The following is a 114,437-nucleotide window of genomic DNA, read 5'->3' as shown; positions in this document are numbered from 1 at the left end:
CGCGCTGTGCAGTGAATGCATCGTTTAGCCCAATCGAATGTTCAGACTTTGTGCGTCCCCGGTCCGGGCGGCGCTGATCAACTGTTGCCGTGAAGTGGTGCTCAGTGGATTGAGCCAGCTGACAACAGTGTGGCTGCGGCCCAGGCGCAAGGCTTCGCAGGTCAGCTGTTGTGCGCTCTGGGTGCCGCGCGGTTGCAGCAGCAGAATGCGTTCACGATTCAGGCCGGCATCTCGCAACCAGGTTTGCGTCAGGCTGGCGGGCGGGGCGATCAATGTCAGCCAGCGCGCGTCCTGATCCTCACTCAATTCCCTGAGTATCGGTGCAAGAAGACTCAGGCAGTTCCCGGCCGCACCACGCAATGACAGTTCACTGAAAACTTCAGGTTCGGCGCTCCACGGCGACTCGACCACATCCTTCAGAATCGGCGCCATCGGCTGCACCATGAACGCCTCGAACAACGGCAGTTGGGCTTGCTGTGGTGTGTGTGGGAACTGCATAAAGCCTCCTTTAGCGGCGAATGACGCCGACACTCAAGCCTTCGATCACCAGTTCCTGATCTTTCAGGTTCACTTCGATAGGGGCGAATTCAGGGTTTTCGGCAATCAACCAGACTTTGCTACCGTCGCGCTTGAAGCGTTTGACCGTCACTTCGTCGCCAATCCGCGCAACCACGATCTGGCCGTTGCGGGCTTCGCGGGTGGTGTGGACGGCCAGCAGGTCGCCGTCGAAAATGCCCACGTCCTTCATGCTCATGCCGTGAACACGCAGTAAATAATCGGCACGAGGATGGAAGAAGGCAGGGTTGATGTTGCAGGATTCTTCGATGTGCTGCTGGGCAAGGATCGGCGCACCAGCAGCCACTCGGCCAATGATGGGCAGGGTGGATTCGTCGGCCTTGGCTTCGAAGCCAGGGATGCGAATGCCGCGGGATGCGCCCGGCGTCATCTCGATCGCACCCTTGCGAGCCAGCGCCTTGAGGTGTTCTTCCGCCGCATTTGGCGATTTGAAACCCAGTTCCTGAGCGATTTCCGCGCGGGTCGGCGGGTAGCCGTTGTCTTCCAGGCAGCGTTTGATAAAGGCCAGAATCTCGGCTTGGCGTGGCGTCAGCTTTAGCATATTGATCGCTCTGTCTTTTTATACAGTGACTGGGATTATATACAGTGAAAGCGACTTGGCAATGCCCCTTTTTTTGCCGGCCGCCGGACGGTCGATCAGCCTGCTGATTAAAGCGTCGACGTTGTATGGTTAAATAGCTGACCGACCATTCCCAAAACGAACCGCTAGGCTTGACAAGGCTTGGGCTGAAACGTATGTTTCAAACAAGTGTTTGTCAGGCGGAGTAGCCATGGCCCAGTCGGAAACCGTTGAACGCATTCTTGATGCTGCCGAGCAGTTGTTCGCGGAAAAAGGTTTCGCAGAAACCTCGTTGCGTCTGATCACCAGCAAGGCCGGTGTCAATCTGGCGGCGGTGAACTATCACTTCGGGTCGAAGAAGGCGCTGATTCAAGCCGTCTTCTCGCGCTTTCTCGGGCCGTTCTGTTTAAGCCTTGATAAAGAGCTGGAGCGGCGTCAGGCCAAGCCCGAAAACAAACCGACGCTTGAAGAGCTGTTGGAAATCCTCGTCGAGCAAGCCCTGGTGGTACAGCCACGCAGCGGCAACGACCTGTCGATTTTCATGCGTTTGCTGGGGTTGGCGTTCAGTCAGAGTCAGGGGCACCTGCGTCGTTATCTGGAAGACATGTACGGCAAGGTGTTCCGTCGCTACATGATGCTGGTCAACGAAGCCGCGCCGCGCATTCCGCCGATCGAGCTGTTCTGGCGTGTGCACTTCATGCTGGGTGCTGCGGCGTTCAGCATGTCCGGCATCAAGGCCTTGCGCGCGATTGCCGAAACCGATTTCGGCGTCAACACCTCCATTGAGCAAGTCATGCGCCTGATGGTGCCATTCCTGGCTGCTGGCATGCGTGCCGAAACCGGCGTGACCGACACGGCCATGGCCAGCGCGCAATTGCGTCCGCGCAGCAAATCGACACAGGTTGCCGCCAAGGTTTAACCGCGCACGGGTGGGCGCGGCAGCTGACATCCGCTAAGCTAGCCGCCCATGCCGAATCTCGTTCTGAACCTGCCCCCCATTGATATCGCCGACCTGCCGGGCCCAGCCCATGGCGGCGAACGCGTGCGAGCCGGGTTAATCGTTATCAAGGAATCTCTATGACTGCTGGCCTGCAAGGCTCGTTGATGGTGGACGTCGCCGGTACCTGGCTGACGGCTGAAGATCGCCAATTGTTACGCCAACCGGAAGTGGGCGGCCTGATCATTTTTGCCCGCAACATCGAACACCCGCGTCAGGTGCGCGAACTGAGCGCCGCAATCCGTGCCGTTCGACCTGATCTGCTGCTGGCAGTGGATCAGGAGGGCGGTCGCGTGCAGCGCCTGCGCCAGGGCTTCGTGCGCCTGCCGGCCATGCGCGCCATTGCCGACAACCCGAACGCCGAATACCTGGCCGAGCAGTGTGGCTGGATCATGGCTACCGAAGTGTTGGCCGTCGGCCTCGATCTGAGCTTTGCCCCGGTGCTGGATCTGGATTACCAGCGCAGCGCCGTGGTCGGCACCCGTTCGTTCGAAGGGGACCCGGAGCGTGCCGCGCTGCTGGCGGGCGCATTTATCCGCGGTATGAACAGCGCCGGCATGGCCGCCACCGGTAAACACTTCCCCGGTCATGGCTGGGCGGAGGCGGACTCTCACGTCGCGATCCCGAATGACGAGCGCAGCCTCGACGAGATCCGCGCCAACGATCTGGTGCCGTTCGCCAGGCTGAGCAAGCAACTGGCCGCTGTCATGCCGGCCCACGTTATTTACCCGCAAGTCGATTCCCAGCCGGCCGGCTTTTCTCGTCGCTGGTTGCAGGACATCCTTCGCGGCGAGTTGCAGTTCGACGGCGTAATCTTCAGCGACGACCTGTCGATGGCCGGGGCTCACGTGGTCGGCGATGCGGCCAGCCGTATCGAAGCCGCGTTGACCGCTGGCTGCGACATGGGTCTGGTGTGCAACGATCGCGCCGCTGCGGAACTGGCGCTGAGTGCCGCCCAGCGTCTGAAGGTCAAGCCGTCCGAGCGCATTGCGCGAATGCGCGGCCAGTCGTACGCCAGCACCGAATACCGCCAGGATCCGCGCTGGCTGACAGCCATTGGCGCGCTCAAAGACGCTCAACTGATTGAATAAGGAATTTACGTTATGACGGTTTACGCGATTATCGGTGGTACCGGCCTGACTCAACTGGAAGGTCTGAGCATTCGTCAGTCACTGGCTGTGGACACCCCTTACGGCGCACCTTCGGCCGAGGTGCAGATCGGTGAGTATGCCGGCAAGGAAGTGCTGTTTCTCGCGCGTCATGGTCATCCGCACCGTTTCCCGCCACATCAGGTGAACTACCGCGCCAATCTCTGGGCGTTGAAACAGGCCGGTGCCGAAGCGATCCTTGCGGTCAACGCCGTGGGCGGCATTCATGCCGCGATGGGCACCGGGCATTTCTGTGTGCCACATCAGCTGATCGACTACACCAGCGGTCGCGAACACACCTATTTTGCCGATGACCTGGAGCAGGTCACCCACATCGACTTCAGCTATCCCTACAGCGAACCGCTGCGCCAGCAATTGATTGCGGCATTGGCGGCTGAAGGCGTTGGCTACAGCAGTCATGGTGTGTATGCCTGCACGCAGGGACCGCGCCTGGAAACGGTTGCGGAGATTGCGCGACTGGAGCGCGACGGTTGCGACATCGTCGGCATGACCGGCATGCCGGAAGCGGCATTGGCGCGTGAGCTGGAACTGGATTACGCGTGCCTGGCGCTGGTGGTGAACCCGGCGGCGGGCAAGTCGACGGCAGTGATTACCATGGCCGAGATCGAGCAGGCGCTGCATGACGGGATGGGCAAGGTGAAATCGACGTTGGCGCGGGTGTTGAAGGGCTGAACGATCGTTACACCGAGTTGACCTTATCGCTGGCAAGCCAGCTCCTGCATGTCTCGCGTTAACCTCTGTAGGAGCTGGCTTGCCAGCGCGCAACTACTTGTCGATTTTCTCCGGCAGCGGCGCAAACAACGCTTCAATATCATCACTCTGCAGTTTCCAGTCCCCGGTCTTGCGCCCATCCAGAACGCCCGCTGCCAGGTCGGATTTTTCCTTCTGCAGGTGCTGGATTTTCTCCTCCACCGTGCCCCGGGCAATCATCTTGTAAACGAACACCGGTTTCTCCTGGCCAATGCGATACGCGCGGTCAGTCGCCTGGTTTTCTGTCGCCGGGTTCCACCACGGGTCGTAGTGAATCACCGTATCCGCTTCCGTCAGGTTCAAGCCAACACCGCCTGCCTTCAAGCTGATCAGAAAAATCTGACGCTTGCCGCTCTGGAAGTCCTTCACCGGCGAACGTCTGTCGCGGGTCTGTCCGGTCAGCAGCGCATACTCCACGCCGCGCTTCTTCAGTTCGACTTCGATCAGCGCAAGCATCGAAGTGAACTGCGAAAACAGCAGAATCCGTCGACCTTCCTCGAACAATTCCTCGAGCATTTCCATCAGGCTGTCGAGCTTGCCCGAGGTACTTCCGCGAGCCGGCAGCGCAGCGTCGTTTACCAGGCGCAAATCGCAACACACCTGACGCAGCTTCAGCAGCGCTTCCAGAATGATGATCTGGCTGCGTGCCACGCCTTTGCGGGTGATTTCGTCGCGGACTTTCTTGTCCATCGCCAAGCGCATGGTTTCGTACACATCGCGTTGGGCTTCGTTGAGCTCGACCCAATGGATGATTTCAGTTTTCGGTGGTAATTCCGTCGCTACCTGTTCTTTTGTCCGGCGCAACAGGAACGGTTTGATCCTGTCGTTGAGGTGTTGAAGTCGTACTTCGCTGGCACGCTTTTCAATCGGCACGCGGTAATCTCGGTTGAAGCTCTTCACGTCGCCGAGCCAGCCGGGCAGCAGGAAGTGAAACAACGACCACAGCTCACCCAGATGGTTTTCCAGTGGCGTACCACTCAGGCACAAACGCTGGCGTGCGTTCAGCTCCCGCGCAGCGTGGGCGGCCTTGCTGTTGGGGTTCTTGATGTATTGCGCCTCGTCCAGTACCAGCACGTGCAGCGGCTGTGCGGCCAGGCGCTCGACGTCTTTGGGCAGCAATGCATAGGTGGTCAGGATCAGGTCGTAATCGGACAGGCTGTCGAAATGCTTTTTACGACTGGCGCCGTACAGTGCCAGCACTTTCAGTTGTGGCGTGAAGTGCGCCGCTTCGTCGAGCCAGTTGGGGATCAGGCTGGTGGGCATCACCACCATGCACGGCCGATCGAGGCGTCCAGCGTTTTTCTCTATAAGAACATGCGCCAAGGTTTGTAAGGTTTTGCCCAGGCCCATGTCATCCGCGAGAATTCCGCCAACCTCCAGTTGCCGCAACGACTGCATCCAGCTCAAGCCTTCCAGTTGATAGGGGCGCAAGGTCGCGTTCAGGCCTTCCGGAGCCGTCGCGGTGTAGTCCTTGATGTCCCGCAGACGCTGGGCAAAGCTGCGCATTTGTTCGCCACCTTCCCAGAGCAGCGGCAGGTCTTCCAGCGGATTCAAACGCGTCGCGTCGGCCTTGCTCAGGCGCAGCGTGGTTTCGCCGGGCTCTTGCAGGTAGAACTCGCCGAGGGTCGCCAATACCGGTTTCAAGCGGCCGAAGGGCAGGGCGACTTGCAGGGGGCCGTGCTCGGAGTTCGGGCGATTGGGGATGTTCACCAAAATCAATTCATCGTCGCGACGTCGTGCGAGGCGTTCCGGGTTGAGGATCTCGGTGTGGGAACGCATCAGGTTCAACAGGATCGGCAGCAGGCTTAACCGCTCGCCGTTGACGATGATCCCCAGTTCCAGATCAAACCAGTCGCGCTCCGGTGCCTGTTCGACGGTGGCGTACCAGTCGTCCACGGCGGTCAGGTCGAACCCGAAATCCTCATCGATCTGCAGCTCCCAGCCTTGGGTGCGCAGCTTCGGCAACTCATTGAGCGTGAAGGTCAGCCAGGCGCTGTCATTGACCATCTCATAGAGTTCGCCGGCACTTTCCGGCAAGGCTTTGCTTTGCCGGGTAGCGATCTTGAAGCCGAGGATTCGTAACTGTTCCCTGTAGGCCTGTTCGACTTCCGGGTGGCGCTTTATCCGTAATGTCTGCGTTTCCTGACGAATCAGGATGTCGGCATTTTTCTGGCCGCAGACGTATTCATCCAGATAGCTGAAGGACAACGCGGCGCGATGCTGGATATAACGCTGCATCTTGCCGTTGCGCGGCTCGAAGGCACTGAACTCGATACTCGCCAGCCACAGGCGCGGTACCGGTTGCACATTGTCCACCAGCACTTGCGGCGGCGCCTTCGGGCTGCGGTTTTCCAGTACGGCCTGAAGTTTTTCCAGCAGCTCGGCATCTTGCGCGGCGGCGGGGTAGGCGAGGGTTTCCTGCACTTTCAGCAGCACCGCTGCGCAATGTTTGCAGTTGCTGCGAACCGGGCAGGTGCACGTGGCGTCGACCATCAGCAAGGTGGCTTTGGCCGACTCGCGCAGGCGAATGGTCTGACGGTAAACGTTACCGCCAGAGCCTTCGCAGGCGGCAATGATGGTGGCGTCGCCAGCCTCGACGATCCTGACACGATTCTCCAGCGCGTAGCGTCGGCCACGTTCCAGGCTCTGTTCCTTGAATCGGCTGACCCAGGAAGGCGCCAGGGGTTTGCTCAGGGTCGGGGGCATAAGGACTTCAATCAGTCCGGAATTTCATCGGGGACTGGCCGAGGTGCGGGTGCTGTCAGCGAGGTGATCTTGATCAGCATTCCGAGATGACCGGCGTCGAGGAAATTCAGCTGTCCGTTTTTGGTATGGCTTTCTGTTTTCAGGCGTTCACTGGCAGTGACCAGGCCATTGGCGTCGATCTGGTTGACCCAGAAGTCGGCGTCAACGTCGGTGAAGCGTCCCAGTTTCAGGTTCAGCGTGCCCTCGATGGGGTACTGGCCGAACTGTTCCTTGCCATCGCTGATTGCAATTTTACTGGCTTGTTCGCCGAGGTTCTGCTGCCAGGCCTTGTGCAGCAACACCGTGTATTCTTTGCTGGCGGTGAGTTTTTCCACTTCGCCATTCAGGCTTGGCGTGCGCAGGCTGTCCTTGCTGATGGGTTGGGCACCGGCAGCCCAGTCTTCGGGCGCGGCTTTGCTGACTATGGCTGGCACAGCGTTCTGCCGGACCAGAATCATTTCAATCTGATACAGGTCATCGGCATACGCCAGGGGGGCGGCCAGGGTCATCAGCAAAGTCAGTGAGCGAAACAGGCGCATGCGGCGTCCTTCAAGCAGTTTTCGGAATGAGGCATTCAAGCAGTGCCTCTACAGTATTAAAGCGCTCTTCCGGGCGCTCCATCGGCACCATGAATTTAAACATCGTGGCACCTTCGAATTTGTAGCGTTTAGGCTGGCCCTGAATCAGTTTGATCAGCGTCAGCGGATCGACGGGTGTCTGCGCCGCGAATTCGATTCGACCGCCTTGCGGGCCGCCGTCGACTTTCTTGATGCCCAGCATTTCGGCCTGCAACTTCAGCGCCGTGATGCGCATCAGGTTCTTGGTCGGCTCCGGCAGCAGGCCGAAGCGATCGATCATCTCCACTTGCAGGTCCTTCAGGCCATCCTCATCGGTGGCCGAGGCGATGCGTTTGTAGAGAATCAGTCGGGCATGCACGTCCGGCAAGTAGTCTTCTGGGATCAATGCCGGTACACGCAAATTGACTTCGGGACCACCGCCCAGCGGCTGATCGAGATTTGGCTGTTCACCCTTGCGGATCGACTTCACCGCACGTTCGAGCATCTCCATATACAAGGTGAAACCGACGGCCTGGATCTGCCCGCTCTGACCGTCGCCGAGCAGTTCGCCGGCGCCACGGATTTCCAGGTCGTTGGTGGCGAGCACGAAGCCTGCGCCAAGGTCCTGGGTGTTGGCGATCGCTTCCAGACGCTTTTCTGCGTCCGGGGTGATTTGCTGGCGCGGCGGTGTCAGCAAATAAGCATAGGCCTGGTGGTGGCTGCGACCGACGCGGCCGCGCAACTGGTGCAGCTGCGCCAGACCGAATTTGTCGGCACGCTCGATGATGATGGTGTTGGCGCTCGGCACGTCGATGCCGGTCTCGATGATGGTCGAGGCGATCAGTACGTTGAAGCGCTTGTGGTAGAAATCGCTCATCACCTGTTCGAGATCGCGTTCGCGCATCTGCCCGTGGCCGATGCCGATCCGTGCCTCCGGCACCAGCTCGGCGAGGTCGGCGGCGCATTTCTCGATGGTCTTCACGTCGTTGTGCAGGTAGTAGACCTGGCCGCCACGCAGCAGCTCCCGCAGCAGCGCCTCTTTGACCGTGCTCTTGTTCTGCTCCATGACGAAGGTCCGCACCGACAGGCGACGGGCCGGCGGCGTGGCGATGATCGACAGGTCACGCATGCCCGACACCGCCATGTTCAGCGTGCGCGGAATTGGCGTAGCGGTCAGGGTCAGGATGTCGACTTCGCTGCGCAGGGCCTTGAGCTGTTCTTTCTGGCGGACACCGAAACGGTGCTCTTCGTCGATGATCACCAGCCCGAGGTTTTTGATCTTCACGTCGTCTTGCAGCAGTTTGTGCGTACCGATGACGATGTCGATCTTGCCTTCGGCGAGGTCGGCCACCGCAGCGTTGACTTCCTTGGTCGATTTGAAGCGGCTCATCACTTCCACGGTTACCGGCCAATCGGCAAAGCGGTCGCGGAAGCTGTTGTAGTGCTGCTGGGCGAGCAGAGTGGTCGGCACCAGGATCGCCACCTGACGACCACCGTGCACCGCAATGAACGCTGCGCGCATCGCCACTTCTGTTTTGCCGAAACCGACGTCGCCACAGACCAGTCGGTCCATTGGCTTGGGTGCGAGCATGTCGGCGCGCACTGCTTCGATGGTGGTTTGCTGGTCCGGAGTTTCTTCGAACGGGAACCCGGCGCTGAACGTGGCGTAATCGGCTTTCGGATCTTCGAAGGCATACCCTTCGCGAGCAGCGCGGCGGGCATAGATGTCGAGCAATTCGGCCGCCACATCGCGCACCTGTTCAGCGGCTTTGCGTTTGGCTTTCTGCCAGGTTTCCGAGCCGAGGCGATGCAACGGAGCCAGGGCATCGTCGCTGCCGGTGTAGCGGGCGATCAGGTGCAGGTTGGCCACCGGTACGTACAGCTTGGCGCCTTCGGCGTATTGCAGGGTCAGGAACTCGGCGGCCTGATCGTCGATTTCCAGCGTCGCCAATCCGAGGTAGCGGCCAACGCCGTGATCGATGTGGACCACCGGCGCGCCTTCGCGCAGCTCGGTGAGGTTTTTGATCACGGCGTCGTTGTTGGCGTCGGCGCGTTTTTCACGGCGACGGCGCTGCATCACGCGCTGACCGAACAAGGGACTTTCGGCGATCAGCGCCAGGGCCGGGTCGTCGAGCACCAGACCTTCGTCGAGGGGGGCAATGGTGATCGCCAAACGTTCCTTGCTCGCGACGAAGTCGGGCCAGCTGTCGACGGTTTTCGGTCGCAGCTTCAGGCGTTCGAGCAGTTCCAACAGCACTTCCCGACGACCCGCGGATTCGGCGGTGAACAGCACGCGACCGGGGAACTCGTCGAGGAAACCGGCCAGCGCCGCCAGTGGTTGCGTTGCCTTGGCCTCGATGGCCAGGTTCGGCAGCTCCCGCGCCGGGAAGCGCTCGCGGCCGACGCCGGTTTCAACGTCCTGTTGGCTGGCAACGACGCGCGGCCAGTTCTTGAGGCGGGCAAAGCAATCTTCCACCGGCAGGAACAACTCGGCCGGCGGTAATAAAGGACGGGACGGATCGACGCGGCGCTCTTCATAACGATTGCGCACATCGTTCCAGAAATTTTCCGCCGCCTGTTCAATGCCCGGCAGCGAAAACACTTGCGTGTCCTGGGGCAGGTAATCGAACAGCGTGGACGTTTCGTCGAAGAACAACGGCAGGTAGTACTCGATACCCGCCGGTGTAATTCCGCTGCTCAGGTCCTGGAAGATCGGGCAGCGGCGGAAGTCGACGTCGAAGCGCTCACGGAAGCGCGCCTTGAAGCGGGTGACCGCATCTTTTTGCAGGGGGAATTCGCGAGCCGGCAACAAGCGGACGGTGTCGACTTTATCGATGGAGCGCTGGTTTTCCGGATCAAAGGTACGCAACGTTTCGATTTCGTCATCGAACAGGTCGATGCGGAAGGGCAGTTTGCTGCCCATCGGGAACAGATCGATCAGCGAGCCGCGGACGGTGAATTCGCCGTGCTCGTACACCGTGTCGACGTAGCGATAGCCGCTGGCTTCGAGTCGGGTGCGCATTTGCTCGACGTCGAGCTTTTGCCCGACATCCAGAACCAGGCTGCTGCCGAGCAGGAATTTGGTCGGCGCCAGGCGGTGCAACGCTGTTGTGATCGGCACTACCAGCACGCCATGGCTCAGTTCGGGCAACCGATAAAGGGCGGCGATGCGCTGGGAAATGATGTCCTGGTGTGGCGAAAACAGATCGTAGGGCAGGGTTTCCCAATCCGGGAAATGCAGCACCGGCAAATCCGGGGCGAAGAAGCTCAGCTCCTGTTCCAGCCGTTCGGCGCTTTGGCTGTCGGCGGTCAGCAGCAAGGTAAAGCGCTTGGCAGCGCTGGCGGCCTCGGCGATGGCCAGGCTCAGGGCGGCACCGGGCAGGTTGCCCCAGTGCTGTTTACCTGCCGCGGCAGGGAGAAGCGGTAGACGCAGAACGGGCACGGAAGGTTGAGCTCCAAGCGTTGCGACAAAGTCGGTAATTGTAGCGGCCCCGGGTGCCGCCTGTCAGTTGCTGACTGTGTCTATTACGCAGGTTTAGCGAAATGTAGTGGTAAAGACAAAAAACGCCGGTTTTTTGCTGAAAATTACCGATTATGTAGTGGCATAACGGTCGAGTGTTACGGAGGGTTACGGACAAGACAGCGGTGTCTCCAAAAAACTGACTGCGCTGAAAGCCGCGGTTTTACTGGGCTTTGGCGGTGCGTAATTTTTTTGAAGAGGAATTTGTTACGGATCGCACGACAGGCGCGCATTGCTACGAGAGGCACTCGGCGGCATAATGTAGCCCCTTTTTTCTGCCCCTACATGTGGAAGGTTCCCGTGACTCAGAAGCCCGACCAGTGTCTTGGTGAATGGATCGACCGTGAAGCACTCGCAGAAGCGATGATTCCGCTTATCGGTCAGCTCTACCGCAATAACAACGTGGTGAGCTCGATCTATGGCCGCAGCCTGATCAACCAGTCTGTCATCGCGATTCTCAAAGCTCACCGCTTTGCTCGCCATCGTTCTTCCGACGATAGCGAACTCTCCGTCCACGAAACATTCCCTCTGCTTAAAGCCATGAGCGAGCTCAAGCTCGGCGCGGCTTCGGTAGACTTGGGCAAGTTGGCGTTCAAATTCCGCGTCGAAGGCAATGGCCGCACTGCCGAGCAGTTCGTCCGTGAAGCATTGGCTGACGTGGTTGGCCAGCAAAACGCTTCCGCTCGCAAAGGCACTGACGTTGTTCTGTACGGCTTCGGTCGTATCGGCCGTCTGCTGGCGCGCATCCTGATCGAAAAAACCGGTGGCGGCGACGGCCTGCGCCTGCGTGCCATCGTGGTGCGCAAAGGCGCCGAGAACGACCTGGTCAAGCGCGCAAGCCTGTTGCGTCGCGATTCGGTACACGGTCCGTTCAACGGCACCATCGTCATCGACGAAGAAAACAACACCATCACCGCCAACGGTAACCTGATCCAGGTGATCTACGCGAAGAACCCGACCGAGGTGGATTACACCCAGTACGGCATCAAAGACGCGCTGCTGGTGGACAATACCGGTGTATGGCGTGACGCCGAGGGCCTGGGCCAGCACCTGGCCTGCCCGGGTATCGACCGCGTTGTTCTGACCGCGCCTGGCAAGGGCAAGCTGAAGAACATCGTTCACGGCATCAACCACAGTGAAATCACCGCTGAAGACAAGATCGTGTCCGCCGCTTCCTGCACCACCAACGCCATCGTGCCGGTGCTCAAGGCTGTGAATGACAAGTTCGGCATCATCAACGGTCACGTCGAAACCGTTCACTCGTACACCAACGACCAGAACCTGATCGACAACTTCCACAAGGGCGATCGCCGTGGCCGTAGCGCCGCGCTGAACATGGTCATCACCGAGACCGGTGCTGCCACCGCTGCTGCCAAGGCCCTGCCTGAGCTGGCTGGCAAGCTGACCGGTAACGCGATCCGTGTTCCGACGCCAAACGTGTCGATGGCTATTCTCAACCTGAACCTTGAGAAAGCCGCCACCCGTGAAGAGATGAACGAGTACCTGCGCTACATGGCGCTGCACTCCGATCTGCACAAGCAAATCGACTTCGTCAATTCGCAGGAAGTGGTTTCCACCGACTTCGTTGGCTCGCGCCACGCAGGTGTTGTGGACGCCGAAGCAACCATCACCCAAGACAACCGCGTTGTTCTGTACGTTTGGTACGACAACGAATTCGGTTACAGCTGCCAGGTGGTTCGCGTGATGGAAGACATGGCCGGTGTAAATCCGCCAGCGTTCCCGCGCTAAGCCTTAGCTGCACATGAAAACGCCCCGACTTTGGTCGGGGCGTTTTTGTTTGCGTGTCTGTTGGATCGTTGTTGCCAGCACCGGCCTCATCGCTAGCAGGCTAGCGCCCACAGGGGGCTTGTGAACGCCACAGATCCAGTGTGGGAGCTAGCCTGCTAGCGATGGCGATCTATCAGGCGCCACCGACCACCGCTGCTTGCGCAGTCCGCAGTTCATGCCGATTGCCCTTAAACAACACCAACGTCGCAATCAACCCCAGCACCGCCGCGCCACTCAGCCAGATCCCCGGCGCAGCCTTGTTATCCAGCACGTGAATCAGGTACGTACAGGCTGCGGGCGTAAACCCGCCAAAGGTCGCCGTCGCCAGGCTGTAGGCCAAAGAGAAGCCGGTCGTACGAACTTCCACCGGCATGATCTCGGTCAGCGCCACGACCATGGCACCGTTGTACGAGCCATACAGGAACGACAACCACAACTCGACGATCAGCAAATGGCTGAAACTCGGGTTCGCCACCAACCACGACAGGGCTGGGTAGGCGGTGAGAATTGCCAGAATGGTCGCCGCGAGAAGTAAAGGTTTTCGTCCGATTTTGTCGGACACAGCACCCATCACCGGCAGCCAGAAAAAGTTCGACAGGCCGATGCAGACCGTTACCAGCAACGCATCCATATCGGACAAATGCAGTTCGGCCTTGCCAAAGGTAGGGGTATAGGCGGTGATCAGGTAAAACGACACGGTCGTCATCACCACCAATGCCATGCCGGCGAGGACAATGCCAAAGTTCTGACCGATCGAGCGAACAATCTCCTGCAGGGTAGGGCGATGTTTTCGTGCCTGGAACTCAGGGGTTTCTTCCAGCGAACGGCGAATCACGAAGATCACCGGTACGATCATGCAGCCGATCAGGAACGGCACGCGCCAGCCCCAGTCGCCCATTTCTTCCGGGCTGAGCCAATGGTTCAAGACAACCCCCAACAGGCCGGCGAAAACCACCGCTGCTTGCTGACTGGCGGACTGCCAACTGACGAAGAAACCCTTGCGGCCCGGTGTGGAAATCTCGGCGAGATACACCGATACACCGCCCAACTCCACGCCTGCCGAGAAACCTTGCAACAGGCGGCCGAACAGTACGAGCAGCGGCGCGGCCACGCCCAGTGTGGCGTAACCCGGCACGCAGGCAATCAACACCGTGCCGGCGGCCATCATCGCGAGGGTGATGATCAACCCTTTGCGGCGACCATGACGGTCGATGTAGGCACCGAGGAAAATCGCACCCAGCGGACGCATTAGGAAACCGGCCCCGAAAGTGGCCAGAGACAGCATCAGTGAAGCAAACGCGCTATCGGCGGGAAAGAAGGTTTTGGCGATGGCCGTCGCGTAAAAGCCATAGACCATGAAGTCGAACATTTCGAGAAAGTTACCGCTGACAACGCGAAAAATCGCTTTGCCTTTGCTCGTGCTGGAAGACATTTGTAGATACTCACTCTGGTAAATCTTGTTTGAAAGCGCTGCAGCTGTGGGTATGAGCAGGCCTCGCTCCAATGCGCGCTGAAGCCCATAATGGCGGGAGCGGTTTTGAAGGGAGATGAAGATTTGTTAACTGGACGGTTGAGTGGATTTCTGGTGTTGGCCGGCGTTTTATCCGGTTGCGGTAACGGCGACAGCCTGGAACGCTTCGACGGCCCGACCATGGGCAGTCGTTATTCCATTCAATACGTAAGGCATGCCTCCACGCCTGGGCCGAAAGCGGTACAGGCCGAAGTGGAAAATATCCTCGCCGAAGTGGATCGACAATTCTCGACCTATCGCAGCGACTCGGACACCGAGCGCTTCAACGCACTGCCGGCCGGCCGCTGTCAGGTCATGCCTGGCCCGGTACTCGAATTGGTCCGCGTCGGCGAGCGATTGTCCTCGCAAAGCGAAGGCTCCTACGACCTGACGGTGGAGCCGCTGCTCAACCTCTGGGGATTTGGCCCGCAGGCGCGTGAGGAAAAAGTCCCGAGCGCCCAAGCGCTGGCCGAGGTGCAGCAGCGCGTCGGCCACAGCCACTTGCGCATCGACGGGGACCGGTTGTGCAAGGATGCCGCGGTCGAGGTCGACTTCAACAGCATCGCTGCCGGTTACGCGGTCGACACGATTGCCGCAAAACTTGAAGCGATGGGCATCCACGACTACCTTGCTGAAGCCACCGGCGAACTCAAGGCTGTCGGAAAAAAACTCGACGGCTCGCCGTGGCGCATCGCCCTGGAAGAGCCCCGTGATGACGAGCAAGTAGCCGAGCGCATCATCGCCGTCGACGGCTACGGCGTGTCCACCTCCGGTGACTACCGTAACTATTTCGAGCAGGGTGGTCGGCGCTATTCCCACACCTTCGATGCCCGCACTGGCACACCGGTCCTACACACCCTGGCATCAGTCACGGTCATTCATCCTTCAGCGTTGATGGCCGATGGCTTATCGACGCTGTTGCTGATTCTCGGTCCTGAACGGGGTTGGGACTATGCCGAAACTCACAACATCGGTGCATTCTTTGTGATTCGTGCCGATACAGGTTTCGTCATACGCACCAATCAGGCTTTTGAACGCCTCAGTGGCGGCAAAACCGAATGATTACGGTGATTCGCGCATTGAAAACTGGCGTTGTAGTGCAGGCAAAAGTAGCCTACGACGCGACCAAGGGTTAATGTGCGCGGCGTTGACGCTTCTATAGACTGTGTCCGGGTTCTGCACTGGCCCCAAATTGTTCCTTCACGCCGCAGATTCGGCGTGATTTAGCCGCAGGTGCCGAGGGCGCCGCGGCCTGTTCTGAGGAGTACGCATGGCTGTCTACAACTACGACGTGGTGGTGCTGGGTTCCGGCCCGGCGGGAGAAGGCGCGGCAATGAACGCCGCCAAAGCAGGGCGCAAGGTGGCGATGGTCGACAGCCGTCGCCAGGTCGGCGGCAACTGCACCCACCTGGGCACCATTCCGTCCAAGGCACTGCGTCACTCGGTCCGGCAGATCATGCAGTTCAACACCAACCCGATGTTCCGGGCCATTGGTGAGCCGCGCTGGTTCTCTTTTCCGGACGTGCTGAAAAGCGCCGAGAAAGTCATTTCCAAGCAAGTCGCTTCGCGCACTGGCTACTATGCCCGTAACCGCGTCGACGTGTTCTTCGGCACCGGTAGTTTCGCCGACGAGCAAACCATCGAAGTGGTCTGCGCCAACGGTGTGGTCGAGAAGCTTGTCGCCAAGCACATCATCATTGCCACCGGCTCGCGTCCTTATCGCCCGGCGGACATCGACTTCCATCACCCGCGTATCTACGATAGCGACACCATCCTCAGCCTCGGCCACACCCCGCGCAAACTCATCGTTTACGGCGCTGGCGTGATCGGTTGCGAATACGCATCGATCTTCAGCGGTCTGGGCGTATTGGTAGAGCTGGTAGACAACCGCGGTCAGCTGCTGAGCTTCCTCGACTCGGAAATTTCCCAGGCGCTGAGCTATCACTTCAGCAACAACAACATCACGGTTCGCCACAACGAAGACTATGACCGCGTCGAAGGCGTGGACAATGGCGTGATCCTGCACCTCAAGTCCGGCAAGAAGATCAAGGCCGACGCCTTGCTCTGGTGCAACGGCCGTACCGGTAACACCGACCAGCTGGGTCTGGAAAATATCGGCGTCAAGGTCAACAGCCGTGGCCAGATCGAAGTCGATGAGGCCTACCGCACCTGCGTACCGAACATCTACGGTGCCGGCGACGTGATTGGCTGGCCGAGCCTGGCCAGCGCTGCCCACGACCAGGGGCGTTCGGCCGCTGGCAGCATTGTCGATAACAACAGCTGGCGCTTCGTGAATGACGTGCCGACCGGCATCTACACCATTCCGGAGATCAGCTCGATCGGCAAGAACGAGCAGGAGTTGACGCAGGCCAAGGTGCCGTACGAAGTCGGCAAGGCGTTCTTCAAGAGCATGGCGCGTGCGCAGATTGCCGGCGAGCCTCAAGGCATGCTGAAAATCCTGTTCCACCGCGAGACGCTGGAAGTACTGGGCGTTCACTGCTTCGGTTATCAGGCGTCGGAGATCGTGCACATCGGTCAGGCGATCATGAGCCAGCCGGGTGAGTTGAACACGCTGAAGTACTTCGTCAACACGACGTTCAACTACCCGACCATGGCCGAAGCCTATCGGGTAGCGGCGTACGATGGCCTCAACCGGCTTTTTTGAGCGGCTCCGGCCGGTGGCCTGAGCCGGCCGGGGAGACCGATTTCAGCAATTCTCGAGCGTGGCAATGGCCAAACCGGGAAAGTCTGTAATCAGGCTGTCAACGCCGAAGTCGGCGAGTCTGCGCATCAGCGCGGGCTCGTTGACTGTCCATACCGACACATGCAGCCCCTGACGCTGCGCCTTCTGCAGGCGTTCCGGCGTACACAGGGTCCAGTTCAGCGCCAGAATCTCACAGCCGTAGCTTTGCGCGACCTTCAACGGGTCGAGCCAGGCGTATTCGGCCACCAGTCCACGGGACACGTCCGGCACCAGGTCCAGCGCGGCTTTCAGCACTTCACGCGAGCTTGATGTGATGGTTACCTTGTCGAGCAGGCCGTGACGCACGGCCATTTCACGAATCGCGAGCACGGTGGTTGCGGCGCGGGTGCGTGATGCGCTTTTGACTTCCAGCTGCCAGTGTTCGAAATCGCATTTCTCGAACAACTCTTCCAGGGTGGGGATCGGGCACGGTTTGATCCAGCCCGGGCCGCCCTTGCGCGCGTCGTAGGTCACCAGCTCGGCGGCCGTGTGCTCGACCACCTTGCCGCGTCGGTCGGTGGTGCGCTTGAGCGTCGGGTCGTGGATGACCATCAGCTCGCCGTCCATGGACAGGTGCAGGTCCAGTTCGCAACGGCGCACGCCGTGCTTGAGGCATTGCTGAAAGCTGTTCAGCGTGTTTTCCGGTGCTTCGCCCTTGGCGCCGCGATGGCCGTAGATGAGGGTCACGGTTCTTCCTTAAAAAAATTAAAGGCCTGATTCGTTTTCGCGGGCCAGGCGTCGTTCCTGGGCCTGCTTTTGCAGAATGTAGCGGGCCAGCAGTTGGCGCTGGGCGTCGGTCGGGCGTTCGAACTCGGTGCCGATGTCGAAGCCTTCACCTTTGCGATCGCAATGGGTGACCCGGGCCCGCAGCAACAGGCCGAGGGCTTGCGGCATCAGCACCAGTTTTACCGACAGGTGAGTGCCTGCTGCGATAGCGGTCGGATACAGGAAGTCGATGCCACCTTCCGAGATGATCACTGGCTGTGGCTCGCCTATCTGCCCGAGCACAGTGATGGCGATCACCTGGCTGAGCAGATCGATGCGTTTGTTCTGGGATTTCAGGAATGCCGCGAGGTTGCGGTCGCGTTCACTGATCTGGCGCAGCAGGTGTTGCGACTCGAATTCGCTCAGGTGCAGTTCGCTGAGCAAGTTGAAGAGTGGGGAAGCATCCTGCAACACTTCCTGGCCTGCGGCTTCGGGAGCGGACAGGGGCCGAATTTCCAGTGCGATCGTGTCCTCGATACGGTAGTATTCGCGGCGATCTTCTTCATCTAATGTCGACATGGCGAACCCATGGTAGCGGCGGTGGTCTGAGTGTAAAGCTGGTTATCGACCCCCGCCACAAGGACGTTCCTTTTCCCTCCGAACAAGCCCCGACATGTTCAGACCTCTCTTCGTATTTATTGGCACGCGTTATACCCGTGCAAAGCGTCGCAATCATTTTGTGTCGTTCATTTCCCTGACTTCGATGATCGGTCTTGCCCTCGGCGTGATCGTGATGATTGTCGTGCTGTCGGTCATGAACGGTTTCGATCATGAGATGCGCACGCGCGTGCTGGGCATGGTGCCCCACGCGACCATCGAGTCCGGTGAGCCGATCAGCGACTGGCAAGGCCTCGCCGCCAAGGTCAAGCAAAACCCGCAGGTGACGGCCGTGGCGCCGTTTACGCAGATGCAGGGTTTGCTGACCAACAATGGCAAGGTCTCCAAGGTGCTGCTCAATGCCATCGACCCGGCGCTGGAGCGCCAGGTGTCGATCATTGACAAGTTCATGCTGCAGGGCAAACTCGACGACCTCGCACCGGGCAGTTTCGGCATCGTCATCGGCGACAAGGCGGCCGCCAAGCTCGGCGCGGCCATCGGCGACAAGCTGACCTTTGTTGCACCGGAAGTCACCGTGACCCCGGCCGGCATGTTTCCGCGCATGAAACGCTTTACCGTAGTCGGCATTTTCCATGTCGGCGCCGGTGAGATCGACGGTTACCTGGGTGTGACCAACCTGCAGGACCTGGCGAAGCTGCATCGCTGGAAACCGGATCAGGTGCAGGGCATCCGCTTGAAGTTCGACGACCTGTTCCAGGCGCCGCGCACGGCGTGGACCATCGCCCAGCAGCTCGGCGAAGACCATTTCTACGCCCGCGACTGGACCCGCACCCACGGCAATTTGTATCAGGCGATCCGCATGGAAAAAGCCATGATCGGTTTACTGTTGCTGCTGATCGTTGCCGTGGCCGCGTTCAACATCATTTCCACGCTGGTGATGGTGGTGAACGACAAGAAGGGCGACATCGCCATTCTGCGCACCCTTGGCGCCACGCCGCGTTCGATCATGGCGATCTTCATGGTCCAGGGCACCGTTATCGGCGTGTTCGGCACGCTGATCGGCGCCGTGGTCGGGATCTTCGCCGCGCTGAACGTCAGCGCCGCGATCTCGGCGCTCGAAGGCCTGATCGGACACAAGTTCCTCAACGCCGACGTGTACTTCATCGATTACCTGCCGTCGCAAGTGCAGAGCCAGGATGTGTTGATGGTCTGCGCCGCCGCGTTGGTCCTGAGTTTCCTCGCCACCCTGTATCCAGCCTGGCGTGCCGCGCGCACCCAGCCTGCGGAGGCGCTACGTTATGAGTGAGTCGGGCATGAGTGATAAAGCAATCTTGAGCTGCCGCAACCTGGGCAAATCCTACGAGGAGGGTCCGGAGTCGGTAGAGGTGTTGGCCGGTCTGCAACTGGAGCTGCATCCCGGTGAGCGCGTGGCGATTGTCGGCACCTCGGGTTCGGGCAAAAGTACCTTGCTCAACCTGCTGGGCGGCCTTGATACGCCGACCAAGGGCAGTGTCTGGCTCGCCGGTGAAGAGCTGTCGGCACTCAGCGAGAAGAATCGCGGTCTGTTGCGCAATCGGTCGCTGGGGTTTGTTTACCAGTTCCACCATTTGCTGCCGGAATTCACCGCGCTGGAAAACGTCTGCATGCCGCTGCTGATCGGCAAGACCGCCATCCCGGAAGCGCGCCAGCGTGCGACGGCGTTGTTGGAGCGGGTAGGGTTGGGCCATCGCCTGGAACACAAACCGGCGGAATTGTCCGGTGGCGAACGTCAACGCGTGGCTATCGCCCGCGCGCTGGTGAACAAGCCAGGCCTGGTGATGCTCGACGAGCCGACCGGCAACCTCGACTCCCACACCGCCCAGGGCATTCAGGATTTGATGCTGGAACTCAGCACCTCGATGCGCACGGCGTTTCTGGTGGTGACCCACGACATGAACCTGGCTCGCCAGATGGATCGCGTCCTGCATTTGCAGGAAGGTTGCCTGACGCCTATCTGATTGGTCGAAACCCGATGTCTGAAAAGACATCGGGTCTTTTTGTTTTTATACGGTGCCCCAGCGAATGTTCAGACCGTTATCGATCTTTATCGGCACGCGCTATACCCGCGCCAAGCGCCGCAATCGCTTTGTTTCGTTCATCTCGATGACCTCGATGATCGGCCTCGCCCTCGGCGTGCTGGCGATGATCGTGGTGTTGTCGGTCATGAACGGCTTCCAGCGCGAAATGAGCTCGCGCATCCTCGGCATGGTGCCTCATGCGACCATCGTCGGCGTGAACCCGATCGACGATTGGCAGCCGGTGGCCGCCGCCGCGATGAAGAACCCGGAAGTCACCGCCGCCGTGCCGTTCACCGAAATGGAGGGCATGCTCTCCTATAAAGGCACGATGCAGCCGATTCAGGTCAGTGGCGTCGATCCGGCGCTGGAAGGCAAGGTCTCGATCGTTGCCCAGCACATTGTCCAGGGGCGTCTCGATGCCTTGAAACCGGGCGAGTTCGGTGTAGTGATCGGTGAGATCACAGCAAGACGTTTCCGCTTGAATGTTGGCGACAAAATCACCCTGATTGTGCCGGAAGTCAGCACCGCACCGGGCGGGATCACCCCGCGCATGCAGCGGCTGAATGTGGTGGGTGTGTTCAAGGTCGGTGCTGAGCTGGATGGCTCGATGGCGCTGATCCACGTCGCCGATGCCGCGCAGATGCAACATTGGGAACCGAATCAGGTGCAGAGCGTGCGCCTGGCGGTGAAGGATCTGTACGCGGCGCCGCAGGTTTCCAGCGATATCGCTGGCGGCTTGGGCGCGGCGTACAAGGCTGACGACTGGACTCACACCCAGGGCAGTCTGTTCAGTGCGATGAAAATGGAAAAAACCATGATCGGCCTGCTGTTGCTGATGATCGTTGCAGTGGCGGCGTTCAACATCATCGCGACCCTGATCATGGTGGTGAACGACAAGGGCGCGGACATCGCGATCCTGCGCACCATCGGCGCTACGCCACGGCAGATCATGGCGATCTTCATGGTCCAGGGCACGGTGATTGGGGTGGTCGGCACTTTGATCGGCGGCGTGCTCGGCGTGATTGCAGCGCTGAACGTCAGTGAGCTGGTGGGCTGGGTGGAGCGGGTCAGCGGGCAGCATATCTTCAGTTCTGACGTGTATTTCGTCAGCAACCTGCCTTCGGAATTGCAGGGCGGGGATGTATTGTTGATCTGCTCGGCCGGGTTTGTGTTGAGCTTCCTTGCCACGGTTTATCCTGCGTGGCGGGCGGCGAAGATCGAGCCGGCTCACGCGTTGCGGTATTCGTAAGCCTTAAGACCGCCATCGCGGGCAAGCCCACTCCTGCAGAGTTTTGAGTCGTTCGCAATATTGTGATTCAACTCGGTCACTGCAGGAGCTGGCTTGCCAGCGATGAGGCCGGAATTGCTGTCCTCAATCTCCTTTGGGCAAATCAATCACAAACCGCGTCCATCCGTTATCCGATTCGCAACGAATCTGCCCGCCATGGGCGCGGATGATCGACTGGGTAATCGCCAATCCCAACCCCGCATGTTCACTGCTGCCTTCCTGGCGCGCCGGATCCGCCCGATAGAAACGATCGAAGAGTCGCGGTAGCAACACCCCGTCTATCTCATCGCCGCTGTTTTCAACCGTCAGGCTCAAACCTTCTGGCCGCTCAATAATCCGCACCCGGACCTCGCCCTCGGCCGGCGTGAACCGCAACGCGTTATCCAGCAAATTCGAAAGCGCCCGGCGCAGCATGCTCCGGTCTCCCACCAGGCGCGCGTTGCCTTCGCGGCTCAACGTCACTTGGGCGTCCTCGGCCAGCGGCGCAAAAAACTCCAGCAACACATCCGCTTCTTCCCCCAGTTCCAGTTGTTCACGTTTGGGCATCAACAATCCATGGTCAGCCTTGGCCAGGTACAACATGTCATTGACCAGTTGCGCCATCCATTGCAGTTCTTCGAGGTTACTGTGCAGCGCTTCGCGGTAATCCTCGATGGGCCGCGGGCGGGTGAGGGTGACCTGGGTGTGGGTCAGCAGGTTCGAGAGTGGCGTGCGCAGTTCATGGGCGATGTCGGCGGAAAACGCCGAGAGTCGCTGAAAAGAGTCGTCGAGGCGTTCGAGCATGGCGTTGAAGTGGTGGGCCATTTCCGCAAGTTCTGGTGGCATGTTCTCTTCGGGCAGTCGGGCACTAAGCGACTGCGCGGAAACGCCACTGGCGATCGCACTCATGCGCCGTAACGGACGCAACCCGCTGCGCGCCGCCCAGGCACCCAGCAGCGCAGTGGCCAGGGCTGACAAGCCGACGGTCAGCCAGATCAGGCGCTGCATGCGTTGTAGAAAGTGCTGGTGGTGGGTGATGTTCAGCAGCAGGGTCAATTGTGGTGAGTCAGGTTTTTCGACAAACAAAGGCGCATTCAAGACGCGGTAATCGGTACCGTCGTCGTTCAGGGTCGACAAACCCGGTGTCTGCGGCAGTTTATCGGGCAGGCTCGTGGTGCTGTCGTACCAGCGCGTGCCGTCGCTACCGGAAATGCGCAGGGACAAATCAGCCTGACGGTTCAATTCATCGGCCAATTTGATTTCGCTTTCACTCGACTGCAGATTGTGAAGCGCTTGACGCAGCCCAATCAGCTTGCCGTCCAGCAATTGCTGATCCAGCTCAACGAAGTGCGCCTCGCTGGCGCGACTGAACAACACTCCCGCGAACAACGAAACCACCGCAGTGCAGGCCGCAAACAGCAGCGCCAGGCGGCTGCTCAATGAAAGTCTGCGCATCAGGCCGGGCGCTCTTCGAGGACATAACCCATGCCGCGCACGGTGTGGATCAACTTGTTCGGGAACTCGTCGTCGATCTTCAGGCGCAAACGGCGGATGGCGACTTCGATCACATTGGTGTCGCTGTCGAAATTCATGTCCCAGACCTGGGAGGCGATCAGCGATTTGGGCAGCACTTCGCCCTGACGGCGCAGGAGCATTTCCAGCAGAGCGAACTCCTTGGCGGTCAGGTCGATGCGCTGACCGCTGCGTTCGACGCGGCGGCGGATCAGATCCAGGCGCAAATCGGCGAGTTGCAGGCTGGTTTCCTGATGCGTGGTGGTGCCGCGACGCAACAGGCTGCGAACCCGGGCCAGCAGTTCGGAGAAGGCGAACGGCTTGACCAGATAGTCGTCGGCGCCCAGTTCGAGGCCGTGAACCCTGTCCTCCACCGCATCTCTCGCTGTCAGAAATAGTACCGGCGTATCGAGGCCGGCGCTGCGCACGGCTTGCAGGATTTGCCAGCCATCGCGACCGGGCAACATCACGTCGAGGATCAGCAGTGCATAGTCACCGCTCAGGGCTAATTGCTGGCCGGTGCTGCCGTCGGCCACCAGTTCGGTGTTGAACCCGGCTTCGGTCAAGCCCTGACGCAGGTAATGGCCGGTTTTCGGTTGGTCTTCGACGATCAGCAGTTTCATGGGCGACTCGAGGCAAGTGGAACGAACGCTTTATACCGTGGGCAGTGATCGCGCAGGCCAACCTGACAAAGTTGTAATCTGGCTGTCAGGTTACGGGCAGTGGCAACAGTTTAGTGTGTTCCACAGGCTGAACTTTATCTTGTTGGAGTACGACTATGTTTTTGCGCAAACCCCTGGTGTTGGCTGCGTGCCTGCTGGTGTTGAGTTCGCCGGCGTGGGCATCGCCGGCGCGCACCTACGACTTCGGTCAACCAGCCTCGGCCGACAAGGCTGATCGCAGCGTCGAAGTGGTGATGGGCGACATGTCGTTCACCCCCAAGGCCATTGATATCAAGGCCGGTGAGACGGTTCGCTTCGTGCTGGTGAATAAGGGCCAATTGCTGCACGAATTCAACCTTGGTGATGCGGCGATGCATGCAAAACATCAGCAGGAAATGTCAAAGATGCAGCAGAGCGGCATGCTTACGCCTACAGGCATGAAAGAAATGGACCACGGCGCGATGGCGGGAATGGATCACGGCATGAAGCACGATGACCCCAATAGTGTGCTGGTCGAGCCAGGCAAGACCGCTGAACTGACCTGGACCTTCACCAAGGCCACCAACCTGGAGTTTGCCTGCAATATTCCAGGCCACTATCAGGCTGGCATGGTCGGCAAGTTGACTGTCAGTCAGTAAGCACTCAAAGGCGGGCGCAAAGGCTGGTAGAATCCGCTGATTCTTCAGTCAGGTTTCCGCCATGCATCCCGCAGCCGAACACTCGCCGCTGGGCAAATCCAGCGAATACATCGCCACTTACACGCCGTCCTTGCTGTTCCCGATCCCGCGCACTGCGAAATGGGCCGAGCTGGGCCTGACGGCAGAAACCCTGCCGTACAAGGGCGTGGACTTCTGGAATTGCTTCGAGCTGTCGTGGCTGTTGCCATCCGGTAAACCGGTGGTGGCGATCGGCGAATTCAGTATCCCGGCGGATTCGCCGAACATCATCGAATCCAAGTCGTTCAAGCTGTATCTGAACTCACTGAACCAGACGCCGTTTGCCGACACCGCGAGCCTTGAAGCGACGCTGGTGAAAGACCTGTCCGCTGCGGCGGGTAAGCCGGTTGGCGTGCGGATTCGCAGCCTGAAAGACGTTGAAGCCGAAGGCGTCGTGGCGCTGCCGGGCGTGTGCATCGATGACCTGGAGATCAGCGTCAGCAACTACGAGCATCCGCGGCCGGAACTGCTGCGTTGCGACGAGTCGCGCATTGTCGAGGAGAGCGTGCACAGTCATTTGCTCAAATCCAACTGCCCGGTGACCAGTCAGCCGGATTGGGGCAGTGTGGCGGTGGAATACCGTGGCGCGGCGCTGGATCACGCGAGTCTGCTGGAATACATCGTGAGCTTCCGTCAGCACTCGGACTTCCATGAGCAATGCGTGGAGCGGATTTTCCTCGATCTGCAACGGTTGCTGAAACCGGAGAAATTGACGGTGTATGCGCGGTATGTGCGTCGTGGCGGGTTGGACATCAACCCGTATCGCAGCACTGAAGACGTGCAACTGCCGAACCACCGCCTGGTCCGCCAATAAAAAATCCCCTGCAGGAGCGAGCTCAAATCGCAGGCATTAAAAAGCCCCGCTATCACTAGCGGGGCTTTTTGCATCTGGCGGGTTCAGATCCCCATGTTGCCCAGCGTTTGCACAATGTTGCGCAAGGTGCCGGCAATGGCGGGGTGCTCAAGTTCGAAACGTTCGACAGCCAGATTCACGCCATCGGCGAGGCTGGAGTCCTGGGTTTTGGTTTCCAGCTCAAGCTCAAGTTCGATCTGTTGCATCAGCGCATGGAGATCGGCGCGCTCGGCTTCGGTCAGCGGAGGATTCTGTTCCAATTGCTCGCGCAGGGCATTGAGCTGGTCTTGCAGTTCGCGGGCAGGCATGGCGTTCTTCCTTTTATCGATAGGCACTGGCATAGACCGCGGCAGCGCGCCAAAGGTCTATGGCTGACCTTTAGATTAATCCACTCGCGAGAAACCTGCATGATCTCGATCAGGGCTTTTCACCCTTGAGTCGACGCAGGCTGATGTCCGCCAGGCAGGTGTCGAGTTCGCCGAGATGATCGATCACTGAATGCACGCCCAGGCCAAACAATTGCACGGTAGCCTTTCCGCGCAGGTGTTCGCGTTCCTTTTGGCTCAAGGCTTGCCATTCGCTGGGCGCGAGTCCGCAGAGTGAGCCGCAGGAGGCCAGACCGATCGTCCACAGCCCGGCGTTCAGGCCCGATTGCAGCAATCGCGGTTCACCGCTGACCAGTACGCAGCCATCCAGTCGTCCGACATTCAACGCCATCAAGGCTTGCCAGCACGCATTCGGTGCCGGCCACGGATTGATTGTTTCGGGGTGTTGCGAAGGTTTGATCCACTCCGGCAGGGCGACGGCCAGGGAATGGCTGAGTGCAGGGGAGAGTTCGTCGAGCCAGGCGCAGGGAATCTGTTGGCGCTGCAAACTGTGCAAGCTGTCGAGGGCGCCTGGGGTGACCTCGGCGTGCTCGACAGAATGGGCGTCGTGTTGACGCGTGCGGGCGCCGAAGTCCACCAGGCAACCGCTGAGGCCAAACAGGACGGCGGTCAGGCTGGGGGCGGTGAGGGGTAAGGTTTCGGCGTGCGGCATGTAAACTTCCCTGAAATAGCGACAAGGCTATGTGTCGCCGGTGACAGTTGAGTGACATTGATGTGAATCGCTCACAGTCATGGCGAATCATCCGTAGGCCATCGCGCACGATGCTGCCTAAAGCGACTTTTCCGTCTTATACTAGCCAGCTTAACGCCCGGGCCAAGTCGCTCGCGCCAGTACAATCCAAGGAGTTTTTCTATGCGCTGGAGCAATCATCTAGCTCAGCTGTGTGTGTGTGCCAGTATGTTGCTGGCTCCGTTCGTTGCCCAGGCAGCTACGGAAGACGACCCTTGGGAAAGCATCAACCGTCCGATTTACAAGTTCAACGATGTGGTCGACACCTATGCGCTGAAGCCTCTGGCGCAGGGCTACCAGTTTGTGACCCCGCAATTTCTCGAAGACGGCATCCACAACATGTTCCGCAACGTCGGTGATGTCACCAACCTTGCCAACAACATCTTGCAGGCCAAACCGGCCGCTGCCGGCGTCGACACCGCACGCCTGATCTTCAACACCACCTTCGGCCTGCTGGGCTTCTTCGATGTGGGCACCAAAATGGGCCTGAACCGCAGCGACGAAGACTTCGGTCAGACGTTAGGCTACTGGGGCGTAGGAAGTGGCCCGTACTTGATGCTGCCGTTGCTGGGGCCAAGCACCCTGCGTGATGCGCCAGCCAAGTTTGTCGATGGCTACACCGGCCCGTACCCGTACATCCACGACGTACCAGTGCGTAACTCGATCTTCGGCCTGAACATCGTCGACACCCGCGCCAGCCTGTTGTCGGCCGAGAAGTTGATCAGCGGCGACAAATACACCTTCATCCGCAATGCGTACTTGCAGAACCGCGAGTTCAAAGTCAAAGACGGCCAGGTCGAAGACGATTTTTAATCTCGACCGGTAAAAACCAGGAAGGCGGCCAGTGGCCGCCTTCTTTGGTTTTGGATCCGGGTTATTTCATCTTCAAGATTGTAAGGCCGAGTTTCTGACTGGCGCCGTCCTGGGCTTTCACCCACACCACTTCAGTGTCGGCTTCGAGTCCTTTGAGTGCCGCATGATCGGACTCAATCCGCACGCTGAGCCGGTCGCCTACGTTGAACAAGCGCGGTGCCTCGACCTGCATGCCACTGCTGGAAAGGTCGATGCAGACGGCTGCAACCTCGTCCCCTTGATGAATCAGCGCGACATCGGCATCGACTCGCATGCGGATGAAATCACGTTTTTCGCTGTAGTCCCGTTCGGTTTGGCTCATGGGCTTCATCCTTCCATTGGGTTACGGTTTTGCCTGTTCTTATAACTCCCGGTGATTTGACTAGTAAAGACGTCAAGCGACCATCGGCGTGAGCTTGAAACGCCCCGCGGATGGGAGTACCGTCTGCGCCTTAGAAGGGCACCTCTGGTGTGCCTGTGAGTAGGGCAAATGCTCGAAAACGGTGCGGCAGAGAGGCTAGAAAGCGAATCCAGTAGTGTGCGCGGGGTCAATTGCCCAGCCTGCTACGCCAACCTAATTCTGGCGCCGTTTGCCCACATGCCAAAAACCAGTGCCACGCTGCTGATAATCGATGATGACGAAGTAGTGCGCGCGAGCCTCGCCGCCTATTTGGAAGACAGTGGTTTCAGCGTCTTGCAGGCCAGCAATGGCCAGCAAGGTCTTCAGGTATTCGAGCAAGACAAGCCCGACTTGGTCATCTGCGATCTGCGCATGCCGCAGATGGGCGGACTCGAACTCATTCGCCAGGTCACCGAACGGTCACCGCAAACCCCGGTGATTGTGGTTTCGGGTGCCGGCGTGATGAACGACGCGGTCGAGGCTTTGCGCCTGGGCGCGGCGGATTACCTGATCAAGCCTCTCGAAGATCTTGCCGTGCTCGAGCACTCTGTGCGCCGGGCCCTGGATCGCGCGCGTCTGCTGCTGGAAAACCAGCGCTACCGCGAGAAGCTGGAAAAGGCCAATCGCGAACTCGAAGCCAGCCTGAACCTGCTCCAGGAAGACCAGAATGCCGGTCGCCAGGTGCAGATGAACATGCTGCCGGTCAGTCCCTGGACCATCGACGAGTTCCAGTTTGCACACCAGATCATCCCGTCGCTGTACCTGTCGGGTGATTTCGTTGACTACTTTCGGGTCGATGAGCGTCGGGTAGCGTTCTACCTGGCGGACGTTTCCGGTCATGGCGCCTCTTCAGCCTTCGTTACCGTGCTGCTGAAGTTCATGACTACGCGCTTGCTGTTCGAGTCAAAGCGCAACGGCACATTGCCGGAATTCAAGCCTTCAGAGGTCCTTGGTCATATCAACCGAGGCCTGATCAGTTGTAAGCTGGGCAAACACGTCACAATGGTCGGTGGAGTCATCGACGAGGAGACAGGTTTGTTGACCTATAGCATCGGTGGTCATTTACCGTTGCCTGTGTTGTACACGCCAGACAGTGTTCGATATCTGGAAGGACGTGGTCTACCGGTGGGGCTCTTCAATGAAGCCACCTACGAAGATCACGTGCTGGAATTGCCGCCGACATTCAGCCTGACACTGATGTCCGATGGCATTCTGGACCTTTTGCCAGAGCCTACACTCAAAGAAAAAGAAGCGGCCTTGCCCCAACGGGTCAAGGCAGCGGGCGGCACCCTGGATGGGCTGCGGCAGGTTTTTGGATTGGCCACGCTAGGGGAGATGCCGGATGATATCGCCCTGTTGGTGTTGAGCAGGAATCTTTAATGAGTACCGGTAGAATCCAGTTCGCCGAGCAGGACGGCACCTTCGTCCTCAAGTTCGTCGGTGAAGTTCGCCTGACCCTGTGTTCGGCGTTGGATGCGACTATTGAGAAAATCTTCACCGCGATGAATTTCAACGCGATCGTGATTGATTTGACCGAAACCCGCAGCATTGACAGCACCACTCTTGGCCTGTTGGCCAAACTGTCTATCCTTTCGCGGCAGAAAGTCGGCCTGCTGCCGACCGTCGTTACCACCCACGAAGACATCACACGTCTGCTGCAGTCCATGGGCTTTGAGCAGGTGTTCAACATCGTGGACCGCCCGATCCCGTGCCCTGAGTGCCTGACCGACTTGCCTGACCAGGACCAGTCGGAAGAAGTGGTGCGGATCAAAGTGCTCGAAGCGCACAAGATCCTGATGGGGTTGAATGATTCGAATCGTGAAGCGTTTCATGACCTGGTGAATGCGCTGGAGCGTCATTGATACCTGTGGCGAGGGGGCCTGCTCCCGCTGGACTGCGTAGCAATCCCAAAATCGACACATAAAAAAGGGCGAACCCATCAAGGTTCGCCCTTTTTGCATTGCGCTGAACTAGATCACAGCTTGGCCTGCAGCAGCGCCTCGAGCTTTTCCTGGTCCCGAGCAAACTGACGAATCCCCTCAGCCAGTTTCTCGGTCGCCATCGCATCTTCGTTCGACAACCAACGGAACTGCGCTTCATTCAAGCTCAAGCGCGCTTCACCAGCATGACCCGGCGCCAATTTACGCTCCAGTTTGCCAGTGTCCGCCGCCAGCTTATCGATCAAGTCAGGGCTGATGGTCAAACGGTCGCAACCGGCCAACTGCTCAATCTGATTCAGATTTCGGAAGCTCGCGCCCATGACCACAGTCTTGTAGTCATTGGCCTTGTAGTAGTTGTAAATGCGCGTCACCGACTGCACGCCCGGGTCATCCGCGCCGGTGTAGTCGTTGCCGTTGGCCTTCTTGTACCAGTCGTAGATCCGGCCCACGAACGGCGAAATCAGGAACACACCTGCATCGGCGCACGCCGCCGCTTGCGCGAACGAGAACAGCAGTGTCAGGTTGGTCTGGATGCCTTCTTTTTCCAGAATCTCGGCAGCGCGGATGCCTTCCCAGGTGGAGGCGATCTTGATCAGCACGCGGTCACGGCCAATGCCGGCCTTGTCGTACAGCTCGATCAGACGGTGCGCACGCTTCAATACGGCGTCAGTGTCGAACGACAGACGTGCATCCACTTCAGTGGAAATACGGCCAGGAATCACCTTCAGAATTTCTTGCCCTACCGCAACGCCAAAACGGTCGCTGGCCAGGCCCACATCGCCCTTGCAGTCGCTGACGCAGGCGTTCAGCAGTTCGGCATAACCGGGAATGGCCGCCGCTTTAAGCAGCAGGGAAGGGTTGGTGGTAGCGTCCACCGGTTTAACGCGAGCGATCGCTTCGAAGTCGCCGGTGTCGGCAACCACGGTGGTCATTTGTTTGAGTTGTTCCAGCTTGGAAGTCATGGGCGTGCTCTGTCCTATGGGTCTAATGACATTACCCGAGCGCTGACAGCCACTCAAGGGCGCATGTACGTATCGAAGGCCCCGGCGGCAACAACCTGAAAACGGCTGTTTGAATGGCGGGGCGCGGTGTCGATAAATACGATGCCAAATAAGGACGCAGGTTCAACCCGGGTGACCGTTAGCGCCCGTCAAGCAACTCCGCGGCCTGATCCAGCAACGCCAAAGGCTCCTTGGCTTTATGAATATCCACCGACAACAGCTGCCGAAACTTGCGCGCGCCCGGGAACCCGGTGCCCAACCCCAACACATGCCGGGTGATGTGGTGCATCGAACCGCCCGCATCAATATGTGCCGCTATATAAGGCCGCAACTGCGCCAGCGCTTCGGCCCGACTGATCACCGGCGCCGTGCTGCCGAACAGTTGTTGATCCACTTCGGCCATCACATAAGGGTTGTGATACGCCTCACGGCCCAGCATCACGCCGTCGAAGGTCTGCAAATGCTCGTGACAGGCCTCCAGCGTCTTGATTCCGCCATTGAGAATAATTTCCAGCTGCGGAAAATCCGCCTTCAATCGCGCCGCAACGTCATAGCGCAGCGGTGGAATGTCGCGATTCTCCTTCGGCGACAACCCTTCCAGAATCGCAATCCGCGCATGCACCGTGAAACTGGTGCACCCGGCGTCGTGAACCGTACCGACGAAATCACACAACTCTTCGTAGCTGTCCCGTCCATTAATCCCGATGCGGTGCTTCACGGTCACCGGGATCGACACCGCATCGCGCATCGCCTTTACACAATCGGCCACCAACTGCGGATGCCCCATCAGCATCGCGCCGATCATATTGTTCTGCACCCGATCACTCGGGCAGCCGACGTTCAGATTCACCTCGTCGTAACCGTGGTCCTGAGCCATGCGTGCACAGGCGGCCAAGTCCAGCGGCACGCTGCCGCCCAGTTGCAGCGCGAGCGGGTGTTCGGCTTCGTTGTGACGCAGGAAACGCTCGTGATCACCGTTGAGCAGTGCGCCAGTGGTGACCATTTCGGTGTAGAGGAGAGCGTGCCTGGAGAGCAGGCGCAGGAAGAAACGGCAGTGGCGGTCTGTCCAATCCATCATCGGAGCGACGGAGAAGCGGCGGGAGAGCGGGGCGGGCGTGGCGGTGATTGGGGGCATTGGCGGTTCTGAGATGGGTGGGGCTGGGAGGTGGGGAGTTTATCAGGATTGGGGTTGCGGGGCTTAGGCGAGTCTTGTTGCCGTTGTTCAGGGCATCTGAACAGCGACATGATTGGAAATGGACTGGATCGTTATGGGTAAACAAATCTGTCGCCATTTTTCGCCGTGAAACGACTTCAATTTTGTGAAAAAAAGACTCTGAGGGCGAAGGACGCTTGCAAGCGTGTTGTATCGGCTACCGTTTCTCCACTGATCCACTTCGTTGATTTGGCGCCATTTGGGCGTTGGATGAACTATAGGCCTCGTGACAAAAGCGCAGCAACGGACAAGTGTAAGAACACTTCCGAGTGTCATGCAGGACGTTGCTCTTTTGATGATTCGTCTGGGGAACGACCTTTTTCGCGGCAAGAAGCCGCTGTAGCTGAACCAATGCTGTCGCCCCGCAAAGCTTCATAATGCGCATCGTCTTCCCGGTCTACGATGCTGACTAAAGCTTGCATCACCTCGCCCCCAGTCCACAGGGAAACTGAAAAATGACCTCAAACCTCTTCAAAGTCTTGCTGATCGGTGGTGCGTTGCTGTTGAGCGCCTGTTCGGGTGTAACCACCCAAAGCAATTACTCCGAAGACGTTCAGCCCTCTGCCGGCTTTGGCCCGGGGCCGACCAATAATCACAGTCAGTTGAATTTCCATGGCGGTGCGTTAGGTAACAGTTTCGGCGAGTACAGTTCCGGGTTGTTGCACGACGACTAGGGTCGTGACGCAACGGCGCGGCATTCCTGCCGTTGCGTGTTCCCGGAAGGGGGCTACTGCGCAGCCGAACGCAGGCGTCGCCAACGTAGAGGGCTATTTGGTCTCAGGCGTAGCTATCCACTGTCCCAAGACCTTCTGGTACTTCCCCGTCACCTTAGCCAGATGCAACCACTGATCCACATACAACTTCCAAGTCATATCATCACGCGGCAGCAGGTAAGCCTTCTCCCCATACTGCATAAACTGCCCCGGATTCACCGCGCATAAACCAGGTTTGAGCTTCTGCTGATACAACGCTTCCGACGCATCCGTAATCATCACGTCCGCCTTCTTGTCCAGCAGTTCTTGAAAGATGGTCACGTTGTCGTGAAGGCTCAATTGCGCCTTGGGCAAAAACGCGTGAACAAAGGCTTCATTGGTGCCACCGGCCGGTTCGACCAAACGAACCGAAGGCTGGTTGATTTGCTCGACGGTCTGGTACAGCGCCTGATCCTCGCAGCGTACGAGGGGGACTTTGCCGTCGACATCCAGCGTGGTGCTGAAGAAGGCTTTTTTCTGCCGCTCAAGCGTGACCGAGATTCCGCCCATGCCGATGTCGCATTTGCCCGCCAGCATGTCGGGCATCAGGGTTTTCCAGGTGGTCTGCACCCATTCAACCTTGACGCCCAGGCTGTCGGCCAGCGAACGGGCCATGGCGATGTCGATGCCCGAGTATTCGCCGTCCTCGGCTTTGGAGGTATAGGGCTTGTAGTCGCCCGTCGTACACACGCGCAGTTGGCCTTGTTGGATGACGTTGTCCAAATGCGATTGCTCTGCCTGAGCGGCAAACGATAGAGCGAGCAGACCACCGAGCATCATTGCGATTTTTATGTTTTTCATTGTTATCCGGCTTCCATGATGGAGTGGCGCTGAGAGTACCTACTTTCTGTCGCACCGCTCAACTTCATCCTCGCCGGGGCGGACTCAGTGACAGCAGCAACTTGACCCGCCGCAGCCAGATTTCTTCTTTACGCCTTCATGTTGATGACGTGAATCGATCGTTGACCCTGCTGCGATGGCAAGGTCAAGGGCATCTTTAAGGGCGTTAGTTGCTCATCGGCATCTTCATCATGCTCGACTGCTCATCCATCATTTTCATCATCATGCCCATCATCTGGTCTGAGCGGTCCTTGCCGCCGGACATGCCTTTGCCCATTCCCATGCCTTGGCAGTGGTTGTGCATCATGCCCAGGCTATCCTTCATCGTGGCCATGCCTTCTTGCATGGCGGCCCGGCGTTCGGCCGGGGTTGTGGCGGCGATCATTTTTTCGTGGGCCGCCTGCATTTTTTTCATCTGTTCGCTCATCGCCTTGTCTTGCGTGGCGACGGTGGCGGTGGTCGGTGCGGTTGATGGTGTGTCGGGGTGATGTTCCTCGACGGCCAGAGCAACCAATGGGCTACTGATGAGCAGTGCGGCGACGAGTGCTTTGAAGTGCGTATGCATGGCAATCTCCAGTGAGTCAGGGACGTACAGGAATTGAGCTGCGCTAAAGAGGCGAAGCCAAAGGGAGCGTCCGGTATTCCGGACGCTCGGAGATCGGTTTTAATTGTTGAAGCGAACGAAGCGCAGGCGTGCGGGCGGCCACAGTGCGAGCACTTGGCGGATCAACAGCGGTAGGTGAGTGCGGAACCGGAGCATAGTGTGTACTCGATCCGAGGGGGGAGCTTGAGCTTAGTCCCGAGCAAGAGGCCGTCATTGATCCATATCAAGTGGCGCCCCTTTACGTTACTCCGCGCTCATTTCCATCTCTGGACTCAACGTCCCCAGCCAGGCCACCAACCCCACAATCAACACCGCCGCCACCCACTCCACGACCACACTGCGTCGCAATGCATTCGCCGCTACCCGGTATTGCCTGTCCCGCAGCGACCGTTCCAAGAGTGGCCCAAGTTGAAACCGATTCAACGCGGCCAGCACCAGCATCCCGGCAAACAACCCCACTTTGATAAATAGCAAAATCCCGTAGGTACTGAGAAACACCTCGTCAAGTTCAGGGCCGACAATGAACAGGTAGTTCACGATTCCCGTTACGGTGATCACGACAACAATCACCGCGCCCACCCATTCGAACCGCTTGACAGCACGGACGAGCAGCCGGATGCGCTCTTCGCTTTGCAGTGAGTTGATCCTCGCTAACAGGGCAAATGCGATCAACGCTCCCAGCCACGCCCCCGCCGCCAGCAGATGCAAGATGTCGGTGATGAAATGCCAATACCGCTGGCTACCTTCATCCATCGCGCCATGACCGTTCCAGGCCAGGCTGGCGAGGGCGATGCCTCCAGCAGCAGATGCGATCAGTAGACTGATGCCGGGCGCTCGTTGGTTGAACATAACCGCCAAGCCGCCGACAACCAGCGCGACAGCGCGAACCGTCCAGGCCAGTCCCACGTCTGTCTCAAACACCATCATCTCGATATGCGGACGCAGCTCGGCAAAATCCGACTCGCCGCTCATGGCGCTCGCCATCACCACCATGCTGGCGACGGAAAACAGCACACCCAGCACCGTCGTTCCCACCAACATCGACCGAAACGGCAACACCGCGCCCGATCTCCGTTCCTGTCCTTTAAGGCTATAGAGCCCAAACAGCGCCAGGCCAAACAGCAGCATCAAATCCACATACAACCCAAAGCGCAGTGCAATGCTGACCGAGTCGCTCATCAATCACTTCACTTTGAACGTGACGTTGCCGGTGATCGGGTGGGTGTCCGACGACACCGCGCGCCATTCGACTTTGTAGGTGCCGGCAGGCAGTGGCGAAAGCGGTGTGATGACCATGGTTTTCGGGTCGCTGCCGCCGGAGACTTTAGCTTTCATGGGCATGGGGGAGTGCGCCATGCCGGGCATTTCGGTCATGACCAGTTTCGCGCCGGAAAACTGGGTCATGAGGCTTTCGGAAAAGTGCAGTTCGATTTTGCCGGGTGCTGCGCCATCCGCACCTTCTGCCGGAGTGGAGGAAAGTAGTTTTGGGTGCGCTTGAGCGAGCGCGCTAATGAGCAGCCCAATGACAACAGCGGTAGTTTTAATCATGCGCATGCAAGGCCTCTTACCGCTTTAAGCGGTTGTTTTTTTGGTTGTTGAGTTAATGCGTTTAGAACCACAGGCGAACACCGAGGACCAGGCGTGCTTCACTGCGATCCTCACCTTCGTCGTTGGCGTAGTCGGCGGTTCTGCCGTAGGTACGGTTCCAGGTCACGCCGATGTACGGGGCGATTTCCCGGCGAATTTCATAGCGCAACCGCAGACCGGCTTCGGTGTTGGATAACCCGGAACCGATCCCCCGTTGCGGATCGTTTTTGCCGTAGACGTTGAGTTCGACGGTTGGTTGCAGGATCAGCCGGTTGGTCAACAGGATGTCGTAGTCGCCCTCAAGTCGTGCGGCGGTTTGGCCTCCTTCCCCGATGAAGGCGGTGGCCTCGGTTTCGAAGTTGTACAGCGCCATCCCTTGCACGCCGAACGCGGCCCAGGTTTGCGGGTCGCCAGGTTTGAAGTCCTGGCGGACGCCGGTCACCACGTCCCACCACGGGGAGATGGCATGGCCCCACAAGGCCTGGATTTCGGCGTCTTCGGTTTTGCCGTTGGTGCGTTCGCCTTCGGAGCGCAGCCACAGGCGATCGATGTCGCCGCCGATCCAGCCGGAGAGATCCCAGGCCAGAGTGCTGCCGTTGTCAGCGTCCTGCCATTCGAGTTTGTCGGCGAGGAAGTAATAGTTGAGCGCGGTGTCATGCACGCCGTGGCCGGTCGGGCTGGCATACACGGCGGCCCGGTCGGCATCGGTCAGCGCCGGGATCGGCGTGCGGCTTTCGGTCGGCGCGGCGGGCTGCATCTGGCCGTCATCCATGCTTTGCATTTGGCCAGGGTCCATGCCCTGCATCTGGCTGTGATCCATGTTCTGCATGTCGTCGGTGGCGGCCATCGCCGAAGAAAGTGTCAGGCTCGCGGTCACGAGCGCCAAAGAGAGGGGGGTGAGTCTGGTCATGGGTAGGCGTCTCATTCTTCCACGCGAACTTCACGGAACATGCCCATTTCCATGTGGTACAGGAGATGGCAGTGATAGGCCCAGCGGCCGAGTGCATCGGCGGTTACCCGATAGCTGCGCCGGGAGCCGGGGGGCATGTCGATCGTGTGTTTGCGCACCATGAACTGGCCGTTCTCGTCTTCGAGGTCGCTCCACATGCCGTGCAGGTGGATGGGGTGGGTCATCATTGTGTCGTTGACCAGCACCACCCGAACCCGCTCGCCATATTTGAGGCGCACAGGTTCGGCGTCGGAGAACTTCACACCGTTGAACGACCAGGCAAATTTTTCCATGTGGCCGGTGAGGTGCAGTTCAATCGTGCGGCTCGGGTCGCGGCCGTCCGGGTCTTCGAAGGTGCTGCGAAGGTCGGAATAGGTCAGGACGCGTCGGCCGTTGTTGCGCAGGCCCAGGCCGGGATCGTCGAGTTTGGGGGCGGTGGTCATGGCTTGCATGTCCACCAGCGGGTTGTCTTTTTCCGTCTCTGGATGAGACTGCATACCGGGCATGGCCATGGCGCTGTGATCCATGCCCGCCATGCTGCCGTGATCCATTCCACCCATGCCCATGTCATCCATGGTCACCAGCGGGCGACGGTCCAGCGGTGGTACCGGCGCGGATAAACCAGCCTTCGCTGCAAGCGTGCCGCGTGCGAAGCCGGTCCGATCCATCGACTGGGCGAACAAGGTGTAAGCCGCTTCGGTCGGCTCGACAATCACATCAAACGTCTCCGCCACCGCAATGCGAAACTCATCGACACTCACCGGTTTGACGTGTTGCCCATCCGCAGCGACCACCATCATTTTCAGCCCGGGAATGCGCACGTCAAAGTACGTCATGGCGGAGCCGTTGATGAACCGCAGCCGCAGTTTTTCACCCGGACGGAACACGCCCGTCCAGTTCGAGTCCGGTGCCTGGCCGTTCATCAAGAAGGTGTAGGTGGCGCCGCTGACGTCGGCGAGGTCTGTGGGATTCATCTTCATTTCGGCCCACATCTTTCGATCGGTGACCGTGGAAGCCCAACCTTTCTCGCTGATATCGTGTATGAAATCGCCGACGGTACGCTTGTTGTAGTTGTAGTAATCGGACTGTTTTTTCAGGGTGTTCATTAGGCTGGCCGGGTCTTCGTCGGTCCAGTCGGTCAGCATCACCACGTAATCTCGGTCGTACTGGAAAGGTTCCGGTTCCTTGGCGTCGATCACCAGTGGGCCATAAACGCCGGACTGTTCCTGAAGACCCGAATGGCTGTGATACCAGTAAGTGCCGTTCTGCCTGAGCTGGAATGTGTAAACGTACATGCCGCCGGGTTCGATGCCGTGAAAACTCAGCCCTGGCACGCCGTCCATGTTGGCCGGCAGCAAGATGCCATGCCAGTGAATGGAGGTGTTTTCCTTGAGCCGGTTCTTCACCCGCAGCGTGACCGTGTCGCCTTCACGCCAGCGCAGCAATGGGCCGGGGATGCCGCCGTTGATGGTCATCGCGTTGCGCGGATTGCCGGTGATGTTGATCGGTGTTTCGCCGATGAACAGGTCGAACTCGGTGCCGGCCAACACCTGCGGTTCGCCAGGGCTGGTGACTGCCCACACAGGCGTGCGCCATAACCCGAGGCCACCGAGCAGCCCGCCCGCAGCGAGCCCTTTCACGAAGGTGCGTCTTGAAGTGTTGGAGTGCATGCCGTTTTTTATCCCGGTCCGTCAGTTGGGAGACAACTTGACGGCTAGGCTAGCGGGCGATGCCTTTCAGCAGGCTGAGGTGGAGATTACACTTTTGACAGGTTCACGCTGCATTCAACGGTTGGTGGTGGATTTCGACGCCGTGGCCACGGTCCCGCTACCGCAATTGATATACGAAGATTTCTTCAGCCAGCGCTGATCCGGGTAGTACGAAAACAACAACTGCCCGTCTTTCATCGAATCAATCAGCTTGTGCGCAATCGCCGGCCGTACGGCCGGGCAGCCCAGGCTTCTACCGATTCGGCCATTGACCCGTGCGAGCACTGGACTGACGTAAGGCGCGCCATGAATTACGATCGCCCGGTCAAACGCATTGTCGTTGAAACCCGGCTCCAGGCCTTCCATGCGCAGCGAGTAACCGTTCTGCCCGACATAGCTCTGCTGCGTGCGATACAGCCCAAGGCTGGTGGCGAAGCTTTCATTTTGATTGGAGAAGTTGACGGCCATGTTCTCGCCGCTGTTGCGCCCGTGGGCGACCAGTTCATGAAACAGCAACTTGCGCTTCTTTAAATCGAACACCCACAGGCGCTGTTCGGTGGACGGCAAGGAGTAATCAATCACCGCGAGTCTTTGGACAGGAGCCGCACCTTGAGCGATGCTGCATTGCGAGGCGCGAACGGCAAGGTTAATGACGTTGGCGTTGGCTTTCGGGGCCGCTTTGATGAGGGCGGCCGCGAGCGAATCGGCGTAGGCTAACGGTACGGACATTGCTGTCAATAGCAGGGTCGGCAGTAGATAGCCAATACGTAGTGGCGCCATATAGATGTCTCATCATGTTAAGTTCGAGTCTAGCAGTGCATTGAAAGCCAGGCGTTGAATGCGGGAGATTAAGGATTATCCATGGTGCTTTTAACAAGGTTATTCGTCATAAGCCGCGTATTTTTTATGGGCTTTCTGATCAGCGGCACGGCGCTTGCGGAAACTTCGCCGATTGAGCCGACAATTGCGCCTAACTCCGTTTTTGAGGCTGAAGCAGACGACAACGTCGGTCAGGCGATTCAGGCTTCGCTGGAACCGCTGAAAACTGCGTTTCCGCCTTTGCTGACTGCACCTCGTCATCGGCGCGTGGAGGTCAGCCGTCTGGTCATGGATTTTTATACGCATCGCGCTTATCGCGCAGCGTGGACGAATGACCGCGATGTCGCACAATTGATCGCCAGCCTGGGTGCGACTGAAGCCGATGGTTTGAACCCGGCGGATTTTCATATTGATGAACTGATCCGGTCCCAGACCACAATGCTGACCACGCCAGTGACCCCTGAGCAACGGGCGGCTTTTGATTTGGCGACGACGCATACCTTTATTACTGCGCTGCTACAGTTGCGGCGGGGCAAGGTCGATCCTTCGCGGCTGGATATTCACTGGAATTTTGACGCCAATGGCGTCGACCCGCGCGACGACGTCAATGCTTTCTTCGCGGCGCTCGACAATCACGATGTCGCGAAGGCGTTTGCCCTCGCTCCGCCGCAAGAAGCGGTGTACGTGGGGTTGCGTCAGGCGCTGGCGCAATTGCGCGGTATTCGTGATCGGGGCGGTTGGCCGCAAGTGCTCGTAGACCATTCGCTCAAGCCTGGCATGGACGAACCGGCTGTCGCGCAGTTGCGGGCGAGGATGGTCGCGGCAGGTTTTCTCGATCCGCGGTTGATCCACGGTACGAAGTACGACAGCGCCGTCACCGCAGCGGTGAAGAAGTATCAGAGCGAGCAATACCTCGGAGCGGATGGCATGGCGGGGGCGACCACGCTAGCGGCCTTGAATGTGCCCGTGGACGCACGCATTGATCAGGTTCGCGTGAACATGGAGCGCGCGCGTTGGCTGCTTTATAAACTTCAAGGCACGTTCGTTATCGTTGATATCGCCGGCTATAAAGTGGCGATGTACCGCGATGGCCAGCCGATATGGCGGTCCCGGGTGCAAGTCGGAAAAGCGGCGCGCAATACGCCGATCTTTCAGGCGCAGATCACCTACATCACGTTCAATCCGACCTGGACGGTGCCGCCGACGATCCTCAAGGAAGACGTGCTGCCGAAGATCCAGAGTAATCCCGGTTACCTGGCCGCCAACCGTATTCGCGTGATCGATGGTGAAGGCAACGAGCTCGACCCTGCGGGCGTCGACTGGACCCACCCGCGTGGCATCAGCTTGCGCCAGGATGCCGGGCCCGAGAGTTCGCTGGGCCAGGTGGTGATCCGCTTCCCCAACGACTACGCGATTTACCTTCACGATACGCCGCATCGCGAGTTGTTTTCCAAGACTGTCCGTGCGACCAGTTCGGGCTGCATCCGGGTGGAAAATCCGCTGCAACTGGTGGAGTTATTGTTCAACGACCCGGTTAAATGGAACAGCGCCGGTATTCAGAAACAGCTGGCCAATGGCAAGACCGAGAACATTCGACTGCCGGTGAAAGTACCGGTGTTGTTGGCCTATTGGACAGTCGATCTGGGCAGCGACGGGCGCGTGTCATTCAAACCGGATGTGTACGGCTACGATGCACCCGTACTGCGGGCGTTGAATCGTCCTGCGCAAATGCCGGTGTTGAATCTACATGCGGCGACGGCGTCGGTGGCGACGGGGCAGCCGTAATGGCCGTCAACCGTTCGGCGCTTAGCCCGGGTCACCAAAACAGCTTCGCCTAATCTTTGATTTACCGGAAATTCTTCCGGTGCTAACAAGGAAGGTGTGGCATGACTTCATTAAAGTTCGGCGCGTCCATCCTGTTGACCTGCCTGGCAGGGTGCGCAACCACTCCCCGTAGTAATTACGAGCCACCACCAGTGCCTGCATCGGCGGTAACGCTTGACGATGCGCAAATCACTGGCGCGTTGGTAGGAAGGAAGTTTTACGGGACCACCCGAGAGGGCAGTCACCCTTTTTCAATGAGTTTTGCGCCGAACGGAGTAGAGGTGTTCGAGCAGGCGCCCTACAAACCGGAGAAGGAAAAGTGGACGTTGAAAGACGGAGTTCTTTGTATTGAAGCGAAAGGCTATCCAACCGAATGCGGGCAGGTGAAGACGGCCAATAACGAATACTGGTTTGTCGATCCGAAAAACGGGAGAGTCCACGGGCATTTGAAAACTACGCCCTGAGTCGGATTCCCGCCGATGAATGGGCGCTCCTGGCTCGCCCATTACCGACCTGAATCTGGACTCGCCGGCTGTCATCACGGCGCGCATGGAACTGGCGGCATGCTTTCTGCTGGCGGCTCTGCATGGGCTGGAGGAGGGGGCTGCAATAATCACTTTTCCGCCATTGCGCAAAGGGCCTACGAGCAAATGCGCATGGGAGATGCAGAAAGTGCGCGGGCGCACTTGCACAGTGCGATGCGACGCCTGTCTAAAGGACAATTGCCCCGTACCATCCCGTAGACTAAGCTCGTAATCATTAAGGGTTTTGGGCCTTCGCCCATGCCTTACCCTTACAGGATGAGCTTTGTCTATTCTCCAAGACGACCCGCACGTCGCTACTGGCGTTGCTCTGAAACGGTTACCTCTGCGCAAGGCAGCCTTATTGTTCATTGCTGTGGTGTGTCTGTGCCTGTGCGGTTTGCTTTACCTGCAACTGGAGCAATCGCGTCGGCACGATCTGGCGGTGGCCGAAGTGGCGTCATCGAACCTCACGCGAGCCATGGCGCAGCACGCCGAAGACACCTTCATGAAAGCCGATCTGGTGTTGACCAGTCTGGTTGACTGGATTCAGGTCGATGGCTTCGGTCCGCCGCAGCGGCCACGCCTTCAGAAAACGTTCGCCCGGCGGGTGCAGGCGCTGAGTCAATTCCACGGGATCTTTCTGTTTGATCAGAAGGGCCAGTGGATCGTGACTTCTTTTGCGGATCTGCCTCGTGGAAATGGCGTGGCAGACCGCGACTACTTTATGTATCACCAGCAGAACATATCGTCGGTGGCGCACATCGGTCCGGCTATTCGCAGTCGCGAGAATGGCGAATGGATCATTCCGGTCTCCAAACGCGTGAACGACAAAAACGGCCTTTTTCAGGGCGTTTTGCTGGCCGGCATCAAGATGTCCTACTTCGACCAGTTCTTCAAAAGCTTCAGTCTTGATGACGATGGCTCGATGTTCTTGGGGCTGACTGACGGGACGCTGCTGGCGCGCCGGCCGTTTGTCGAAGCGCAGATCGGCACGTCGTTGGCCAATGGCGAGATCTTTCAGACCTTGCTGCCCAGCGCACCCTCTGGCAATGCAACATTCCGTTCGGCGGTCGATGGCATCGTGCGGTTGTATGGCTACCGTCAGCTCGGCGCCTATCCGCTGGTGGTGTCGGCGGCATCGTCCAGGGATTCGATACTCAAGAGTTGGTACGAGACCGCGTATCAATCCAGCATCATTGTTGCCCTGGTCGTGATCGGCGTGGGGCTGTTCGGTTGGGTGTTCGTGCGTCAGGTCCGCCTCGGCGAGCGGGTCGAGGCGGATTTGCGCAAGGCCAAGGAGGCGTTGAAGCTGATCGCGACCCACGATAGCCTGACTGGCCTGGCCAATCGTCGACTGTTCGAGCAGGCGCTGGACATCGAGTTCGGCCGTGGCACCCGTCAGTCGAGTTCATTGAGCCTGATCATGGTCGATATCGATTACTTCAAGCGCTACAACGACGCTTACGGCCATGTGGCGGGGGACCATTGCCTGGCGGAAGTGGCGCGGGCGGTAAAGAGTTGCTGTCATCGAAAAGCCGATCTGGCAGTGCGTTACGGCGGCGAGGAATTCGCAGTGTTGCTGCCGGATACCGATATTCACGGTGCGGTGGTCATTGCCGAGCAGATCCGTCGCGCGGTCATGGCCAAAAACATCAGCCACAGCGGTTCGCCCAACGGTTTCGTCACGGTCAGCCTGGGCTGCCATTCATTTGTACCCACGCGCCTGGACAGCCCCGAAGTGTTCATCGGGCGTGCGGATGCCGCGTTGTATCAGGCCAAGCATTCTGGACGCAACCGTTCGGCGGTGCTGTCGATCGAAGGCGGCATCGAGGAGTTGTTACGCTCGGATCGTTGAGACAACTGCGGCATGATCCAAGTCGTTACCTGTTGTGCGCCGAGCAACCACCTGAAGGTATGGAGGTCACACACTGAACACCCTCATCCGGAGTGTCGGCCCATGAAGAATCTGCGAATCGCAACGTTCAACGTCAACGGCATGCGCGCCCGACTGCCAAACCTGCTGGCCTGGCTGGAGCGGGAAAAGCCGGACATCGCCTGTTTGCAGGAGCTGAAGTCGGTGGACAGTGCGTTTCCCGCCGCAGAACTTGAGGCGGCCGGTTACGGCGCGATCTGGCAAGGCCAATCATCGTGGAACGGGGTGGCGATTCTGGCGCGGGATGCGCAACCGCTGGAGAGTCGGCGGGGTTTGCCGGGGGGGGACAGCGACACTCAGAGTCGTTATCTGGAGGCCGCCGTGCATGGTGTGCTGGTCGGCTGTCTGTACCTGCCCAATGGCAATCCGCAGCCAGGGCCGAAGTTCGATTACAAGCTCGCGTGGTTCGAGCGGTTGATCGCCTATGCCGAGGATCTCCAGCGCAGTGAACACCCAGTAGTGCTGGCGGGTGACTACAACGTGGTGCCGACCGATCTGGATATTTACAACCCACGCTCCTGGCTCAAGGACGCATTGCTCCAGCCGGAAAGCCGCGAGTGTTATCAGCGGTTGCTGAACCAGGGTTGGACCGATTCCCTGCGTCATCTTTATCCAGAGGATCGGCTCTACACCTTTTGGGATTATTTCAGACAGCACTGGCAGAAAAATTCCGGGTTGCGCATTGACCATCTGTTGCTCAACCCGGCGCTGAGCCCTTATCTGCAAGAGGCCGGTGTCGATGCCTGGGTCCGCAATGAGCCGCATGCCAGTGACCACGCACCGACGTGGATTCGACTGAGTTCGCGCAAGCAGCGTTGATTTTTCGGGCGGGTGGCGATTGGCTAAATCAATTGTCGGTCGTACCGCTTTATCCCTTATACATGGCGACCACCGGCACAGCGATCTGCGCCCCCTGCATAAGGACCGAGCCATGAGCGAATCACGCCTGAGCAATCTTTCGTTGTACCTGCAACGCCTGGGTTTCGACGCGCCACCGGCGCCGACCCTGGAAACCCTGCGTCAACTGCAGCTGCGCCACACCGGTGCATTCGCGTTTGAAAACCTCACCACGCTGTCAGGCGAACCCGTGCTCATCGACCTGCCGTCCATCGAGCAAAAAGTCCTGCACGAAAGTCGCGGTGGTTACTGCTACGAACTCAATAATTTGTTTCTGTCGCTGCTTCAGGCGCTGGGTTTCGACGCTACAGGCATCAGCGGTCGGGTGGTCATGGGCCAGCCCGAGGGCGCATGGACCGCGCGAACGCACCGTTTGAGCCTGGTCACTATCGACGGCGTGCGCTACATCACCGATGTCGGCTTCGGTGGCATGGTGCCTACGGCGCCGCTGCTGCTCGACACCCCGGCCGAACAGCGCACGCCCCACGAACCCTATCGCATCGAGCAACATGCCGATGGCTATACCTTGCGCGCCAACATTGCCGGTGAGTGGCGAGCGATGTACATCTTCGACCTGCAACGGCAGGAAGACATCGATTTCGCCGTCGGCAACTGGTACGTCTCGACCCATCCTGAATCATCTTTTGCCAGTCAACTGATGGTGGCGCGGACGGGAGAAGGCTGGCGGCGCACGCTTAACAACGGCAGTTTTGCCATTCACCGGATCGGCAGCGAGAGCGAACGTCGGCAGGTGGCGAGTGTGGATGAGCTGGTGGGGTTGCTGGGGAGCGAGTTCGGGATTCGGGTGCCGGAGCACATGGCGTTGAAACAGGTGCTTGCACGGCTGATCGTGGCGACGTAGCTCATGGCTTCATCACGCGATGAATTTCACTGAGTACCTCTGATAGTTTTTTCTCCAGGTTTTTTAGTTCGGAGGCGGTTATTCCTTCCTTGAAATGTCCAGAGTTTGCAACAGCGGTGTTCGGGATGGCCGCTGTCTTGCTTCCATCGCCGAGCAAGGCCTGGCGCAAGGTGTTGTTGATCACCGTCTGATAACCGAATCCCTCACTCTCGGCGGCGGTACGCGCCGCGTCTAACACGACATCGTCGAGCATGATGGTGATTCGGGTCTTGCCTTTGCCGGAGGCAACCGCTCCGCGTTTGGCCTTGCTGAAATCGTATTCGTCTTTCATGGTTCAAGCCTCCAGATATCGGCACCGCTCATTTTTGGTAGCGATGCGCGCGGCAATGATTCGAACGAAATTCGGCTCGCGATACGTGTACGCAACGACCAACAAGCGACCTTTGGCATCCAGCCCCATGATGATCCACCGCTGCTCATCGTGATGGTTGTCCTGCGGCGAGAGGGCTCTCTCGTCATAAAACACGGCCTCTGTCTCCGCGAGGCTGATCCCCTGATGCTTTAACTTGTTCGCTGCGTTCTTTGCCTTGTGAGACTGAATTTCGAATGACTTTATTATGCATACTTTATATGTATATGGGGGGCGTCCGTACCGATGGTCGCTTGGAATGCCAAAGACTAGCGGGCGGGGGAGAAGACAAAGGAGGGATGTATTTCAAATGTTTTTTGGAGGGGAAAACAGCGCAGGAAAAGGGCTACATGGACGGGTGTCCATAATTTGACCGATTAGTTGTATACAACTCTATAGACATTTGTCCTGAGTCTTGCATACAGTGTGCGCATAACAAAAACCAGGGAACCCCCCAACCATGAAAACGCCCCATGTTTCACACCAACGGCCTGAGGACGAAAACCTCGGGGTCGGCGCGAATATGGCTTACGGCCTGCAACACGTTTTGACCATGTACGGCGGCATCGTCGCGGTGCCTTTGATCATCGGCCAGGCGGCCGGGCTCTCGCCGGCGGACATCGGTTTGTTGATTGCTGCTTCATTGTTTGCGGGGGGCTTGGCGACATTGCTGCAGACCCTCGGTTTACCGTTTTTCGGTTGTCAGTTGCCGCTGGTGCAGGGCGTGTCGTTCTCGGGCGTCGCGACGATGGTGGCCATTGTCAGCAGTGGCGGGGAGGGCGGGTTTCAGTCGATCCTGGGGGCGGTGATTGCCGCGTCGTTGATCGGTTTGCTGATCACGCCGGTGTTCTCGCGAATCACCAAATTCTTCCCGCCGCTGGTGACGGGCATCGTGATCACGACCATTGGCCTGACGCTGATGCCGGTGGCCGCGCGTTGGGCCATGGGGGGCAACAGTCATGCGCCAGACTTCGGCAGCATGGCGAACATCGGTCTGGCGGCGGTGACGCTGGTGCTGGTGCTGTTGTTGAGCAAAATCGGCAGCGCGACCATCTCCCGGCTCTCGATTCTGTTGGCCATGGTGATCGGCACAGTCATCGCGGTGTTCCTCGGCATGGCGGATTTCTCGTCCGTCACCCAAGGCCCGATGTTCGGCTTCCCGACGCCGTTCCACTTCGGCATGCCGACCTTCCACTTCGCTGCGATCCTGTCGATGTGCATCGTGGTCATGGTGACGCTGGTGGAAACCTCGGCGGACATCCTTGCGGTCGGTGAAATCATCGACACCAAGGTCGACTCCAAACGCCTGGGCAACGGTCTGCGCGCCGATATGCTGTCGAGCATGATCGCGCCAATCTTCGGCTCTTTTACCCAAAGCGCGTTCGCTCAGAACGTCGGTCTGGTGGCGGTCACCGGGATCAAGAGCCGCTTCGTGGTGGCCACCGGCGGCTTGTTTCTGGTGATCCTCGGCCTGCTGCCCTTCATGGGCCGGGTCATCGCCGCTGTTCCGACCTCCGTGCTCGGCGGCGCCGGGATCGTGCTGTTCGGCACCGTGGCGGCCAGCGGCATTCGCACGCTGTCCAAGGTCGACTACCGCAACAACGTCAACCTGATCATCGTCGCCACCTCCATCGGTTTTGGCATGATCCCCATCGCTGCGCCAAATTTCTACGACCACTTCCCAAGCTGGTTCGCCACGATCTTCCACTCGGGCATCAGCTCCTCGGCGATCATGGCCATCGTGCTGAACCTGACCTTCAACCACCTCACTGCCGGTAACTCGGATCAGCAGTCGGTGTTTGCCGCCGGTACTGAACGGGTCCTGCGGTACCAGGACTTGGCGGCGTTGCGCGAAGGGGATTACTTCAGCGAAGGCAAGTTGCGTGACTGCGACGGGAAAGAGATCCCGGTGGTAGAGGCGGACCCTGGGCATGGAGAGCCACGGGTGGTGCAGGCGAAAAGCAGTGAGCATGTCTGACGTTTGATTGAATGAAAAAAGGCCGATCTGTTGAATGACAGATCGGCCTTTTTCATTGTCGGTCGCTATTGCCCGCTGTGTGTCCAGCGACCCATCAACGTATTGGACGGCAGCTGTTCATCCAACAGCTTTCTCGCCGTTTCCACGCCTGCCACCGGCAGCCCTTCAGGGTTCAACAAGCCAATCTGCACCAGCACACTGGCCTGGTCCCAGTAGATATGTTCGTGGTACAGCTTGTCGCCCCGGAACTTGATCACCCCCAGCATCGGTATCTCGACGTACTTCCCGGTCGGTGCGACGTTGGGCAGCATCCAGTCGATTTCGGTGCTGTGGGTGAAACACATGATGAATTCATCCACGATCTGCAATGCGCCGATGGTGCGGGAAATCGGGATGAGCTTCATGTCCGGTGGATTGCCGTGGACAAAATGGTGTTGATAGAAGCGGCTGAGTTCCCTGGCGCCGACGCCGCCGGTCATGGTCGGGATATGGTTGACGTAGGGTTCGGCGACCATGGTTGCCATGGTGGCGGGTACGTCGCGGGTCTCGAATTCGTGGCGGATGTGTTCTTCCCACAGGGCTGACAGGTTGAAGTGGGGGCCGATCTCGCGCTTGAGTGCGGCGATGCTGCGTTCATGGGCCATCAGCGAGGCGGGCTTGTCGTAGTGTGAGCCCCCGGCCCGGGCGAAGGCATGGTCGACGCCTGGGTACACGTAGATTTCGGCTTTGTCGCTGCCGGCCAGGTGCTCGCCGATCCGGGCGCGGGCATTGGCGTCGCAGTAGCCATCGTTCTCGGCAAAATGCAGTACCAGCCGGCCCGTGAGGTTTTCCGATTCGTGCAGCAGGTGTTCGATACCCATGCCGTAGTAGCCGACCGAGCAGGCCACATCGGTGCGTGCGGCAGTCAGCCAGGCCAGTTTGCCGCCCATGCAGAAGCCGACATAACCCAGGCCCGAGCCTTCGACTTCAGGCAGGGCACGCAGGGCTTTGAAGCTGGCGTCGATGTCGGTGATTGCCTTGTCCACGTCCAGACGCTGAAACAGGTCGATGGCAGCGGCAAAATCCGCTTCGGTGTAGCCCAGGTCAACGCCCGGTTGCAGGCGCCAGAACAGGTCCGGCACCAGAGCCACGTAGCCTTCCTCGGCATAGAAATCGGCCACCGCGCACATATTGGCGTTGACCCCGAAAATCTCCTGGCCGATCACCACCCCGGGGCCCTTGCCGCTGGCCGGCAGGGCCAGGTAACCGCTGAACGTGGCGTTGCTGTCCGTTGCCCGGATCTCAATCATCTTGCCCATGTTGTCTACCTCATTCGGTTATCAGGTTTTATTGGCTGTCACGGTATTGTTGAAACCACACTCGCGGCGACACGCCACGGTCTGGCCCCAGGATCGAAAAGCCGCCGTCCACCGGCACGTCGACACCGGTCATCCAGCCGGCACCGGCGCTGCATAGAAAGGCCACCACGCTTGCTACTTCATAGCCCCGTCCAATGCGCCCGAGCGGGTGAAAGGGGGCTCCGACCCGATCGGCCAGCTGCGGATCGTTGTCGCTCAGGTCGGCGACGCTGGGCGACCAGGTCCAGGCCGGGGATACGCTCAGCACCCGGACTTGCTCCGGGGCCAGGGTCATGGCCAGGTTTTTCGTCAGTTGCAGGATGCCGGCTTTGGAGGCGGGGTAGAGTGCACGCCCGGCTGCGCCGAATTTACCGCCGGTGCTGCCAATGTTGATGACCACGCCGCCGCTGGGCAGATGCACGGCGGCCTTCTGGGTAAAGATCGCCGCCGACACCAGATTGACGTTCAGGGTTTTCAGCCACTGTGCGCGGTCAGAAGCCAGTCCCTGATCGGCGTACAGGCAAGCGTTGTTGACCAGAATGTCGAGCCTGCCGAAGCGGGCCAGCGTGGCTGTGATGCACGCGTCGATGTCTTCGTCGCGCTCCACGTCGCAGGCTGAAAATCCGCAACCCATTGCTTGCGCCAATGCCTGACCGCTGTCGGCGTTACGCCCCACCAGCATCACCCGAGCGCCCTCGGCCAACAGCTGCCGAGCGATGTCCAGGCCCAGTCCCTGAGTACTGCCGGTCACAATCGCCACTTTGCCTTCGAGCATCATGCCAAGTCCTCCAGTGCTTCCTTGACGTGGCTGATACGGGCGATCAGCGCCATGCTCGCCAGCGAGGCCACATGCGCGCCGCTGTCCGCGCTGGCGCAGGCATCTGCCGCCACCGTCACCTCGAATCCGCAATCCACCGCATGGCGCACTGTGCTCTCCACTACAGAATGGGTCGCCACGCCAGCGATCAACAGGTGCGAAGGATTGAACTGGCGCACCACGGTTTCCAGCGGTGAGCCATAAAAAGCGTTGATCCGGTTGTGGGTGACGACGAATTCAGTGCGGCTGTCCAGCGGCGCCAAGGCGCTGAAAAACTCCGCTCCCCAACTGCCTTCCCGGACAGCGCCGAGGGTGGCGACCGTGCGCAGAATCGGCGCGTTCTGGATCAGGTCGGCGTAGTCCGGTCGGAACGCCACACGCACGTGAACGATAGGCCAACCCTTGGCGCGTGCGCCAGCCAGTAATCTGCCGGCGGCGTCGAGCAGTGCGGCGCGCACGCTGTCTTCGGACCCCAGCCCGACCCTTATCTTGCCATCGGGGTGCAACACGTCATTCTGATAGTGCAGGGCGATCACCACCGGCGCGTTCATCACACGAATACCTCAAGGTTGGCGAACACATCGTTGCAGTTGATGAGGTCCACGCGCTTGAGCTGGATCTGCCAGTCACCGCCGTCCTGAGCGGCCAATTTATAGGTGTAGCGACCGGCGAGTTGACGTTGCTCCAGACGCCACTCGCTGTACTGGAAGCTGGCGCTGACCACCAGCAGGCCTTGGGCGTCGAGCCCCTCGACCAGCACATTGCCGACCAAGTGCGCGGTCTGGGTTTGCGGTTGCTGAGACCAGTTGCGGGCGTTTTCCACCCGCCGAATCCGCACCTCGCGCAGCATGCGGTTTTCCCAGAACAGCGAGATATGGTCGAACGGGTTGGCTTGCTCGTGCTTGTGCGGCACCCAGTACATGCCGGTGTCGGTGAACAGCTTGTCCCACTCCCAGAAACGCCGCTCATCCAGCAGACGCGCCTCACGGTAAAGAAACTGTTCGATCTGGCGCAGGGTCTCGACGGGAACCTGGGCGGGGGTCAACTGGCGGGTGTCGACGTCGATTCGGCGGTCAAGCAGCATGGGTGCTCTCCTTGGCGATCAGGGTGGCGGTCATGAACTGTTTCCAGGCGGCAAACTGGTTGCGCATCGGCAGTTCGCTGGTGCCGTTGGTGGACACCGCGCCGTCCTCCAACGGCTTATCGGTGCCGGCGTAGCGGTGCATGCTGATCCACTCGCCACCGCGGGTCATGTTGCCTTCCTGGCAGCGGGCGTAGACTTCGACATCGTCGGGCATCACGTTGGAGGAGGGTGAGTTGATGACGTTGGCGTAGGTCAGCGCGCGGTCGAACACGGCATCCGGAGCGCCCTTGCAGCGGAAGGTCTGGATCTCAACCATGGTCCGGTCCACCGCGATGGGGCGGATCACCCGGAACTGCATGAACACGGTGTGCGGCGAGCCGCTGCCGTAGATCACCGTGTTGTGACGGTTCATGCCGAGGATTTCCTTGGCACGCTGCTCGCCGTAGGCCTGGCTCAGGCATTCGAAGTGAGCACGGGAGACCTCGTCGCGCTCGGCGGCGGCCGGGTCGAAGATCGCTTCCATGTAGCCGTGGCCGTTGTGGTAAGCGCGCAGTTCGAGTTTTTCCCAGAAGTCGTAGGGTTCGCCATTGCCGTCCATGATCAGCAGCTCGAAGGGCATTTCACCGATGGCCTGGGCTTCGTCACGCGCAGCGTCTACCGACGATTCGTGGGTCACGCGGGCGTGCATGGTGTCGTGCAGGTTCTCGTAGAACACTTTCCAGTTCGAGCGCTGCTGAACACGGAAGATGCCGCCGGCCACCTCGACTTCGCCGACCGGTGAACGGTCGCAGAGGTTGTCGATGGAGGTGATGACGCCACCCAGAAATGCTTTCAGGTCCGGCCCGAACGCCGCCTGGCTGGCGAACACGAAGCCGCGATAGGTCTCGACGCGGGCGACGCTGGCCATGGAGAAATCCGGGTGTTTGGGGTCGTAGCAGGTGCCTTCGAAACCGCTCTTGAGCGGTGCCGACAAATGCTGGCCGTCGAGTTTGAAGGTCCAGGCGTGATACGGGCAGCGGAAGAATTTGCCGACACTGCCGTCACCGTCGGCCACCAGTTTGGCGCCCTTGTGCGGGCAGCGGTTGTACAGCACGCTGACCTGCTGGTTGGCGCCGCGCACCATGATCACGTCCTGATCACCGAGACGGGTGGTGTGGTAGTCGCCGGGGTTCTTGACCTGGCTTTCATGGCCGACGTAGATCCAGGCGTTGCCGTAGATTCGCTCCATCTCCAGCTTGAACAGGGTCGGGTCGGTGTAGACGCTCTTGTGGACGCTGTCCTCACGGATCAAGGCAGCAATTTGCTCGTTGGTCGGTATCACGGGATGTCCTCGGTTTGTCACAGATCGAGCACCAGCAGCGCGCTGCGGGTACGGGAGACACAAGTGCAGAAACTGCCGCTGGCGCGCTCGCGCTCCGACAGGCAGATGTCGCGGTGATCGGGCTGGCCGTCGATGACCTGAGCGACGCACACGCCGCAGTCACCCCGTCGGCAGTCGAACATCGGGTCCAGGCCGGCCTGGAGCATGGCGTCGAGCACGCTTTGCCCGGCAGCCACTTGCAGGCTCACGCCGCTTTCGCGCAGGCGCACCTCAAAGCCTTGATCGCCGGCCATTTCCAGGGCGCCGCTGAACAGTTCGTAATGCAGGTGATCTTCTGCCCAACCCTGTTCGCGAGCGCAGGCCAGCACGCTGTTGAGCAGGGCGGTCGGGCCGCAGATGTAGAGGTGCAGACCGGGTCTTGGCGCGGTCAGGATTGCAGCGGCAGGAAGGCGCTTTTGCGGGTCGCCGCCGCTGATCCAGCAATGGTTGTCCTGGCAGGCGCGGGCCTCTGGCAGATAGGCCATCTGCGCTTCATCGCGACCGGCGTAGTGCAGGGTGAAGGGCTTGCCCGCCGCTCGCAGCGACCGGGCCATGCCAAGCATCGGCGTGATGCCGATGCCGCCGGCGATCAGCAGTGCGTGTTCGGTGTTTTCATGCAGTGGAAAGTGGTTGCGTGGCGATTCGGCCAGCAGTTCATCGCCGACCTTGAGCGAGTGCACCCAACGCGATCCACCGGTACCCGACGCTTCGAGCTGGACGGCGATTTCGTAGTGCTCGCCGTCGGGCAAGTTGACCAGCGAATAGGCCCGGCGTTGAGTGCGATTGCCGGGTACGTGCAACTCAAGGTGCGCCCCGGCGGTGAAGCCCGGCAGTGGTCGGGCGTCGCTGGACACCAGCAGGACGCGGCGGATTCTGGGGGTCAAAAGCTCGATGTGTGCGACCCTGAGCGAGAGGCTGGACATACGCAATTCCTGTCTGAATTCGTAGCCACTGTATGAAGCTTGGTGAGGGCAAAAAAGCCGTTAAAGGCAAACCGGTATCCACTTCTGGCGAGAGTGATTGGCAGGGTGGATGGGCGCCAACGAAGAGGTGCCCTGTCCGCATGATCGCGTTGTCCGGGCGTTTTTCGCGAGCGGGCTCGCTCCCACAAGGGCAGTGCAATACCTGTGGGAGCGATGGGGGTTACCGATGACGCGTGTTATCGGGTTGAACGCGTCACCCTCAGGTGCGCAAGCAGCGCCCGCAAGTGTTCGCCATCCGCCTGGGCCAGATCATCCAGCACAGCGAAATGATGACACCTTGCAAGCTCGACCAGGCTCACGGCCTGCCCGGCCTCGCGACAGGCACTGGCGTACTCGCGCGAGTGCCGAATCAACTCCGGCAACTCATCCGCGCCCACGGTCACGAGCAACGGTGCGCCGTCGCCGATCAGCCTTTGCGGGCTAAAGCGCTGGATATCCTCTTGGCTCAGTTGCAGCTTGTCGTTCAACCAGCAGCGGCTGATGGGTTCGAGCTCCATCAGGCCGCTGATCGGCAGGGCCAGGGTCACGAGCGGATGTCGGCGATGCAGCGCGGTCAGATGGCCTCCCGCCGAGTGCCCGCAAAGCACCACCTGTTGACCGATGTTCAAGGCTTCGCGGTGCGCCATCAGGTGGTCCAGAGCCTTGCCGATCTGCCCGACGATGGTGCTCATGTTCGCCTCGGGCGCCAGGGTGTACTCGAGCAGTCCGACATTGAAGCCGGCCTCGATCAGCCCCTCGGCGATAAAGGCGTAGTCGTCCTTGTCCGAGGCCTGCCAGTAACCGCCATGAATGAACAGCAGCGTCGGCGCGCCGGCATCCGCATGGGCGTACCAGTCGAAACGCTCGCGCATGCCATTGCCATAGGGCATGTCACGCTGCCAGGCGTGGCTCGCATAGGTCTCGGCGCTGCGCTGGCGAAAACGCTGCATGATCTGTGGAAAATCGCCCACTGCTGCGACGTTGTTGTAAGCCTGATCGAGGTCCATGGCTGCTCACACTCCCAGGTAGCGTTGCGACAGTTCGGGTTGAGCCGCGAGTTCCACAGGGGTGCCATCCCAGACCTGCCGTCCTTTCTCAATGATGTGATGACGGTCGACTACCCGTGCCATTTCCTTGAGGTTTTTGTCGATCACCAGAATCGTCTCACCCTCTGCCTTGAGGGTGGCCAGGCAACGCCAGATCTGCTCGCGGATGATGGGGGCCAGGCCTTCAGTGGCTTCGTCGAGAATCAACAGGCTGGGGTTGGTCAGCAGTGCGCGGCCCACCACCAGCATCTGCTGCTCGCCGCCCGACAGGGTGCGAGACAGCTGGTCCTGGCGCTCCAGCAAGCGCGGGAACAGTTCATAGACCCGCGCCAAATCCCATTTGCCCCGCGTGGCGGTGGCCAGCAGATTTTCCCGCACACTCAGGGTGCCGAAGGCGCGGCGGCCCTCCGGCACCAGTCCCAGGCCGGCCTTGGCGATGCGATAGGGCGCAGCACCCCGCATTTCCGTGCCGTTGATGCGGATGCTGCCGGCACTGGGCTTGAGCAACCCCATGATTGATTTGACCGTGGTGGTCTTGCCCATGCCGTTGCGGCCGATCAACGACACCACCTGGCCCTGCTCGATACTCAGGTGCATGTCGAACAACACCTGGCTCAAGCCATACCCCGCTTTCAAGCCTTGAACCTCAAGCATGTTCTTCTCCCAGGTAGGCGGCCCGCACTTGCGGGTCGTTGCGCACTTGTTCGACGCTGCCGGTCAGCACCGTCTGACCGTAGACCAGTACCGTGATACGGTCGGCGAGGGCGAATACCGCGTCCATGTCATGTTCAACCAGCAGGATTGCGTAGCGGCCCTTGAGGCTGTGCAGCAGCTCGGTCATGCGTGCGGATTCGTCGGCGCCCATCCCGGCCATCGGCTCATCGAGTAACAGCACCGAGGCTTCCTGAGCCAGGGCCAGGGCGATCTCCAGTTGCCGCCGTTCGCCGTGGGAAAGCTCGTGGACCGGGTCTTGCGCGCGAGGGCCCAGGCCCACCTGCTGCAAGTAGCCAAGCGCCGGCTCCAGCAGGCGGGTGTCGCGGCTCAGCGGACGCCACATGCCGAACGCCTTGCCATCACGAGCGGCGATAGCCAAGGCGACGTTCTCCAGCAGGGTGAACTCGGTGAACAGCTGACTGACCTGGAAGGCCCGCGCCAGGCCCAGGCGCGGCCGCTGCCAGGCCGGTACGCGGGTGATGTCCTGACCGTTGAGATGAATCTGGCCATGGTCGGGGAAAATTTCCCCGGCGATCTGCGCGATCAGCGTGGATTTACCGGCGCCGTTCGGGCCGATGATGGCGTGCAACTCACCCTTGGCCAGTTCCAGGCTGGCGCCGTTGGTGGCTTTCACCGCGCCGAAGGCCTTGTGCAGATCACGAATCGATAGCTGTGCGCTCATGGGCGTGCCTCCACGGCGGTGTTCGATTTGACGGCAACCACGTTCGGCTTGCGCTGCAACAGGCTCAGCAGCAATCCGTAAACGCCTTTCTTGCCGAACAGCACCACCAGCAGCAACAGAGGACCGAAAATCAGCATCCAGTGTTCGGTCCACTGGCTCAGCACTTGTTCAAGGCCCAGGTAGGTGGCCGCACCCAGCAACGGGCCGAGCAGGGTACCGACGCCGCCGAGGATCACCATCGCCATCAACTCGCCGGACTTGTGCCAGGCGCCCATGTCGGGGCTGACGAACAGCGCGTAATTGGCCCACAGAATGCCCGCCAGACCGCCGCCGGTGCCCGCGATCACAAAGGCCGTCAGGCGATAGCGCAAGGGTTTGAGGCCCAGGCTGACACTGCGCCGCTCGCTCTGCTTGAGCCCGCGCAGGACAAAACCGAAACGCGAATTGACCAGCCGCCGACACAGCAGCAACCAACCGGCCAGCAACGCTACACACAGGTAGTAGAAGTGGTTGGCGTCGCTCAGATCCAGTGCGCCGAGGGTATTGCGCTCGTTGAGCAGGATGCCGTCGTCACCGCCGTACAGCGACAGCGAGCCAAGCACGAAGTAGAGCATCTGGCCGAACGCGAGGGTGATCATGATGAACTGCACGCCGCTGGTACGCAGCGACAGATAACCCACCAGCCACGAAAGCAGCGCGCATACCAGCAGGGCCAGTGGCCACACCACCAGCGCGCTGTTGCTGCCTTCCCAGCCCCACAGCGGCATGCCTTGCGACGTGTGGAAGGCAACGATGCCGACGATGTAACCGCCCAGTCCGAAGAACGCGGCATGGCCGAAGCTGACCATGGCGCCGTAGCCGATCAACAAGTCCAGACTGATGGCCGCCATGCCGTAGATCGCAAGGCGGGTGAAGAAGCTGACCAGGTAGGGTTCGTGCAACCAGTGGGCCAGCAGCGGCATGCAGGCAAAGGTCGCCAGGCACGCAAGGTCAATGATAAGGCGTGGTGACATAGCGTTCTCCTCAGGCACGGGCCGGCAGCAGGCCGCGCGGACGCACCAGCAGCACCAGGGCCATGACGATGTAGGCGCTGGCGGAAATCAGCCCGGCGCTCAGGGTGCCGCTGGTTTCGCTGGGCAGCAGTTGGTCCAGCAGCGGCGGAATGTAGGCACGGCCGAGGCTGTCGACCATGCCGATCAGCAGGGCACCGACCAGCGCACCGCGCACCGAACCGACACCGCCGACGACGATGACCACGAAGGTGGTGATCAGGATCTTTTCGCCCATGCCGATTTCCACCGACAGCAGCGGTGCCGCCATGAAGCCGGCCAGGCCGCACAGCATGCAGCCGAAGACGAACACCAGGGTGTATAGCCGGGCGATGTTGACGCCCAGCGCGCCGACCATTTCATGGTCGTCGGCCCCCGCGCGAATCAGCATGCCCAGGCGCGTGTGGTTGATCAGCAGCCACATGCCGACCGCCACCACCAGACCTGCAACGATGAACAGCAGCCGGCTGACCGGGTACATCAGCCCCGGCAGCACTTGGACAAAACTCGAATACCATTCGGGCGTGGGCATCGCCGGTGGGCTGCGACCGAAGATCAGGGTCAGCAATTCATTGCTGAAAAACACCACGGCCAACGTCGCCAGCACCTGATCCAGGTGATCGCGTTTGTAGAGGTGGCGCATGATCGAGGTTTCAATCAGCGCGCCATAGCAGGCCGAGCCAATCAGCGCGGCCAGGCCGCCCAGCCAGAACGAGCCGGTCGCCATGGCGGTGTAGGCGGCACAGAAAGCGCCGACCATGTAAAAGGCACCGTGGGCGAGGTTGATCACGCCCATGATGCCGAAAATCAGGGTCAGGCCCGAGGCCAGCAGAAACAGCAAGGCGCTGTATTGCAGGCCGTTGAGAATCTGTTCGAGCAATAACATGACTGCGTTCCTCATGAAAACGCCCCGCAGGTTTCTGCAGGGCGAGGACGGGGGCTCAGGTGCCGGTCAGATCGAGCATTGAGCGGCGTAGCTGTCGACGTGGCGGGTCGCCAGAGTCTTGATCGGCACTTCGATCAGCTTGCCATCGGCGCCGGCCTGCACTTGCAGCAGGTACCAGTCGATCACCGGGTGCTGGTTCTGGGCGAAGCTGAAGTCACCGCGAATGGAATCGAACTTGACGTTCTTCATGGCCGAGCGGAAGGCCGCCTGATCTTTCAGATTGCCCTGGGAGGTCTTCAGGGCTGCGCCGATCAGTCGTGCCGTGTCGTAGGTCTGGGCGGCATACACCGTCGGGGCGCGCTTGTACTTCTCGGTGAAGGCTTTGACGAAGGCCTGGTTGGCCGGGTTGTCCGACTGCGGGTTCCACAGGGTGACGATGTTGGTGCCCTTGGCCACATCGCCGGTGGCGGCGAGCATACGTTCATCCATGGAGAACACCGGCACCACCATCGGGATTTGCGCCGACAGGCCCGAGCCGCCGTACTGCTTGGCGAAGTTGATGCCGCCGCCGCCCGGGTGAAACTGGAAGATCGCATCCGGCGCCAGCGCACGCACGCGCGCCAGTTCCACCGAGAAGTCCAGTTGGTTGAGCTTGGTGTAGATCTCGGTCACTTCGCCCTTGAAGGTGCGCTTGAAACCGGCCAGTGCGTCACGGCCGCCCTGATAGTTGGGCGCCAGAATCACCATCTTCTTGTAGCCCAGCTCGTTGGCGGCGACACCGGCCATCTCGTGCGGGGTGTCGTTCTGGTAGGAGGCGACGAAGTAGTTGGCCATGCACTTTTCACCGGCCAGGGTCGAGGGCGCGGTGTTGTTGCTGACGTAGAAACCGTCCTTGGTGGCGGTGTTGATCACGGCCGCCAGCACGTTGGAAAAAATCACCCCGGTGTACAGCGAAATACCGTCCAGGCTCATGCGGTCGGCGATCTGCTTGGCCTTGGCCGGTTGCAGTCCGTCATCTTCCACAATGAGTTGCACCGGCACACCGCCGAGCTTGCCGTCCTCCTGATCGATCGCCAGCTGGAAGCCGTCCCGCGAGTCTTCGCCCAGGTAGCCGGCGGGGGTGGAAAGGGTGGTGATGAAGCCGATTCGGACAGGCTCCACGGCCTGGGCAGCCGTCGCTGCGCAGAGGGAGGTTGCCAGACATGCACGCAATACCAGGTTTTTCATGAGGCGGCCTATGAAGTAGGTCGTGCCAACGCACGGTGGATATCGATGAGGGCAGTGATTCAGTGTTCGGTCGGGCCGATTGATTGTTGTTATGGAAGTGCTGTGTCAGCTGTTGCTCTCGGTGAACTTCTCCAGATAGAGGCGGCTTTGGTCCAGGCCGTGCTGCTGGCGCCAGTCCTTGATTGACTCGACCATCGGCGGCGGGCCGCACAGGTACAGGTCGAACGGCTGGTCGCGCAGCTCGGCCAATTCCAGGTGATCGGCGATATAGCCGGTCTTGCCCGGCCAGTCGGGGTTGGGATTGCTGACCACGGGCGTGAAACGGAACCCGGGGATGCGTGCGGCATAGGCCTCGATGCGCGAGACCTCGCACAGGTCCGCGGCCTCGCGCACGCCGTAGTACAGGTGCACCGGATGGCCGCAGCCGTGCTGGTCGGCAATCTGGTCGAGCATGCCCAGGAACGCCGACAGCCCGGTGCCACCGGCCACCATCACCAGCGGTCGGTCGATATGACGCAAGTAGAAAGCACCCAACGGCGCTTCCATGTGGATCACGTCACCGACCTGGCAACGATCGCGCACGTAATCGGTCATCACGCCGCTGGGCAGCAAGCGAATGAGAAACTGCAGGTTGCTGCTGCCCGGCGCGCAGGCAAAGGAATACGAGCGCCGATGTTCGGTGCCCGGTACCTGCAGACGAGCGTACTGGCCCGGCAGGTAGTCGAGCGCCGCGCCCGCTGCACCGACTTCCACATGCACGATGGCGGTGGTCGGCGATACCTGTCGCACCTCGCTCACGGTGCCTTGCAGAGTGCTCGGGCCGCTGCTGCCGCAGAGACTGGAATCGAAGTCGAAGTAGAAGGCCGCGTCCGACTGCACGCGCGTCTGGCAGGTCAGCATCTTGCGCTCGGCCAGGTCACTGGCCGACAGTGCTTCATCGTCCACATAGTCCTGAGTGTACTGCCCGGATTCGCAGCGGCCCTGACAGGTCGCGCAAACCCCTTCGCGGCAGTCCAACGGAATCTTGATTCCGCTGCGCAGGGCCGCGTCGAGCAGGATTTCATTGTTCTGCACGTTGCAGAAGAGTGTTTTGCCATCGGCGAAACTGAAGGCGACCTTGTACGTCATGAGCGTTAATCCGCAGGGTTCAGAGATGGTAGAAATCGAGCACGGAGTTGATCGTGTCGTTGAGCAGCACTACGTGTTTGCGGGCGATCTTCCAGCTCTCGCCGTCGGGGCGCAGGCGGTAGGTGGCTCGGCCGAAGAACTGCTCGGCGGTTTGCATGCGGTAGTACAAGGTGCTCCAGTTGACGCGGACCTCCAGCTCATCATCCTGTAGCGGCGCGATACGCACGTTGCTGATCAGGTGCAGGGTGCGCGGCATCGGGATGGTCGATGCCGCCTTGCCGGTACGAATGCGGAACACCCGGTCTTCCAGACCACCCCGGTTGGGGTAGTAGATCAGTGACATGCCTTTTTTCGGGTCGGTGGTGTAGACGTGCTCCGAATCCCATTGCGGCAGGTGGAATTCGCTGTCATCGCTGAACATGGCCAGGTAGGTGTCCCAGTCCTGGGCATCGCAGGCCTCGGCGTTGCGGTAGAGAAATTGCTCGACGCGGTATTGCAGTTGCGAATTCATGTTCACACCTCACGCAGTTTCAACGGTTGTTGTTCGGCCGCCTTGCGCGCCAGGCCTTCGAGCAAAAAGCGCTGCCAGTTGGCGTGCTGGTTGACGTACAGGCCTTCATGGGTGAACTCGGTGCCGGTCAGTGCCGGGGCGATGCCAATGGTTTCGCTGTTGCGGGTGGCGCCTTCGACCCACTTGCCCTGGCCGCGGGAAATGTCGCTCCAGCGTTCCAGACGCGCCTGGAAGCCACGCTGGGCTTCACGGAACTCCACGAGGTCATCGGGGGTGCCCATGCCGGACACGTTGAAGAAGTCTTCGAACTGACGAATGCGGTTTTCCCGATCGGCGTCCGACTCGCCGACCACACCCAGACAGAAGCTGTTGATTTCGGTCTTGTTCCAGGCCACCGGGCGGATGATGCGCAACTGCGAGCTGATCTGGTCGAGGAAAAACATGCTCGGGTAGACGTTCAGATTGCGCAGGCGGTGCATCATCCACTCGGCTTTGCCCTGGCCGTGTTCCTCGACCAGACGCGGCATGATGGTGGCGTAGCCAGGGCGCACGGCCGGGTTGGGCATGTCGCTGAACAGAAGGCTGTGGCCGTTGTGGAAAGCGAACCAGCCGTCGTCGGTTTCCTTGTCGCCGGCCCCCAGCTTGCTGTAGTCCAGGGTGTCGCTGGAAGTCAGGCCTTTTTCGGCGTTGACCTGTTGGCGGTGTTGCACGGTGGCCACGTAGTTGTAGTGGACGGTGCTGACGTGGTAACCGTCCAGGCCGTTCTCGTTCTGCAGTTTCCAGTTACCGTCGTAGGTGTAGGCCGACTTGCCCGGCAGCACTTCGAGCTGACCGGTAGGTGACTGCGCCACCATCATGTCGAAGAACACCTTGGCGTCACCGAGGAAGTCTTCCAGGGTGTCGGTGCCCTCCACGTCGAGGCTGACGAACACGAAGCCGTTATAGCTTTCGATACGGGCCTTTTTCAGGCCGCGGGTAGCCTTGTCGAAGCCTTCTGGGTATTCGCCCGGCGCCTTGACCTTTACCAGCCGGCCGTCGCTTTTGTAGCACCAGGCGTGGAAGGGGCACGTAAAAGTCGACTGGTTGCCCTTGCCAACGCGGGTAAGGGTGGTGCCACGGTGCTGGCAGGCGTTGATCAGGGCGTTCAGACGACCTTCACCGTCGCGGGTGATGATCAGCGGCTGGCGGCCGGCACGCATCGTCATGAAATCGTGATTATTGGCGATCTCGCTTTCGTGGCAGGCGTAAATCCAGTTCTTCTCGAAAATCAGTTCCATTTCCAGATCGAACAATTCCGGGTCGGTAAACATATCGCGGGCGATGCGATAAACACCGTCTTCCGGACGGAAGTCCAGGCAACTTTCTATATAACTTTTCCACTGTTCGATACTTCGTGCAGTTGTCATATCCCAGTCCTCGGCCAATGGGCTAATTCACGCCTTCATTAAATGACGTGGCGATGGACAGGGTCTATCCGCTTATTAGTGGAAACCCATCCGGAAAATAAGCCTTGATCCTGGGTTGTTGGCGATTTTCTCCTGTAAATACTGGGTTTTGTCGCCTGTGAAGGCTGAGCAAACGGCTAATTGTCTTCCAGTAACGGGATAGCCGCTGACGAACTTGTTGCGGCTTAATTTCAATCGAAGCACCACCAGAGTGTCTCGCTGCAGGTCACTGGAAACTGCCATTGCTCATGGCCCTGGTTTTAGCCAGAAGTGCCTTCTATTCATGTGTTGCTCTAAACGCGGCAGGGGGAAAAATAATATGTTGCATAAAACGTGGTTAGTTCGAGGGATTCAAACAGTGGGCTTGTTGACGCCATTATTGGCTCAGGCTGACGTGGTCTCTGACAGCCGGCTGACACTGGGTACCCGCAACTTCTACATCGATCGGGATTTCAAGCAGGACAACCCGGCCCGTTCGCGGGTGGGCAGTTGGACTCAGGGGTTCGACCTGCGTTTTGCCTCCGGCTATACCGAAGGCCCGGTGCAGTTCGGCCTGGACGCAGAGGTGCAGTATGCCTATAGGCTGGACGGCGGTGGCGGGCGCGGCGATGACTCCATCATTCCTTACAGCCGAAGCCGTCAGGAGCAGGCCGATGAATATGGCCGTGGCGGGGCGACGCTGAAAATGCGCTATTCGAAAACCGAGCTGAAAGTCGGTGAACTGCGGCCGTTACTGCCGGTGGTGATCATTGATGATTCACGTCAGTTGGTCACGACCTATCGCGGTGGCCTGCTCGAATCCAAGGAAATCGACGGCCTGACATTGACCGCCGGGCGGCTGACGCAGATCGGTGCGCGTAACTCCTCCAACTACGAAAAACTGTACCTGCAGACCGGTTCGGGTGTGCGCCATGGCAGTGACGGGCTCAACCTTGCCGGTGCCAGCTATGCTTTCACTCCGTCGCTGACCGGTACTTACTTCTACGCGCAACTGGAAGACATCTACCAGCAGCACTACCTGGGCATCACCCATCTGGCAGACCTGGGCGACGGCTATGCGCTGAAGACTGACCTGCGTTACTTCAACAACAGCGAAGACGGCGACGCGCTCTACGGCTACATTGATAACCGTTCCTATGGCGCCATGACCTCCCTGAAAAAAGGCGGGCACCGATTCGGCGTGGGATACCAGCGCATGCTCGGCGACAGCAACTTCCCGACACTGGGCGGTTATGTGCCGCAGCCGTTCCTGGTGAACTGGTCGCGGGTGGCGTTCATCAAACCCAACGAAAAATCCTGGCAACTGCGTTATGACTACGACTTTGCCGCCATGGGGCTGCCGGGCCTGAGTTTCATGACCCGATACTTGAAGGGCAGTTCGGTGGACCGTGGCGACAACCTCAGTCAGGCAGCGGAGCAGGAGCGCAACCTGGTGCTGTCTTACGTGGTGCAAAGCGGTCCGCTCAAAGGCGTGGGCGTAGAGGCCGGCAATGTCGTCGCCAAATTCAGCCATGGCAATGACTGGGTGGAAAACCGCCTGATCACGACTTACACCTGGAAATTTTGGTAACGTCCTGCCCTGAAATCGGACACGGTTGCGCGCAGAAGTGACGCCTCGGGTAGCGCTTTACCCGTTGCGTCGCCCGCTCCTGGCACCATTGCTGTGCGCATCAACGCCGCGCAACGCGTTCGACATCCAGATAGTTTCCGATTACTAGCCGAAAAGTGCGGATTTCGCCTGTTCGCACCGGCTGGGCATAGCCCTTGCAAACCCAATGAGAATACGCGCCGAAGAGCGTGTCGATGTCCATTGCCGTGGGTGTACCGTCATGACCGAACCAAATGTTGTCCAGTTTCGAGATATCCGCATAGATCGCTACGACCTGGCCGGTGCCCGGGCATGGATGGCCGGCATTTGCGGGCCGCACGAACTGCAGACCTCGCAGCCGAACCGGATTCAGTTTCACCACAAGGCCAATGTGTTCAAATCCATGTCCACGACCTTGGGCCGGATGGAATACGGTACCGACGTGACCATCGGCGTCGAGGATGCCGAACACCTCAATTGCTACAGCCTCAGCCTGCCGATTCGCGGCGAGCAGGAATTGGTCAAGGATGGCCGTCGGTTGTACTCCAATCAGGATCAGGGGCTGATCGTGACGCCGCACGAAACCCAGACACTGAGCATGGCCGGTGACTGTCACAAGATCTCCGTGGTGATCACCCGCATGGCCATGCGCCAGACACTGGAAGGCATGCTGCAACGCCCGCTGGAAATGCCGCTGAAGTTCGAGCCGGTGATGGACGCGGTCAACGGCGCCTCTGCCTCCTGGTGGCGGCTGGCCCGTTACTACATCGATGAGCTGGAGCGCGGCCACGACCTGTTCAGTCAGGTGTACTTCACCCGCGATATCGAAAGCGCGCTGATCAAGGGTCTCATCCTTTCCCAGCCCAACAACTACAGTGCCGAACTGCGTGACCAACTGGGCGTCAAGTTGCCGTATTACCTGGTGCGCGCCAAGGACTTCATAGAAAGCAACGCTCGCGAAGACATCCACCTGGAGGACATTGAGGCGGCGGCAGGGGTGTCCCGCTTCAAACTGTTCGAAGGCTTTCGCAAGCACATGGGCGTCTCGCCCATGGCTTACCTGAAAAAGTTTCGCCTCGGCGCCGTACGCCAGGAAATCCTCGAAGACGCCTCGGTGCGCAACATCTCCGTGATCGCGATGTGCTGGGGGTTTTCGCATCTGGGCCGGTTCGCCAGTGAGTACCGCAAGCTGTTCAACGAAACGCCCAGCGCCACTCTGCAGCGCAGTGAAGCCCGTCGCAACCGGTCACTTTGACATGACGACTTTCCACGCGGCCACCGCCAACAGCGTGGGCCTCAACTTGTCGCTGATGTGCCGCGAGCCGGTCTTCACCAGTCGCTCGGCGCAGGAAACCCAGCGTTTGATGGGGCAAGCGCTGGTGGAGCATGAGCTGGACTGGCCGCGAGGCGGGGTCGATACGGCGTTCTATCGCGGCCAGGTCGCCAGTTGCGAACTGTATGCGCTGCGTTACGGCGGCCAAGTAGAAATCCGGCCGCAGCCTTTCGAAGATTTCGTGCTGGTACAGATGCCGCTGCGCGGCAGTGCCACGCTTGAGTCCGACGGCATGGGCTATGACGTCAGCCCGGGAGAAGTGGCGATCCTGTCTCCGCGCAACCAGGCTCGAGTGGTGTGGGAGGAGGGCTGTGAGCAACTGATCCTCAAACTGCCACGAGCATTGCTCGACGCCAGCCAAAATGCGCTGGCCGATGACTTGCCATCGGGCTTCACTTTAGCGCCGGTCAGCCGTCTGGAACGGCCACTGGCGATGCGCTGGTTTCGTCTGGTCAGCGAGTTGCTGGAGCACTTGCCCAAGGGCGAGTCGAGTGCACTGCCTTCTCGCTGGTTACAGCATCTGGAGCAAAGCCTGCCGCTGTTTCTGCTCAGCCATTGTGGCGTTGCGCAACAAGAGTCGCGTTCGCCGCGGCAGCCCACCCGTCAATTGCAAAAAATCGACGCCTGCATGCGCGAACACCTTGCTCAAGGCATCTCCCTGGCTGAACTGGCGGTTGCTGTCGGGGTGAGCATTCGCAGCTTGAACACCTTATGCCAACGTGAATACGGTCAAAGCCCGATGGACCGCTTGCGCGGATTACGGCTCGAAGCCGCCAGGGAGTACTTGCTGGCGAAGCCGCACACCAGCGTGACAGAGGTCGCGCTGGAGTTCGGGTTCGGGCATGTGGGGCGGTTTGCCAATTACTATCGGCAGCGCTTTGGAGAGTTGCCGAAGCAGACGATGAAGTCTCTGGCATGAGGGACACAGATTTGGAATGGACAAAAAATCCGGAATCTGACCTGATTCAAGCTCTTGATCAGGTCAGTGCAAAAGTTTCTTATGTTGCCGAGCAGATATTAAAAATGCCGTAAAAAACAGTTAACCCACCCAACCGACAGCGGTCTTTGGAATAACATCGGACTCATCAAGGGTAGATGCGAACATGCTTACCGCCTCAACCGCATCGCTGGTGCCGCTACGGATCTGTAAAATGACCGCCCCGGCCTGATCGGCCAGTGATACGCCTCGTTGTGCGCCCTCTTGCGTGGTGTTCATACTGGCAACCGCTTCACGGGTTTCGGCGAGGATCTTACCGATCATTTCGGCGATTTCTGCTGTAGAGCGACTGGTTCGTCCTGCCAGTTGCCGCACCTCATCGGCTACTACAGCGAAACCTCGTCCCTGGTCTCCTGCACGGGCTGCTTCAATGGCTGCATTGAGTGCCAGTAGATTGGTTTGATCGGCAATGCCGCGAATGGTATTGACGATGGCCGTAATTTGCTCAGAACGATCACCTAATTGGCCTACTAATCGTGCGGACGCTCCAATATTTTCGGCAATCTGCCGCATTTCCCGAGCGGTTTCCTGGATGACTTGGGCACCTTGCTCCGCGACTTTTTCAGTTTCCGCTGATATATGGTAAGCCCGAGATGCGCCACGGGAGTCCTCTTCAAACTTTTCAACTCTTTCAGTTATATCGCTGGCGAACTTAACGACTTTGCAGAGTTCGCCGTTGGCATCGAAAACTGGATTGTAGGTAGCCTCTAGCCATACTGCTCTTCCATGCTTGCCAAGGCGTTTGAACTGACCGCTGAAGAATTCACCGGCGTTGAGTCTGCGCCAAAAATCGACGTATTCGGGACTATTCACTAGCGTCGATTCACAGAATAAGCGGTGATGCTTGCCCTTGAGTTCGTTTACGGCGTAGCCCATGACATTGAGAAAATTCTCATTGGCGACAAGAATATTACCGTGTAAATCAAACTCGATCACGGCCATGGCCCGATCCAATGCAGCCAGCTTCGTCCGCATCTCGGCATCTAGTTCCACCTTGGCGGTGACATCAAGAGCATATTTGACCACCTTGATAACTCTACACTGGTCGTCCATAACGGGATTGTAGCTTGCCTCGAGCCAGACGTTCTGGCCGCGGCTGTTAATACGTTGAAAGGTCCCAGAGACAAATTTTCCGGCGCGAAGCTGCGTCCAGAAGTCTTTGTAGTGACTGCTTCGCGTTTGAGTTGGTGTACAAAAGTCCTGGTGTGACTTGCCGAGTAAATCTTCCGCGCGGTATCCCATTGTGGTAAGAAAATTGTCGTTTGCGCGAAGCACGTTACCGTTCAGATCGAACTCAATTACAGCCATGGAGCGCTCAAGAGCCCCTATCAGTCCTTTGTATCCTGCCACTTCAGTCGTCATGACCGACAGCTCGTTCTTTAGTGTTTTATTGAACATGACGTACCTCTAGAAGGCCGGTTTTCGTTGTGTTTAAAATTCTATCGGCATTTGATTGAATAACTGAATAGGAATAAAGAATGTTTAGTCCATATGTTGCATTTTTGTGTCAGTTCTATTCGTCGGTTCGAACGTTGACTTGGTTTCAAGGGCGCACCTCGCGGTGTGCCCCCTCCCTCAAAAATGACAAAGCCTACAGCTCGTCCACTTGACCCGATTTAGAGTCGACGGGCAATATTTTTATGCTCATCTGCTTGACTAGGAATGTCGCATATTTCTACCGTCACTTCAGTAACACCGTTCGCTTCTACCATTTTTTTTATGGCGTGAGAAAGCATGGTGTACCCCTCTGAATTACAATAAAAAAGTCCAAGTCGATCGGCTATATATTTCCAGCTGTCTGCCTCGTGCAAAGTACTAGTAATCACGTAAATGAAATTTATATTTTCGTGATGTAGGAAGCTGATTCTAAAATTATTAAGATCCTGCATGGCTTCACCTTCAAAGGAGTCATGATAATCCCAGAATTCTGCTAAGAACTCCGAAGTTGCTACGCCTTTTTTACTTTGAAACGACTTAGTTCACGTTGCATCAACGATGCGCGGGCAGAAAGATCCTTTGCTGCCACCGCACACTCTTGCGAGTTAGATTGGTTTTGCTGCGTAACTTCATCGATTTGCTCAAGACCGATACTGGCTTGTTGCAAGCCCGAGGCTTGTTCGCTAGAGGCTTGGTAAATGAGAGACACCAGGCTGGATACCGCACTGGTTCCGCTGACGATACTTTTGAGTGATTCTGCGGTTCGGCCCGCGATGATCATGCCGCGCTGTGTCTTGGTGGATGAGTCGGCGATCAGTGCCGCTGTCTGTTGAGCGGCCTCAGCGCTCCGCGCTGCAAGACTGCGAACTTCGTCGGCCACTACCGCAAAACCACGCCCCAGTTCGCCAGCCCTAGCCGCCTCGATCGCTGCGTTGAGGGCTAATAGGTTGGTTTGTGCGGCGATGTTATCGATGGTGGTAATAATCGCTGTAATGTCTTTTCCCGAATTGTCGATTTCCGCCATGGCAGCAATAAGCTCGCTCATCAGCTTGTCGCTTTCGCCTGCGTCAGCTCTTGAAGCTTGTGATTGCTCATCAGCTTTTTTGGCATTGGCAGCATTATCGGAAGTCTGCGCGGCCATCTGAGTCATGACGGCACTAATTTCAGTGACAGATGAGGCGGAGTTCGATGCTCCGTCCGATAGCGATTGACTCAAATCGGTTACCTGCTCCGAACTGCCAGTGATCTGGGTGGCGCTGACCTGCACCTCGGAAATCAGATTGTTGAGGTTGCTGACCATCTTCTGTAGTGACTTGCCGAGTGTATCGTTTGGCGAAGATAGCCGTACCTCCAGATCCAGATCACCCTCAGAAATGCGTTCGGCTACCCTTACTTGGCGTTGCAGGCTTTCTGACATGTCGTTTAGTGCATATGACAGCTGTCCGACTTCATCTTCTGATTGCTGTACTAACCGGCGGGAGAAGTCCCCTAAACTGATGTTTGCTGCCAGCGCTGCTGCCTCACGAATCGGTCCGACGATTTTTGCCGCTGCAAACCATAGGCCTACCAATGCCAACAGTGAAATGACCAGCCCCACTGACACTTGCCAGGTGCTGTTGCTGACGCTGCGCGCCTGCAATTCGTGCTCTAGAGTAATTGCTTGGCTCATGACCACCGCCTTGGGCAGTCGAATCAACACAGCCCAAGGTTTTCCAGTACGCCCAAGCTGAATCGGCATGAGCACTTCAATGTTTTGCGTTTGGGGATTGAGTAGGCTATTGCCGCGTGCGCCCTGTATGTCACTGAGTACTTTGTCCCAAGTTTCGGGCAGCAAATTCTTGATCGGCTGACCGATCAGGTCGATGCGACCACTGTCAGCCACTACCAATCCCTGGTTACTCATAATGGTTACCGAGCCCTTGCCACCATAGAGATCCGCAGACATTTGCTCGCTGAGTTTCTGAATGAAGGAAATATCGAAGTCAGCGCCTACCACTCCGTAAAATTTGCCATTAGCAACGATCGGAACCGACAAAGTTGTCAACCAGACATTTTTCCCTTGCACTACATACGGGATAGGATCGAGCACGCTTTCTTTCAATGTTGAACGCGGGCCGCTGTACCAGCCACCTCTAAGCACCCCATTGGGATGACGATCCGTAGAGTCATACTCCACTAGCGGCTGTACTGCGACATGGCCGTCAGCGCTACGCGTCCAATAAGGGGTGAAGCGTCCGGTTAACGGGTTGCTACCATCTGAGGTGTTACGGAACGCCATATCTTGTCCATCCAACGCCTCGGGCTCCCAGCATGAATAGGTGCCATTGAATTCTGGGTTGTCTTTAAGAACGCTGAGTAATACCGTATTAACCTGTTCCCGACCTAGTGCTAAGGGGCTTTGAGAGGTCTTGCTGGCTGCAAATGCTGTGGCCATGGTGCGAGCTGCATCAAGCGCATTCTGCAGTTTTGTTTGAATGGCATTTGCTCGAGACTCAGCCAGGTTCTGGATCTCACGGATCGTTGATTTTTCAACAAGTGTTGTGACTTCTGTCGAGACATACTGCTCATTTGCTCGAGAGTTAAATACCCCGTAAATGACCAGACTGGTCGAAGAAACAAATAAGCATATACCTGCAGTGACACAAATGCGTGTCTGCAAAGACTTGAATTTCATAATATCCCCCTGCCCACTATATTTTATACCATCGTTAAAGACGGCAGCATTTTATGTTCTTGCACGACGAGGCGACTAAAGGCTAAGTTGTTTGCTGCTTTCGTGGTTTTGTTCGTTAAAATACAGCTCGAACAAGACTAAGCCGGTACAGCTATTTATTTGTTATTTTGTTTGTGCGGGCGAACCGTGCCAAAGTGTTTCTGTGTTTTTAAACCCGTAGTGTTGCGCCAAGACCCGCTCAATGATTTTCTCGCTCTGTGCAGGTTCGCCGATATCAATTAAAGTAGGGGTGATATAGGTATTTGAAGCAGGGGAGTAGAAGATTTTAACTTTTGGAGTTAACAAAGAATTGGGGCTTTGCTCCACGACTACTCCGATATCTCCACTGCTTAGGCGAACAATAGAGCCCACCGGGTATATCCCGACTGATTTGACAAATGCCTGAAAGACCGAACTGTCGAAGTGTCGTTTCCATTCCGACATTTTTTGAATGGCGATTGCCGGACCCCAGGCTTCGTTGTATGGACGATCCGAGGTGACGGCATCGTAGACGTCGCAAATGGCTGCCATACGAGAGAAAAGGCTGATTTGCTCACCAGCCAACCGATCTGGATAGCCGGAACCATCAATCTTTTCGTGATGGTGCAGACACACGTCCACAACCATCTCGCAAACCGGTACCAAGGCTCGCAACATGCGCGCGCCCATTTGAGGGTGCTGGCGAATGACGTCAAACTCTTCCTCTGTCAATTTACCGGGTTTGTTGAGAATGGCCCCGGGAATCGCCATTTTACCTACGTCGTGTAGCAACCCCGCGAGGCCGGCCTGGTGGATTAGTTCTGCAGAAAAATCCAATTGGTGAGCAACAGCAATCATCAAGGCACACACCGCTACTGAATGCATGTAAGTGTATTCATCCGCACCTTTGAGTCGAACCAAACTAATAAAAGCGCTGGGGTGGCGAGCAATCGAACCGCGTATGTTATCGACCAGCTCATCTGCCTGTTCTACAGCGATTGCACGCCCCATCCTCGCTTGATTGAACATTTCAACGACGGCTGATTTTGATTGCATATAGAGTTTTTTTGCAGCTATTAGCTCTTCTTCCAGAGTGACAGAGCTAGACATGGCGTCGACAACAATAGTTTCTTTTGTTTTTTGAGAAGTTGAATTCGCTATTTTAGATATATCTGCCAACTCAGTATCGTTCCTGGTATCTATGAGCTGTGCTTCTTTCCAGTAGGGGCTGTCTGGGCCGGATTGACACCGCTCGCTGTTGAAAAAATCTTTGCAAACGTCGCTGTTCTTGCACGATTTCAACATGTATCTACCTCTCGGTATTTTCTGAGTCCTTTTGTCCCTTAAAACCTCCTTGGCTTTAGTCTTGATCTGTTAAAAACTTACTGGGTGGTCGTTGCCCGAATGCGAGCGACGACTCGCCCGGCTAAATCGTCGGGCCGGAATTTAGCGAGAAAATCACTAGCGCCTACTTTCTTGACCATCGACTGGTTGAAGCTACCGGACAGTGAGGTGTGCAGCACAATGTGCAAATCTGACATTCGTGGGTCGTTACGGATTTCCGCAGTCAACGTGTAGCCGTCCATCTCAGGCATCTCGATGTCCGAGATCATCATAAGAAACTCTTCCTCCGGTTTGCGTCCTTCATCCAGCATTGACCGTAGGTAGTTCAGAGCCTGTCGACCATCATTCAATGCGACGACCTCAACCCCAACGGTTTCCAGGCAACGGGTTACTTGCTTGCGGGCCACCACTGAGTCATCTACCGTGAGCACCCGCAGCTTCCGTGCCAGATGAGTTACGTCGGCACCCACAACCCCCTCTGATATCTCCTCTGAAGTGGGGGATATCTGAGCCAATACTTTTTCGACATCAATGATTTCAACCAACTGATCGCCCAGACGCGTGACAGCTGTTAAATAGTTGTCTTCACCACTTCCTTTAGGAGGCGGATGGATGTCCTCCCAATTTAAATTAACAATATGTTCAACCGCGTAGACCAAAAATCCCTGCGTTCGAGTGTTGTACTCAGTAATTATCACGAAGGCCGATGCCTGATCTTCAACACCTGGCAATCCAGTGGCCATCGCCAGATCGAGTATGGGGATTGAAATACCTCTTATATTCGCCACGCCACAAATATTGGGATTAGACTTTGGTAGTATAGATAAGGAAGGGCAGCGTATAACCTCTCGGACCTTGAAGACGTTAATTCCATACAATTGATTCGTATTAAATCTAAAAAGTAGGAGTTCCAGTCGATTCTGGCCTACTAGCTGTGTGCGACTGTTAATTGACGCCATAACACCAGCCATAACTTCCCTCACTTGCAAAAAGCCAAAAGCATCATTTGATGAGAGCACATGATATTTGCCGAAATGTAGGAAAAATGTGACATATATTTTTACAACTAGATAGTGCTTTTCTGAATTTTCAACCTGATTTATCACTGGCAACGAGTAATATTAATTGCTTAGCTAGCTAATGCGTTGGTATTGAATTTCAATAAACTACTACTTTGGTAGTAGTTTTCGCGTATTAAATGCTACTGGCGGTTTATTTGGTTATATCGAACTACCGTGTGTAGCGTGGAAATCGTTCGGTAGCGATCGTTACAGCACATTCAGTGACGTCTTCTGAAAAACAGGAGGTTTAAGCGACAAAAAACTATTAAATATTTCTTTCTATACGCGTCCGTGATGACCTTTCGGGTTTTCTACTGGGTCGCTCCGAATTTACTAAATACATTGAAAACTCGCTTTGGCCGGTGAGTGAACTCGCGCGGCGGCTGCAGGACTTACTGCGCCAACCTGCTTGCTCCGAACGTAAGCCACATCGATTTTTCTGATTGGCAAATTCGCGTGGGCTGACATGCTTCTGCTGATTAGCCTTAAGGTGCCGGCTCCACCAGTTCATGATCAGCCTGCGATCCTCGATGAATTCGGCATTGTGGATGTAAGCGGCGCGGACGTTGTTGCGTTCCCTGTGGCTCATCAGTCTTTCAATGCCTGTGTCCGTCCACAAACCCGACTCGATCCGTTCGCTGCAGGATATCGAGCGAAACGCCATGGCCGCAGATCTCGGTGTTGGTGTCATACCCCATTTTTCGGAGCGCGCTTGTGGAAAAGGGTATGCCTTACAGCACTGGTCGCGTGTCGGATCTCTCCCAGACGCCATGTTTGAGGTCTAACTCGCTCCAGCGGGCGAAGCGCAGAAACCATGAACAATTACCACGAATGTGAAACGCTGCTCACCCATATGCCTATTCAAGCGTTAATGCGTGGCATTCATCGTAGGCACGTGACAGCGTCTGAAACATATTTGTTCTGGAGCGTTGCGCAGAAAAGGACACGGTGTTCTGCAGCTCGGCCAGCCATTTGTTGTCCTATTTCTTGCTCAGCGCTTTGGCCAGGCGCAGCATGGCTGCTTCGATTTCATAGGCGGTCAAGGACGAATACCCCAATAGCCAACCTTGTTTCTTCTCCTCGCCGGCGTACAGCCGACTGAGGCCGGGCAGTTGCACGCCCGCTCTGGCAGCTTGGCGGATGGTCTTTTCCTCCGACCAGCCATCGTGCAGCAGGCAGGGAATTTGTAGCCCGCCGGGAGGGCGCAAGGCGGTAACGATGCCGTCCAAGTGCTTGCCGATCGCGTCGAGCATGATGGAACGGCGCCCGGCATACAGTTTGCGCATGGCCCGGACATGGGCGTTGTAATGGCCGTCCTCCATAAAGCGCGCCAGGGTCAGTTGCAGGATTTGTGGCGTGTGGCCGTCCATGATGCTGCGCGCGTAGGTGAAGGCTTTGATCAACTCGTGGGGCAGTACTATGTAGCCCATTCGCAACCCAGGGTAGAGGGTCTTGCTGAAGGTGCCGATGTAGAGCGTACGCTGGTACTTGTCCAGGCCCTGTACGCAGGCAGTCGGCTGCCCGTCGTAGTGAAACTCGCTGTCGTAGTCATCTTCGATGACCCACTTGCCCCTCTCCGCTGCCCAGTTGATCAGCTCAAGACGACGCTCCAGCGGCAAGGTCGCGCCGGTGGGGTATTGATGAGACGGCGTGATATAGACGCAATTGGCGCCGCTACGGTCGGCGTACAGCAGGTCCGTGCGTATGCCCAGGGCATCGACGTCAATGGGCACGACCTTGGTCTCGGCGGTTTCAAAGGCCTTCTTGGCGCCATAGTAACCCGGGTTTTCCAGCAGGATTGGTTTGCCGACATCCACCAACAACTGCGCACACAGAAAAAGGGCCTGGCGAGTGCTGCTCAACACCATGATCTGGTCGGGGGAGCATTTGGCACCGCGTTCGAGGTTCAAGTAGGTGGCAATCGCCTTGCGCAGAGGCTCGGCGCCTTGCGGGTCTCCGTGCAGCAGGACATTGCCCCGGTAGTCCTTCATGACTTGGCGTTGCAGGCGTTCCCAGACATCGGTGGGGAAGGTGCGGGTTTCCGGCAGACCTGTGGCAAAGGCCTTGATTACCTGTTGATCGGTAACTCCACCACTGTCGAAAATCATCCGACCGCGCCGGCTCAAGCCCGGTCCTGGCGCCGCCTCGCTGTGTTTGGTGTCTAGCAATTTCATGCGCCGGCGCGCAGCCCCGCGCAATTCGGTGCCAACCGACTCGGATACATAGCTGCCCGAGCCCTCGCGCCGCACGATGAAGCCATCACGGTGCAATTGCACGTAGGCGTTCTCGACCGTGTCGCGGGCAACGCCGAGCGTCTTGGCCAGGACCCGGGTTGCCGGCAGCTTCAGGCCAGAGTCAAGGGCACCGTCGAGGATCAGTGCACGCAGGGCACGCTGAATCCGCTGGTGCAGATCCAGCAGCTGAAACTCGGCGTCGTTGAGTCGCATCTTCAGCGTTTCGAGCTCGAAGGTTTTCGCCATGCGGTCTGCCCTATGTGAATAAATTGGCCTGCAAAGGCAGGCCAGTCTATCCGTAGGCTCTGTCCATCGCTATTGCCTTTGTGCTCGGCGATCTATCGCTTGGTGGGCAACTTTGAGCAGGGCTGGATTAAGGTATGGCAAGGTCACACAACTTCAGCGCAAGGCCAACCGCGCTGCCGCTTGAAGTGCTTCGGCAAGCGCACGAAGAGTTTTTCGACTTCGCTGGTACCGGCATGTCGGTGATGGAAATCAGCCATCGCTCAGAGGTGTTCATGGAACTTGCCTATCAGGCCGAACAAGACCTGCGGGCGATTCTGCAGGTGCCCAGCCAGTACAAAGTGCTGTTCGTGCAAGGCGGCGCCTCGCTGTAGTTTGCCCAAGTGCCGATGAATCTGTTGGGCGATAAAAGGGACTGCGGACTATCTGCATACCGGGCTCTGGTCGGGCAAGGCCATCCAGGCTGCTCAGCGCTACTGCGACGTTCGTATCGCTGCCAGCAGCAAGGCTTCTGGCTTTGATCGCATCCCCGCCGTGACGAACTGGAACCTCAACCCGAACGCAGCCTATCTGCACTACACGGAGAACGAAACGGTGCACGGCGTGCAATTCGCCGGCGCGCCATGCGTGTCGGTTCCTCTGGTCTGCGACGCCTGTTCAAGCCTGCTCTCCAAACCCATTGATGTTGCCAAACACGGCCTTATCTATGCCGCCGCGCAAAAGAACATGGGGCCGGCGGGCCTTACCATCGTGATCATTGACGCCGCGCTACTCGATGCCGCACTGGAGGTCACCCCCGACATTCTCAATTACGCGCACATCGCCAACGCGGAATCGATGCTCAATACGCCGGCAACCTTCCTCTGGTGCCTCACCGGTTTGACATTCAAGTGGATTCAACGCTGCGGTGGTATCGAGAAGATCCACCAGACCAACCAGGCCAAGGCCGAGCTGCTGTATCGCACGATTGACGACAGCGACGGGTTCTATCGCAACAGTGTGCAAGCGTCGTTTCGCTCGATCAACAACGTGCCGTTCGTGCTCGCCGATACCGCGGTTGAAAAGGACTTCTTGTGCCTGGTCGATCAGTCCGGATTCAGAGGCCTCAGGGGCCATGCCTCGGTTGGTGGCGTCAGGGCCTGCATCTACAGCGCGGTCACGCTGCCGGCGGTCGAGGCATTGACCGATTTCATACAGGACTTCGCCCGCGTGCATGGCTAGGCATGGACCGCCGCAGGCCCGACAAGTGGTCTGGTTTCATGCGCAAAAGTGTACGGGCAAAACAGGCCATTTCAGCGTTATAAATCACTTTCCAGTCGAGGCCAAGTACCTCGCTTTGCAAGGAGCAAAGTAAAGCCATGTCTTCTTCAACATCCAAGTCATCTATTCGCCTCGGCGATCTCATTCATCCGATTGTCGCCGGTCTGATCTCGGTCATTGTCAACTATGGCGGCACCTTCATTCTGGTCTTCCAGGCAGCCAAGGTAGCTGGGCTGAGTCCTGAGTTGACAGCTTCGTGGGTGTGGTCCGTGTCGATTGGCGTGGGCTTTACCGGGCTGTTCCTCAGCTGGGTTTCTCGCGAGCCGATCATCACCGCCTGGTCGACACCCGCGGCGGCATTCCTGGTCGTCGCCCTGGCCACCACGCCCTATGCCGAGGCGGTGGGCGCGTACATGATCTCGGCCGCTGCCTTCGTGCTGCTGGGCTTGTCCGGCTACTTCGAAAAAGTCATCCGACTGATCCCGCCGGGTGTGGCCGCAGGGCTGCTGGCCGGTATCCTGCTGCAGTTTGGCATCGGTGCTTTTGGCGGCATGAGCATTGACCCGATGCTGGTCGGGTTGCTGATTGTCGCCTACATCCTGCTCAAACGTTTTACCGCACGCTACGCGGTGGTGGGCATTCTGGCATTGGGGCTGGCCTTCCTGCTGATTCAGGGGCGTGTCGATTTGTCGGGGCTGGGGCTGCAACTCGCGGCACCAGTATTCACCCTGCCTGAGTTCTCGCTCAATGCTTTGCTCAGTGTCGCGCTGCCGTTGTTTCTGATCACCCTGACCGGTCAGTACATGCCTGGCATGCTGGTACTGCGTAACGATGGGTTCAGCACCAGTGCCAATCCGATCGTGACCCTCACCGGGTTGGGCTCCTTGCTCATGGCGCCCTTTGGTTCCCACGCGTTCAACATTGCGGCGATTACAGCAGCCATCTGCACCGGCAAGGAGGCCCATGAAGAACCCTCCAGGCGCTGGATCGCCGGCATTGCTGCGGGCGTCTTCTACATCCTCGTAGGGGTCTTCGGCGTGACCCTCGCTGCGGTGTTCATGGCCTTCCCGGCAACCTTCATCACTACTCTGGCCGGGCTCGCCCTGCTGGGCACCATCGGCGGCAGCCTGGCCAGTGCCATGGTCGACGCCAAATCCCGCGAAGCCTCGCTGATTACCTTCCTGGCTGCTGCCGCCAACATCACTTTGTTCGGGATCGGTGGGGCGTTCTGGGGGCTGTTGATTGGTCTGGTGGCGTACGCCGTGCTCAACGGCCGTTTGCCGCGTCGCGAGCCGGTCTTCAATCCTGCTGCCGAGCCTGTCACCCGTAAAGGAGCTGCCAACTGATGCAGCCCGTATTGAAGAGGTCACCGAAGTCGACACCCTGACCCTGCACGAGTGCCACGGCCGCTACCCGCAGGCCAACAGCGTTGAGGACTTTCGGCGCAATCTGGCTGCAGTGCAGCGGCGCATCGCCAGCGCCTGCCAGCGTGTCGGTCGTGATCCGGCGAGCGTGCGTCTGCTGCCGGTGAGCAAAACCTTTGACGAAGCACACCTGCGCCTGGCCTACGTCGCAGGCTGCCGGCTACTGCGCGAGCGCCTGCGCCAAGACGCACCGGCCGGTGTCGGGCTGGAGGAACTGTCCATGGGCATGTCCGCGACATAAGGGTACTCCCTTCTATCGAACAGACCTTTATTCCAAGCTCTACCCTTAAAACGCCGCGCACCCACCGGAATCCGACGGAACGCCAAAACGAAAAAACCCGCCATAAGGCGGGTTTTTGGTGTTCCGAGATTTTGAAAGCCTTCTCCGAACCTTGTCTGGCTCCACGACCTGGACTCGAACCAGGGACCCAGTGATTAACAGTCACTTGCTCTACCAACTGAGCTATCGCGGAATGGCGTGTATGTTACTGATTCAAAAAGAGAAGTCAAGCACCTGTTGGCAGCTTGAGCGATTCGTCGGGACGGACGGCGGTTTATCGGCGATTGGCGGTTACCAGAATCGCATCAGAGGTCTACCATGGCCGCCCGGAAGTGGTTACACGCGCTGCCGGCCATTCGCCGAAAAGGTACGCGCCATGAATCACCCAGCCCTCACGCTTCGCAATAATGAGGTGTCCGCATGAGCATCGCTCAGATCAGCCTGCCCAAAGGGGTCGGTCCGCACGCCGAAAAACTGTTCGACGCAATCACTCAGGCCAGCACCGCTGACGAATTGAATCGCGCTGGCGGCAAGGCCGAAGGTTTTGTTTTGGGCCTGGAAAGCACCAAGGCCATCAAAAGCCAGGTCGCCGAATCGCTGTACGTCGCCTATGACGATGCGGCCAGCCAGCGCGCGACCGAACTGGCTTAACCGCCGAACGTCACGGTGGCAAGCATCAGTTTGGCGTAAAGCAGCGTCGCGCCCAGTTGCACCAGCCACAAGGCCAGGCCGCCGAGAAACACACCCGCAGCCACTTGCAGCACCAGGTTATTGCTGCGTTTGGCCGGGACGCGGGGGATGAAGTCATTCAGGTCATTCAGGTCATCGCGCTCAGCGCGCAGGTCATCGTTTTTCATGTGGGTTCTCGTCAGAATTCCGAAATGTACATAGAACCTGTGGGAGCGGGCTTGCCCGCGACAGGGCTCTCACATTCAACCCTGTTGTTGGTTGATCGACCGCCATCGCGGGCAAGCCCGGCTCCCACAGTAATATGACGTGCAGTCTAGAGCGCTCGACCATGAGGTTGAGAATTATCTGCGCCAAATAAAAACGGGAAGCCCAAGGGCTTCCCGTTTGTTTAGCGCTTGATGACTCAGATCACCGCAACAATGGCCTTGGTCACGACATCGATGTTGCTCTGGTTCAACGCGGCGACGCAGATGCGGCCGGTGTCCAGGGCGTAGATGCCGAACTCGTTGCGCAGGCGGGTGACTTGCTCAACCGTCAGGCCAGAGTAGGAGAACATGCCACGCTGACGGCCCACGAAGCTGAAGTCGCGCTGCGGAGCCTGTTTCGCCAGCAGATCAACCATCTGGGTGCGCATGCCGCGAATCCGCAAGCGCATTTCGGCCAGTTCTTCTTCCCACTGAGCGCGCAGTTCCGGGCTGTTCAACACAGCGGCGACGATGCTTGCACCGTGGGTCGGCGGGTTGGAGTAGTTGGTGCGGATCACGCGTTTGACTTGCGACAGCACGCGCGCGCTTTCTTCTTTCGATTCACTGACGATCGACAGGGCGCCAACGCGCTCGCCGTACAGCGAGAAGGATTTGGAGAACGAGCTGGAGACGAAGAAAGTCAGGCTCGATTCAGCGAACAGACGCACGGCGGCGGCGTCTTCGTCGATGCCGTCGCCAAAGCCCTGATAGGCCATGTCGAGGAACGGTACGTGACCCTTGGCCTTCACGACTTCCAGAACGTTTTTCCAGTCCGCCGGGCTCAGGTCCACGCCGGTCGGGTTGTGGCAGCAGGCGTGCAGCACAACGATCGAGCCGTTCGGCAGGGCGTTCAGGTCTTCCAGCAGGCCGGCACGGTTCACATCGTGGGTCGCGGCGTCGTAGTAACGATAGTTCTGCACCGGGAAACCGGCGGTTTCGAACAGCGCGCGGTGGTTTTCCCAGCTCGGGTCGCTGATCGCCACGACGGCGTTCGGCAGCAGTTGCTTGAGGAAGTCGGCACCGATTTTCAGCGCACCAGTACCGCCAACGGCCTGGGTGGTAATGACGCGGCCAGCGGCGATCAGTGGCGAGTCATTGCCAAACAGCAGTTTTTGCACGGCCTGGTCGTAAGCCGCGATGCCATCGATTGGCAAGTAGCCACGGGAAGCGTGTTGAGCGACGCGAATCGTCTCGGCTTCGACAACGGCGCGCAGGAGTGGAATTCGCCCCTCCTCGTTGCAGTAAACACCGACCCCCAGGTTGACCTTGTTGGTACGGGTATCGGCGTTGAATGCTTCGTTGAGGCCCAGGATTGGATCGCGTGGTGCCATTTCGACAGCGGAGAACAGGCTCATTTTTGCGGCGGCTCTGAATGGAGTGTGGAGGGACGTGTCGCGCTCCAGCCGAATGCACTAGAGCGGTGCACAAACGGGGAGCTAGTATAGAGGCCATCGGCGAAGGATGGCGACAGTCGATTCGGCTTTTACCGTAAGTTTTTCCGATTATTTTCCGACCGTTAGTCGATTGATCCCGTCAAAGACGTCGAGGAATGTAGGACGTTTGCCTTGAAAGCGAAGGCAATCGACTCCACATTGAGCACAATCCAGTTTTTTCCTCGGGCGACGTCGGTCGTTTGCGGTCTTTCTCGTTCCTGTCCGGTTTGACCGCGCACGGGTGAACCCAGAGGTATTTCATGTCTGAATTCCAGCTAGTCACCCGCTTCGAGCCCGCCGGCGACCAGCCGGAAGCCATTCGCCTGATGGTCGAGGGCATCGAAGCCGGTTTGGCTCACCAGACGTTGCTCGGTGTGACCGGTTCGGGCAAGACATTCAGCATCGCCAACGTCATCGCCCAGGTGCAGCGCCCGACGCTGGTGCTGGCGCCGAACAAGACCCTGGCTGCGCAGTTGTACGGCGAGTTCAAGGCGTTCTTCCCGAACAATGCTGTTGAATACTTCGTTTCCTACTACGACTACTACCAGCCTGAAGCCTACGTGCCGTCGTCGGACACCTTCATCGAGAAAGACGCTTCGATCAACGATCACATCGAACAGATGCGACTCTCGGCGACCAAAGCCTTGCTGGAGCGCAAGGACGCGATCATCGTCACCACGGTGTCGTGCATCTACGGTCTGGGCAGCCCGGAAACCTATTTGAAAATGGTGTTGCACGTGGATCGTGGCGACAAGCTCGATCAGCGTGCCTTGCTGCGTCGCCTGGCAGACCTGCAATACACCCGCAACGACATGGATTTCGCCCGGGCGACGTTCCGCGTGCGTGGTGATGTGATCGACATTCACCCGGCAGAATCCGATTTCGAAGCGATCCGCATCGAGCTGTTCGATGACGAAGTCGAGAGCCTGTCGGCCTTCGATCCGCTGACCGGCGAGGTGATCCGCAAGCTTCCGCGTTTCACGTTCTACCCGAAAAGCCACTACGTGACGCCGCGAGAAACCCTGCTCGGCGCCATCGAAGGGATCAAGGTCGAGTTGCAGGAACGGCTGGAGTATCTGCGCTCCAACAACAAACTGGTGGAAGCGCAACGCCTTGAACAACGCACGCGCTTTGACCTGGAGATGATCCTCGAACTGGGCTACTGCAACGGCATCGAAAACTACTCGCGCTACCTCTCGGGCCGTGCATCCGGTGAGGCGCCGCCGACCTTGTTCGATTACTTGCCGGCCGATGCCTTGCTGGTGATCGACGAATCCCACGTCAGCGTGCCGCAGGTCGGTGCCATGTATAAGGGCGACCGCTCACGTAAGGAAACGCTGGTGGAATACGGCTTCCGGCTGCCCTCGGCGCTGGACAACCGGCCAATGCGCTTCGACGAGTTCGAAGGCATCAGCCCGCAGACGATTTTTGTCTCGGCCACGCCGGGCAACTACGAAGCGGAACATGCGGGCCGGGTGGTCGAGCAACTGGTACGCCCGACCGGTCTGGTGGACCCGCAAATCGAAATCCGTCCGGCGCTGACCCAGGTCGACGACCTGCTCTCGGAAATCACCAAGCGTGTCGCCCTCGAAGAGCGGGTATTGGTCACGACGCTGACCAAGCGCATGTCCGAAGACTTGACCGATTACCTGGCCGACCACGGCGTGCGCGTGCGTTATCTGCACTCGGACATCGACACCGTGGAACGCGTGGAAATCATCCGCGATTTGCGCCTCGGCACGTTTGATGTGTTGGTGGGCATCAACCTGCTGCGGGAAGGCCTGGACATGCCCGAAGTATCGCTGGTGGCGATTCTTGACGCGGACAAGGAAGGCTTCCTGCGTTCCGAGCGCTCGCTGATCCAGACCATCGGTCGCGCGGCGCGTAACCTCAACGGTCGGGCGATTCTGTACGCGGATCGCATCACCGGTTCCATGGAGCGGGCCATCGGTGAAACCGAGCGTCGGCGCGACAAGCAGATCGCCTTCAACCTGGCCAACGGCATTACGCCGAAGGGAGTGTTCAAGGACGTTGCCGACATCATGGAAGGCGCCACCGTGCCGGGCTCGCGCAGCAAGAAGCGCAAAGGCATGGCCAAGGCTGCCGAGGAAAGCGCCAAGTACGAAGCGGAATTGCGTTCGCCGGGAGAGGTCGCCAAGCGCATCAAGGCCTTGGAAGAGAAGATGTACGCCTTGGCTCGCGACCTGGAATTCGAAGCGGCGGCGCAGATGCGTGATGAGATTACCAAGCTGCGGGATCGGTTGATTGCTGTTTGATTTGCGCTGCTTGTACTGGCCTCATCGCGGGCAAGCCCGCTCCCACAAGGTTTTGTGTCAATCGCAATATCGTGATCGACACATAACCTGTGGGAGCGGGCTTGCCCGCGATGAGGCCGGTCAGGTCGATACAAATATCAACTAGTGCGCCTCGCCAGCCTTCAACCCCGCCGGTAATTGCTTGGTCAGCAACACCGCAATCATGCTGATCCCAAGCGCAATCCCGACAAAATGAAACGCATCGTTGTAAGCCATGATCGACGCCTGCTGATGCGCAATCTCGCTGAGCTTGCCCAGCGCTGCCGTTTCACTGCCAAACCGCTCCGTCAACGACGCCATTCGCTCGGCCACCTGCGGGTTGCTCGGCACGATGGATTCACGCAAATAATCAAAGTAAGTCTTGGTCCGCGCATCCAGCAATGTGGCGAGAAGGGCGATGCCAATGGCGCCGCCAAGGTTGCGCAGAATGTTGAACAGGCTCGACGCCGAGCCCGCGTCCTGCGGCAGGATATACGCGGTGGCGATCAGCGAGATGGTCACCATGATCAACGGCTGGCCGAGTGCGCGGATGATCTGGATCTGATTGAACTGCGGTCCGGCAAAGTCCGGGTTCAGCACCCCCGAAGAAAAACTCGCCAGGCCAAACAACCCGAAGCCCAGGGTGCACAGCCATTTCGGCGAGACGTATTTCATCAGCTTCGGCACCAGCGGAATCAGGAACAGCTGCGGCACGCCCATCCACATGATCACTTCGCCGATCTGCAGCGCGTTGTAGTTCTGGATCTGCGCCAGGTACAGCGGCAATAGAAAGATCGAACCGTACAACCCGACGCCCATTCCCAGGCTGGAAATACTTGATAAGCCGAAGTTGCGATTGCCCAGAATCCCGAGGTTGATCAGCGGATTGGGTTTGGAAAACTGCACGATCACAAAGGTGATCAGGCTGATCAGCGCGATGCTGCCCAGGGTCACGATCAGGTTTGATTCCAGCCAGTCTTTGCGATGGCCTTCCTCCAGGAAAACCTGCAAACAGCCAAGGCCGATGCCGAGGGTGAGAATCCCGGTGTAGTCGGTGCTTTTGAGCAGTTCCCAGTGCGCTTCTTTTTTCTCCAGGCCATACATCAGACCGGCGATCATGATCAGGCCCGGCGGGATGTTGATGTAGAAAATGTATTCCCAGCCCCAGTTTTCCGTCAGCCAGCCACCGAGCGTCGGGCCGATGGAGGGCGCGAACGTTGCGGTCATGGCGAACATGGCCATGCCTTTGGCGCGGTGGTGTTCGGGAAGTTTGATCAGCGTCAGGGTAAACGCCAGCGGGATCAGCGCGCCGCCGGTGAAGCCTTGCAGTGCGCGGAAAATGATCATGCTTTCCAGGCTCCACGCCATCGAGCAGAGCAGGGACGCGGCAAGAAATCCAAGGGACACCCACACCGCCAGTCGACGCGCCGAGAGTAGCTGCACCAGCCACGCGGTCAGCGGAATCATGATGATTTCCGCGACCAGATACGATGTGGATATCCACGAGCCTTCTTCCAGCGTCGCCGACAGCGCGCCCTGAATATCCTTGAGTGACGAGTTGGTGATCTGGATGTCGAGCACCGCCATGAAGGCGCCGAGCATCACGCTCATGACCGCGATCCAGTCCCGCCGGGTCGGTTCGCCGACCGGGCGGATCAGTTGATCACCGGCCATCGTCAGGGGTGTCTTTGATGTTCACTTTGGCGGTGACCGACATGCCCGGACGAATCTTGCCGTGCAGCGGGTTGTCCGCAGCGAAGGTCAGTTTTACCGGAATCCGTTGTACGACTTTGGTGAAATTGCCCGTGGCATTGTCCGGAGGCAGAAGGCTGAATTGCGCGCCCGAGGCGGCGAACAGGCTGTCGACCCGTGCGTCGATCGGCGTATCGCTGTAGGCGTCGAACGTCAGTTCCGCTTTCTGTCCGGGCTGCATGTGGCCGATCTGGGTTTCCTTGAAGTTGGCCTGAATCCAGATGTCTTGATCCGGGACAATCGACAGCAAATAAGCGCCGGCCTGCACGTATTGGCCTTCGCGGGCGGCACGCTGGCCGATCAGGCCGCTGATGGGGGCGTGGATTTCGCTGCGGGTCAGGTTCAACTCGGCCTGGGCCAGATCGGTTTTGGCGTTGGCGATCATCGCGTCGAGGCGCTTGATCTCTGCGCTGAGGGAGTTGATTTGCTGGCGCTGACTCTGTGCGTCGGCCTGGGCCTTGGTCACCTGCGAGCGGGCAATGTGGTTATCGGCGGAAAGGGTGGTCACTCGTTCTTCCGACACATAGCCGGGTTTACGCAGGGTTTGCGCGCGGGACAGGTCAATCTGCGAGCGACCGAGGCTGGCCTGGCTGGACGCGACTTGCGCTACGCTTGCGGCAATCAGGCTGGCTTGCTGCGTCAGTTTGCTCTGGGCTTGCAGGCGTTCGGCCTGACGGGTGGCGAGCGTGGCGTTGGCGCGGTCGACGGCGAGGTGGAAATCGTCGCCTTCGAGCCTGATCAGCAACTGGCCTTTCTCGACGTGCTGGTTGTCCTGCACCAGCACCTGATCGATGCGCGCGCCCAACTGGCTCGACACACGGGTGATCTCGCCCTGGACATAGGCGTTGTCGGTGCTTTCATAAAACCGTCCCTTGAAGAACCACTGGGCAAAAAAGCCCCCGGCAATCAGCAGGACGATCAGCAGGAAAATAAACAGGCGACGCTTGAGTTGGGCAGGCATGGGGCAAACTGTAGTCGAGAAATTGTAAGGAAAGGTATCAGCAGGCGAATTTGGCATACAGTCGATAGTGGGTAAATGCCATCGGTTGAATAATCGATCATTCATTGCGGCCAAGGCCCGTTGTAGACGCAAACTTGGCTTAAATGCCCTGCTCACTGGAGCCGGGCGGGCAACGCCTGTTACCATTCGCCCTTTGTTTCATCTTCATTTCGAGACTTGCCATGACCACCGTCCGCACGCGCATCGCGCCATCGCCTACCGGGGACCCCCACGTAGGTACCGCTTACATCGCTTTGTTCAACTACTGCTTTGCCAAGCAGCATGGCGGTGAGTTCATCCTGCGGATTGAAGACACCGACCAGTTGCGTTCGACTCGCGAGTCCGAACAGCAGATTTTCGACGCCCTGCGCTGGTTGGGTATCGACTGGAGCGAAGGCCCGGACGTCGGCGGCCCGCACGGTCCATACCGTCAAAGCGAGCGCGGCGAGATCTATCAGAAGTACTGCCAGCAACTGGTCGAGATGGGCCATGCCTTCCCGTGTTTCTGCACCGCTGAAGAGCTGGACCAGATGCGCGCCGAGCAAATGGCCCGCGGCGAAACTCCGCGTTACGACGGCCGTGCGCTGCTGCTGTCGAAAGAAGAAGTCGCGCGCCGCCTGGCCGCCGGCGAGCCGCACGTGATCCGCATGAAGGTGCCGAGCGAAGGCGTGTGCGTGGTGCCGGACATGCTGCGTGGCGATGTCGAGATTCCGTGGGATCGCATGGACATGCAGGTCCTGATGAAGACCGACGGTCTGCCGACGTACTTCCTCGCCAACGTGGTCGATGACCACCTGATGGGCATCACCCACGTGCTGCGTGGCGAAGAATGGCTGCCTTCGGCACCGAAACTGATTCTTCTGTACGAATACTTCGGCTGGGAACAACCGGAGCTGTGCTACATGCCGCTGCTGCGTAACCCGGACAAGAGCAAGCTGTCCAAGCGCAAGAACCCGACCTCGGTGACGTTCTACGAGCGCATGGGCTTCATGCCGGAAGCGATGCTCAACTACCTGGGACGCATGGGCTGGTCGATGCCGGACGAGCGCGAGAAGTTCTCGCTGCAGGAAATGGTCGACAACTTCGACCTGAGCCGCGTCTCCCTCGGCGGGCCGATTTTCGACATCGAGAAGCTGTCGTGGCTCAACGGCCAATGGCTGCGCGATTTGCCGGTGGAAGAATTCGCCTCGCGCCTGCAAACCTGGGCGCTCAACCCTGAATACATGATGAAGATCGCGCCGCACGTGCAGGGCCGCGTTGAAACCTTCAGCCAGGTCGCACCGCTGGCCGGTTTCTTCTTCGCCGGGGGCGTGAACCCGGATGCCAAGCTGTTTGAGTCGAAGAAGCTGTCGGGCGATCAGGTCCGTCAGTTGATGCAGTTGATTCTGTGGAAACTGGAAAGCCTGCGTCAGTGGGAGAAGGACAGCATCACCGCGACCATTCAAGCGGTGGTCGAATCCCTGGAATTGAAACTGCGTGATGCCATGCCGCTGATGTTCGCCGCGATCACTGGCCAGGCGAGTTCGGTGTCGGTGCTCGACGCGATGGAAATCCTCGGCCCGGACCTCACGCGTTTCCGTCTGCGCCAGGCCATCGACTTGCTCGGTGGTGTGTCGAAGAAGGAAAACAAGGAGTGGGAAAAACTCTTGGGCAACATCGCCTGAGGTCGTTTGACCCCGCAGGAGCTGCCGGAGGTTGCGGTCTTTTGATCCTGATCTTCGGCTCTTCCCCCGAATTTACGGGGGGAGGGCGGTAAGTGATTGTTATGTCGGCAAAAAACTTTGGAAATTGTTAAAAATAAATTTGACACGTTTCCGATGCGCCATTAAGATTCGCCCCGTCCTCAGCGATGAGGGGCTATAGCTCAGCTGGGAGAGCGCTTGCATGGCATGCAAGAGGTCGACGGTTCGATCCCGTCTAGCTCCACCAATTTACACTTCAAGGTCTGGCCACACCGGCCTTGAAGCGATCAGCACTCAGCGTTGATCTGATGTATAGAAGGGTTTGCGTCCCCTTCGTCTAGTGGCCTAGGACACCGCCCTTTCACGGCGGTAACAGGGGTTCGAGTCCCCTAGGGGACGCCAGTTTTACAGAAGCGATGTTGCAAGATGTCGCTCCGCCGCGAGGCGAAAAATCCGGGGCTATAGCTCAGCTGGGAGAGCGCTTGCATGGCATGCAAGAGGTCAACGGTTCGATCCCGTTTAGCTCCACCAATTTTACAGTTCAAGGTCTGGCCACACCGGCCTTGAATCGATCAGCCCTCAGCACTGATCAGTTGTATAGAAGGTTTTGCGTCCCCTTCGTCTAGTGGCCTAGGACACCGCCCTTTCACGGCGGTAACAGGGGTTCGAGTCCCCTAGGGGACGCCACGATTACCCGCTCTGCGGGATTTTATAAGGGTCATTCAATTATTGAATGGCCCTTTTGTTTGTCTGGCGTTTGGCCAAATCCCCCATTTCTTTCAAACTGTTCTTCAGACCAGCGGTCACATCCACGACTTGCGGAAAATTATTATGAGAATAATATTCTAGTCGTAATATTCGGAGGCAACGATGAACGATAAAAAAGCTCAAACCCGCGAACGCATCCTCAAGGCCGCCAGCGCAGCGCTGATTCAGCGTGGCCCGGCCGAACCGAGCGTGGGCGAAGTGATGGGTGCAGCCGGCCTGACGGTTGGCGGCTTCTATGCGCACTTCGAAAGCAAGGACGCGATGATGCTGGAAGCGTTCAAGCAACTGCTCGGTCACCGCCGTGGCCTGATTGCCGACATGGACGCCGAATTGACCGGTGAAGAGCGTCGCGCGTTGGTGGCTGCGTTCTACCTGTCACGCAAACACCGGGACTCTTCTGAGTCGGCGTGCCCGATCCCGGCGTCCGTCGGCGAGCTGGGACGTCTGCCGGACGCGTTTCGGGTGGCGTTGAATGAACACGTGGAAATGATGGTCGCGCAGTTGGCGGCCAGCCCGGAAGACACCGACAAAGCCCTGGCCGACATGGCCTTGATGGTCGGTGGACTGGCTCTGGCGCGGGCGTTGGGGCCGGGAGAGTTGTCCGATCGATTGCTGCGTGCCGCCAAGTCGGCGGTGCTATGACCTGAAGGCAAATGGCCTGAGGAGTGAGAGCGATGAGCACGTTAAAGTGGGTTCGTGGCGTTAATGGCACCTTGGGCTGGTTTGCACCGAAACTGGTCGCGAGCAAAATGCGACTGGCGTTCATGACGCCGCGGGATCTGCCGCCGCGTGACTGGGAATTGCCGCTGCTGGCGAAATCCGAACGCATCACGTTACGCTTCGGCTTGTCGGCGTTGCGCTGGGGGCAAGGTCCTGCAGTGTTGCTGATGCACGGTTGGGAAGGCCGACCAACGCAGTTTGCCAGCCTGATCACCGCGCTGGTTGAGGCCGGGTACACCGTCGTTGCTCTGGACGGTCCGGCTCACGGTCGCTCACCGGGTAACGAAGCCAACGTCGTGCTGTTCGCCCGGGCCATGCTTGAGGCCGCCGCCGAGTTGCCGCCGCTGCAGGCTGTCATCGGTCACTCGATGGGCGGTGCCAGCGCGATGCTCGCTGTTCAGTTGGGCCTGCGCACCGAAACCCTGGTGACCATTGGTGCTCCGGCGCGGATTCTCGGGGTTCTGCGCGGTTTCGCCCGCTATGTGCGGCTTCCGCCAAAAGCCCGTTCGGCGTTCATTCGGCAAGTCGAAAAAGACGTCGGCATGCGCGCGGCTGCGTTGGATGTCTCGCGCTATCAGCTCGACATGCCTGGCCTGATCGTTCACGCCGAAGACGACAACTTTGTTTCGGTCAAAGAATCCCAGCTGATCCACGAGTCCTGGTTTGACAGCCGTTTGCTGCGGCTGGAAGAGGGTGGTCATCAACGGGTGCTTGCCGACCCGCGGGTGATTGATGGCGTGTTATCACTGCTGGCCGGTCGCAGCCTGCAATCGCGCCAATCGGCCTGAGCATCCGTTACACTGCCCCGGTCGACATCATCTGACCGGGAGTGGGGCATGGGCTGGGATAGGGCAACGCCATTTATCATTGATCTGGAAGTAGGCGCCGAGGACATCGACGGGTTGGGTCACGCGAATAACGCGGTGTACGTGAGCTGGCTCGAACGCTGCGCCTGGCGCCACTCGCAGCGGCTTGGCCTCGACCTGGTCGAGTATCGGCGACTGGATCGGGCGATGGCGGTGGTCCGGCACGAGATCGATTACCTGGCGGCGGCTTATGAGGGCGACGAGTTGCAATTGGCGACCTGGATCGTCGATTGGGACCAGCGCCTGAAAATGACGCGACACTTCCAGCTCAAACGCCCGAGCGACAACACTACATTGCTGCGGGCGCAAACCACGTTTGTCTGTATTGAGCTTTCCTCGGGCAAGCCCAAGCGCATGCCAGCAGAGTTCATCGAGGGTTATGGTCCGGCGTTGCAAGTCGCGATCTGACTGATCCCTTCGCGGCTTGCCCGCGAAAGCATCCGCACAATCAACACCGTCCGGTCTGACGAAATACCTTCTAACCGCCGAAACCAGTAAACTGCCGCACGTTTTTCGTCGAGTGTGTTTTTCATGCAAATTGCTTTGGCGCCCATGGAGGGGTTGGTCGACAACATCCTGCGGGACGTGCTGACCCGTGTGGGCGGTATCGATTGGTGCGTGACCGAGTTCATCCGGATCAACGACCAACTGCTCACGCCTGCCTACTTCCACAAATTCGGCCCTGAATTGCTGACGGGTGCGCGCACCGCGTCCGGCGTGCCGTTGCGCGTGCAGCTGTTGGGTTCCGACCCGGTGTGCCTGGCGGAAAACGCAGCGCTGGCCTGCGAGTTGGGCTCCGAAGTCATCGACCTGAACTTCGGTTGCCCGGCCAAAACCGTCAACAAGTCACGCGGTGGCGCGGTGTTGCTCAAAGAGCCCGAGCTGCTGAACCAGATCGTCGAGCATGTCCGTCGCGCCGTCCCGGCGCACATTCCGGTCACCGCGAAAATGCGTCTGGGCTTCGACAGCCCTGACGGCTCGCTGGTTTGCGCCACGGCCCTGGCCGAAGGTGGTGCGGAGCACATCGTGGTGCATGCGCGGACCAAGATGGACGGCTACAAACCGCCGGCGCATTGGGAGTGGATCCCTCGCGTGCAGGAAGTGGTCAAGGTGCCGGTATTCGCCAATGGCGATATCTGGAGCGTCGAAGACTGGCGCCGCTGCCGCGAAATCAGCGGCGTGGAAGACATCATGCTTGGTCGCGGGCTGGTGTCTCGTCCGGACCTGGCCCGGCAGATCGCCGCTGCTCGTGCCGGTGAAGAGGTGATCGAGATGACCTGGGCCGAGCTGCTGCCGCTGATCCAGGACTTCTGGCTGCAAGCCAAGGCGCAGATGACACCCCGTCAATCGCCCGGTCGCCTGAAGCAGTGGCTGGCCATGCTGACGCGTAATTATCCCGAAGCGGTTGAGCTCTTTACTGTCCTGCGTCGTGAAACCGAACTGGATCAGGTCTCGCGTTTGCTGGGTTTGCAGGTGCTGGAGGCCGCTTAAAAAAATCTGAAAAAAACTCTTGAAATGCAATCAGCGGTCCCTATCTAAGGATTACGCGATGCCGAATTCGGGTCGCGGAGACAAAAAAACTTGCTGATATGTTTTCAGGAGATTTGAATCATGAGCACTGCATTTTCCATGGCACCACTGTTCCGTTCCTCGGTCGGTTTCGATCGTTTCAACGACCTTTTCGAAACCGCACTGCGCAATGAGCCGGGCAGCACCTATCCACCTTACAACGTTGAAAAACACGGCGACGACCAATACCGCATTGTCGTAGCGGCCGCCGGTTTCCAGGAAGAAGACCTGGATCTGCAAGTGGAAAAAGGTGTACTGACCATCAGTGGCGGCAAGCGTGACGCGAACGAAGACGTCACCTATCTGTACCAAGGCATCGCACAGCGGGCTTTCAAACTGTCCTTCCGACTGGCGGACCATATTGAAATCAAGGCTGCCGGCCTGAGCAACGGTCTGTTGAGCATCGACTTGTTGCGGGTGATTCCGGAAGAGGCGAAAGCCAAACGAATCCCGATCAACGGGACGCAAAAACCTGCTCTGCAGCACTAAGGCAGGGCAATGTAAAAGGGCGCCATTGGCGCCCTTTTTTGTGCTCGCTCCTACCGGCGCCGTGTTATTGCAGGAGTTTTTGGAACGATTCCACTGGCAGCGGTTGGCTGTGCAGATATCCCTGATAAAAATGGCAGCCCAGCCCCTGCAAAAACTCCAGCTGCTCCGGCGTTTCCACCCCTTCGGCAATCACTTTCAACTCCAGGCTGCGGGCCATGGCGACGATGGCACGGATGATCTCGGCGTCATTGGGGTCGGTGGTGGCATCACGGATGAACGACTGGTCGATTTTCAGGGTGTCGACCGGCAGTCGCTTGAGGTAGGTCAGCGAAGAATAACCGGTGCCGAAGTCGTCCATGGCGAAGCTCACGCCGAGTTTTTTCAGGCGGCGCATTTTGCTGATGGTGTCTTCCAGGTTCTGGATGACGATGCCTTCGGTGATCTCCAGCTTCAACAGCGAGCAGGGCAGGCCGTGGCTGGCGAGGCTGTGCTCAATGCGCTCGACGAAGTCTTTCTGGCGGAATTGCCGTGGGCTGATGTTCACGCACAGGCTGAAGTCGAGCGGGTCGATCAGGCCCTTGGCGATCAACTGTTTGAAGGCATCGCAGGCTTCATCGAGGATCCAGGTGCCAACTTCCAGAATCAGCCCGCTGTCTTCCAGGATCTTGATGAATTCGGTGGGCGATTGCGCGCCGAGCTCCGGATGGTTCCAGCGCACCAGCGCCTCGGCGCCAACGATGCGATTGTCGCGGGCGTCCACCTGCGGCTGGTAATGCACGTTGAACTCGCCCCGGGAAAGCGCCAGGCGCAGGTCGGTTTCCATGCGCAGGCGTTCACTGGCGGCTTTCTGCATGGTGTTGTGATACATCTGCGTGGTGTTGCGCCCCGAATCCTTGGCCCGATACAGCGCGATGTCGGCGCGTTTGAGCAGGTCGGTCGGGGTCGAACCATGATCGGGAATCAGTGCGATACCGATACTCGGTGTCACTTGCAGTCGCTGGCCGTCAAGGAACATCGGTTCCGACAGCAGTTCGCGCAAGGTGTCCGCCAGCTCGCGGACCTGCGCGCTGACTTCATTGCGCGAACCTTCCAGGCCACTGAGCAGCACCACGAATTCGTCGCCGCCCAGGCGCGCCACGGTGTCTTCCATGCGCACGCTGGCTTCAAGGCGCGCCGTGATGATTTTCAGCACCGTATCGCCCACCGGGTGGCCGAGCGAATCGTTGATGTGCTTGAAGTGGTCGAGATCAAGAAACATCAACGCGCCGCGCAGGTTGTGGCGTTTTAGCAGGGCGATCTGCTGGCTCAGGCGATCCATCAGCAGTGCGCGGTTAGGCAGATTGGTCAGCGGGTCGTGGTAGGCCAGGTGGCGGATCTGCGCTTCGGCGTTTTTCAACAGGCTGACGTCCCGCGCGGTCAGCAGCAGGCACGCGGTTTCGTTGAGGGTGATCGGTTCCACCGAGACTTCGACGGTCAACAGTTCGCCGCGCTTGTTGCGGCCGAGCATTTCCTGGTGGTGCACCCGGCCCTTGATCTGCAGCTCGGCGAGCAGTGCCGAGCGTTGTTTTTCTTCGGCCCAGATGCCGACCTGATACACCGTGCGGCCGACCACCTCATCGGCGCGATAGCCCGTCAGGCGGCAGAAGCCGTCGTTGACCTCCAGATAGCGCCCGGTGTCGCGTTCGGTGATGGTGATGGCGTCGGGACTGGAGTGGAAGGCTTTGGCGAACTTCTCTTCACTGGCCTTGAGCGCCGCTTCCGAGCGTTGTTGTTGGGTGATGTCGCGCAAAGTTGTGACGATGCACGGCTGATTGCCGACGCTGATCTGGCGGCTGGAAATCACGCAGGTCAGCGATTGGCCGTCCTTGTGCTGAACGAGAATGGCGACGTTGTTGAGGCCCTGTTCGCGGATGACTTGTTCGATCCGGCGCAGGCTTTTCGCCGAGGCGTCCCACAGGCCGATTTCATCGGCGCTGCGACCAAGCACCTCGGTGGTGCTCCAGCCAAAGGTCTGGGTGAAACTGGAATTGATCTCGATGAACTGGCCGGTGTCCTGGCGGGTGACGCAGATCGGGTCCGGGCTGACCTGGAACAGGGTGGCAAATTTCTCTTCGGAGGCCACCAGCTTCTGTTCGCGCTCGACCTGATCGGTGATGTCCAGCAAGGTGCCCGCCATGCGAAACGGGACGCCGTTTTCATCGCGGTAGAGCCGAGCGCGGCTTTCCAGGTAGCGTGAACTGCCGTCTGTCAGCTGCACGCGGTAGGTCAATTGATAGTTGCCGGCCGGGCCTTCGCGCAGGCTGCGATAGGCATCGCGCATGCTGTCGCGCTCTTCGCCGGGCACGCCTTCGAAAAACTCTTCGAAGGATTCATGGAACGGTTTTGCTTCCAGCCCGTGCAGTTGGGCGGCGCGGGCCGAGCCATAGAGCATGCCGCTGGGAATGTGCCAGTCCCAGGTGCCGAGTTGCGCCGAGTCCAGCGCCAGATCGAGGCGCTCCTGGCTGTCCTTCAGGGCGAGTTCGGCAGCCTTGCGCTCAGTGGTGTCGAGGAAAGTGCTGAGCAGATAGGGCTGGCCCTCGAGTTCGACTTTTTGCGCGCTGAGAATGCCGTCGTGGACCTGACCATTGCTGGCGCGAAACTGCACCTCCATGCTGACCAGCTCGCCTTTGGCCTTGGTTGCCTTGACCAGTTTTTCCCGTTGTTCGGGGTACACCCAAAGGCCCAGTTCGATCGTGGTGCGGCCAATCGCGTTTTGCACCGGCCAGCCGAACAGGCTTTCGAAGTATTGGTTGGCTTCGGAGATCAGGCCGTCTTCCTGGCGAGTCAGCAGCACCATGTTCGGGCACAGGTGAAAGAGCGTCGCAAAGCGTTTTTCCGAGCTGCTCAGCGCCTGTTCGCGTTGACGCTGGTGGGTGATCTCGCGGATCACCCCGATCATGCGCGGCCGGCCGTGTTTGTCCGGCAGCAGGCTTCCATTGATCTCCAGCCAGTGCAGGCTGCCGTCGGGCCAGCGGATGCGGTGGTGCATCGCCTGTTCCAGCGGCGCGCCGGCGATCACTGCGTGGAATGCACGAATGGTTTTAGCCCGGTCTTCGGGCGGCAGCAGGTCGAGGTATTCCAGATCCGCCGGCAACGGTTGCCGGGGATCGAAACCGAACAGTGCCTGCGTACCTCGCGACCAGCTGATCTGGCCGCGCTCGATGTCCCAATACCAGGCACCCAAGCGCGCGCCATTGAGGGCGGCCAGCAGCTGCGGCGCGCTTTCCCAGCTCTGCTCGGACCGTTTCGGGTCAAGCGCCTGAATACGTGGCATCGGCGGAACACGGTCAACAGATTTCGGCATTGGCAGGCCTTGGGCTGAATTGGGCGTTAGGCACAGGAGTTCGCGGCTCTATAGGAGTAGCACAAGTTAGCCTTGAGTCCCTGGCAGATCGAGTTGTGCATCCAGCAAGGCCATAAAAGCCCGTGCTGCGTTCGACAGCGTCCGTTCGGTGTGCAAGATATAGCCTAGCTGGCGAGTCAGTTGTATGCCCGGCAAGGGTATTCGCGCAACCTGATCGTCAAGCATTGTGCGTGGCAACACGCTCCATGCCAGGCCGATCGACACCATCATCTTTATGGTTTCCAGATAATTCGTGCTCATCGCGATGTTCGGCGTCAAACCTTGCGCTTCGAACAGACGCTGGACGATATGGTGAGTAAAGGTGTTGCCGCCGGGGAACACCGCCGGGTGCAGGGCGATGTCCGCGAGGCTGACCGCGCCATTGCTGATCAGTGAATGCTCCGGGGCGACCACGAAATCGAGCGGGTCGTCCCACACCGGCGTGGCCTTGACCAGCGCGTGGGGTTCCGGCGCCAGGGTGATGACGGCCAGTTCGGCGCGGCCATGGAGGATTTCTTCGTAGGCCACTTCCGAATCGAGGAACTGAATATCCAGTGCGACTTGTGGGTAACGGCGGGTGAACTCCCTTAATAACGGCGGCAAACGGTGCAAGCCGATGTGGTGACTGGTGGCCAGGGTCAGGCGACCGGTCACTTCGCCGGTCAGGTTGGTCAGGGCGCGGCGGGTGTCGTCCAGCACGTTCAGAATCTGATAGGCCCGTGGCAGCAGGGCGCGTCCGGCTTCGGTCAGGCCGACTTCACGGCCAAGTCGATCAAACAACCGCACCTTCAATTGCTGCTCCAGCCCGGCAATCCGTTTGCTGATCGCCGGTTGCGTCAGGTGCAGCCGTTCGCCGGCGCCGGAGAAGCTTCCGGTCTCGGCAATGGCAATAAAGGCGTTCAGGTTGGCCAGATCCATCTTCGTATTCCAGTTGGTTATCCAAAGCATAAAAAATATGAATTTGAGTTATTTAATGTAACGCCCTAGGATCGACCTCACAAGCCAAAGGGCTATTGAATTGTTCAAAGCCCGGGGCATAGAAACAAGCTGATGAGGACCGTCTGATGGCCGGCAAAACGCTTTACGACAAGCTTTGGGATTCCCATGAAGTGAAACGGCGCGACGATGGGTCGTCGCTGATCTATATCGACCGCCACATCATCCATGAAGTGACTTCGCCCCAAGCTTTCGAAGGCCTGCGTCTGGCCGGGCGCAAGCCTTGGCGCGTCGACTCGATCATTGCCACGCCGGACCACAACGTACCGACCACGCCGGATCGCAAGGGCGGCATCGAAGCGATTACCGATCAGGTTTCGCGTTTGCAGGTTCAGACCCTCGATGACTACTGCGACGAATATGGCATCACCGAATTCAAAATGAATGACGTGCGTCAGGGTATCGTTCACGTGATCGGTCCGGAGCAGGGTGCCACCTTGCCGGGCATGACCGTGGTCTGCGGCGACTCGCACACCTCGACCCACGGCGCGTTCGGCGCCCTGGCCCACGGCATCGGCACTTCCGAGGTCGAACACGTGTTCGCCACGCAGTGCCTGGTCGCCAAGAAAATGAAGAATATGTTGGTGTCGGTCGAAGGCAAATTGCCGTTCGGCGTAACGGCCAAGGACATCGTGCTTGCGGTCATCGGCAAGATTGGCACCGCCGGCGGTAATGGTCACGCCATCGAGTTTGCAGGCAGCGCCATTCGCGATTTGTCTATCGAAGGCCGCATGACCATCTGCAACATGTCCATCGAGGCCGGCGCTCGCGTAGGTCTGGTAGCGGCGGATGAAAAAACCGTGGCGTACGTGAAAGGCCGTCCATTTGCCCCGAAGGGCGCGGAATGGGATCAGGCGGTCGAAGCGTGGAAAGATCTGGTGTCTGACAAGGATGCGAAGTTCGACACCATCGTTGAACTCGACGCGACCCAGATCAAACCGCAAGTCAGCTGGGGCACTTCGCCCGAGATGGTTTTGGCAGTCGATCAGAACGTGCCGGACCCGGCGAAGGAAATGGATCTGGTCAAACGCGGTTCCATCGAACGCGCCTTGAAGTACATGGGTTTGACCGCCAATCAGGCGATCACCGACATTCAGCTGGACCGCGTATTCATTGGCTCCTGCACCAACTCGCGGATCGAAGATCTGCGCGCTGCGGCAGTGATCGCCAAGGGCCGCAAAGTGGCTTCGACCATCAAACAAGCCATCGTGGTGCCGGGCTCGGGCCTGGTGAAGGCGCAAGCCGAGGCCGAAGGCCTGGACAAGATTTTCCTCGAAGCCGGTTTCGAGTGGCGTGAGCCGGGTTGCTCGATGTGCCTGGCGATGAACCCGGACCGTTTGGAGTCGGGTGAACACTGCGCATCGACCTCCAACCGCAACTTCGAAGGGCGTCAGGGCGCCGGTGGCCGTACGCACCTGGTCAGCCCGGCCATGGCCGCGGCGGCTGCCGTCAACGGTCGTTTCATCGACGTTCGCGAACTGATCTGAGGAACCGCACATGAGAGCTTTTACCCAACACACCGGCCTGGTCGCGCCATTGGATCGTGCCAACGTCGACACCGACCAGATCATTCCGAAGCAGTTCTTGAAGTCGATCAAGCGCACCGGTTTTGGCCCGAACCTGTTTGACGAATGGCGCTACCTGGACGTGGGCTATGCCTACCAGGACAACTCCAAGCGTCCGCTGAACAAGGATTTCGTCCTCAACGCCGAGCGCTATCAGGGCGCCAGCGTATTGTTGGCCCGCGAGAACTTCGGTTGCGGCTCCAGCCGCGAGCACGCGCCCTGGGCGCTGGAAGAGTACGGTTTCCGCAGCATCATTGCGCCGAGCTATGCCGACATCTTCTACAACAACAGCTTCAAGAACGGCTTGCTGCCGATCATCTTGAGCGACGCTGAAGTGGATGAGCTGTTCCAGCAGGTTGAAGCCAATCTGGGTTACCAGTTGACGGTCGACCTGCAAGCCCAGACCGTGACCCGGCCGGACGGCAAGACTTATAGCTTTGAATTGGACGAGTTCCGCAAGCATTGCCTGGTCAATGGCCTCGACGATATTGGTCTGACATTGATGGATCACGAGGCGATCGCATCGTTTGAAAGCAAGCACCGGGCGAGCCAGCCGTGGTTGTTTCGCGACGTTTGATTCTCGGTAGGTAGTGCCGGCCTCATCGCGAGCCTGCTCGCGATAACGGCAGCCCAGACAACACAAATATCAGGACATCACGATGACCAGCACCGCCCACAGCCAAGTCGTACAAAAGCAATTCGGCGAACAGGCCTCGGCCTACCTGAGCAGCGCTGTCCATGCTCAAGGCACCGAATTTGCGCTGCTACAGGCTGAGCTGGCCGGGCAGGGCGATGCCCGGGTGCTGGACCTGGGTTGCGGCGCCGGTCACGTGAGTTTTCACGTGGCGTCGCTGGTCAAGGAAGTGGTGGCGTACGACTTGTCGCAGCAGATGCTCGACGTGGTCGCCGCCGCAGCCGTTGATCGGGGTTTGAGTAATGTGACCACGGTCCTCGGTGCCGCCGAACGCCTGCCGTTCGCCGATGGCGAATTCGACTTCGTGTTCAGCCGTTATTCGGCGCACCATTGGAGCGATCTCGGCCTGGCCCTGCGCGAAGTGCGTCGGGTGCTGAAGCCGGGCGGCGTGGCGGCGTTCGTCGACGTGTTGTCACCGGGCAGCCCGTTGTTCGACACTTACCTGCAAAGCGTCGAAGTGCTGCGCGACACCAGCCATGTGCGCGATTATTCCGCCGGCGAGTGGTTGCGTCAGGTCAGTGAGGCGGGGCTGCACACGCGCAGCACCACGCGTCAACGCCTGCGTCTGGAGTACAACAGCTGGGTCGAGCGCATGCGCACACCGCAGGTGATGCGCGCCGCGATCCTCGAATTGCAGCAATCGATGGGCAACGAAGTACGCGAATATTTTGAGATTGAAGCCGATGGTTCGTTCAGTACCGATGTGCTGGTGCTGATGGCTGAACGATAAGCTCGGAACCATAAGCGCCGAGCAATAGAATTTTTCCGGGGGTGCCCAAGGGCGCACCGACTGATGACATGAGGAACGCATGAGCAAGCAGATTCTGATTCTCCCAGGTGATGGTATTGGTCCGGAAATCATGGCCGAAGCGGTCAAGGTGCTGGAACTGGCCAACGACAAGTACAACCTGGACTTCGAACTGAGCCACGACGTGATCGGCGGCGCGGCCATCGACAAGCATGGCGTGCCGCTGGCCGACGAAACCCTGGAGCGTGCCCGCGCGGCCGACGCCGTTCTGTTGGGCGCCGTGGGCGGCCCGAAATGGGACACCATCGAGCGTGACATCCGTCCTGAACGCGGCCTGCTGAAAATTCGTGCGCAACTGGGCCTGTTCGGCAACCTGCGTCCGGCGATCCTGTACCCGCAACTGGCCGAGGCTTCCAGCCTGAAAGCCGACATCGTTTCCGGTCTGGACATCCTGATCGTTCGCGAACTGACCGGCGGTATCTACTTCGGCGCGCCACGCGGCACCCGCATCCTGGAAAACGGCGAGCGCCAGTCCTATGACACGCTGCCGTACAGCGAAAGCGAAATCCGCCGCATCGCCCGTGTCGGTTTCGACATGGCCATGGTGCGTGGCAAGAAGCTGTGCTCGGTGGACAAGGCCAACGTCCTGGCTTCCAGCCAGTTGTGGCGTGAAATCGTCGAAGAAGTGGCCAAGGATTACCCGGAAGTCGAACTGAGCCACATGTACGTCGACAACGCCGCCATGCAACTGGTGCGTGCACCGAAGCAGTTCGACGTGATCGTCACCGACAACCTGTTTGGTGACATCCTGTCCGACCAGGCGTCGATGCTCACCGGTTCCATCGGCATGCTGCCGTCGGCGTCCCTGGACACCAATAACAAGGGCATGTACGAGCCATGCCACGGTTCGGCGCCGGACATTGCGGGTAAAGGCATTGCCAACCCGCTGGCGACCATTTTGTCGGTGTCGATGATGTTGCGCTACAGCTTCAACCAGCAAGGCGCGGCAGATGCGATCGAGAAAGCCGTCAGTCTGGTTCTGGACCAAGGCCTGCGTACGGGCGACATCTGGTCGACCGGTTGCACTAAAGTCGGTACGCAGGAAATGGGTGACGCAGTAGTCGCCGCGCTGCGGAATCTGTAATCTCTCGGGCCCGCTGCCACTTTCCACTTCGAAAGCAGCGGCCCACTTTTCAAGAAGGTGTAGTTGCGATGAAACGTGTAGGTCTGATCGGTTGGCGCGGTATGGTCGGTTCCGTGCTCATGCAGCGGATGCTGGAAGAGCAGGATTTCGATCTTATCGAGCCGGTGTTTTTCACCACTTCGAATGTCGGTGGCCAAGGCCCGTCCGTGGGCAAGGACATTGCTCCGCTCAAGGACGCTTACAGCATTGAAGAGCTGAAAACCCTCGACGTGATTCTGACCTGCCAGGGTGGCGACTACACCAGCGAAGTCTTCCCGAAGCTGCGCGAAGCCGGCTGGCAGGGTTACTGGATCGACGCCGCTTCCAGCCTGCGCATGCAGGATGATGCGGTGATCGTGCTGGACCCGGTCAACCGCAAGGTCATCGACCAGCAGCTCGACGCGGGCACCAAGAACTACATCGGCGGCAACTGCACCGTCAGCCTGATGCTGATGGGCCTGGGTGGTCTGTTCGAGGCCGGTCTGGTCGAGTGGATGAGCGCCATGACTTATCAGGCGGCCTCCGGTGGCGGCGCGCAGCACATGCGTGAACTGATCAAACAAATGGGCGTAACCCACGCCGCTGTTGCTGATCAACTGGCCGACCCGGCCAGTGCGATCCTCGACATCGATCGTCGTGTGGCCGAAGCCATGCGCAGCGACGCGTACCCGACCGAACACTTCGGCGTACCGCTGGCCGGCAGCCTGATCCCGTGGATCGACAAGGAACTGCCGAACGGTCAGAGCCGCGAAGAGTGGAAAGCCCAGGCCGAGACCAACAAGATCCTCGGTCGCTTCAAGAGCCCGATCCCGGTCGATGGCATCTGTGTGCGCATCGGCGCCATGCGCTGCCACAGCCAGGCGCTGACCATCAAGCTGAACAAAGATGTGCCGATCGCCGACATCGAAGGGCTGATCAGCCAGCACAACCCTTGGGTCAAACTGGTGCCGAACAACCGCGAAATCAGCATGCAGGAGCTGAGCCCGACCAAGGTTACCGGCACCCTGAATGTTCCGGTTGGCCGTCTGCGCAAGCTGAACATGGGGTCGCAGTTCGTCGGCGCGTTCACCGTCGGCGACCAGCTGTTGTGGGGCGCGGCCGAACCGCTGCGTCGCATGCTGCGGATTCTGCTTGAGCGTTGATCGATTGAAGCAATGAAAGAACCCGTGCCTTGAAAGGGGCGCGGGTTTTTTATGCGCAACAGTCTGAGGATTGTTGGGTGTCTGGGCCGCCGCCATCGCGGGCAAGCCCGCTCCCACAGGTTTTGTGTTGCTCCCGAATTTTGGCACGACACAAACCATGTGGGGGCGGGCTTGCCCGCGATGAGGCCGGTATAGGCGCCACATAATTGCCTGCATGCCCACCACCCGGTAAAGTGCCGCTCCCCCCGTTTCGCCAGAGGTAGAACCATGAGCCAGTCCTTTGATATTGCCGTGATCGGCGCCACCGGTACTGTCGGCGAAACGCTCGTGCAGATTCTCGAAGAGCGCGACTTTCCGGTTGGCAATCTGCATTTGCTGGCCAGCAGTGAGTCCGCCGGTCATTCGGTGCCGTTTCGCGGCAAGAACGTGCGGGTGCGGGAAGTCGATGAGTTCGACTTCAGCAAAGTACAGCTGGTGTTCTTTGCCGCAGGTCCGGCGGTGACCTTGAGTTTCGCCTCGCGCGCCACCGCCGCCGGTTGCTCGCTGATCGATCTGTCCGGCGCCTTGCCGGCCAATCAGGCGCCGCAAGTGGTGCCGGAAGCCAATGCTCAGGTTCTGGCCGGCCTGAAAAAGCCTTTCCAGGTCAGCAGCCCAAGTCCGTCGGCCACCACGTTGGCCGTGGTGCTCGCACCGTTGCTCGGCTTGCTCGATCTGCAGCGTGTCAATGTGACCGCCAGTCTGGCCGTTTCTGCCCAGGGCCGCGAAGCCGTTACGGAACTGGCCCGGCAAACCGCCGAACTGCTCAACGTGCGTCCGCTGGAGCCGACTTTTTTCGATCGGCAGATGGCCTTCAACCTGCTGGCGCAAGTCGGCAAGCCGGATGAGAACGGCCATACGCTGCTGGAAAAACGTCTAGTGCGGGAACTGCGTCAGGTCATGGCGTTGCCTTTATTAAAGATTTCCGTCACTTGTATTCAAGCCCCGGTGTTTTTTGGCGATAGCTTTAACGTGACCCTGCAGTCTGCAAGCGCTGTGGACCTGGTAAAAATCAACGCGGCGCTCGAAGATGCTCCGGGTGTCGAACTGGTGGAAGCCGGCGATTACCCGACTGCGGTCGGTGATGCGGTAGGGCAGGACGTGGTCTACGTCGGTCGGGTTCGCGCAGGAATCGACGACCCGTCTGAACTTAATTTGTGGCTGACGTCAGATAACGTACGCAAAGGCGCGGCGCTCAATGCTGTGCAGGTGGCTGAATTGTTGATAAAAGACCTGCTGTAAAAGATACTTGGCAACAATTTGCAGAATGATTCTGGCTGGGCGTCATGCTCGGCCGGATTGCTGAAGGCAAGCCACCCTGCGAGGCTTTCCGGGGCATGAAAGAAATGATCGCGCGCGACGACTCTTCGCCGCCGCGCGCAATGCCTTACGGCAGCGACTATCAACACCTTCTCGCTGGCCGAGGAATGTTCAAACAAAGGATGAGGCTATGGTTCAAGTTCGCAAACTGGTGTTAGCAATAGCGGCCGCCTCGGCGCTGTCCTCCGGTATGGCGCATGCGCTCGGGCTCGGGGAATTGACCCTGAAGTCGTCGCTGAACCAGCCGCTGGTGGCGGAAATCGAATTGCTCGACGTCAAGGAGCTCACCGCTGCCGAAGTGGTGCCGAGCCTGGCGTCGCCCGAAGATTTCGCCAAGGCCGGTGTCGACCGCCAGGCGTTCCTGAATGACCTGAGTTTCACCCCGGTGCTCAACGCCAGTGGCAAAAGCGTCCTGCGTGTGACCTCCAGCAAGCCGCTGTCCGAACCGATGGTGAAATTCCTGGTTCAGGTGATGTGGCCCAACGGTCGCCTGCTGCGCGATTACAGCGTGCTGCTCGATCCGTCCAAATTCTCGCCGCAAACCGCTGAAGCGGCTGCGCAACCGGCACCGACTCCGACCGTCACTGCACCGGTGACCGGCGCCTCCAAACCGACCCAATACACCACCACGCCGCGCGATACCCTGTGGGAAATCGCCGCGAAGGCGCGTAATGGCGGCTCGGTTCAGCAAACCATGCTGGCCATCCAGGCGTTGAACCCGGATGCCTTCATCAACGGCAACATCAACCTGCTGAAAACCGGTCAGGTGCTGCGCCTGCCGGATCAGGCGCAAGCCACCAGCGTGCCGCAACCCAAAGCCATTGCTGAAGTCGCCGCGCAGAACACTGCGTGGCGTCAGGGTCGTCGCTATGTAGCGAAACCTGGAACGGGGCAGCAGCAACTCGACGCGACCAAACGCGCTCGTGGCGAAGGCGCCCCTGTGCGCCCCGCCAAGGACAATCTGAGCCTGGTGTCTGCCGAGTCTGGCAAGGCCGGTGGCAAAGGTGCTGCCGGTGATGCGAAGGCCTTGAGCAACAAGCTGGCGGTGACCCAGGAAAGCCTCGACACGAGCCGTCGTGACAACGCTGAACTGAAAAGCCGCATGAACGATCTGCAAAGTCAGCTGGACAAGCTGCAGCGCCTGATCGAGCTGAAGAACAATCAACTGGCCAAGTTGCAGGCTGAAGGCGCCGCAGGTGCCCCGGCGGCGACTGTCGCGACGGCCCCGGCGCCAGTCATCTCGGCCGAATTGACGCCAAGCCCTGCGCCCGAAACGCCAGCCCCGGTGGCGGCGGCCCCCGAGGCAGCGCCTGCCCCGGTCGAAGCACCTGTCGAGCCGACGCCTGCCGCGTCCGACGATCAGAAATTCAACGACCTGCTGACCAATCCGGTGCTGCTGGGGCTGGTCGGCGGCGGGGCGGTGGTTCTGCTGCTGTTGCTGCTGTTGCTGGCCCGTCGCCGCAAAGCTCAGCAAGAAGCCGAGAAACACCTGCGCATGGCCCGTGCCTTGTCCGAGGAGCAGGAGTTCTCAGCTGAACTGGACTTGCCTGAAAGCAGCTTCGAAGGCCTGGAAGTGCCGCCGCCGAGTGTCAAACTCGCGACTGCACCTACCCCTGCGCCAGCGCCGACCCCGGCACCCGCTCCGGCTCCGGTCATTGCGCCAGTGGTGGTCACGCCACCGATCGCCGCGCCACTGGTCGCACCTGCTGCTGATCGTGATGACGACGTGCTGACCAAGGCGCAGTCGCACATGGCCGCCGGTCGCCTGAATCAGGCTGCTGCGTTGCTGGAAGACGGCATCAAGCAAGAACCTCAGCGCAGTGACCTGCGTCTGAAGCTCATGGAAGTCTACGGTCAGCAGGGCGACCGCGATGCATTCGTGGCCCAGGAGCGTCAGCTCGTGGCCAACGGCGAAAACTTCGCCCGTGTCGAAGAACTGAAAAGCCGATTCCCGGCCATGGCGGTCGTCGTGGCGGGTGGTCTGGCTGCTGCGGCCGTCGCTGCCGAACTGGACGCCCAATACGTCAAGGACCTGTTGATGGACGAGCCCGAAGCACCGGCACCGGCGCTGGCCGATGACGACTTCGACAGCGCGTTTGATCTGAGCCTGGATGATCTGGAAAACGCCTCCCCCGCGGTGGTTGCACCTGAGCCGACGCCTTCGCCAGAGGCCTTGGCCGAGCTGGATGAATTCCCGCTGGACGACGACTTGAGCTTTGAATCGGTGTTGCAGCAACAGACTGAAATCAAGGAAAACCTCGACGACCTGTCGGACTTCGATCTGGACATGGACCTCGGTGGCGATGCGTCGCCGGCGACCCTCGCTGAAGACGATTTCCTGTTGAGCCTGGATGACGACGTCAAGGATCTGCCTGCCGCTGAAGCGCCGGTCGTTCCTGAGGTGGCGCTGGATGATCTGGAGTTGCCGGCGGATTTCGATCTGTCACTGGCCGATGAAATGGATGCTCCGGACGCCTTCGCGGCTGAACTGGATGACGTCAACGCCGAGCTGGATCGTCTGTCCCAGAGCATCAGCGAGCCGACCTTCACTGCGGAAGACGCATTGGCCTCCGCCGCTGACGAGCCGGAATTCGATTTCCTCTCCGGCACCGACGAAGTCGCCACCAAACTCGACCTGGCCCAGGCTTACATCGACATGGGCGACGCCGACGGCGCACGCGACATTCTCAACGAGGTTGTGACCGAGGGTGATGCGGGTCAGAAGAGCGAAGCCAAGGAAATGCTTTCGCGTCTGGCTTGATTGATCGGTAAGCAGTAAACAAAACGGCAGCCCCTCTCGGCTGCCGTTTTTGTTTCTGCGAGATGGGAGGGTGCCTGTTTGGACACCTTCGCGGTCTCGGAGGGGGGCAAAGATTATGTGACCTGCGCAAAACCCTGTGGGAGCGGGCAGGCCCGCGAAGAGGCCCTGACATTCAGCATTGCACCTTCTGTTGTACTGGCTTCCCCGTCCGGCGGCCTTATAATGCCCGCCTTTGCGCAGATCAGCAGGTTGTCACTCCTTGGCAAATATAGATAACCCGGCCGCCGAAATGGTGGCCGACGGCTTTTTCCGCATCGCGTTGGGCGTTGAATACAAAGGCTCGCGCTATCGCGGCTGGCAGCGTCAGGCCTCCGGCGTGCTCACGGTGCAGGAAACCCTGGAAAACGCCTTGTCCAAAGTCGCCGATTCACCCGTGTCGCTGCTCTGCGCCGGGCGCACCGACGCTGGCGTGCATGCTTGCGGACAGGTGGTGCATTTTGACACGCAGGTCGAGCGGTCGATGAAAGCCTGGGTCATGGGCGCCAACATCAACTTGCCACACGACGTCAGCGTCAGTTGGGCCAAGGTCATGCCGGGGCATTTCCATGCGCGCTTCAAGGCTATCGCCCGGCGTTATCGCTACGTGATCTACAACGATCAGATTCGCCCGGCGCACCTGAACGAAGAAATCACCTGGAATCACCGCCCCCTCGACGTCGAACGCATGGCCGAGGCCGCGCAATACCTGGTTGGCACCCACGACTTCAGCGCTTTTCGCGCGGGTCAGTGCCAGGCCAAGTCGCCGATCAAGGAATTGCATCACCTGCGCGTCACGCGCCACGGCAAGATGATCGTGCTGGATATTCGCGCGAGCGCGTTCCTGCACCACATGGTGCGCAACATTGCCGGCGTGCTGATGACCATTGGTGCCGGCGAGCGTCCGGTGGAGTGGATGAAAGAGGTGCTGGAGAGCCGTATTCGTCGTTCCGGCGGGGTGACGGCCCATCCCTTTGGTTTGTACCTGGTGCAGGTCGAGTATCGCGATGAGTTCGAATTGCCCGAGCGTTACATTGGCCCACACTTCCTGACCGGTTTCGCCGAACTTGACGGCTGACGCCCTCGAACGCATTTGTTACCATCCGGGACTTTCCCGGATTTGCCCTGAGGTTTTTATCGACATGTCAGCCGTTCGCAGCAAGATTTGCGGGATTACCCGCATAGAAGATGCGTTGGCGGCAGTCGAGGCCGGGGCCGATGCGATCGGGTTTGTGTTTTACGCCAAGAGCCCACGGGCCGTAACGTTTCAGCAGGCACGCGACATCATCAAGGCGCTGCCGCCGTTCGTGACTACCGTGGGTTTGTTCGTCAATGCCAGCCGTTGCGAGTTGGGCGAACTGCTCGACGCCGTACCGCTGGACTTGCTGCAGTTCCATGGCGACGAAACCGCTGCCGACTGTGAAGGCTGGCATCGACCGTACATCAAGGCGCTGCGGGTCAAGGCCGGTGACGATATCGCGGCGGCATGCGATGCGTTTCCAAGTGCCAGCGGTATCCTGCTCGACGCCTACGTTGAAGGCGTGCCCGGCGGAACCGGCGAAGCGTTCGACTGGTCTCTGATACCGCAGGGTTTGAGCAAACCGATCATCCTCGCGGGTGGCCTGACTCCAGAGAATGTCGCCGAGGCGGTTGCCCGGGTCCGTCCTTACGCCGTGGACGTCAGTGGTGGGGTTGAGGCGAGCAAGGGCATCAAGGATCACGCAAAGATTCAGGCATTTATCAAGGCTGTACGCAGTAGCACGTAGTTGATGTGACGGCTGGCAGACTGCCGCCGTCCCAAAATGCACTGCGCTGCACAAAGCAGGCACGGCTGAGGATTGATGGGTTGTACGCAGGTCACGCTTCACTGACCCGGCCACCCTCCGATCATCGCCACACACATGAATTTAGCTCAAGGGCATACGCGGGGCTGCGAACCAGAGCGTTCGGGCCGCCGGTACTGGAGAAAGAAAGCATGAGCAACTGGTTAGTAGACAAACTGATCCCTTCGATCATGCGTTCCGAGGTCAAGAAGAGCTCGGTGCCTGAAGGTCTGTGGCACAAATGCCCGTCTTGCGAGGCTGTGCTGTATCGTCCGGAGCTGGAAAAGACCCTGGACGTTTGCCCCAAGTGCAACCATCACATGCGTATCGGCGCCCGCGCCCGTATCGACATCTTCCTCGACGCCGAAGGCCGCAGTGAACTGGGTGCGGACCTGGAGCCGGTCGACCGTCTGAAATTCCGTGACGGCAAGAAGTACAAGGATCGCCTGACCGCTGCACAAAAGCAGACCGGCGAGAAAGACGCGCTGATCTCCATGAGTGGCACCTTGCTGGGCATGCCGGTGGTGGTTTCGGCCTTCGAATTCTCCTTCATGGGCGGTTCCATGGGTGCGATCGTCGGTGAGCGCTTCGTACGCGCCGCCAACTACGCCCTGGAAAACAAATGCCCGATGATCTGCTTCGCTGCTTCCGGTGGTGCGCGGATGCAGGAAGCCCTGATTTCCCTGATGCAAATGGCCAAAACCTCTGCGGTGCTGGCGCGTCTGCGTGAAGAAGGTATTCCGTTCATCTCCGTGCTGACCGATCCGGTCTATGGCGGCGTTTCCGCCAGCCTGGCGATGCTCGGCGACGTGATCGTCGGCGAGCCGAAAGCCCTGATCGGCTTCGCTGGTCCGCGCGTGATCGAGCAAACCGTTCGCGAAAAACTGCCGGAAGGCTTCCAGCGCAGCGAATTCCTGCTGGAGCACGGTGCGATCGACATGATCATTCACCGTCAGGAATTGCGTCCGCGTCTGGGTAACCTGCTGGCACAATTGACCGGCAAGCCGACGCCGAAATTCGTTGCCGCGCCGATCGAGCCGATCGTCGTGCCGCCGGTGCCTGCAAACATATGACCCAACGCACCCTTGGCGAGTGGCTCGCCTACCTTGAGCAGTTGCACCCTTCGGCCATCGATATGGGCCTTGAACGCTCGCAACAGGTAGCGTCCCGCATGGGACTGGGCAAGCCGGCGCCTCGGGTGATTACGGTCACCGGCACCAACGGCAAAGGTTCAACCTGCGCATTCGTGGCGTCGTTGCTGCGGGCGCAGGGCCTGAAGGTTGGTGTCTACAATTCTCCGCACCTGCTGCGTTACAACGAGCGGGTGCAGGTCAACGGCGTCGAAGCGACAGATGCCGAGCTGTGCGAAGCCTTTGCTGCGGTAGAGGCGGGTCGTGGCGATACGTCCCTGACTTATTTCGAAATGGGCACCCTGGCGGCGTTCTGGCTGTTTCAACGGTCGGCGCTGGATGCCGTGGTGTTGGAAGTCGGTCTGGGCGGGCGTCTGGATACGGTCAACGTGGTGGATGCCGACATGGCGCTGGTGACCAGCATCGGCGTGGATCACGCGGATTATCTGGGCGACACCCGTGAATCCGTGGCCTATGAAAAGGCCGGCATCTTCCGCCAGGGCGCGCCTGCGCTCTGTGGCGATCTGAATCCTCCTCAACCTCTGCTGGACAAGGCGCGCGAGCTGGCTTGCCCGTTTTTTCTGCGGGGGCGCGATTTTGATCTCGGTGTGACCGATCACAACTGGCAGTGGCGCGGTCTTGACGCTCAAGGGCGAGTGGTCGAGTTGCATGATCTGCCGTTGCTCGACCTGCCGATGGAAAACGCCGCGCTGGCGTTGCAGGCTTATCTGTTGCTCGGTTTGCCTTGGGTGGATGCGCAGATAATTGCTGCGCTGAAAGCCACGCGGGTGGTCGGTCGTCTCGATCGTCGCCAGTTTGACTGGCAAGGCAAGCGCCTGAACCTGTTGCTGGATGTGGGGCATAACCCCCACGCCGCCGAGTATCTGGCCCGTCGTTTGGCGAGTCGACCACCAGCCGGCAAGCGCCTGGCGGTGTTTGGATTGCTGGCGGACAAGGATCTGGATGGTGTTGTCGGCGAATTGAATGCTAGTGTCCAGCACTGGGCTGTTGCGCCGCTGGATTCTCCGCGAGCGCGACCGGTCGCCGATTTGCACGGTGTGTTGCAGAACCTTGGTGCTTCAGTAACGTCCTATGACAGCGTGGCCGCTGCCCTGGAAGGGCAGTGCGCGCTGGCGACGAGCGACGACGAGATTCTGTTGTTCGGATCATTTTATTGTGTTGCCGAGGCGCTTGAATGGCTGTCCCGGCGCTCCACGGAGGAAGCGGCAAATGGCATTGCTGGATAAGGCTTACAAACAGCGCATGGTCGGCGCCCTGGTGCTGGTGGCACTGGCAGTGATTTTCCTGCCGATGCTGTTTTCCCGCCAGGATGAGCAGCGTCAGGTCACTGTCGACGCCCCGGCCGCACCCCAGGCACCTTCGGTGCCGCAGGTGCAGGTTGAGCCGGTGGCAGTGCCTGAACCGCAAGCCTTGCCGCAGGAACCTGTGCCGAGTGATGACGACATCGCGCAGCAGGAAGAGCCAGCAATGCCAATCGCGCCGACGGCACCCGTCGCGCCTGCGCCAGCCGCCAAACCGGTAACGCCGCCTCCGGCACCGGCTCCGGTCAATAAGCCGACGACTGCGCCGAGCCAGCCAATTACTGCCGCACCGGGTAAACCGGATACTACTCAAAGCCGCGTCGACGCCAATGGTCTGTCGGTGAGCTGGTCGGTGCAACTGGCCAGCCTGTCGAACCGAGCCAGTGCGGAAAACCTGCAAAAAACCCTGCGCAGCCAGGGTTACAACGCCTACATTCGCACGGCTGACGGCAAGAATCGGGTATTCGTCGGGCCGCTGATCGAGCGTGCTGAAGCCGATCGTCTGCGTGATTTGTTGAACCGTCAGCAGAACCTCAAGGGTTTTGTGGTGCGTTTCCAGCCTGAGCGCGGTTGAAAACTATCGACCCGATTTGAAATGCACTGACAATCGCAGCTTACCGATAAGCATGGGCTCTGCTAAAATGCGCCGCCTTATCCGTCTGTAGGCTGCACTGTGCCATTTACCTGGGTTGACTGGGCGATCGTTGCAATCGTCGCCATCTCCGCATTGATCAGTCTGAGCCGCGGCTTCGTCAAAGAAGCATTATCGCTGGTGACCTGGATCATCGCAGGAGTCGTCGCCTGGATGTTCGGTGGTGCATTGTCCGAGTACCTCGCCGGATACATCGAAACGCCATCGGCTCGCGTGATCGCGGGCTGCGCAATAATGTTTGTCGCCACGCTGATCGTAGGCGCAATGATCAATTATCTTATCGGCGAATTGGTTCGCGTTACCGGGTTGTCCGGGACCGATCGATTCCTCGGCATGGCCTTTGGCGCCGCGCGTGGCGTGTTGCTGGTGGTCGTGGCGGTCGGGCTGTTGAGCCTGGGGCCGGTACAGCAGGACGGGTGGTGGCAGCAGTCGCAGCTCGTGCCAAAATTTCTATTGGTCGCAGACTGGTCCAAAAACCTGATTCTCGGGTGGAGCAGTCAGTGGCTTGCCAGCGGTATCAGCGTACCCGCTGAAATACCGTTCAAGGAGCACCTCTTGCCGACGGCCAAAACGCCTCAGTGAGTTGTGTTCAGTTCAGATCCATTAAGTAGGGGTTGCGTCGCATGTGTGGCATCGTCGGTATCGTCGGTAAGTCGAACGTCAATCAGGCGCTGTATGACGCGCTAACCGTCCTCCAGCACCGCGGCCAGGACGCTGCCGGTATCGTGACCAGCCATGACGGCCGGTTATTCCTGCGCAAGGACAATGGCCTGGTGCGTGACGTGTTCCATCAGCGTCACATGCAGCGCCTGGTCGGTCACATGGGCATTGGCCATGTGCGCTATCCGACCGCAGGCAGCTCGACCTCGGCCGAAGCTCAACCGTTCTACGTCAACTCGCCTTACGGCATCACCCTGGCGCACAACGGTAACCTGACCAACGTTGAACAGCTGGCCAAGGAGATTTACGAATCTGACCTGCGCCACGTCAACACCAATTCCGATTCGGAAGTGCTGCTCAACGTGTTCGCGCACGAACTGGCCCAGCGCGGCAAGTTGCAGCCGACCGAAGAAGACGTGTTCGCTGCCGTGACTGACGTGCACAACCGTTGCGTCGGTGGTTACGCCGTCGTGGCGATGGTGACCGGCTACGGTATCGTCGGTTTCCGCGATCCGCACGGCATCCGTCCGATCGTCTTCGGCCAGCGTCACACCGACGAAGGCGTCGAGTACATGATCGCCTCCGAAAGCGTGTCCCTGGACGTGCTCGGTTTCACCCTGATTCGCGACCTGGCGCCAGGCGAAGCGGTCTACATCACTGAAGACGGCAAGCTGCACACCCGTCAGTGCGCGACCAACCCGTCCCTGACCCCGTGCATTTTCGAACACGTCTACCTGGCGCGTCCGGACTCAATTATTGACGGCGTCTCGGTTTATAAAGCCCGTCTGCGCATGGGTGAGAAGCTCGCCGAGAAGATTCTGCGCGAGCGTCCGGAGCACGACATTGATGTGGTCATCCCGATTCCGGACACCAGCCGTACTGCGGCCCTGGAGCTGGCGAACCACCTGGGCGTGAAGTTCCGGGAAGGCTTCGTGAAGAACCGCTACATTGGCCGGACCTTCATCATGCCAGGCCAGGCTGCGCGGAAAAAATCCGTACGCCAGAAGCTCAACGCCATCGAGCTGGAGTTCCGCGGCAAGAACGTGATGCTGGTGGACGACTCGATCGTTCGCGGCACCACTTGCAAGCAGATCATCCAGATGGCCCGCGAAGCCGGCGCCAAAAACGTCTATTTCTGCTCCGCGGCACCGGCCGTTCGCTACCCGAACGTCTACGGCATCGACATGCCGAGCGCTCACGAGCTGATCGCGCACAACCGTTCGACTCAGGACGTAGCGGATCTGATCGGCGCAGACTGGCTGATCTATCAGGACTTGCCTGACTTGATCGAAGCGGTGGGTGGCGGCAAGATCAAGATCGACAAGTTCGATTGCGCGGTGTTCGACGGCCAGTACGTCACTGGCGATGTCGACGAGGCTTACCTGAACAAGATCGAGCAGGCACGTAACGATGCCTCCAAGGTCAAGACGCAGGCAGTCAGCGCGATCATTGATCTGTACAACAACTGAGTAACTACCGGCCCTGAGGGGCCGGTTTTGTATCTACCAATAAAGAGCAAGGCAAGGAGTGACAGCATGAGTCAGGATTGGGATGCCGGTCGGCTGGACAGCGACCTCGAAGGCGTAGCGTTCGATACCCTGGCCGTACGCGCCGGTCAGCACCGTACGCCGGAAGGCGAACACGGTGATCCGATGTTCTTCACTTCCAGCTATGTGTTCCGTACCGCCGCCGATGCGGCCGCACGTTTTGCCGGGGAAGTGCCGGGCAACGTTTACTCGCGTTACACCAACCCGACCGTACGCGCGTTCGAAGAGCGCATTGCCGCGCTGGAAAGCGCTGAGCAAGCGGTGGCCACGGCCACCGGCATGGCTGCGATCATGGCGGTGGTGATGAGCCTGTGCAGCGCCGGCGACCATGTACTGGTATCGCGCAGCGTGTTCGGTTCGACCATCAGCCTGTTCGAGAAGTACTTCAAGCGCTTCGGCATCGAAGTCGATTACGTGCCTCTGGCGGACCTGTCCGGCTGGGATGCGGCAATCAAGGCCAATACCAAATTGCTGTTCGTCGAGTCACCGTCCAACCCGTTGGCCGAGCTGGTGGATATCGCCGAGTTGTCGAAAATCGCTCACGCCAAAGGCGCGCTGCTGGTAGTGGACAACTGCTTCTGCACGCCTGCATTGCAGCAGCCGCTGAAGATGGGTGCGGACATTGTCGTGCACTCGGCGACCAAGTTCATCGACGGCCAGGGCCGTTGCATGGGCGGCGTGGTGGCCGGTCGTAGCGAGCAGATGAAAGAAGTGGTCGGTTTTCTGCGCACCGCCGGGCCAACCTTGAGCCCGTTCAATGCCTGGATTTTCCTCAAGGGCCTGGAAACGCTGAGCCTGCGCATGAAGGCTCATTGCGCCAATGCCCAGCAACTGGCCGAGTGGCTGGAGCAGCAGGACGGTATCGAGAAAGTCCATTACGCCGGCCTGAAAAGCCACCCGCAGCACGCGTTGGCTCAGCGTCAGCAGAAAGGTTTCGGCGCCGTGGTGAGTTTCGAGGTCAAGGGTGGCAAAGAAGGCGCCTGGCGCTTTATCGATGCGACCCGGCTGATTTCGATCACCGCCAACCTCGGCGACAGCAAGACCACCATCACTCATCCGAGCACCACCTCCCACGGCCGTCTGGCGCCGCAGGAACGTGAAGCGGCAGGCATTCGTGACAGTCTGATCCGCATTGCGGTCGGTCTGGAAGACGTGGCCGATCTGCAGGCTGATCTGGCGCGCGGGTTGGCTGCCTTGTGATCGAGTTGTCCATCCCGACTACCGGTTCCAATGGTCGCGTTGCACTGGTGACTGGTGCAGCGCGGGGCATTGGTCTGGGGATTGCGGCCTGGCTGATCAGCGAAGGCTGGCAGGTGGTGCTGACGGACCTGGATCGAGTGCGTGGTTCGAAAGTGGCGAAGGTGCTGGGTGAGAACGCCTGGTTCATCGCCATGGACGTCTCGAACGAAGGGCAGGTGGCGTTGGGCGTCGCCGAAGTGCTGGGGCAATTCGGACGGCTGGATGCGCTGGTGTGCAATGCGGCAGTAGCCGATCCGCACAACATCACCCTGGAAAGCCTCGATCTGGCGTACTGGAATCGAGTGCTGGCGGTGAATCTCAGCGGGCCGATGCTGTTGGCCAAGCACTGTGCGCCGTACCTGCGTGCTCACAGCGGGGCGATCGTCAACCTGGCGTCGACCCGCGCCGGGCAGTCAGAGCCCGACACCGAGGCTTACGCGGCGAGCAAGGGCGGGTTGCTGGCCCTGACTCACGCGTTGGCGATCAGCCTCGGGCCGGAAATTCGTGTCAACGCGGTCAGCCCTGGCTGGATCGATGCGCGAGACCCTGCGGTGCGACGTGCCGAACCCCTCACCGAAGCCGACCATGCGCAGCATCCTGCGGGCAGGGTAGGGACGGTCGAGGATGTGGCGGCGATGGTTGCCTGGCTGTTGTCGAAGAATGCGGGATTCGTCACGGGCCAGGAGTTTGTGGTCGATGGCGGCATGACCAAGAAGATGATTTACAGCGAGTAACAGGGCAGGGGCGTTGCCCCGAATGACACGATTCTGTCTTTTTCAGAAAAACTTCAATCCTGCTATTGACTTAGCTTCGTTAGGTGCGTAAATTTCGCGGCCTCAGAGAAGCAAAGGGTGATTAGCTCAGCTGGGAGAGCGTCTGCCTTACAAGCAGAATGTCGGCGGTTCGATCCCGTCATCACCCACCACTTCTTGAGAGTCTTGCGAAAGCAAGATGGAAGCTGAAAAGCCTCCACCGACGCGCAGCGGTAGTTCAGTCGGTTAGAATACCGGCCTGTCACGCCGGGGGTCGCGGGTTCGAG

100 protein-coding genes, 6 tRNA genes and 7 pseudogenes are annotated in these 114,437 nt (G+C 59.1%); 57 read left to right on the top strand and 56 right to left on the bottom strand.

Features of this window, described 5'->3' with window-relative positions; genetic code table 11:
* Positions 1–24: 24 nt before the first annotated feature.
* A complete protein-coding gene (gene sulA, locus Q7W83_RS17145; protein WP_150631611.1) occupies positions 25–498 on the bottom strand; it encodes an SOS-induced cell division inhibitor SulA in 474 nt (157 codons plus the stop codon).
* A 10-nt stretch (positions 499–508) separates the two neighbouring features.
* Positions 509–1,117 carry a transcriptional repressor LexA gene (gene lexA / locus Q7W83_RS17140; protein WP_007944149.1) on the bottom strand — a complete coding sequence of 203 codons (609 nt, stop codon included), beginning with the start codon at positions 1,115–1,117 and terminating at the stop codon, positions 509–511.
* A gap of 229 nt (positions 1,118–1,346) precedes the next feature.
* Between lexA and Q7W83_RS17135 the strand changes: the two genes are divergently transcribed.
* The 3 genes from Q7W83_RS17135 to Q7W83_RS17125 all read left to right on the top strand — a co-directional run bounded on the left by Q7W83_RS17135 (position 1,347) and on the right by Q7W83_RS17125 (position 3,973).
* Complete coding sequence (locus tag Q7W83_RS17135) at positions 1,347–2,054, top strand: TetR/AcrR family transcriptional regulator (RefSeq protein WP_150631610.1); 708 nt, start codon at positions 1,347–1,349, stop codon at positions 2,052–2,054.
* A gap of 158 nt (positions 2,055–2,212) precedes the next feature.
* Positions 2,213–3,223, top strand: a complete 1,011-nt coding sequence (gene nagZ / locus Q7W83_RS17130; protein ID WP_150631609.1) for a beta-N-acetylhexosaminidase — start codon at positions 2,213–2,215, stop codon at positions 3,221–3,223.
* Positions 3,224–3,235: 12 nt separating this feature from the next.
* The gene (locus Q7W83_RS17125; protein WP_007933168.1) at positions 3,236–3,973 is read left to right on the top strand and encodes an S-methyl-5'-thioinosine phosphorylase; all 738 of its coding nucleotides are present in this window, start codon (positions 3,236–3,238) and stop codon (positions 3,971–3,973) included.
* Positions 3,974–4,066: 93 nt separating this feature from the next.
* On the opposite strand, the gene Q7W83_RS17120 is transcribed toward Q7W83_RS17125, so the two are convergent.
* From Q7W83_RS17120 to mfd, 3 genes are read right to left on the bottom strand one after another with little or no spacing between them, the layout of a single operon-like run.
* The gene (locus Q7W83_RS17120) at positions 4,067–6,757 is read right to left on the bottom strand and encodes a DEAD/DEAH box helicase (RefSeq protein ID WP_473656385.1); all 2,691 of its coding nucleotides are present in this window, start codon (positions 6,755–6,757) and stop codon (positions 4,067–4,069) included.
* 11 nt (positions 6,758–6,768) lie between these two features.
* Positions 6,769–7,335, bottom strand: a complete 567-nt coding sequence (locus Q7W83_RS17115; RefSeq protein ID WP_150654211.1) for a CsiV family protein — start codon at positions 7,333–7,335, stop codon at positions 6,769–6,771.
* A 10-nt stretch (positions 7,336–7,345) separates the two neighbouring features.
* Positions 7,346–10,795, bottom strand: a complete 3,450-nt coding sequence (mfd, locus tag Q7W83_RS17110; RefSeq protein WP_473656384.1) for a transcription-repair coupling factor — start codon at positions 10,793–10,795, stop codon at positions 7,346–7,348.
* 363 nt (positions 10,796–11,158) lie between these two features.
* Here mfd and Q7W83_RS17105 point away from each other — a divergent pair, with 363 nt between their 5' ends.
* A complete protein-coding gene (locus Q7W83_RS17105) occupies positions 11,159–12,622 on the top strand; it encodes a glyceraldehyde-3-phosphate dehydrogenase (RefSeq protein WP_150631605.1) in 1,464 nt (487 codons plus the stop codon).
* A 172-nt stretch (positions 12,623–12,794) separates the two neighbouring features.
* Here Q7W83_RS17105 and tcuC read toward each other — a convergent pair whose 3' ends face one another.
* Positions 12,795–14,093: an MFS transporter gene (gene tcuC, locus Q7W83_RS17100; RefSeq protein ID WP_150631604.1), complete on the bottom strand. Its 1,299-nt coding sequence runs from the start codon at positions 14,091–14,093 to the stop codon at positions 12,795–12,797.
* 90 nt (positions 14,094–14,183) lie between these two features.
* Between tcuC and Q7W83_RS17095 the strand changes: the two genes are divergently transcribed.
* Complete coding sequence (locus tag Q7W83_RS17095) at positions 14,184–15,233, top strand: FAD:protein FMN transferase (RefSeq protein WP_473656383.1); 1,050 nt, start codon at positions 14,184–14,186, stop codon at positions 15,231–15,233.
* Between the two features lie 208 nt (positions 15,234–15,441).
* Complete coding sequence (gene sthA, locus Q7W83_RS17090) at positions 15,442–16,836, top strand: Si-specific NAD(P)(+) transhydrogenase (protein WP_007907752.1); 1,395 nt, start codon at positions 15,442–15,444, stop codon at positions 16,834–16,836.
* Between the two features lie 42 nt (positions 16,837–16,878).
* On the opposite strand, the gene Q7W83_RS17085 is transcribed toward sthA, so the two are convergent.
* The gene (locus Q7W83_RS17085; RefSeq protein ID WP_150631603.1) at positions 16,879–17,601 is read right to left on the bottom strand and encodes a glycerophosphodiester phosphodiesterase; all 723 of its coding nucleotides are present in this window, start codon (positions 17,599–17,601) and stop codon (positions 16,879–16,881) included.
* Positions 17,602–17,619: 18 nt separating this feature from the next.
* Positions 17,620–18,198 carry a PilZ domain-containing protein gene (locus tag Q7W83_RS17080; protein ID WP_150631602.1) on the bottom strand — a complete coding sequence of 193 codons (579 nt, stop codon included), beginning with the start codon at positions 18,196–18,198 and terminating at the stop codon, positions 17,620–17,622.
* A 94-nt stretch (positions 18,199–18,292) separates the two neighbouring features.
* On the opposite strand from Q7W83_RS17080, the gene Q7W83_RS17075 reads away from it, so the two are divergent.
* From Q7W83_RS17075 to Q7W83_RS17065, 3 genes are all read left to right on the top strand, one after another.
* Complete coding sequence (locus Q7W83_RS17075; RefSeq protein ID WP_150631601.1) at positions 18,293–19,543, top strand: lipoprotein-releasing ABC transporter permease subunit; 1,251 nt, start codon at positions 18,293–18,295, stop codon at positions 19,541–19,543.
* A 7-nt stretch (positions 19,544–19,550) separates the two neighbouring features.
* Entirely contained in the window at positions 19,551–20,234 is a 684-nt protein-coding gene (gene lolD / locus Q7W83_RS17070) for a lipoprotein-releasing ABC transporter ATP-binding protein LolD (protein ID WP_191623679.1), read from the top strand.
* Positions 20,235–20,298: 64 nt separating this feature from the next.
* Positions 20,299–21,543 carry a lipoprotein-releasing ABC transporter permease subunit gene (locus Q7W83_RS17065; protein ID WP_150637467.1) on the top strand — a complete coding sequence of 415 codons (1,245 nt, stop codon included), beginning with the start codon at positions 20,299–20,301 and terminating at the stop codon, positions 21,541–21,543.
* A 123-nt stretch (positions 21,544–21,666) separates the two neighbouring features.
* On the opposite strand, the gene Q7W83_RS17060 is transcribed toward Q7W83_RS17065, so the two are convergent.
* Positions 21,667–23,016 (bottom strand): heavy metal sensor histidine kinase, encoded by a 1,350-nt coding sequence (locus tag Q7W83_RS17060; RefSeq protein WP_150637465.1) that lies wholly within the window; start codon positions 23,014–23,016, stop codon positions 21,667–21,669.
* Complete coding sequence (locus tag Q7W83_RS17055; RefSeq protein ID WP_473656382.1) at positions 23,016–23,696, bottom strand: heavy metal response regulator transcription factor; 681 nt, start codon at positions 23,694–23,696, stop codon at positions 23,016–23,018. The genes Q7W83_RS17060 and Q7W83_RS17055 overlap by 1 nt, the downstream gene beginning before the upstream one ends.
* 155 nt (positions 23,697–23,851) lie before the next feature.
* On the opposite strand from Q7W83_RS17055, the gene copI reads away from it, so the two are divergent.
* Complete coding sequence (gene copI / locus Q7W83_RS17050; RefSeq protein WP_150631596.1) at positions 23,852–24,373, top strand: copper-resistant cuproprotein CopI; 522 nt, start codon at positions 23,852–23,854, stop codon at positions 24,371–24,373.
* 61 nt (positions 24,374–24,434) lie between these two features.
* The gene (gene queF / locus Q7W83_RS17045; protein ID WP_150631595.1) at positions 24,435–25,265 is read left to right on the top strand and encodes an NADPH-dependent 7-cyano-7-deazaguanine reductase QueF; all 831 of its coding nucleotides are present in this window, start codon (positions 24,435–24,437) and stop codon (positions 25,263–25,265) included.
* An 83-nt stretch (positions 25,266–25,348) separates the two neighbouring features.
* On the opposite strand, the gene Q7W83_RS17040 is transcribed toward queF, so the two are convergent.
* Together Q7W83_RS17040 and Q7W83_RS17035 are read right to left on the bottom strand one after the other, a co-directional pair.
* Positions 25,349–25,612, bottom strand: a complete 264-nt coding sequence (locus Q7W83_RS17040) for a DUF4404 family protein (RefSeq protein WP_150631594.1) — start codon at positions 25,610–25,612, stop codon at positions 25,349–25,351.
* A 109-nt stretch (positions 25,613–25,721) separates the two neighbouring features.
* A complete protein-coding gene (locus Q7W83_RS17035) occupies positions 25,722–26,342 on the bottom strand; it encodes an HAD family phosphatase (protein WP_150631593.1) in 621 nt (206 codons plus the stop codon).
* Between the two features lie 201 nt (positions 26,343–26,543).
* Here Q7W83_RS17035 and Q7W83_RS17030 point away from each other — a divergent pair, with 201 nt between their 5' ends.
* Positions 26,544–27,233, top strand: a complete 690-nt coding sequence (locus Q7W83_RS17030) for an MlaA family lipoprotein (RefSeq protein ID WP_150631592.1) — start codon at positions 26,544–26,546, stop codon at positions 27,231–27,233.
* 61 nt (positions 27,234–27,294) lie between these two features.
* On the opposite strand, the gene Q7W83_RS17025 is transcribed toward Q7W83_RS17030, so the two are convergent.
* Positions 27,295–27,594, bottom strand: coding sequence for a PilZ domain-containing protein (locus Q7W83_RS17025; protein WP_150637459.1), 300 nt, complete (start codon positions 27,592–27,594; stop codon positions 27,295–27,297).
* Positions 27,595–27,870: 276 nt separating this feature from the next.
* Here Q7W83_RS17025 and rssB point away from each other — a divergent pair, with 276 nt between their 5' ends.
* Positions 27,871–29,052, top strand: a complete 1,182-nt coding sequence (gene rssB / locus Q7W83_RS17020) for a two-component system response regulator RssB (RefSeq protein WP_084323765.1) — start codon at positions 27,871–27,873, stop codon at positions 29,050–29,052.
* Entirely contained in the window at positions 29,052–29,534 is a 483-nt protein-coding gene (gene rssC, locus Q7W83_RS17015) for an anti-sigma factor antagonist RssC (RefSeq protein ID WP_150631590.1), read from the top strand. Before rssB ends, rssC begins: the two co-directional genes overlap by 1 nt.
* Before the next feature lie 113 nt (positions 29,535–29,647).
* On the opposite strand, the gene tal is transcribed toward rssC, so the two are convergent.
* Both tal and dusA read right to left on the bottom strand, forming a co-directional pair.
* Positions 29,648–30,574 (bottom strand): transaldolase, encoded by a 927-nt coding sequence (tal, locus tag Q7W83_RS17010; protein ID WP_084318046.1) that lies wholly within the window; start codon positions 30,572–30,574, stop codon positions 29,648–29,650.
* A 178-nt stretch (positions 30,575–30,752) separates the two neighbouring features.
* Positions 30,753–31,748 carry a tRNA dihydrouridine(20/20a) synthase DusA gene (gene dusA, locus Q7W83_RS17005; protein ID WP_150637457.1) on the bottom strand — a complete coding sequence of 332 codons (996 nt, stop codon included), beginning with the start codon at positions 31,746–31,748 and terminating at the stop codon, positions 30,753–30,755.
* 533 nt (positions 31,749–32,281) lie between these two features.
* Between dusA and Q7W83_RS17000 the strand changes: the two genes are divergently transcribed.
* A complete protein-coding gene (locus Q7W83_RS17000) occupies positions 32,282–32,500 on the top strand; it encodes a hypothetical protein (protein ID WP_150637455.1) in 219 nt (72 codons plus the stop codon).
* A 93-nt stretch (positions 32,501–32,593) separates the two neighbouring features.
* Here Q7W83_RS17000 and Q7W83_RS16995 read toward each other — a convergent pair whose 3' ends face one another.
* The 7 genes from Q7W83_RS16995 to Q7W83_RS16965 form a co-directional block, all read right to left on the bottom strand.
* Positions 32,594–33,355, bottom strand: a complete 762-nt coding sequence (locus Q7W83_RS16995; protein ID WP_473657640.1) for a transporter substrate-binding domain-containing protein — start codon at positions 33,353–33,355, stop codon at positions 32,594–32,596.
* Between the two features lie 229 nt (positions 33,356–33,584).
* Entirely contained in the window at positions 33,585–33,983 is a 399-nt protein-coding gene (locus Q7W83_RS16990; protein WP_473656381.1) for a hypothetical protein, read from the bottom strand.
* Positions 33,984–34,265: 282 nt separating this feature from the next.
* A complete protein-coding gene (gene copD, locus Q7W83_RS16985) occupies positions 34,266–35,201 on the bottom strand; it encodes a copper homeostasis membrane protein CopD (protein ID WP_473656380.1) in 936 nt (311 codons plus the stop codon).
* 3 nt (positions 35,202–35,204) lie between these two features.
* Positions 35,205–35,576: a copper homeostasis periplasmic binding protein CopC gene (gene copC / locus Q7W83_RS16980; RefSeq protein WP_473656379.1), complete on the bottom strand. Its 372-nt coding sequence runs from the start codon at positions 35,574–35,576 to the stop codon at positions 35,205–35,207.
* 55 nt (positions 35,577–35,631) lie between these two features.
* On the bottom strand, positions 35,632–36,519 hold the full coding sequence (locus Q7W83_RS16975) for a copper resistance protein B (RefSeq protein ID WP_473656378.1): 888 nt from the start codon (positions 36,517–36,519) through the stop codon (positions 35,632–35,634).
* A gap of 11 nt (positions 36,520–36,530) precedes the next feature.
* On the bottom strand, positions 36,531–38,228 hold the full coding sequence (locus Q7W83_RS16970) for a copper resistance system multicopper oxidase (RefSeq protein ID WP_473656377.1): 1,698 nt from the start codon (positions 38,226–38,228) through the stop codon (positions 36,531–36,533).
* Positions 38,229–38,342: 114 nt separating this feature from the next.
* A complete protein-coding gene (locus Q7W83_RS16965) occupies positions 38,343–39,047 on the bottom strand; it encodes a murein L,D-transpeptidase catalytic domain family protein (protein ID WP_150637441.1) in 705 nt (234 codons plus the stop codon).
* A gap of 81 nt (positions 39,048–39,128) precedes the next feature.
* Between Q7W83_RS16965 and Q7W83_RS16960 the strand changes: the two genes are divergently transcribed.
* The 6 genes and pseudogenes from Q7W83_RS16960 (at position 39,129) to Q7W83_RS16935 (ending at position 45,126) form a co-directional block, all read left to right on the top strand.
* Complete coding sequence (locus tag Q7W83_RS16960) at positions 39,129–40,871, top strand: L,D-transpeptidase family protein (RefSeq protein WP_150654202.1); 1,743 nt, start codon at positions 39,129–39,131, stop codon at positions 40,869–40,871.
* Positions 40,872–40,972: 101 nt separating this feature from the next.
* Positions 40,973–41,374: a hypothetical protein gene (locus Q7W83_RS16955; RefSeq protein ID WP_150631579.1), complete on the top strand. Its 402-nt coding sequence runs from the start codon at positions 40,973–40,975 to the stop codon at positions 41,372–41,374.
* A 19-nt stretch (positions 41,375–41,393) separates the two neighbouring features.
* Positions 41,394–41,539, top strand: a pseudogene (locus tag Q7W83_RS16950) (aldolase); the annotation flags it as partial.
* Positions 41,540–41,717: 178 nt separating this feature from the next.
* Entirely contained in the window at positions 41,718–43,289 is a 1,572-nt protein-coding gene (locus Q7W83_RS16945) for a sensor domain-containing diguanylate cyclase (RefSeq protein ID WP_473656376.1), read from the top strand.
* A 102-nt stretch (positions 43,290–43,391) separates the two neighbouring features.
* Positions 43,392–44,186, top strand: a complete 795-nt coding sequence (locus Q7W83_RS16940) for an exodeoxyribonuclease III (RefSeq protein WP_150631577.1) — start codon at positions 43,392–43,394, stop codon at positions 44,184–44,186.
* 112 nt (positions 44,187–44,298) lie between these two features.
* Positions 44,299–45,126 (top strand): arylamine N-acetyltransferase family protein, encoded by an 828-nt coding sequence (locus Q7W83_RS16935; protein WP_473656375.1) that lies wholly within the window; start codon positions 44,299–44,301, stop codon positions 45,124–45,126.
* Between the two features lies 1 nt (position 45,127).
* On the opposite strand, the gene Q7W83_RS16930 is transcribed toward Q7W83_RS16935, so the two are convergent.
* Together Q7W83_RS16930 and Q7W83_RS16925 are read right to left on the bottom strand one after the other, a co-directional pair.
* Positions 45,128–45,457, bottom strand: a complete 330-nt coding sequence (locus tag Q7W83_RS16930) for a BrnA antitoxin family protein (RefSeq protein ID WP_150631575.1) — start codon at positions 45,455–45,457, stop codon at positions 45,128–45,130.
* Positions 45,458–45,460: 3 nt separating this feature from the next.
* The gene (locus Q7W83_RS16925; RefSeq protein ID WP_150631574.1) at positions 45,461–45,742 is read right to left on the bottom strand and encodes a BrnT family toxin; all 282 of its coding nucleotides are present in this window, start codon (positions 45,740–45,742) and stop codon (positions 45,461–45,463) included.
* Between the two features lie 253 nt (positions 45,743–45,995).
* Between Q7W83_RS16925 and Q7W83_RS16920 the strand changes: the two genes are divergently transcribed.
* Positions 45,996–47,513 (top strand): nucleobase:cation symporter-2 family protein, encoded by a 1,518-nt coding sequence (locus Q7W83_RS16920; RefSeq protein WP_150631573.1) that lies wholly within the window; start codon positions 45,996–45,998, stop codon positions 47,511–47,513.
* 65 nt (positions 47,514–47,578) lie between these two features.
* Here the strand turns inward: Q7W83_RS16920 and Q7W83_RS16915 are convergent, their stop codons facing one another.
* The 16 genes from Q7W83_RS16915 to Q7W83_RS16840 all read right to left on the bottom strand — a co-directional run bounded on the left by Q7W83_RS16915 (position 47,579) and on the right by Q7W83_RS16840 (position 62,004).
* A complete protein-coding gene (locus Q7W83_RS16915; RefSeq protein ID WP_473656374.1) occupies positions 47,579–48,811 on the bottom strand; it encodes a dienelactone hydrolase family protein in 1,233 nt (410 codons plus the stop codon).
* 28 nt (positions 48,812–48,839) lie between these two features.
* Entirely contained in the window at positions 48,840–49,628 is a 789-nt protein-coding gene (locus tag Q7W83_RS16910; RefSeq protein ID WP_473656373.1) for an SDR family oxidoreductase, read from the bottom strand.
* Complete coding sequence (locus Q7W83_RS16905; protein ID WP_150631662.1) at positions 49,625–50,218, bottom strand: cysteine hydrolase family protein; 594 nt, start codon at positions 50,216–50,218, stop codon at positions 49,625–49,627. The genes Q7W83_RS16910 and Q7W83_RS16905 overlap by 4 nt, the downstream gene beginning before the upstream one ends.
* A complete protein-coding gene (locus tag Q7W83_RS16900) occupies positions 50,218–50,751 on the bottom strand; it encodes an aromatic-ring-hydroxylating dioxygenase subunit beta (RefSeq protein ID WP_150631570.1) in 534 nt (177 codons plus the stop codon). Before Q7W83_RS16900 ends, Q7W83_RS16905 begins: the two co-directional genes overlap by 1 nt.
* A complete protein-coding gene (locus Q7W83_RS16895) occupies positions 50,741–52,072 on the bottom strand; it encodes an aromatic ring-hydroxylating dioxygenase subunit alpha (RefSeq protein ID WP_150631569.1) in 1,332 nt (443 codons plus the stop codon). The genes Q7W83_RS16900 and Q7W83_RS16895 overlap by 11 nt, the downstream gene beginning before the upstream one ends.
* Before the next feature lie 17 nt (positions 52,073–52,089).
* The gene (locus Q7W83_RS16890) at positions 52,090–53,034 is read right to left on the bottom strand and encodes a PDR/VanB family oxidoreductase (RefSeq protein WP_150637428.1); all 945 of its coding nucleotides are present in this window, start codon (positions 53,032–53,034) and stop codon (positions 52,090–52,092) included.
* Between the two features lie 236 nt (positions 53,035–53,270).
* Positions 53,271–54,080, bottom strand: coding sequence for an alpha/beta hydrolase (locus Q7W83_RS16885; protein WP_473656372.1), 810 nt, complete (start codon positions 54,078–54,080; stop codon positions 53,271–53,273).
* 6 nt (positions 54,081–54,086) lie between these two features.
* Positions 54,087–54,773: an ABC transporter ATP-binding protein gene (locus tag Q7W83_RS16880; RefSeq protein WP_150631566.1), complete on the bottom strand. Its 687-nt coding sequence runs from the start codon at positions 54,771–54,773 to the stop codon at positions 54,087–54,089.
* Entirely contained in the window at positions 54,766–55,515 is a 750-nt protein-coding gene (locus tag Q7W83_RS16875) for an ABC transporter ATP-binding protein (RefSeq protein WP_150631565.1), read from the bottom strand. Before Q7W83_RS16875 ends, Q7W83_RS16880 begins: the two co-directional genes overlap by 8 nt.
* On the bottom strand, positions 55,512–56,528 hold the full coding sequence (locus Q7W83_RS16870) for a branched-chain amino acid ABC transporter permease (RefSeq protein ID WP_150631564.1): 1,017 nt from the start codon (positions 56,526–56,528) through the stop codon (positions 55,512–55,514). The genes Q7W83_RS16875 and Q7W83_RS16870 overlap by 4 nt, the downstream gene beginning before the upstream one ends.
* Positions 56,529–56,538: 10 nt before the next feature.
* Positions 56,539–57,450, bottom strand: coding sequence for a branched-chain amino acid ABC transporter permease (locus Q7W83_RS16865; protein ID WP_150631563.1), 912 nt, complete (start codon positions 57,448–57,450; stop codon positions 56,539–56,541).
* Positions 57,451–57,516: 66 nt separating this feature from the next.
* On the bottom strand, positions 57,517–58,677 hold the full coding sequence (locus Q7W83_RS16860; protein ID WP_150637424.1) for an ABC transporter substrate-binding protein: 1,161 nt from the start codon (positions 58,675–58,677) through the stop codon (positions 57,517–57,519).
* Positions 58,678–58,782: 105 nt separating this feature from the next.
* Positions 58,783–59,805, bottom strand: a complete 1,023-nt coding sequence (gene antC, locus Q7W83_RS16855) for an anthranilate 1,2-dioxygenase electron transfer component AntC (RefSeq protein ID WP_150632498.1) — start codon at positions 59,803–59,805, stop codon at positions 58,783–58,785.
* 19 nt (positions 59,806–59,824) lie between these two features.
* On the bottom strand, positions 59,825–60,316 hold the full coding sequence (gene antB / locus Q7W83_RS16850) for an anthranilate 1,2-dioxygenase small subunit (protein ID WP_150632497.1): 492 nt from the start codon (positions 60,314–60,316) through the stop codon (positions 59,825–59,827).
* A 2-nt stretch (positions 60,317–60,318) separates the two neighbouring features.
* Positions 60,319–61,722 carry an anthranilate 1,2-dioxygenase large subunit gene (gene antA / locus Q7W83_RS16845; RefSeq protein ID WP_150632496.1) on the bottom strand — a complete coding sequence of 468 codons (1,404 nt, stop codon included), beginning with the start codon at positions 61,720–61,722 and terminating at the stop codon, positions 60,319–60,321.
* Positions 61,723–61,797: 75 nt separating this feature from the next.
* The gene (locus Q7W83_RS16840) at positions 61,798–62,004 is read right to left on the bottom strand and encodes a hypothetical protein (RefSeq protein WP_150632495.1); all 207 of its coding nucleotides are present in this window, start codon (positions 62,002–62,004) and stop codon (positions 61,798–61,800) included.
* A 76-nt stretch (positions 62,005–62,080) separates the two neighbouring features.
* On the opposite strand from Q7W83_RS16840, the gene Q7W83_RS16835 reads away from it, so the two are divergent.
* The 3 genes from Q7W83_RS16835 to Q7W83_RS16825 all read left to right on the top strand — a co-directional run bounded on the left by Q7W83_RS16835 (position 62,081) and on the right by Q7W83_RS16825 (position 65,601).
* Positions 62,081–63,331 (top strand): OprD family porin, encoded by a 1,251-nt coding sequence (locus tag Q7W83_RS16835; RefSeq protein WP_473656371.1) that lies wholly within the window; start codon positions 62,081–62,083, stop codon positions 63,329–63,331.
* A 259-nt stretch (positions 63,332–63,590) separates the two neighbouring features.
* A complete protein-coding gene (locus Q7W83_RS16830) occupies positions 63,591–64,604 on the top strand; it encodes an AraC family transcriptional regulator (protein WP_191623708.1) in 1,014 nt (337 codons plus the stop codon).
* A gap of 1 nt (position 64,605) precedes the next feature.
* Complete coding sequence (locus Q7W83_RS16825) at positions 64,606–65,601, top strand: AraC family transcriptional regulator (RefSeq protein ID WP_473656370.1); 996 nt, start codon at positions 64,606–64,608, stop codon at positions 65,599–65,601.
* Positions 65,602–65,721: 120 nt separating this feature from the next.
* Here the strand turns inward: Q7W83_RS16825 and Q7W83_RS16820 are convergent.
* The 9 genes and pseudogenes from Q7W83_RS16820 to pdxR form a co-directional block, all read right to left on the bottom strand.
* Positions 65,722–66,198: pseudogene (locus Q7W83_RS16820) on the bottom strand (methyl-accepting chemotaxis protein); the annotation flags it as partial.
* Between the two features lie 111 nt (positions 66,199–66,309).
* Positions 66,310–66,987, bottom strand: a pseudogene (locus tag Q7W83_RS16815) (PAS domain-containing protein); the annotation flags it as partial.
* Positions 66,988–67,295: 308 nt separating this feature from the next.
* Entirely contained in the window at positions 67,296–67,568 is a 273-nt protein-coding gene (locus tag Q7W83_RS16810) for a hypothetical protein (protein WP_150632491.1), read from the bottom strand.
* Between the two features lie 59 nt (positions 67,569–67,627).
* Positions 67,628–68,416 carry a methyl-accepting chemotaxis protein gene (locus Q7W83_RS16805; RefSeq protein ID WP_412071025.1) on the bottom strand — a complete coding sequence of 263 codons (789 nt, stop codon included), beginning with the start codon at positions 68,414–68,416 and terminating at the stop codon, positions 67,628–67,630.
* 111 nt (positions 68,417–68,527) lie between these two features.
* A pseudogene (locus Q7W83_RS16800) lies at positions 68,528–69,550 on the bottom strand (PDC sensor domain-containing protein); the annotation flags it as partial.
* Positions 69,551–69,952: 402 nt separating this feature from the next.
* Entirely contained in the window at positions 69,953–71,113 is a 1,161-nt protein-coding gene (locus tag Q7W83_RS16795; protein WP_473656369.1) for an HD-GYP domain-containing protein, read from the bottom strand.
* 77 nt (positions 71,114–71,190) lie between these two features.
* Positions 71,191–72,123, bottom strand: coding sequence for a chemotaxis protein CheV (locus Q7W83_RS16790; protein ID WP_150654252.1), 933 nt, complete (start codon positions 72,121–72,123; stop codon positions 71,191–71,193).
* A gap of 529 nt (positions 72,124–72,652) precedes the next feature.
* Positions 72,653–73,022, bottom strand: a pseudogene (locus Q7W83_RS16785) (tyrosine-type recombinase/integrase); the annotation flags it as partial.
* A 171-nt stretch (positions 73,023–73,193) separates the two neighbouring features.
* Positions 73,194–74,693 carry a MocR-like pyridoxine biosynthesis transcription factor PdxR gene (pdxR, locus tag Q7W83_RS16780; protein WP_473656368.1) on the bottom strand — a complete coding sequence of 500 codons (1,500 nt, stop codon included), beginning with the start codon at positions 74,691–74,693 and terminating at the stop codon, positions 73,194–73,196.
* Between the two features lie 134 nt (positions 74,694–74,827).
* On the opposite strand from pdxR, the pseudogene serC reads away from it, so the two are divergent.
* The 3 genes and pseudogenes from serC to Q7W83_RS16765 all read left to right on the top strand — a co-directional run.
* A pseudogene (serC, locus tag Q7W83_RS16775) lies at positions 74,828–75,911 on the top strand (3-phosphoserine/phosphohydroxythreonine transaminase).
* Between the two features lie 137 nt (positions 75,912–76,048).
* Positions 76,049–77,296, top strand: a complete 1,248-nt coding sequence (locus Q7W83_RS16770; protein ID WP_150637415.1) for a benzoate/H(+) symporter BenE family transporter — start codon at positions 76,049–76,051, stop codon at positions 77,294–77,296.
* A gap of 10 nt (positions 77,297–77,306) precedes the next feature.
* Positions 77,307–77,564, top strand: a pseudogene (locus Q7W83_RS16765) (YggS family pyridoxal phosphate-dependent enzyme); the annotation flags it as partial.
* Positions 77,565–77,771: 207 nt separating this feature from the next.
* Here the strand turns inward: Q7W83_RS16765 and Q7W83_RS16760 are convergent.
* Positions 77,772–77,847: transfer RNA gene (locus tag Q7W83_RS16760), tRNA-Asn, on the bottom strand.
* 227 nt (positions 77,848–78,074) lie between these two features.
* Between Q7W83_RS16760 and Q7W83_RS16755 the strand changes: the two genes are divergently transcribed.
* Positions 78,075–78,305, top strand: a complete 231-nt coding sequence (locus tag Q7W83_RS16755) for a hypothetical protein (RefSeq protein ID WP_008007186.1) — start codon at positions 78,075–78,077, stop codon at positions 78,303–78,305.
* Here Q7W83_RS16755 and Q7W83_RS16750 read toward each other — a convergent pair.
* Positions 78,302–78,511, bottom strand: a complete 210-nt coding sequence (locus Q7W83_RS16750; RefSeq protein WP_150632486.1) for a hypothetical protein — start codon at positions 78,509–78,511, stop codon at positions 78,302–78,304. The two genes, Q7W83_RS16755 and Q7W83_RS16750, sit on opposite strands and share 4 nt — an antisense overlap.
* 236 nt (positions 78,512–78,747) lie before the next feature.
* Positions 78,748–79,944 (bottom strand): amino acid aminotransferase, encoded by a 1,197-nt coding sequence (locus Q7W83_RS16745; RefSeq protein WP_150632485.1) that lies wholly within the window; start codon positions 79,942–79,944, stop codon positions 78,748–78,750.
* A gap of 338 nt (positions 79,945–80,282) precedes the next feature.
* On the opposite strand from Q7W83_RS16745, the gene uvrB reads away from it, so the two are divergent.
* Positions 80,283–82,298: an excinuclease ABC subunit UvrB gene (gene uvrB, locus Q7W83_RS16740; RefSeq protein WP_150632484.1), complete on the top strand. Its 2,016-nt coding sequence runs from the start codon at positions 80,283–80,285 to the stop codon at positions 82,296–82,298.
* A 141-nt stretch (positions 82,299–82,439) separates the two neighbouring features.
* Here uvrB and Q7W83_RS16735 read toward each other — a convergent pair whose 3' ends face one another.
* Together Q7W83_RS16735 and Q7W83_RS16730 are read right to left on the bottom strand one after the other, a co-directional pair.
* On the bottom strand, positions 82,440–83,990 hold the full coding sequence (locus Q7W83_RS16735) for an MDR family MFS transporter (RefSeq protein WP_150632483.1): 1,551 nt from the start codon (positions 83,988–83,990) through the stop codon (positions 82,440–82,442).
* A complete protein-coding gene (locus tag Q7W83_RS16730; RefSeq protein ID WP_473656367.1) occupies positions 83,980–85,029 on the bottom strand; it encodes an HlyD family secretion protein in 1,050 nt (349 codons plus the stop codon). The genes Q7W83_RS16735 and Q7W83_RS16730 overlap by 11 nt, the downstream gene beginning before the upstream one ends.
* 221 nt (positions 85,030–85,250) lie before the next feature.
* Here Q7W83_RS16730 and gltX point away from each other — a divergent pair, with 221 nt between their 5' ends.
* The 10 genes from gltX (at position 85,251) to Q7W83_RS16680 (ending at position 91,162) form a co-directional block, all read left to right on the top strand.
* On the top strand, positions 85,251–86,732 hold the full coding sequence (gene gltX / locus Q7W83_RS16725; RefSeq protein WP_150632481.1) for a glutamate--tRNA ligase: 1,482 nt from the start codon (positions 85,251–85,253) through the stop codon (positions 86,730–86,732).
* A 189-nt stretch (positions 86,733–86,921) separates the two neighbouring features.
* A tRNA-Ala gene (locus tag Q7W83_RS16720) sits at positions 86,922–86,997 on the top strand.
* Positions 86,998–87,076: 79 nt separating this feature from the next.
* A tRNA-Glu gene (locus Q7W83_RS16715) sits at positions 87,077–87,152 on the top strand.
* A gap of 53 nt (positions 87,153–87,205) precedes the next feature.
* Positions 87,206–87,281 (top strand) — tRNA-Ala (locus tag Q7W83_RS16710).
* 80 nt (positions 87,282–87,361) lie between these two features.
* Positions 87,362–87,437, top strand: a tRNA-Glu gene (locus tag Q7W83_RS16705).
* A 183-nt stretch (positions 87,438–87,620) separates the two neighbouring features.
* Entirely contained in the window at positions 87,621–88,160 is a 540-nt protein-coding gene (locus Q7W83_RS16700) for a TetR/AcrR family transcriptional regulator (protein ID WP_008028313.1), read from the top strand.
* 32 nt (positions 88,161–88,192) lie between these two features.
* Positions 88,193–89,026 carry an alpha/beta fold hydrolase gene (locus tag Q7W83_RS16695; RefSeq protein ID WP_150632480.1) on the top strand — a complete coding sequence of 278 codons (834 nt, stop codon included), beginning with the start codon at positions 88,193–88,195 and terminating at the stop codon, positions 89,024–89,026.
* Positions 89,027–89,074: 48 nt separating this feature from the next.
* Positions 89,075–89,512, top strand: a complete 438-nt coding sequence (locus Q7W83_RS16690) for an acyl-CoA thioesterase (protein WP_150632479.1) — start codon at positions 89,075–89,077, stop codon at positions 89,510–89,512.
* Between the two features lie 123 nt (positions 89,513–89,635).
* Entirely contained in the window at positions 89,636–90,595 is a 960-nt protein-coding gene (locus Q7W83_RS16685; RefSeq protein ID WP_150632478.1) for a tRNA dihydrouridine synthase, read from the top strand.
* Between the two features lie 120 nt (positions 90,596–90,715).
* Positions 90,716–91,162 carry an Hsp20 family protein gene (locus Q7W83_RS16680; protein WP_150632477.1) on the top strand — a complete coding sequence of 149 codons (447 nt, stop codon included), beginning with the start codon at positions 90,716–90,718 and terminating at the stop codon, positions 91,160–91,162.
* A gap of 64 nt (positions 91,163–91,226) precedes the next feature.
* Here Q7W83_RS16680 and Q7W83_RS16675 read toward each other — a convergent pair whose 3' ends face one another.
* Positions 91,227–94,505 (bottom strand): sensor domain-containing protein, encoded by a 3,279-nt coding sequence (locus Q7W83_RS16675; protein ID WP_150654190.1) that lies wholly within the window; start codon positions 94,503–94,505, stop codon positions 91,227–91,229.
* A gap of 66 nt (positions 94,506–94,571) precedes the next feature.
* Positions 94,572–95,462, bottom strand: coding sequence for a LysR family transcriptional regulator (locus tag Q7W83_RS16670; protein ID WP_150632475.1), 891 nt, complete (start codon positions 95,460–95,462; stop codon positions 94,572–94,574).
* Between the two features lie 146 nt (positions 95,463–95,608).
* Between Q7W83_RS16670 and leuC the strand changes: the two genes are divergently transcribed.
* The 17 genes from leuC to Q7W83_RS16585 all read left to right on the top strand — a co-directional run bounded on the left by leuC (position 95,609) and on the right by Q7W83_RS16585 (position 114,323).
* Positions 95,609–97,027, top strand: coding sequence for a 3-isopropylmalate dehydratase large subunit (gene leuC, locus Q7W83_RS16665; protein ID WP_473656366.1), 1,419 nt, complete (start codon positions 95,609–95,611; stop codon positions 97,025–97,027).
* A gap of 10 nt (positions 97,028–97,037) precedes the next feature.
* A complete protein-coding gene (gene leuD / locus Q7W83_RS16660; RefSeq protein WP_473656365.1) occupies positions 97,038–97,682 on the top strand; it encodes a 3-isopropylmalate dehydratase small subunit in 645 nt (214 codons plus the stop codon).
* Positions 97,683–97,764: 82 nt separating this feature from the next.
* Positions 97,765–98,529, top strand: coding sequence for a class I SAM-dependent methyltransferase (locus Q7W83_RS16655; protein WP_150637404.1), 765 nt, complete (start codon positions 97,765–97,767; stop codon positions 98,527–98,529).
* 79 nt (positions 98,530–98,608) lie between these two features.
* Positions 98,609–99,691: a 3-isopropylmalate dehydrogenase gene (gene leuB, locus Q7W83_RS16650; RefSeq protein WP_150632472.1), complete on the top strand. Its 1,083-nt coding sequence runs from the start codon at positions 98,609–98,611 to the stop codon at positions 99,689–99,691.
* A gap of 68 nt (positions 99,692–99,759) precedes the next feature.
* On the top strand, positions 99,760–100,872 hold the full coding sequence (gene asd / locus Q7W83_RS16645; protein WP_150632471.1) for an aspartate-semialdehyde dehydrogenase: 1,113 nt from the start codon (positions 99,760–99,762) through the stop codon (positions 100,870–100,872).
* 267 nt (positions 100,873–101,139) lie between these two features.
* A complete protein-coding gene (locus Q7W83_RS16640) occupies positions 101,140–102,150 on the top strand; it encodes an aspartate-semialdehyde dehydrogenase (RefSeq protein ID WP_458377213.1) in 1,011 nt (336 codons plus the stop codon).
* Between the two features lie 208 nt (positions 102,151–102,358).
* On the top strand, positions 102,359–104,989 hold the full coding sequence (locus Q7W83_RS16635; RefSeq protein WP_473656364.1) for a FimV/HubP family polar landmark protein: 2,631 nt from the start codon (positions 102,359–102,361) through the stop codon (positions 104,987–104,989).
* Positions 104,990–105,278: 289 nt separating this feature from the next.
* Positions 105,279–106,103: a tRNA pseudouridine(38-40) synthase TruA gene (truA, locus tag Q7W83_RS16630; RefSeq protein WP_150632502.1), complete on the top strand. Its 825-nt coding sequence runs from the start codon at positions 105,279–105,281 to the stop codon at positions 106,101–106,103.
* 64 nt (positions 106,104–106,167) lie between these two features.
* The gene (locus tag Q7W83_RS16625) at positions 106,168–106,791 is read left to right on the top strand and encodes a phosphoribosylanthranilate isomerase (protein WP_150632468.1); all 624 of its coding nucleotides are present in this window, start codon (positions 106,168–106,170) and stop codon (positions 106,789–106,791) included.
* A 209-nt stretch (positions 106,792–107,000) separates the two neighbouring features.
* On the top strand, positions 107,001–107,921 hold the full coding sequence (accD, locus tag Q7W83_RS16620) for an acetyl-CoA carboxylase, carboxyltransferase subunit beta (protein WP_008028281.1): 921 nt from the start codon (positions 107,001–107,003) through the stop codon (positions 107,919–107,921).
* Entirely contained in the window at positions 107,918–109,225 is a 1,308-nt protein-coding gene (gene folC, locus Q7W83_RS16615; protein WP_150632467.1) for a bifunctional tetrahydrofolate synthase/dihydrofolate synthase, read from the top strand. Before accD ends, folC begins: the two co-directional genes overlap by 4 nt.
* Positions 109,209–109,874: an SPOR domain-containing protein gene (locus tag Q7W83_RS16610; protein ID WP_150654186.1), complete on the top strand. Its 666-nt coding sequence runs from the start codon at positions 109,209–109,211 to the stop codon at positions 109,872–109,874. The genes folC and Q7W83_RS16610 overlap by 17 nt, the downstream gene beginning before the upstream one ends.
* A 99-nt stretch (positions 109,875–109,973) precedes the next feature.
* Positions 109,974–110,534 carry a CvpA family protein gene (locus Q7W83_RS16605; protein WP_150632465.1) on the top strand — a complete coding sequence of 187 codons (561 nt, stop codon included), beginning with the start codon at positions 109,974–109,976 and terminating at the stop codon, positions 110,532–110,534.
* A gap of 41 nt (positions 110,535–110,575) precedes the next feature.
* Positions 110,576–112,081, top strand: a complete 1,506-nt coding sequence (gene purF / locus Q7W83_RS16600; protein ID WP_046026886.1) for an amidophosphoribosyltransferase — start codon at positions 110,576–110,578, stop codon at positions 112,079–112,081.
* A 66-nt stretch (positions 112,082–112,147) separates the two neighbouring features.
* Positions 112,148–113,359 carry an O-succinylhomoserine sulfhydrylase gene (locus Q7W83_RS16595; RefSeq protein WP_150632464.1) on the top strand — a complete coding sequence of 404 codons (1,212 nt, stop codon included), beginning with the start codon at positions 112,148–112,150 and terminating at the stop codon, positions 113,357–113,359.
* Positions 113,356–114,132 carry an SDR family oxidoreductase gene (locus Q7W83_RS16590; protein ID WP_150637402.1) on the top strand — a complete coding sequence of 259 codons (777 nt, stop codon included), beginning with the start codon at positions 113,356–113,358 and terminating at the stop codon, positions 114,130–114,132. The genes Q7W83_RS16595 and Q7W83_RS16590 overlap by 4 nt, the downstream gene beginning before the upstream one ends.
* Before the next feature lie 115 nt (positions 114,133–114,247).
* Positions 114,248–114,323, top strand: a tRNA-Val gene (locus tag Q7W83_RS16585).
* Positions 114,324–114,437: the final 114 nt, after the last annotated feature.

This window comes from Pseudomonas sp. 300 (assembly GCF_055803035.1).
The sequence above is the reverse complement of the archived record's forward strand: the minus strand, read 5'-3'. Positions and strand labels throughout refer to the sequence as shown.

Coding starts and splice junctions, on each gene's coding strand:
- Q7W83_RS16915 (WP_473656374.1), bottom strand. CDS start 48,811: ATGGGCAAGATGATTGAGATCCGGGCAACGGACAGCAACGCCACGTTC.
- Q7W83_RS17060 (WP_150637465.1), bottom strand. CDS start 23,016: ATGCGCAGACTTTCATTGAGCAGCCGCCTGGCGCTGCTGTTTGCGGCC.
- Q7W83_RS17105 (WP_150631605.1), top strand. CDS start 11,159: ATGTGGAAGGTTCCCGTGACTCAGAAGCCCGACCAGTGTCTTGGTGAA.
- Q7W83_RS16805 (WP_412071025.1), bottom strand. CDS start 68,416: ATGGTCAGCAACCTCAACAATCTGATTTCCGAGGTGCAGGTCAGCGCC.
- Q7W83_RS16735 (WP_150632483.1), bottom strand. CDS start 83,990: ATGGCCGGTGATCAACTGATCCGCCCGGTCGGCGAACCGACCCGGCGG.
- Q7W83_RS17075 (WP_150631601.1), top strand. CDS start 18,293: ATGTTCAGACCTCTCTTCGTATTTATTGGCACGCGTTATACCCGTGCA.
- pdxR (WP_473656368.1), bottom strand. CDS start 74,693: ATGGCGAAAACCTTCGAGCTCGAAACGCTGAAGATGCGACTCAACGAC.
- Q7W83_RS16885 (WP_473656372.1), bottom strand. CDS start 54,080: ATGGACCTCGATCAGGCTTACAACAACGTCGCAGCAGTGGGCGATTTT.
- antC (WP_150632498.1), bottom strand. CDS start 59,805: ATGACGTACAAGGTCGCCTTCAGTTTCGCCGATGGCAAAACACTCTTC.
- Q7W83_RS16635 (WP_473656364.1), top strand. CDS start 102,359: ATGGTTCAAGTTCGCAAACTGGTGTTAGCAATAGCGGCCGCCTCGGCG.
- Q7W83_RS16655 (WP_150637404.1), top strand. CDS start 97,765: ATGACCAGCACCGCCCACAGCCAAGTCGTACAAAAGCAATTCGGCGAA.
- sulA (WP_150631611.1), bottom strand. CDS start 498: ATGCAGTTCCCACACACACCACAGCAAGCCCAACTGCCGTTGTTCGAG.
- antA (WP_150632496.1), bottom strand. CDS start 61,722: ATGACAACTGCACGAAGTATCGAACAGTGGAAAAGTTATATAGAAAGT.
- Q7W83_RS16680 (WP_150632477.1), top strand. CDS start 90,716: ATGAGCACTGCATTTTCCATGGCACCACTGTTCCGTTCCTCGGTCGGT.
- copI (WP_150631596.1), top strand. CDS start 23,852: ATGTTTTTGCGCAAACCCCTGGTGTTGGCTGCGTGCCTGCTGGTGTTG.
- leuB (WP_150632472.1), top strand. CDS start 98,609: ATGAGCAAGCAGATTCTGATTCTCCCAGGTGATGGTATTGGTCCGGAA.
- Q7W83_RS16835 (WP_473656371.1), top strand. CDS start 62,081: ATGTTGCATAAAACGTGGTTAGTTCGAGGGATTCAAACAGTGGGCTTG.
- folC (WP_150632467.1), top strand. CDS start 107,918: ATGACCCAACGCACCCTTGGCGAGTGGCTCGCCTACCTTGAGCAGTTG.
- Q7W83_RS16685 (WP_150632478.1), top strand. CDS start 89,636: ATGCAAATTGCTTTGGCGCCCATGGAGGGGTTGGTCGACAACATCCTG.
- Q7W83_RS16675 (WP_150654190.1), bottom strand. CDS start 94,505: ATGCCGAAATCTGTTGACCGTGTTCCGCCGATGCCACGTATTCAGGCG.
- accD (WP_008028281.1), top strand. CDS start 107,001: ATGAGCAACTGGTTAGTAGACAAACTGATCCCTTCGATCATGCGTTCC.
- Q7W83_RS17065 (WP_150637467.1), top strand. CDS start 20,299: ATGTTCAGACCGTTATCGATCTTTATCGGCACGCGCTATACCCGCGCC.
- rssB (WP_084323765.1), top strand. CDS start 27,871: ATGCCAAAAACCAGTGCCACGCTGCTGATAATCGATGATGACGAAGTA.
- Q7W83_RS16995 (WP_473657640.1), bottom strand. CDS start 33,355: ATGCTCGGTGGTCTGCTCGCTCTATCGTTTGCCGCTCAGGCAGAGCAA.
- Q7W83_RS17120 (WP_473656385.1), bottom strand. CDS start 6,757: ATGCCCCCGACCCTGAGCAAACCCCTGGCGCCTTCCTGGGTCAGCCGA.
- purF (WP_046026886.1), top strand. CDS start 110,576: ATGTGTGGCATCGTCGGTATCGTCGGTAAGTCGAACGTCAATCAGGCG.
- Q7W83_RS16840 (WP_150632495.1), bottom strand. CDS start 62,004: ATGGCAGTTTCCAGTGACCTGCAGCGAGACACTCTGGTGGTGCTTCGA.
- Q7W83_RS17030 (WP_150631592.1), top strand. CDS start 26,544: ATGCGCTGGAGCAATCATCTAGCTCAGCTGTGTGTGTGTGCCAGTATG.
- Q7W83_RS16905 (WP_150631662.1), bottom strand. CDS start 50,218: ATGAACGCGCCGGTGGTGATCGCCCTGCACTATCAGAATGACGTGTTG.
- gltX (WP_150632481.1), top strand. CDS start 85,251: ATGACCACCGTCCGCACGCGCATCGCGCCATCGCCTACCGGGGACCCC.
- Q7W83_RS16790 (WP_150654252.1), bottom strand. CDS start 72,123: ATGGCTGGTGTTATGGCGTCAATTAACAGTCGCACACAGCTAGTAGGC.
- Q7W83_RS16900 (WP_150631570.1), bottom strand. CDS start 50,751: ATGCTGCTTGACCGCCGAATCGACGTCGACACCCGCCAGTTGACCCCC.
- Q7W83_RS16670 (WP_150632475.1), bottom strand. CDS start 95,462: ATGGATCTGGCCAACCTGAACGCCTTTATTGCCATTGCCGAGACCGGA.
- sthA (WP_007907752.1), top strand. CDS start 15,442: ATGGCTGTCTACAACTACGACGTGGTGGTGCTGGGTTCCGGCCCGGCG.
- uvrB (WP_150632484.1), top strand. CDS start 80,283: ATGTCTGAATTCCAGCTAGTCACCCGCTTCGAGCCCGCCGGCGACCAG.
- Q7W83_RS16730 (WP_473656367.1), bottom strand. CDS start 85,029: ATGCCTGCCCAACTCAAGCGTCGCCTGTTTATTTTCCTGCTGATCGTC.
- Q7W83_RS17035 (WP_150631593.1), bottom strand. CDS start 26,342: ATGCCGCACGCCGAAACCTTACCCCTCACCGCCCCCAGCCTGACCGCC.
- Q7W83_RS17025 (WP_150637459.1), bottom strand. CDS start 27,594: ATGAGCCAAACCGAACGGGACTACAGCGAAAAACGTGATTTCATCCGC.
- leuD (WP_473656365.1), top strand. CDS start 97,038: ATGAGAGCTTTTACCCAACACACCGGCCTGGTCGCGCCATTGGATCGT.
- Q7W83_RS16865 (WP_150631563.1), bottom strand. CDS start 57,450: ATGTTATTGCTCGAACAGATTCTCAACGGCCTGCAATACAGCGCCTTG.
- queF (WP_150631595.1), top strand. CDS start 24,435: ATGCATCCCGCAGCCGAACACTCGCCGCTGGGCAAATCCAGCGAATAC.
- lolD (WP_191623679.1), top strand. CDS start 19,551: ATGAGTGATAAAGCAATCTTGAGCTGCCGCAACCTGGGCAAATCCTAC.
- Q7W83_RS16940 (WP_150631577.1), top strand. CDS start 43,392: ATGAAGAATCTGCGAATCGCAACGTTCAACGTCAACGGCATGCGCGCC.
- Q7W83_RS16880 (WP_150631566.1), bottom strand. CDS start 54,773: ATGCTTGAGGTTCAAGGCTTGAAAGCGGGGTATGGCTTGAGCCAGGTG.
- Q7W83_RS17115 (WP_150654211.1), bottom strand. CDS start 7,335: ATGCGCCTGTTTCGCTCACTGACTTTGCTGATGACCCTGGCCGCCCCC.
- Q7W83_RS16825 (WP_473656370.1), top strand. CDS start 64,606: ATGACGACTTTCCACGCGGCCACCGCCAACAGCGTGGGCCTCAACTTG.
- Q7W83_RS16690 (WP_150632479.1), top strand. CDS start 89,075: ATGGGCTGGGATAGGGCAACGCCATTTATCATTGATCTGGAAGTAGGC.
- asd (WP_150632471.1), top strand. CDS start 99,760: ATGAAACGTGTAGGTCTGATCGGTTGGCGCGGTATGGTCGGTTCCGTG.
- Q7W83_RS16930 (WP_150631575.1), bottom strand. CDS start 45,457: ATGAAAGACGAATACGATTTCAGCAAGGCCAAACGCGGAGCGGTTGCC.
- Q7W83_RS16890 (WP_150637428.1), bottom strand. CDS start 53,034: ATGTCCAGCCTCTCGCTCAGGGTCGCACACATCGAGCTTTTGACCCCC.
- Q7W83_RS16695 (WP_150632480.1), top strand. CDS start 88,193: ATGAGCACGTTAAAGTGGGTTCGTGGCGTTAATGGCACCTTGGGCTGG.
- dusA (WP_150637457.1), bottom strand. CDS start 31,748: ATGCCCCCAATCACCGCCACGCCCGCCCCGCTCTCCCGCCGCTTCTCC.
- Q7W83_RS16795 (WP_473656369.1), bottom strand. CDS start 71,113: ATGTTGAAATCGTGCAAGAACAGCGACGTTTGCAAAGATTTTTTCAAC.
- Q7W83_RS16870 (WP_150631564.1), bottom strand. CDS start 56,528: ATGTCACCACGCCTTATCATTGACCTTGCGTGCCTGGCGACCTTTGCC.
- Q7W83_RS16595 (WP_150632464.1), top strand. CDS start 112,148: ATGAGTCAGGATTGGGATGCCGGTCGGCTGGACAGCGACCTCGAAGGC.
- antB (WP_150632497.1), bottom strand. CDS start 60,316: ATGAATTCGCAACTGCAATACCGCGTCGAGCAATTTCTCTACCGCAAC.
- Q7W83_RS16970 (WP_473656377.1), bottom strand. CDS start 38,228: ATGCACTCCAACACTTCAAGACGCACCTTCGTGAAAGGGCTCGCTGCG.
- Q7W83_RS16990 (WP_473656381.1), bottom strand. CDS start 33,983: ATGCATACGCACTTCAAAGCACTCGTCGCCGCACTGCTCATCAGTAGC.
- Q7W83_RS17000 (WP_150637455.1), top strand. CDS start 32,282: ATGACCTCAAACCTCTTCAAAGTCTTGCTGATCGGTGGTGCGTTGCTG.
- truA (WP_150632502.1), top strand. CDS start 105,279: ATGGTGGCCGACGGCTTTTTCCGCATCGCGTTGGGCGTTGAATACAAA.
- Q7W83_RS16830 (WP_191623708.1), top strand. CDS start 63,591: ATGACCGAACCAAATGTTGTCCAGTTTCGAGATATCCGCATAGATCGC.
- Q7W83_RS17055 (WP_473656382.1), bottom strand. CDS start 23,696: ATGAAACTGCTGATCGTCGAAGACCAACCGAAAACCGGCCATTACCTG.
- lexA (WP_007944149.1), bottom strand. CDS start 1,117: ATGCTAAAGCTGACGCCACGCCAAGCCGAGATTCTGGCCTTTATCAAA.
- Q7W83_RS17135 (WP_150631610.1), top strand. CDS start 1,347: ATGGCCCAGTCGGAAACCGTTGAACGCATTCTTGATGCTGCCGAGCAG.
- Q7W83_RS16700 (WP_008028313.1), top strand. CDS start 87,621: ATGAACGATAAAAAAGCTCAAACCCGCGAACGCATCCTCAAGGCCGCC.
- Q7W83_RS16810 (WP_150632491.1), bottom strand. CDS start 67,568: ATGCAGGATCTTAATAATTTTAGAATCAGCTTCCTACATCACGAAAAT.
- nagZ (WP_150631609.1), top strand. CDS start 2,213: ATGACTGCTGGCCTGCAAGGCTCGTTGATGGTGGACGTCGCCGGTACC.
- Q7W83_RS16755 (WP_008007186.1), top strand. CDS start 78,075: ATGAGCATCGCTCAGATCAGCCTGCCCAAAGGGGTCGGTCCGCACGCC.
- Q7W83_RS16975 (WP_473656378.1), bottom strand. CDS start 36,519: ATGACCAGACTCACCCCCCTCTCTTTGGCGCTCGTGACCGCGAGCCTG.
- Q7W83_RS16955 (WP_150631579.1), top strand. CDS start 40,973: ATGACTTCATTAAAGTTCGGCGCGTCCATCCTGTTGACCTGCCTGGCA.
- rssC (WP_150631590.1), top strand. CDS start 29,052: ATGAGTACCGGTAGAATCCAGTTCGCCGAGCAGGACGGCACCTTCGTC.
- copC (WP_473656379.1), bottom strand. CDS start 35,576: ATGCGCATGATTAAAACTACCGCTGTTGTCATTGGGCTGCTCATTAGC.
- Q7W83_RS16750 (WP_150632486.1), bottom strand. CDS start 78,511: ATGAAAAACGATGACCTGCGCGCTGAGCGCGATGACCTGAATGACCTG.
- Q7W83_RS16745 (WP_150632485.1), bottom strand. CDS start 79,944: ATGAGCCTGTTCTCCGCTGTCGAAATGGCACCACGCGATCCAATCCTG.
- Q7W83_RS16875 (WP_150631565.1), bottom strand. CDS start 55,515: ATGAGCGCACAGCTATCGATTCGTGATCTGCACAAGGCCTTCGGCGCG.
- Q7W83_RS16860 (WP_150637424.1), bottom strand. CDS start 58,677: ATGAAAAACCTGGTATTGCGTGCATGTCTGGCAACCTCCCTCTGCGCA.
- Q7W83_RS16770 (WP_150637415.1), top strand. CDS start 76,049: ATGTCTTCTTCAACATCCAAGTCATCTATTCGCCTCGGCGATCTCATT.
- Q7W83_RS16610 (WP_150654186.1), top strand. CDS start 109,209: ATGGCATTGCTGGATAAGGCTTACAAACAGCGCATGGTCGGCGCCCTG.
- Q7W83_RS16965 (WP_150637441.1), bottom strand. CDS start 39,047: ATGGCGCCACTACGTATTGGCTATCTACTGCCGACCCTGCTATTGACA.
- Q7W83_RS17125 (WP_007933168.1), top strand. CDS start 3,236: ATGACGGTTTACGCGATTATCGGTGGTACCGGCCTGACTCAACTGGAA.
- Q7W83_RS16910 (WP_473656373.1), bottom strand. CDS start 49,628: ATGATGCTCGAAGGCAAAGTGGCGATTGTGACCGGCAGTACTCAGGGA.
- Q7W83_RS16625 (WP_150632468.1), top strand. CDS start 106,168: ATGTCAGCCGTTCGCAGCAAGATTTGCGGGATTACCCGCATAGAAGAT.
- Q7W83_RS16935 (WP_473656375.1), top strand. CDS start 44,299: ATGAGCGAATCACGCCTGAGCAATCTTTCGTTGTACCTGCAACGCCTG.
- Q7W83_RS16640 (WP_458377213.1), top strand. CDS start 101,140: ATGAGCCAGTCCTTTGATATTGCCGTGATCGGCGCCACCGGTACTGTC.
- leuC (WP_473656366.1), top strand. CDS start 95,609: ATGGCCGGCAAAACGCTTTACGACAAGCTTTGGGATTCCCATGAAGTG.
- tcuC (WP_150631604.1), bottom strand. CDS start 14,093: ATGTCTTCCAGCACGAGCAAAGGCAAAGCGATTTTTCGCGTTGTCAGC.
- copD (WP_473656380.1), bottom strand. CDS start 35,201: ATGAGCGACTCGGTCAGCATTGCACTGCGCTTTGGGTTGTATGTGGAT.
- Q7W83_RS17080 (WP_150631602.1), bottom strand. CDS start 18,198: ATGTCGACATTAGATGAAGAAGATCGCCGCGAATACTACCGTATCGAG.
- Q7W83_RS17040 (WP_150631594.1), bottom strand. CDS start 25,612: ATGCCTGCCCGCGAACTGCAAGACCAGCTCAATGCCCTGCGCGAGCAA.
- tal (WP_084318046.1), bottom strand. CDS start 30,574: ATGACTTCCAAGCTGGAACAACTCAAACAAATGACCACCGTGGTTGCC.
- Q7W83_RS16920 (WP_150631573.1), top strand. CDS start 45,996: ATGAAAACGCCCCATGTTTCACACCAACGGCCTGAGGACGAAAACCTC.
- Q7W83_RS17095 (WP_473656383.1), top strand. CDS start 14,184: ATGGCGGGAGCGGTTTTGAAGGGAGATGAAGATTTGTTAACTGGACGG.
- Q7W83_RS16960 (WP_150654202.1), top strand. CDS start 39,129: ATGGTGCTTTTAACAAGGTTATTCGTCATAAGCCGCGTATTTTTTATG.